The 115343-nt window shown below is 71.4% G+C and carries 102 protein-coding genes and 1 tRNA gene (2 of these 103 cut by a window edge); 72 read left to right on the forward strand and 31 right to left on the reverse strand.

The window, feature by feature from the left end; all coding sequences use genetic code 11:
- The 4 genes from AC0L6F_RS15535 to AC0L6F_RS15550 form a co-directional block, all read right to left on the reverse strand.
- Positions 1-144, reverse strand: the 5' end (the start) of a protein-coding gene (locus AC0L6F_RS15535; protein WP_259613356.1) for a WXG100 family type VII secretion target. Its footprint begins 144 nt before the window's first position; the window shows 144 of its 288 coding nt (coding positions 1-144); the start codon lies at positions 142-144; its stop codon lies off the left edge, out of view.
- Between the two features lie 124 nt (positions 145-268).
- Positions 269-1894 (reverse strand): sensor histidine kinase, encoded by a 1626-nt coding sequence (locus tag AC0L6F_RS15540; RefSeq protein WP_473540018.1) that lies wholly within the window; start codon positions 1892-1894, stop codon positions 269-271.
- A 148-nt stretch (positions 1895-2042) separates the two neighbouring features.
- Entirely contained in the window at positions 2043-2735 is a 693-nt protein-coding gene (locus AC0L6F_RS15545) for a response regulator transcription factor (protein ID WP_259611552.1), read from the reverse strand.
- Between the two features lie 7 nt (positions 2736-2742).
- A complete protein-coding gene (locus tag AC0L6F_RS15550) occupies positions 2743-3462 on the reverse strand; it encodes a helix-turn-helix transcriptional regulator (protein ID WP_473538569.1) in 720 nt (239 codons plus the stop codon).
- A gap of 109 nt (positions 3463-3571) precedes the next feature.
- Between AC0L6F_RS15550 and folE the strand changes: the two genes are divergently transcribed.
- The 5 genes from folE to AC0L6F_RS15575 all read left to right on the forward strand — a co-directional run bounded on the left by folE (position 3572) and on the right by AC0L6F_RS15575 (position 9028).
- Positions 3572-4183, forward strand: coding sequence for a GTP cyclohydrolase I FolE (gene folE, locus AC0L6F_RS15555; RefSeq protein WP_473538570.1), 612 nt, complete (start codon positions 3572-3574; stop codon positions 4181-4183).
- Between the two features lie 47 nt (positions 4184-4230).
- Positions 4231-5454: an NAD(P)/FAD-dependent oxidoreductase gene (locus AC0L6F_RS15560; protein ID WP_473538571.1), complete on the forward strand. Its 1224-nt coding sequence runs from the start codon at positions 4231-4233 to the stop codon at positions 5452-5454.
- A gap of 17 nt (positions 5455-5471) precedes the next feature.
- Positions 5472-6359, forward strand: coding sequence for a dihydropteroate synthase (folP, locus tag AC0L6F_RS15565; protein WP_473540019.1), 888 nt, complete (start codon positions 5472-5474; stop codon positions 6357-6359).
- The gene (locus AC0L6F_RS15570) at positions 6356-7063 is read left to right on the forward strand and encodes a pyrimidine reductase family protein (protein ID WP_473538572.1); all 708 of its coding nucleotides are present in this window, start codon (positions 6356-6358) and stop codon (positions 7061-7063) included. Before folP ends, AC0L6F_RS15570 begins: the two co-directional genes overlap by 4 nt.
- Before the next feature lie 129 nt (positions 7064-7192).
- Positions 7193-9028 (forward strand): bifunctional metallophosphatase/5'-nucleotidase, encoded by a 1836-nt coding sequence (locus AC0L6F_RS15575; protein WP_473538574.1) that lies wholly within the window; start codon positions 7193-7195, stop codon positions 9026-9028.
- 132 nt (positions 9029-9160) lie between these two features.
- On the opposite strand, the gene AC0L6F_RS15580 is transcribed toward AC0L6F_RS15575, so the two are convergent.
- Genes AC0L6F_RS15580 through AC0L6F_RS15590 form a run of 3 tightly spaced genes read right to left on the reverse strand, consistent with a single transcriptional unit; the run spans position 9161 to position 12840 of the window.
- Positions 9161-10801, reverse strand: coding sequence for a DNA repair helicase XPB (locus AC0L6F_RS15580; protein WP_473538575.1), 1641 nt, complete (start codon positions 10799-10801; stop codon positions 9161-9163).
- An 11-nt stretch (positions 10802-10812) separates the two neighbouring features.
- Entirely contained in the window at positions 10813-12573 is a 1761-nt protein-coding gene (locus tag AC0L6F_RS15585) for a helicase-associated domain-containing protein (RefSeq protein ID WP_473538577.1), read from the reverse strand.
- Complete coding sequence (locus AC0L6F_RS15590; RefSeq protein ID WP_473538579.1) at positions 12574-12840, reverse strand: multidrug ABC transporter ATPase; 267 nt, start codon at positions 12838-12840, stop codon at positions 12574-12576. It lies immediately after the preceding gene.
- Positions 12841-12960: 120 nt separating this feature from the next.
- Between AC0L6F_RS15590 and AC0L6F_RS15595 the strand changes: the two genes are divergently transcribed.
- Complete coding sequence (locus AC0L6F_RS15595; protein ID WP_259611558.1) at positions 12961-13341, forward strand: cold-shock protein; 381 nt, start codon at positions 12961-12963, stop codon at positions 13339-13341.
- Positions 13325-14047, forward strand: a complete 723-nt coding sequence (locus AC0L6F_RS15600; RefSeq protein ID WP_473538581.1) for a DUF3027 domain-containing protein — start codon at positions 13325-13327, stop codon at positions 14045-14047. Before AC0L6F_RS15595 ends, AC0L6F_RS15600 begins: the two co-directional genes overlap by 17 nt.
- Before the next feature lie 209 nt (positions 14048-14256).
- Here AC0L6F_RS15600 and serC read toward each other — a convergent pair whose 3' ends face one another.
- Positions 14257-15369, reverse strand: a complete 1113-nt coding sequence (gene serC, locus AC0L6F_RS15605; RefSeq protein ID WP_473538583.1) for a phosphoserine transaminase — start codon at positions 15367-15369, stop codon at positions 14257-14259.
- Between the two features lie 120 nt (positions 15370-15489).
- Here serC and AC0L6F_RS15610 point away from each other — a divergent pair, with 120 nt between their 5' ends.
- The 12 genes from AC0L6F_RS15610 to AC0L6F_RS15665 all read left to right on the forward strand — a co-directional run bounded on the left by AC0L6F_RS15610 (position 15490) and on the right by AC0L6F_RS15665 (position 33747).
- Entirely contained in the window at positions 15490-16188 is a 699-nt protein-coding gene (locus AC0L6F_RS15610; protein WP_259611559.1) for an iron-dependent transcriptional repressor DtxR, read from the forward strand.
- A gap of 454 nt (positions 16189-16642) precedes the next feature.
- Positions 16643-17344, forward strand: coding sequence for a M23 family metallopeptidase (locus AC0L6F_RS15615; protein WP_473538584.1), 702 nt, complete (start codon positions 16643-16645; stop codon positions 17342-17344).
- A gap of 291 nt (positions 17345-17635) precedes the next feature.
- Positions 17636-18133: an HNH endonuclease gene (locus tag AC0L6F_RS15620; protein ID WP_473538585.1), complete on the forward strand. Its 498-nt coding sequence runs from the start codon at positions 17636-17638 to the stop codon at positions 18131-18133.
- Positions 18134-18265: 132 nt separating this feature from the next.
- On the forward strand, positions 18266-21340 hold the full coding sequence (aroA, locus tag AC0L6F_RS15625; protein WP_473538587.1) for a 3-phosphoshikimate 1-carboxyvinyltransferase: 3075 nt from the start codon (positions 18266-18268) through the stop codon (positions 21338-21340).
- The gene (locus tag AC0L6F_RS15630) at positions 21285-22481 is read left to right on the forward strand and encodes an acyl-CoA dehydrogenase family protein (protein WP_274637463.1); all 1197 of its coding nucleotides are present in this window, start codon (positions 21285-21287) and stop codon (positions 22479-22481) included. The genes aroA and AC0L6F_RS15630 overlap by 56 nt, the downstream gene beginning before the upstream one ends.
- Positions 22478-23335, forward strand: a complete 858-nt coding sequence (locus AC0L6F_RS15635; RefSeq protein WP_473538589.1) for an SDR family oxidoreductase — start codon at positions 22478-22480, stop codon at positions 23333-23335. Before AC0L6F_RS15630 ends, AC0L6F_RS15635 begins: the two co-directional genes overlap by 4 nt.
- 57 nt (positions 23336-23392) lie before the next feature.
- Positions 23393-25462: an oxidoreductase gene (locus tag AC0L6F_RS15640; protein ID WP_473538590.1), complete on the forward strand. Its 2070-nt coding sequence runs from the start codon at positions 23393-23395 to the stop codon at positions 25460-25462.
- Positions 25463-25636: 174 nt separating this feature from the next.
- Complete coding sequence (locus AC0L6F_RS15645) at positions 25637-26404, forward strand: SDR family NAD(P)-dependent oxidoreductase (RefSeq protein ID WP_259611564.1); 768 nt, start codon at positions 25637-25639, stop codon at positions 26402-26404.
- A gap of 76 nt (positions 26405-26480) precedes the next feature.
- On the forward strand, positions 26481-27842 hold the full coding sequence (locus AC0L6F_RS15650) for an NAD(P)/FAD-dependent oxidoreductase (RefSeq protein WP_473538591.1): 1362 nt from the start codon (positions 26481-26483) through the stop codon (positions 27840-27842).
- A gap of 159 nt (positions 27843-28001) precedes the next feature.
- Positions 28002-28700: a hypothetical protein gene (locus tag AC0L6F_RS15655; RefSeq protein ID WP_473538592.1), complete on the forward strand. Its 699-nt coding sequence runs from the start codon at positions 28002-28004 to the stop codon at positions 28698-28700.
- A gap of 1 nt (position 28701) precedes the next feature.
- Positions 28702-30243 (forward strand): DNA polymerase Y family protein, encoded by a 1542-nt coding sequence (locus AC0L6F_RS15660; protein WP_473538593.1) that lies wholly within the window; start codon positions 28702-28704, stop codon positions 30241-30243.
- Between the two features lie 12 nt (positions 30244-30255).
- Positions 30256-33747, forward strand: coding sequence for an error-prone DNA polymerase (locus tag AC0L6F_RS15665; protein WP_473538594.1), 3492 nt, complete (start codon positions 30256-30258; stop codon positions 33745-33747).
- A 13-nt stretch (positions 33748-33760) separates the two neighbouring features.
- Here the strand turns inward: AC0L6F_RS15665 and AC0L6F_RS15670 are convergent, their stop codons facing one another.
- Positions 33761-34045: a Fe-S cluster assembly protein HesB gene (locus AC0L6F_RS15670; protein ID WP_274637470.1), complete on the reverse strand. Its 285-nt coding sequence runs from the start codon at positions 34043-34045 to the stop codon at positions 33761-33763.
- 191 nt (positions 34046-34236) lie between these two features.
- Positions 34237-34312: transfer RNA gene (locus tag AC0L6F_RS15675), tRNA-Arg, on the reverse strand.
- 192 nt (positions 34313-34504) lie between these two features.
- On the opposite strand from AC0L6F_RS15675, the gene prmC reads away from it, so the two are divergent.
- The 13 genes from prmC (at position 34505) to AC0L6F_RS15740 (ending at position 45759) form a co-directional block, all read left to right on the forward strand.
- On the forward strand, positions 34505-35386 hold the full coding sequence (gene prmC, locus AC0L6F_RS15680) for a peptide chain release factor N(5)-glutamine methyltransferase (protein ID WP_473538595.1): 882 nt from the start codon (positions 34505-34507) through the stop codon (positions 35384-35386).
- A 72-nt stretch (positions 35387-35458) separates the two neighbouring features.
- Positions 35459-36193: an L-threonylcarbamoyladenylate synthase gene (locus AC0L6F_RS15685; RefSeq protein WP_473538596.1), complete on the forward strand. Its 735-nt coding sequence runs from the start codon at positions 35459-35461 to the stop codon at positions 36191-36193.
- Positions 36190-37413, forward strand: coding sequence for an MraY family glycosyltransferase (locus AC0L6F_RS15690; RefSeq protein WP_473538597.1), 1224 nt, complete (start codon positions 36190-36192; stop codon positions 37411-37413). The genes AC0L6F_RS15685 and AC0L6F_RS15690 overlap by 4 nt, the downstream gene beginning before the upstream one ends.
- Entirely contained in the window at positions 37410-37937 is a 528-nt protein-coding gene (locus tag AC0L6F_RS15695) for a hypothetical protein (RefSeq protein ID WP_274637474.1), read from the forward strand. Before AC0L6F_RS15690 ends, AC0L6F_RS15695 begins: the two co-directional genes overlap by 4 nt.
- A 102-nt stretch (positions 37938-38039) precedes the next feature.
- The gene (atpB, locus tag AC0L6F_RS15700; protein ID WP_473538598.1) at positions 38040-38864 is read left to right on the forward strand and encodes a F0F1 ATP synthase subunit A; all 825 of its coding nucleotides are present in this window, start codon (positions 38040-38042) and stop codon (positions 38862-38864) included.
- Between the two features lie 43 nt (positions 38865-38907).
- Positions 38908-39144: an ATP synthase F0 subunit C gene (atpE, locus tag AC0L6F_RS15705; RefSeq protein ID WP_274637475.1), complete on the forward strand. Its 237-nt coding sequence runs from the start codon at positions 38908-38910 to the stop codon at positions 39142-39144.
- Positions 39145-39170: 26 nt separating this feature from the next.
- Complete coding sequence (locus AC0L6F_RS15710; RefSeq protein WP_259611571.1) at positions 39171-39722, forward strand: F0F1 ATP synthase subunit B; 552 nt, start codon at positions 39171-39173, stop codon at positions 39720-39722.
- Positions 39722-40510, forward strand: a complete 789-nt coding sequence (locus AC0L6F_RS15715) for a F0F1 ATP synthase subunit delta (RefSeq protein ID WP_473538599.1) — start codon at positions 39722-39724, stop codon at positions 40508-40510. The genes AC0L6F_RS15710 and AC0L6F_RS15715 overlap by 1 nt, the downstream gene beginning before the upstream one ends.
- A gap of 64 nt (positions 40511-40574) precedes the next feature.
- Entirely contained in the window at positions 40575-42215 is a 1641-nt protein-coding gene (gene atpA, locus AC0L6F_RS15720; RefSeq protein ID WP_274637477.1) for a F0F1 ATP synthase subunit alpha, read from the forward strand.
- Between the two features lie 19 nt (positions 42216-42234).
- Positions 42235-43143, forward strand: coding sequence for a F0F1 ATP synthase subunit gamma (locus AC0L6F_RS15725; protein ID WP_259611573.1), 909 nt, complete (start codon positions 42235-42237; stop codon positions 43141-43143).
- Between the two features lie 23 nt (positions 43144-43166).
- Entirely contained in the window at positions 43167-44621 is a 1455-nt protein-coding gene (gene atpD, locus AC0L6F_RS15730) for a F0F1 ATP synthase subunit beta (RefSeq protein WP_274637478.1), read from the forward strand.
- Between the two features lie 2 nt (positions 44622-44623).
- Positions 44624-44884, forward strand: a complete 261-nt coding sequence (locus AC0L6F_RS15735; protein WP_259611574.1) for a F0F1 ATP synthase subunit epsilon — start codon at positions 44624-44626, stop codon at positions 44882-44884.
- A gap of 125 nt (positions 44885-45009) precedes the next feature.
- Positions 45010-45759 (forward strand): YaaA family protein, encoded by a 750-nt coding sequence (locus AC0L6F_RS15740; RefSeq protein WP_259611575.1) that lies wholly within the window; start codon positions 45010-45012, stop codon positions 45757-45759.
- 14 nt (positions 45760-45773) lie between these two features.
- Here the strand turns inward: AC0L6F_RS15740 and AC0L6F_RS15745 are convergent, their stop codons facing one another.
- Positions 45774-46166: a DUF4870 domain-containing protein gene (locus AC0L6F_RS15745; RefSeq protein WP_473538600.1), complete on the reverse strand. Its 393-nt coding sequence runs from the start codon at positions 46164-46166 to the stop codon at positions 45774-45776.
- A 141-nt stretch (positions 46167-46307) separates the two neighbouring features.
- On the opposite strand from AC0L6F_RS15745, the gene AC0L6F_RS15750 reads away from it, so the two are divergent.
- The gene (locus tag AC0L6F_RS15750) at positions 46308-47276 is read left to right on the forward strand and encodes an aldo/keto reductase (RefSeq protein WP_274637480.1); all 969 of its coding nucleotides are present in this window, start codon (positions 46308-46310) and stop codon (positions 47274-47276) included.
- Position 47277: 1 nt separating this feature from the next.
- Here the strand turns inward: AC0L6F_RS15750 and AC0L6F_RS15755 are convergent, their stop codons facing one another.
- Positions 47278-47898 carry a TetR/AcrR family transcriptional regulator gene (locus AC0L6F_RS15755; protein ID WP_473538601.1) on the reverse strand — a complete coding sequence of 207 codons (621 nt, stop codon included), beginning with the start codon at positions 47896-47898 and terminating at the stop codon, positions 47278-47280.
- Between the two features lie 28 nt (positions 47899-47926).
- Here AC0L6F_RS15755 and AC0L6F_RS15760 point away from each other — a divergent pair, with 28 nt between their 5' ends.
- The 3 genes from AC0L6F_RS15760 to paaZ are packed head-to-tail and all read left to right on the forward strand — an operon-like array spanning position 47927 to position 51565.
- Positions 47927-48673: an enoyl-CoA hydratase/isomerase family protein gene (locus AC0L6F_RS15760; protein WP_473538602.1), complete on the forward strand. Its 747-nt coding sequence runs from the start codon at positions 47927-47929 to the stop codon at positions 48671-48673.
- A complete protein-coding gene (locus AC0L6F_RS15765) occupies positions 48670-49518 on the forward strand; it encodes a 3-hydroxyacyl-CoA dehydrogenase family protein (RefSeq protein ID WP_473538603.1) in 849 nt (282 codons plus the stop codon). Before AC0L6F_RS15760 ends, AC0L6F_RS15765 begins: the two co-directional genes overlap by 4 nt.
- A 1-nt stretch (position 49519) precedes the next feature.
- Positions 49520-51565 carry a phenylacetic acid degradation bifunctional protein PaaZ gene (paaZ, locus tag AC0L6F_RS15770; RefSeq protein WP_473538604.1) on the forward strand — a complete coding sequence of 682 codons (2046 nt, stop codon included), beginning with the start codon at positions 49520-49522 and terminating at the stop codon, positions 51563-51565.
- Between the two features lie 128 nt (positions 51566-51693).
- Here the strand turns inward: paaZ and AC0L6F_RS15775 are convergent, their stop codons facing one another.
- From AC0L6F_RS15775 to AC0L6F_RS15785, 3 genes are all read right to left on the reverse strand, one after another.
- A complete protein-coding gene (locus AC0L6F_RS15775) occupies positions 51694-53121 on the reverse strand; it encodes a rhamnulokinase (RefSeq protein WP_473538605.1) in 1428 nt (475 codons plus the stop codon).
- Between the two features lie 5 nt (positions 53122-53126).
- Entirely contained in the window at positions 53127-55160 is a 2034-nt protein-coding gene (locus AC0L6F_RS15780; protein ID WP_473538606.1) for a bifunctional aldolase/short-chain dehydrogenase, read from the reverse strand.
- A 104-nt stretch (positions 55161-55264) separates the two neighbouring features.
- Positions 55265-56026, reverse strand: coding sequence for a DeoR/GlpR family DNA-binding transcription regulator (locus AC0L6F_RS15785; RefSeq protein ID WP_473538607.1), 762 nt, complete (start codon positions 56024-56026; stop codon positions 55265-55267).
- 221 nt (positions 56027-56247) lie between these two features.
- Between AC0L6F_RS15785 and AC0L6F_RS15790 the strand changes: the two genes are divergently transcribed.
- The 11 genes from AC0L6F_RS15790 (at position 56248) to rhaI (ending at position 68438) form a co-directional block, all read left to right on the forward strand.
- Complete coding sequence (locus AC0L6F_RS15790; protein ID WP_473538608.1) at positions 56248-57486, forward strand: hypothetical protein; 1239 nt, start codon at positions 56248-56250, stop codon at positions 57484-57486.
- Positions 57479-58477 (forward strand): aldose 1-epimerase family protein, encoded by a 999-nt coding sequence (locus tag AC0L6F_RS15795; protein WP_473538609.1) that lies wholly within the window; start codon positions 57479-57481, stop codon positions 58475-58477. Before AC0L6F_RS15790 ends, AC0L6F_RS15795 begins: the two co-directional genes overlap by 8 nt.
- Entirely contained in the window at positions 58474-59979 is a 1506-nt protein-coding gene (locus AC0L6F_RS15800) for a sugar ABC transporter ATP-binding protein (protein WP_473538610.1), read from the forward strand. The genes AC0L6F_RS15795 and AC0L6F_RS15800 overlap by 4 nt, the downstream gene beginning before the upstream one ends.
- Positions 59976-61004 (forward strand): ABC transporter permease, encoded by a 1029-nt coding sequence (locus AC0L6F_RS15805; RefSeq protein ID WP_473538611.1) that lies wholly within the window; start codon positions 59976-59978, stop codon positions 61002-61004. The genes AC0L6F_RS15800 and AC0L6F_RS15805 overlap by 4 nt, the downstream gene beginning before the upstream one ends.
- On the forward strand, positions 61001-62050 hold the full coding sequence (locus tag AC0L6F_RS15810; RefSeq protein ID WP_473538612.1) for an ABC transporter permease: 1050 nt from the start codon (positions 61001-61003) through the stop codon (positions 62048-62050). The genes AC0L6F_RS15805 and AC0L6F_RS15810 overlap by 4 nt, the downstream gene beginning before the upstream one ends.
- 53 nt (positions 62051-62103) lie before the next feature.
- On the forward strand, positions 62104-63153 hold the full coding sequence (locus AC0L6F_RS15815) for a rhamnose ABC transporter substrate-binding protein (protein ID WP_473538613.1): 1050 nt from the start codon (positions 62104-62106) through the stop codon (positions 63151-63153).
- A gap of 86 nt (positions 63154-63239) precedes the next feature.
- A complete protein-coding gene (locus tag AC0L6F_RS15820; RefSeq protein ID WP_473538614.1) occupies positions 63240-64250 on the forward strand; it encodes a LacI family DNA-binding transcriptional regulator in 1011 nt (336 codons plus the stop codon).
- A 57-nt stretch (positions 64251-64307) separates the two neighbouring features.
- Entirely contained in the window at positions 64308-65081 is a 774-nt protein-coding gene (locus AC0L6F_RS15825) for a class II aldolase/adducin family protein (protein WP_473538615.1), read from the forward strand.
- Positions 65081-65773: an HAD family hydrolase gene (locus AC0L6F_RS15830; RefSeq protein ID WP_473538616.1), complete on the forward strand. Its 693-nt coding sequence runs from the start codon at positions 65081-65083 to the stop codon at positions 65771-65773. The genes AC0L6F_RS15825 and AC0L6F_RS15830 overlap by 1 nt, the downstream gene beginning before the upstream one ends.
- 13 nt (positions 65774-65786) lie before the next feature.
- Positions 65787-67223 carry an FGGY family carbohydrate kinase gene (locus AC0L6F_RS15835; RefSeq protein ID WP_473538617.1) on the forward strand — a complete coding sequence of 479 codons (1437 nt, stop codon included), beginning with the start codon at positions 65787-65789 and terminating at the stop codon, positions 67221-67223.
- A 48-nt stretch (positions 67224-67271) separates the two neighbouring features.
- Positions 67272-68438 carry an L-rhamnose isomerase gene (gene rhaI, locus AC0L6F_RS15840; RefSeq protein WP_473538618.1) on the forward strand — a complete coding sequence of 389 codons (1167 nt, stop codon included), beginning with the start codon at positions 67272-67274 and terminating at the stop codon, positions 68436-68438.
- Positions 68439-68444: 6 nt separating this feature from the next.
- Here rhaI and paaK read toward each other — a convergent pair whose 3' ends face one another.
- Both paaK and paaI read right to left on the reverse strand, forming a co-directional pair.
- Positions 68445-69725: a phenylacetate--CoA ligase PaaK gene (gene paaK / locus AC0L6F_RS15845; protein WP_274637499.1), complete on the reverse strand. Its 1281-nt coding sequence runs from the start codon at positions 69723-69725 to the stop codon at positions 68445-68447.
- Positions 69718-70137: a hydroxyphenylacetyl-CoA thioesterase PaaI gene (gene paaI / locus AC0L6F_RS15850; protein WP_473538619.1), complete on the reverse strand. Its 420-nt coding sequence runs from the start codon at positions 70135-70137 to the stop codon at positions 69718-69720. The genes paaK and paaI overlap by 8 nt, the downstream gene beginning before the upstream one ends.
- Positions 70138-70227: 90 nt before the next feature.
- Between paaI and paaA the strand changes: the two genes are divergently transcribed.
- The 11 genes from paaA to AC0L6F_RS15905 all read left to right on the forward strand — a co-directional run bounded on the left by paaA (position 70228) and on the right by AC0L6F_RS15905 (position 83301).
- Positions 70228-71187, forward strand: coding sequence for a 1,2-phenylacetyl-CoA epoxidase subunit PaaA (gene paaA / locus AC0L6F_RS15855; protein WP_473538620.1), 960 nt, complete (start codon positions 70228-70230; stop codon positions 71185-71187).
- Positions 71187-71492 (forward strand): 1,2-phenylacetyl-CoA epoxidase subunit PaaB, encoded by a 306-nt coding sequence (paaB, locus tag AC0L6F_RS15860; protein WP_274637500.1) that lies wholly within the window; start codon positions 71187-71189, stop codon positions 71490-71492. Before paaA ends, paaB begins: the two co-directional genes overlap by 1 nt.
- Complete coding sequence (gene paaC, locus AC0L6F_RS15865) at positions 71489-72337, forward strand: 1,2-phenylacetyl-CoA epoxidase subunit PaaC (protein WP_473538621.1); 849 nt, start codon at positions 71489-71491, stop codon at positions 72335-72337. Before paaB ends, paaC begins: the two co-directional genes overlap by 4 nt.
- A 74-nt stretch (positions 72338-72411) precedes the next feature.
- Entirely contained in the window at positions 72412-72933 is a 522-nt protein-coding gene (gene paaD, locus AC0L6F_RS15870) for a 1,2-phenylacetyl-CoA epoxidase subunit PaaD (protein WP_473540020.1), read from the forward strand.
- Complete coding sequence (paaE, locus tag AC0L6F_RS15875) at positions 72933-74102, forward strand: 1,2-phenylacetyl-CoA epoxidase subunit PaaE (RefSeq protein WP_473538622.1); 1170 nt, start codon at positions 72933-72935, stop codon at positions 74100-74102. Before paaD ends, paaE begins: the two co-directional genes overlap by 1 nt.
- A gap of 10 nt (positions 74103-74112) precedes the next feature.
- Positions 74113-74883 carry an enoyl-CoA hydratase/isomerase family protein gene (locus tag AC0L6F_RS15880; RefSeq protein ID WP_473538623.1) on the forward strand — a complete coding sequence of 257 codons (771 nt, stop codon included), beginning with the start codon at positions 74113-74115 and terminating at the stop codon, positions 74881-74883.
- A gap of 64 nt (positions 74884-74947) precedes the next feature.
- Entirely contained in the window at positions 74948-75595 is a 648-nt protein-coding gene (locus tag AC0L6F_RS15885) for a TetR/AcrR family transcriptional regulator (RefSeq protein ID WP_473538624.1), read from the forward strand.
- A 2-nt stretch (positions 75596-75597) separates the two neighbouring features.
- On the forward strand, positions 75598-77331 hold the full coding sequence (locus tag AC0L6F_RS15890) for an ABC transporter ATP-binding protein (protein WP_473538625.1): 1734 nt from the start codon (positions 75598-75600) through the stop codon (positions 77329-77331).
- The gene (locus AC0L6F_RS15895; RefSeq protein ID WP_473538626.1) at positions 77328-79376 is read left to right on the forward strand and encodes an ABC transporter ATP-binding protein; all 2049 of its coding nucleotides are present in this window, start codon (positions 77328-77330) and stop codon (positions 79374-79376) included. Before AC0L6F_RS15890 ends, AC0L6F_RS15895 begins: the two co-directional genes overlap by 4 nt.
- A gap of 56 nt (positions 79377-79432) precedes the next feature.
- A complete protein-coding gene (locus AC0L6F_RS15900; RefSeq protein ID WP_473538627.1) occupies positions 79433-80344 on the forward strand; it encodes a PP2C family protein-serine/threonine phosphatase in 912 nt (303 codons plus the stop codon).
- A 230-nt stretch (positions 80345-80574) separates the two neighbouring features.
- Positions 80575-83301, forward strand: a complete 2727-nt coding sequence (locus AC0L6F_RS15905) for an FtsK/SpoIIIE domain-containing protein (protein WP_473538628.1) — start codon at positions 80575-80577, stop codon at positions 83299-83301.
- A gap of 166 nt (positions 83302-83467) precedes the next feature.
- Here AC0L6F_RS15905 and ald read toward each other — a convergent pair whose 3' ends face one another.
- Both ald and AC0L6F_RS15915 read right to left on the reverse strand, forming a co-directional pair.
- The gene (ald, locus tag AC0L6F_RS15910) at positions 83468-84583 is read right to left on the reverse strand and encodes an alanine dehydrogenase (RefSeq protein WP_473538629.1); all 1116 of its coding nucleotides are present in this window, start codon (positions 84581-84583) and stop codon (positions 83468-83470) included.
- Positions 84584-84636: 53 nt separating this feature from the next.
- Positions 84637-85626, reverse strand: coding sequence for an asparaginase (locus AC0L6F_RS15915; protein ID WP_473538630.1), 990 nt, complete (start codon positions 85624-85626; stop codon positions 84637-84639).
- Between the two features lie 73 nt (positions 85627-85699).
- Here AC0L6F_RS15915 and AC0L6F_RS15920 point away from each other — a divergent pair, with 73 nt between their 5' ends.
- Positions 85700-86194: an OsmC family protein gene (locus tag AC0L6F_RS15920; RefSeq protein WP_473538632.1), complete on the forward strand. Its 495-nt coding sequence runs from the start codon at positions 85700-85702 to the stop codon at positions 86192-86194.
- On the opposite strand, the gene AC0L6F_RS15925 is transcribed toward AC0L6F_RS15920, so the two are convergent.
- A complete protein-coding gene (locus AC0L6F_RS15925; protein ID WP_274637511.1) occupies positions 86163-86936 on the reverse strand; it encodes a lysophospholipid acyltransferase family protein in 774 nt (257 codons plus the stop codon). The two genes, AC0L6F_RS15920 and AC0L6F_RS15925, sit on opposite strands and share 32 nt — an antisense overlap.
- Before the next feature lie 133 nt (positions 86937-87069).
- Between AC0L6F_RS15925 and AC0L6F_RS15930 the strand changes: the two genes are divergently transcribed.
- Both AC0L6F_RS15930 and dxr read left to right on the forward strand, forming a co-directional pair.
- Positions 87070-88014 (forward strand): FKBP-type peptidyl-prolyl cis-trans isomerase, encoded by a 945-nt coding sequence (locus AC0L6F_RS15930; protein WP_473538633.1) that lies wholly within the window; start codon positions 87070-87072, stop codon positions 88012-88014.
- Between the two features lie 43 nt (positions 88015-88057).
- Positions 88058-89140 (forward strand): 1-deoxy-D-xylulose-5-phosphate reductoisomerase, encoded by a 1083-nt coding sequence (dxr, locus tag AC0L6F_RS15935; RefSeq protein ID WP_473538634.1) that lies wholly within the window; start codon positions 88058-88060, stop codon positions 89138-89140.
- Between the two features lie 50 nt (positions 89141-89190).
- Here the strand turns inward: dxr and AC0L6F_RS15940 are convergent, their stop codons facing one another.
- From AC0L6F_RS15940 to AC0L6F_RS15950, 3 genes are all read right to left on the reverse strand, one after another.
- Positions 89191-90840 carry a Mur ligase family protein gene (locus AC0L6F_RS15940; RefSeq protein WP_473538636.1) on the reverse strand — a complete coding sequence of 550 codons (1650 nt, stop codon included), beginning with the start codon at positions 90838-90840 and terminating at the stop codon, positions 89191-89193.
- A gap of 171 nt (positions 90841-91011) precedes the next feature.
- Positions 91012-91695 carry a DUF1775 domain-containing protein gene (locus tag AC0L6F_RS15945; protein WP_473538637.1) on the reverse strand — a complete coding sequence of 228 codons (684 nt, stop codon included), beginning with the start codon at positions 91693-91695 and terminating at the stop codon, positions 91012-91014.
- A gap of 250 nt (positions 91696-91945) precedes the next feature.
- Positions 91946-92557, reverse strand: a complete 612-nt coding sequence (locus AC0L6F_RS15950) for a hypothetical protein (RefSeq protein ID WP_473538638.1) — start codon at positions 92555-92557, stop codon at positions 91946-91948.
- Between the two features lie 57 nt (positions 92558-92614).
- Here AC0L6F_RS15950 and AC0L6F_RS15955 point away from each other — a divergent pair, with 57 nt between their 5' ends.
- The gene (locus AC0L6F_RS15955) at positions 92615-93892 is read left to right on the forward strand and encodes a M50 family metallopeptidase (RefSeq protein ID WP_473538640.1); all 1278 of its coding nucleotides are present in this window, start codon (positions 92615-92617) and stop codon (positions 93890-93892) included.
- Positions 93893-93919: 27 nt separating this feature from the next.
- Here AC0L6F_RS15955 and AC0L6F_RS15960 read toward each other — a convergent pair whose 3' ends face one another.
- Positions 93920-95839: an anthranilate synthase family protein gene (locus AC0L6F_RS15960; RefSeq protein WP_473538641.1), complete on the reverse strand. Its 1920-nt coding sequence runs from the start codon at positions 95837-95839 to the stop codon at positions 93920-93922.
- 234 nt (positions 95840-96073) lie between these two features.
- Between AC0L6F_RS15960 and ispG the strand changes: the two genes are divergently transcribed.
- Positions 96074-97204, forward strand: coding sequence for a flavodoxin-dependent (E)-4-hydroxy-3-methylbut-2-enyl-diphosphate synthase (ispG, locus tag AC0L6F_RS15965; RefSeq protein ID WP_473540021.1), 1131 nt, complete (start codon positions 96074-96076; stop codon positions 97202-97204).
- 101 nt (positions 97205-97305) lie between these two features.
- Here the strand turns inward: ispG and AC0L6F_RS15970 are convergent, their stop codons facing one another.
- Positions 97306-97731 (reverse strand): VOC family protein, encoded by a 426-nt coding sequence (locus AC0L6F_RS15970; RefSeq protein ID WP_473538642.1) that lies wholly within the window; start codon positions 97729-97731, stop codon positions 97306-97308.
- A gap of 95 nt (positions 97732-97826) precedes the next feature.
- On the opposite strand from AC0L6F_RS15970, the gene AC0L6F_RS15975 reads away from it, so the two are divergent.
- Positions 97827-98675, forward strand: coding sequence for an alanyl-tRNA editing protein (locus tag AC0L6F_RS15975; protein WP_473538643.1), 849 nt, complete (start codon positions 97827-97829; stop codon positions 98673-98675).
- Between the two features lie 118 nt (positions 98676-98793).
- Here AC0L6F_RS15975 and AC0L6F_RS15980 read toward each other — a convergent pair whose 3' ends face one another.
- From AC0L6F_RS15980 to AC0L6F_RS16000, 5 genes are all read right to left on the reverse strand, one after another.
- A complete protein-coding gene (locus tag AC0L6F_RS15980; RefSeq protein WP_259611610.1) occupies positions 98794-100359 on the reverse strand; it encodes an HNH endonuclease signature motif containing protein in 1566 nt (521 codons plus the stop codon).
- 109 nt (positions 100360-100468) lie between these two features.
- Positions 100469-101056, reverse strand: a complete 588-nt coding sequence (locus AC0L6F_RS15985) for a hypothetical protein (RefSeq protein WP_274637520.1) — start codon at positions 101054-101056, stop codon at positions 100469-100471.
- 12 nt (positions 101057-101068) lie between these two features.
- The gene (locus tag AC0L6F_RS15990) at positions 101069-101956 is read right to left on the reverse strand and encodes an aminoglycoside phosphotransferase family protein (protein ID WP_473538644.1); all 888 of its coding nucleotides are present in this window, start codon (positions 101954-101956) and stop codon (positions 101069-101071) included.
- Between the two features lie 71 nt (positions 101957-102027).
- Complete coding sequence (locus AC0L6F_RS15995; RefSeq protein ID WP_473538645.1) at positions 102028-102660, reverse strand: pyroglutamyl-peptidase I; 633 nt, start codon at positions 102658-102660, stop codon at positions 102028-102030.
- Positions 102660-104144, reverse strand: a complete 1485-nt coding sequence (locus AC0L6F_RS16000; protein ID WP_473538646.1) for an RNB domain-containing ribonuclease — start codon at positions 104142-104144, stop codon at positions 102660-102662. Before AC0L6F_RS16000 ends, AC0L6F_RS15995 begins: the two co-directional genes overlap by 1 nt.
- 75 nt (positions 104145-104219) lie before the next feature.
- Between AC0L6F_RS16000 and AC0L6F_RS16005 the strand changes: the two genes are divergently transcribed.
- The 7 genes from AC0L6F_RS16005 (at position 104220) to rbfA (ending at position 113715) form a co-directional block, all read left to right on the forward strand.
- Entirely contained in the window at positions 104220-105980 is a 1761-nt protein-coding gene (locus AC0L6F_RS16005) for a proline--tRNA ligase (protein WP_473540023.1), read from the forward strand.
- A gap of 88 nt (positions 105981-106068) precedes the next feature.
- Positions 106069-107112, forward strand: a complete 1044-nt coding sequence (locus tag AC0L6F_RS16010) for an LOG family protein (protein ID WP_473538647.1) — start codon at positions 106069-106071, stop codon at positions 107110-107112.
- 49 nt (positions 107113-107161) lie between these two features.
- Positions 107162-108994, forward strand: coding sequence for a lipase family protein (locus tag AC0L6F_RS16015; RefSeq protein ID WP_473538648.1), 1833 nt, complete (start codon positions 107162-107164; stop codon positions 108992-108994).
- Between the two features lie 100 nt (positions 108995-109094).
- Positions 109095-110084: a transcription termination factor NusA gene (gene nusA / locus AC0L6F_RS16020; RefSeq protein ID WP_274637527.1), complete on the forward strand. Its 990-nt coding sequence runs from the start codon at positions 109095-109097 to the stop codon at positions 110082-110084.
- A gap of 32 nt (positions 110085-110116) precedes the next feature.
- A complete protein-coding gene (locus AC0L6F_RS16025) occupies positions 110117-110389 on the forward strand; it encodes a YlxR family protein (protein WP_259611614.1) in 273 nt (90 codons plus the stop codon).
- A 57-nt stretch (positions 110390-110446) separates the two neighbouring features.
- Positions 110447-113239 (forward strand): translation initiation factor IF-2, encoded by a 2793-nt coding sequence (infB, locus tag AC0L6F_RS16030; RefSeq protein ID WP_259611615.1) that lies wholly within the window; start codon positions 110447-110449, stop codon positions 113237-113239.
- Positions 113240-113289: 50 nt separating this feature from the next.
- Positions 113290-113715 carry a 30S ribosome-binding factor RbfA gene (gene rbfA, locus AC0L6F_RS16035; RefSeq protein WP_274637529.1) on the forward strand — a complete coding sequence of 142 codons (426 nt, stop codon included), beginning with the start codon at positions 113290-113292 and terminating at the stop codon, positions 113713-113715.
- Positions 113716-113969: 254 nt separating this feature from the next.
- Here rbfA and AC0L6F_RS16040 read toward each other — a convergent pair whose 3' ends face one another.
- Positions 113970-114854 (reverse strand): HhH-GPD family protein, encoded by an 885-nt coding sequence (locus AC0L6F_RS16040; protein ID WP_473538649.1) that lies wholly within the window; start codon positions 114852-114854, stop codon positions 113970-113972.
- Between the two features lie 181 nt (positions 114855-115035).
- Between AC0L6F_RS16040 and AC0L6F_RS16045 the strand changes: the two genes are divergently transcribed.
- Positions 115036-115343 carry the 5' portion of a nucleoside/nucleotide kinase family protein gene (locus tag AC0L6F_RS16045; protein ID WP_473538650.1) on the forward strand. The gene runs 214 nt beyond the window's last position, so 308 of the gene's 522 nt are visible here — the first part of the coding sequence; its start codon is at positions 115036-115038; its stop codon lies beyond the right edge, outside the window.

Genomic DNA, 115343 nt, shown 5'->3' on the forward strand with positions numbered 1-115343 from the left:
CGAGGCCGTGCCGGTCCAGGTCGACTGCAGCTGCGTCAGCTGGGCGAGCATCGCGTGCGTCTCGCTCTGCAGTCGGTCGATCGTGCCGCGCACCGCAGTGGTGGTGGACAGCACCGCGTCGCTGTCGACGGAATAGATGGCCATGGATGGGCTCCTCTCCTGGGGTGCGTCCACGCTAGGCCGCCGTCGCCGTGCCCGGATGCGGGGGTCCAAGATCCGTGGAGAACCCGCCCGCCGCCCCTGCCTGGGGAGGAAGCGGTGCCGCGCCCTATCGGGACTCGTCGTCCAGCCGCTCCAGCGGCTGCGTCTCGATCCCCAGATGGTCCGCGGCATCCCAGCCGTGCGCGAGCGGGAACGCGACCCGGAACGTCGCGCCGCCGCCGGGGGTGTCGCTGACCGACACCGAGCCGTGCAGCACGTCCACGATCGAGGCGACGATCGACAGGCCGAGGCCCGAGCCGCCGGTCTCGCGCGTGCGCGAGGTGTCGGCGCGCCAGAACCGCTGGAAGATCTGGTCGCGGATCTGCGGGGGGATCCCCTCGCCGTGGTCGGCGATCGCGATCCAGCCGGTGCCGGCCGCGGCATCCACGCCCACGGCGAGATCGATGGGGGAGTCGTCGGCGGTGTAGCGGCGGGCGTTGGCGAGGATGTTGGCCACCACCTGGCGGATGCGGTTCTCCTCGCCCAGCACGATGGGTTCGGCCCGCAACGGCACCGGCCCGGTCGCCGTGCCCACCAGGTCGGTCGGCTCGGGTGTCGCGTCCTCGGCCGCGGGGCGAGGACGGCGGCGCAGCAGGCCGCGAGGCCCGGGGATCCGCGCCGGCGGCCGCCGTCGCGGCCCGGTCGGGACGGGAGCGGTCGGCAGCTGCAGCGCCGGGAGCTCGTCGGCCGCGACCGGTGAGGTGGTGTCGTTGATCGACACCTGACGGCGGGGGGATGCCGCACGCAGGTCGAGTGCGGCGTCCCGGGCGATCGGACGAAGGTCGACCGGGACGATCGGCACCTGTTCGCGCTGCTCGTCCAGCCGGGTCAGGGCGAGGAGGTTCTCCACCAGGGCCCCCATCCGGATGGCTTCCTTCTCGATCCGCTCGAACGCGGTGGCCACGTCCTCGTCGCTGCGGATCGCGCCCATCCGGTACAGCTCCGCGTATCCGCGCACGGTGACCAGCGGGGTGCGCAGCTCATGGCTCGCGTCGCCCACGAACCGGCGCATCTGACGGACGGCCGAATCCCGCTGACCGAGCGCGGCATCCAGGCGTGCCAGCATCGCGTTGATGGCGATCTTCAACCGCCCGACCTCGGTGTGCTCGGGCTCGATCTTGGTCATCCGCTGGCTGAAATCGCCGGCGGCGATCGACATGGCGGTGGTCTCGACCTGGCTCAGGCTCCGGAAGGCGAGGGTGACCACGCCGCGGGTCACCAGCGCGCCGATCAGGATGGTCAGGACGGCCAGGATGCTGTAGATGCCCAGGAACGTGCCGATGATGCGGCTGACGGATGACGTGGGCAGCGCGACCAGCTGCGTGTAGAACTCGGCGCGGGAGTTCACCTGGAAGGGAGTGACGCTCGCGCGGAAGCCCACGCCCGCGGTGCCGGCCACGTCGAACGGCCGCGAGCCGCGGATGGCGGTCTCCTGCGTGGTCATGGACGCGGGGAATTTCGGCGTGTTCTCGGTGTTCGGCCCCGCCGAGGCCAGCATCGTCCCCTCGGCGTCGTAGACCGCGACGAAATAGCCGGATGCGGAGTAGTCCACCGGCGCGGACTTGTTCGGCGTGAACGTGACGTCGTCGCCGGCGACGGTGATGTCGAAGACGCCCTTGGCGATGTCGGTGCCGGCCAGCTGCTGCACCTGGGCGTCGAGGTTGGCATCCAGGGCGTTGCGCAGGAAGATCATCGTCCCCGTCCCGGAGACGAACAGGCCGATGGCCAGCACCGCGACGGTGACGCCGGTGACCTTGGCGCGCAGGCTCAGTCCGCGCCACCATCCGGTGACGGCGTCGGGCTGCGGAGTCGTCAGGGCGCGCTCCCGGGGACGGCCCGCGTCACGCGGGCTTGCCGGCCTTGAGCATGTATCCGAAGCCGCGCTTGGTCTGGATCAGCGACTCGGAGGAGTGCGGGTCGATCTTGCGGCGCAGGTAGGAGATGTAGCTCTCCACGATCCCGGCATCGCCGTTGAAGTCGTACTCCCACACGTGGTCGAGGATCTGCGCCTTGCTCAGCACCCGGTTCGGGTTCAGCATCAGGTAGCGCAGCAGCTTGAACTCGGTCGGGCTCAGCTCGATCTGCGCGTCGCCGACGAACACGTCGTGCGTGTCCTGGTCCATCGTCAGCTCGCCGGCGCGGATCACCGACTCCTCGTCGGTCTGCATCGTGCGGCGCAGGATGGCCTGGATGCGAGCCACGATCTCGTCGAGGCTGAACGGCTTGGTGACGTAGTCGTCGCCGCCCGCGTTGAGCCCTTCGATCTTGTCCTCGGTCTCGTCCTTGGCGGTCAGGAACAGGATCGGCGCGGTGTAGCCGGCGCCGCGGAGGCGCTTGGTGACGCTGAAGCCGTTCATGTCCGGCAGCATCACGTCGAGGACGATGAGGTCGGGTTCTTCCTCGAGCACGGCGGAGATGGTCTGCGCGCCGTTGGTGACGGCGCGCACCTGGAAGCCTGCGAATCTCAGGCTCGTGATCAGCAGATCGCGGATGTTCGGTTCGTCGTCGACGACAAGGATGCGCGGTGCGGTCATGTGCCCATTATGGTGACCCGGGCTCTGATCGTGTGGGAGGTTCGCGCACGGCGCCACCATCCGGTTCGGCCTGCGCGGCGCGGACTTCGACGCAGCAATGCCCGTCGCGGGGGATCAGATGGGGGGTGCGCGGGTCGTCGACGGCGCCCACGATGCCCTGCACGAGGGCCAGATTCGCCCCGCAGATCAGGTCCGTGTGCCGTGCCGCGAGCACGTGGAAGGGGCAGTTGCCGAGCATCAGACCGCCCTGGCCGTCCGGTTCGGGGGCGTAGCCGCAGGAGGTCAGGGCGCCTTCGACGGTGCCGGCGTCGTGGCCGAGCTGCGCGCCCAGCTCGTGCGCCTGCGCGGTGACCGCGTCGCGCATCGGGACGCCCTCCCGGTCGGCCCGCTCTGCGGCCGAGGCCAGCAGATCGCCGGCCACTTCGTAGTGCCGCTCGGGGATCGACCCCACCAGCTCGCCCGCCACCGCGCGATACAGCTTCGCGGGCCGCCCGGCCCCGGGCCCGCTGCGGCCGGACAGGCGACGGTACTCGACCGTGAGCAGACCCGCCTCGACCAGGCGGTCGAGGTGGAAGGCCACGGTGGATCGGGGGATGCCGGCGGCTGCAGCCGCGGCATCCCGCCCCACCGCGTCGTGCGCGCGGGCCACGACGTCGTACACGCGGCGGCGCATCGGATCCCCGAGCGCACCCAGTGCGTCCGCCCGATTCCCGGAGAGAACACTCATGGGCCCCATCGTACTCTAAAAATGTGATTCTTGACAAAAGAATTCGTCGGGGCTAGCGTCGGACTCGGGCACCGACATCCGGCCGGCGCCGGAAGGGGCCGGCAAGGGCATGTCCATCGGAATCCAGACGTCATCCGCAGCCGTGACCCCGCTCGAGGCCGTCGAGGACGACCAACCCCGCGTCGACGTGGTCGCCGCCGAGCGGGCGGTCGCTGCGCTGCTGCGGGCGCTGGGCCGCGATGTCGCCGACCCGCACCTGGCCGAGACCCCGCGCCGGGTGGTCGCCGGACTGCGCGAGCTGATCGAGCCGCGGCCGTTCGCGCTGACGACGTTCCCGAACGAAGACGGGTACGACGAGCTCGTGCTGGTCCGCGACATCCCGTTCACCTCGCTGTGCGAGCATCACCTGCTGCCCTTCCGCGGCGTCGCCCACGTCGGCTATCTGCCCGGCGACCGGATCGTGGGGCTGTCCAAGCTCGCCCGCGTCGTCGAGCTGTTCGCCCGCGACCTGCAGGTGCAGGAGGCGCTGACCGCCCAGATCGCCGAGCATCTCGAGCGGATGCTGGAGCCCCGCGGCGTCGGGGTCGTGCTCGAGGCCGAGCACCTGTGCATGTCGCTGCGCGGCGTGCGCGCCACCGGCGCGACGACGACCACGAGTGCTTTCCGCGGTGCGCTGCGCGACGATGAGGTCCTGCGGGCGCGCTTTGCCCGCGCGCGCTGACACGACAAGAGACATCGGACACGAGACAGGAACGAGAGGGGAACGCCATGACACGCATGGTCATCGTCGGGGGCGGTCTGGCCGCCGGCACGGCGGCGGAGACGCTGCGCACCGAGGGGTACGACGGCGAGATCGTGGTGATCGCCGACGAGCCGCACACGCCGTACCAGCGCCCGCCGCTGTCCAAGGGGTTCCTGAAGGGCGACGAGGGGCGGGATGCCGTCATCCTGCATCCCGACGACTGGTACCGCGAGCAGCGGGTCGACGTGCGCGTCTCCACCGCGGTGACCGCGTTCGATCCCGCAGCGCACGAGGTCACGCTGTCGGACGGCACGACCCTCGGCTACGACAAGCTGCTGCTGGCGACCGGCTCGTTCCCGCGCGCGCTGCCGATCCCCGGCCACGACCTGGACGGGGTGCACATGCTGCGCCGGCTCGACGACTCCGAGGCGCTGAAGGCGCAGCTGTCCGGCGGCGGCAAGCGGCTGGTGCTCATCGGGTCCGGCTGGATCGGGATGGAGGTCGCCGCGACCGCCCGCCAGCTCGGCAATGAGGTCACGATCCTGGAGCGCGATCCCGTTCCGCTGGCCGTCGCCCTGGGCGACCAGATGGGGAACGTGTTCCGCACACTGCACGAGGAGCACGGCGTCGACCTGCGCACCTCCGTGAACGTCGAGCGGATCGAGGGCACCGACCGGGCGACCGGTGTCGTCGTGGACGGCGAGACGGTGCCCGCCGACCTCGTGCTGATCGGCGTCGGGGCCATCCCGAACACGCAGCTGGCCGAGGCCGCGGGCATCGACGTGGACCACGGCATCCTCACCGATGCGTCGCTGCGCACCAGCGCCGCCGACGTGCTCGCCGCCGGCGACGTCGCCAACGCGATGCACCCGCTGCTGAAGCAGCGGCTGCGCAGCGAGCACTGGGCGAACGCGCTGAACGCCGGCCCGGTCGCCGCCAAGGTCATGCTGGGGCAGGATGCCGTGCACGACATGATCCCGTACTTCTACACCGATCAGTACGACCTGGGCATGGAGCTCAGCGGCTACCCGCCGCTGATGAAGGACGCGCAGATGGTGATCCGCGGCGACGTGGACGCACGCGAGTTCATCGCGTTCTGGGCGCAGGGGCGGCGGGTCGTCGGCGGCATGAACGTGAACGTGTGGGACGTGAACGAGACCGTGCAGGAGCTCATCCGCTCCGGTCGGGATGTGGACCTGGACGCCCTGGCCGACGCGCAGGCCCCCCTCGACGGTCTGGTCACCGCGTGAGACCGGACGCCCTCGTGATGCCCCGGCTGGAGCATCCGGTGCGCCGCATCGGCGGACGCGACATCGACTTCTCGCGGCAGACGGCCGTGATGGCGATCGTCAACCGGACGCCGGACTCGTTCTACGACAAGGGTGCCACGTTCGCGCTGGATGCCGCGGTCGCTTCGGGCGCCGCGGCGTTCGCCGCCGGCGCGGCGCTGGTGGACGTGGGTGGAGTGAAATTCGCACCGGGGCCGGCGCTGCCGGTGGAGGACGAGCTGCGGCGGGTCCTCCCGGTCGTGCGCGCGCTGTCGCCGCTGGGGGCGGTGAGCGTGGACACCTTCCAGCCCGCGGTCGCGAAGGCGGCGATCGCCGCCGGAGCCGCCGTGATCAACGACACCACCGGAGTGCATGATCCGGCCATGGCGGATGTCGTGGCCGACTCGGACGCGACCCTCGTGGTGGCGCACAGCCTGGCCGCTCCCCGCACCCAGCTGCCGCTGCCGCACTACCAGGACGTGGTCGCCGAGGTCGGGGAGTTCCTGCGCGCGCGTGTCGACCTCGCCGTGGGCCACGGCGTGCCGCGGGAGCGGATCATCGTCGACCCCGGTCACGACCTGAACAAGAACACCCGGCAGTCGCTCGAACTCACGCGGCGCCTGGGCGAGCTCGCCGACATCGGGCTGCCGATGCTCGTGGCCGCATCGAACAAGGACTTCGTCGGCGAGGCGCTCGGACGCGAGCGACACCAGCGCCTGCCCGGGTCGCTGGCGACCGCGGTCTTCTGCGTCCTGCAGGGTGCACGGATCGTGCGCGCGCACAATGTCGTCGAGACCGTCGACGCGCTGCGCATGGTCGAGGCGATCCTGGGCTGGCGCGAGCCGGTGTACGAACTGCACAACACCAAGCCCGAGGGGAACGCATGACACCCACCCGCGGCGAGCTGTTCGCCGGCTACGCGCTCGATGACCGCGCCACGCCGCGGGTGCGGATGAACTTCGTGTCCAGTGCGGACGGCGCCGTGACGCTGGACGGACGCAGCGGGCCGCTGGGCGGCCAGACCGACCGTGCGCTGATGGAGGTGCTGCGGGCGATGGCCGACGTCGTCCTCGTGGGCGCCGGCACCGTGCGCGTCGAGGGCTACGGCGGGGTGGCCCCGCAGCCGGAGGATGCCGCGTGGCGGCGTGCGCACGGACTGTCGCCGGTGCCCCGCCTGGCGATCGTCAGCGGGCGGCTGGACCTGTCACCGGCCGCCGCCGTGTTCACCGAGGCATCCGCCCGCCCGCTCGTCATCACCCGGGCGGCGTCGCCGACGGCACGGCGCGAAGCGCTCGCCGAGGTCGCCGATGTGATCGTGTGCGGCGACGCGACGGTGGACCTGTCGCTGATGGTCGCGGCGCTGGCCGACCGGGGGATGCCGCAGATCCTCAGCGAGGGCGGGCCGCATCTGTTCGGGTCGCTGCTGGAGGCGGATGTCGTGGACGAGCTGTGTCTGACCCTCGCCCCGCGCGTGGTCGGCGGCAGAGCGGGACGGATCGCGCAGGGCGCCGCGGAAGGCGACCGCGCCCTCGGGCTGCGCAGCATCCTGCGCGACGACGACGGGTTCGTGTTCCTGCGCTACGCCCGCTGACGCTGTTCAGTCCGTTCAGGGCGAATTCATCTGAAAGGTTCAGTTGGAGGTCGTCGTGCGCTAGGTTCTGTCCCATCGCGCGCACGACACACCCCGTCGACGATGCGCCCGCAGGAACGGAGACACCCCGTGATATCTCGCAGGAAGACCGGACGGATCGCAGGAGCGGCCGCGATCGCGATCACCGCGGCGCTGGCCGTGGCGCTGAGCGCACCCGCCCAGGCCGCCCCCAAGGACCCCCACCCGAAGACCCCCAACGGTCCGACGGTCGACGTCCAGCTGCTGTCGTTCAACGACTTCCACGGCAACCTCGAGGCCCCCGCCGGCTCGAGCGGGAGGCTGGTCGTCGACCACGCCGTCAACGCCGCCGGCGCGGTCAGCGACGTGACCGAGAACGTGGGCGGCGTGGAGTATCTGGCCACCCACCTCGCCGACGCCCGGAAGGGGCATCCGTACTCCCTCACGGTGGCCGCCGGCGACCTCATCGGCGCCTCGCCGCTGCTGTCCGGCGCATTCCACGACGAGCCGTCGATCCTCGCCATGAACGCGCTCAAGCTCGACGTGTCGGCCGTGGGCAACCACGAGTTCGACGAGGGATACAAGGAGCTGCAGCGCATGGCCGACGGCGGCTGCATCGATGACGGCGACGGTGCGAACAACCAGAACTCCTGCCCCGACGGCACGTTCCCCGGCGCGCGCTTCGACTACCTCGCGGCGAACGTCGTCAAGGCAGGCACGAACAGGACGATCCTGCCGGCGTATGCGATCAAGAAGATCAAGGGCGTCAAGATCGGCTTCATCGGCATGACGCTGAAGGACACCCCGTCCATCGTCACCGCGGCGGGAGTGGCCGGTCTGCAGTTCAACGATGAAGTGGCCACTGCCAACGCACTCGTGCCCGTGCTGAGGAAGAAGGGCGTCAACGCGATCGTGGTGCTCATCCACCAGGGCGGCGTGCCCGGCCAGCAGACCTGGTACCACGACGGAACGCCGTACACGGTGAACCCGTCCTACGACGCCGCGTGCGCGAACGGTGCCCAGCTGGACCCCACCAGCCCGATCATCCCGATCGCGAAGAAGCTGGATCCGGCCATCGACATGATCGTCTCGGGGCACACCCACCAGCCGTACGTGTGCGACATCAAGGACCCCGCCGGCAACGACCGGATGGTGACATCCGCATCGTCGTTCGGACGCCTGTACACGGACACGACGCTCACCTACGACCGCCGCACCAAGGACATCGTGCGCACATCGGTCGCCAGCGAGAACATGCTCGTGACGAGGGATGTCGCGAAGGACCGCCGCGAGACGGCGATCATCGATCACTACAAGGAGCTCGTGAAGCCCATCGCCAGCAAGGTGATCGGGCAGATCACCGGTGACGTGACCCGCACGCAGGACGCCGCGGGCGAATCGGCGCTGGGCGACCTGATCGCCGACGCGCAGCTGGCCGACCGCAGTGTCGTCGGCTCGTACGGTGCGCCGGTGATCGCGCTGATGAACCCCGGCGGGATCCGCACCGATCTCGTCTACGACGCGTCATCGTGGGGCGAGGCGCCGGGAGACGTCACGTTCGAGGAGGCGTTCACGGTCCAGCCGTTCAACAACTACCTGGTCTCGCTCGACCTGACCGGTGCGCAGCTCAAGCAGCTGCTGAACGAGCAGTGGAGCGGACCGAACGTCGCGAGCCGCAAGATCCTGCAGGTCAGCGACGGCTTCGCGTACTCGTACTCGGGCACCGCGCTCGGTGCGGTGACGCTGAACGGGCAGCCGCTGGATGACACCGCGACGTATCGGGTGGTGACGAACAACTTCCTCGCCGGCGGCGGAGACGGGTTCCCCACGTTCCTCGACGCGCAGAACGTCTACTACGGCGGCCTGGACATCGACGCGTTCGCGGACTACCTGTCCGCGCACAGCCCGTACGCGCCGGTGACGCTCGACCGGATCACGGCGCAGTAGCCGGCGCCGGCTGCCGCGAGAGGGAGATTCGGGCGGGGGAAGGAGCTTTCCCGTCCGGATCTCCTTCTCCCGCCGAGATCTCCTTCTGCCGCCCCGGCGCGCGGTGTCTGGGCGTGCTGCGCCGGGCGCAGCTCAGGCGGCGAGCCGGTCCGCGTCCAGAATCGTGTACGCGTAGCCCTGTTCGGCGAGGAACCGCTGCCGGTTCTGAGCGAAGTCCTGGTCGACGGTGTCGCGGGCGATCAGGGTGTAGAAGCTCGCGGTGTGTCCCGATTCCTTCGGTCGCAGCAGACGGCCCAGCCGCTGGGCCTCCTCCTGCCGCGAGCCGAACGACCCCGACACCTGGATTGCCACGGATGCCTCGGGCAGATCGATCGAGAAGTTCGCGACCTTCGAGACGACCAGCACCTCGATCTCGCCCACTCGGAACGCCTGGTACAGCTCCTCGCGCTCGTCGACCGGGGTCGCCCCGGTGATCTTCGGAGCGTCCAGCGCCTCGGCCAGCACATCGATCTGGTCCAGATACTGGCCGATCACCAGGATCCGCTCGCCCCGGTGCTTGGCCACCAGATCCTTGACCACACCGATCTTGGCCGGCGCCGTGGCCGCGAGCCGGTACCGCTCGTCGTCGGCGGATGCCGCGTACTCGAGCCGGTCGTCGTCGGGCAGGTCGACCCGCACCTCGTAGCAGACGGCCGGCGAGATGAAGCCCTGCGACTCGATCTCCTTCCACGGCGCATCGAAGCGCTTCGGGCCGATCAGGCTGAACACGTCGCCCTCGCGGCCGTCCTCGCGCACCAGGGTGGCGGTCAGGCCCAAGCGTCGCCGTGCCTGCAGGTCGGCGGTGAGCTTGAACACCGGCGCGGGCAGCAGATGCACCTCGTCGTAGATGATCAGACCCCAGTCCAGCGCGTCCAGCAGGGCGAGGTGGGCGTACTGCCCCTTCCGCTTCGCCGTGAGGATCTGGTAGGTCGCGATCGTGACCGGCTTGACCTCTTTGACCTGCCCGGAGTACTCGCCGATCTCGTCCGCGGTCAGGCTCGTGCGGCGCAGCAGCTCGTCGCGCCACTGCCTTGCGCTGACCGTGTTGGTCACCAGGATGAGGGTGGTGGTCTTGGTGGCGGCCATCGCGCCCGCCCCGACGAGGGTCTTGCCTGCGCCGCACGGCAGCACCACGACGCCCGAGCCGCCCTCGGTGAAGATGTCCACCGCGTGCCGCTGGTACGGGCGCAGGCTCCAGTCCTGCTCGGCGAGATCGATCGGATGCGGCGTGCCCGGCGTGTACCCGGCGAGGTCCTCGGCCGGCCAGCCGATCTTCAGCAGCTCCTGCTTGATGTGGCCGCGCGCCCAGGCGTCGACCAGGTACACGTCGGGGGAGGGATGCCCGACCAGCAGGGGCTGGATGCGCTTGTTCTTGGACACCTCGGTCAGGACCGCGGCATCCGTGGACTTCAGGATCAGCTGGCCGTCGGCATCCCGGTCGATGACCAGGCGCCCGTACCGGTTGACGGTCTCGCGGATGTCGATCGACACCGACGGCGGCACCGGGAACTTCGACCACCGCTCGAGGGTGGCCAGCATGTCGTCGGCCTGATGCCCGGCGGCGCGCGCGTTCCACAGCCCGAGCCGGGTGATGCGGTAGGTGTGGATGTGCTCGGGAGCGCGTTCCAGCTCGGCGAAGATCGCCAGCTCGTGGCGGGCGCTCTCGGCGTCCGGGTGCGCCACCTCCAGCAGGACGGTGCGGTCGCTCTGGACGATGAGGGGGCCGTCGGACATAACTGCCCAGTCTACCCGGGCCGCACGCCCACGATGCTCGCCACGGGGAGGGTGCGCTCGATGTCGGCGGCGCGGTCGCGTCCGCGCAGGCGTCCGCCGCCCAGTCCGGTCACGGCCAGGGTGAACTCGCGCTCGCCGCCGTCGGGCATCCGCACCGTGACGGTGATCTCGCTGCGGGTACGCACGGCCTGGTCGAGCTCGCGGCGCAGCCACGCGGCATCCGCATCGGCTGCGCTGTGCGCGAGCAGCGCGTGCGCCAGCGGCAGGAGCGGTGCGGCAGGGTCGGCGGGCGGTGCCGCCGGGACGGGGGCGTGGCGGCGGGCGAGCGGTTCGGGCTGCCCGGCCGCGTCGACCGCGACCACCGGGTAGCGGGCGTCGGCGAGCGTCCAGAACACGGCATCCCGCGACACGCGCGAGGTGAGCGCCGCTCCGTCCGGCATCAGCCCGATCGACCGCAGCGACTGGTCGACCGCGATCGTGCGCAGCACCTGCGGATCGGCGCCGGTGACCCGGGTGCGGCCGGTCGTGGCATCCGTGCCCACACGCACGAGCCCATGCCGGGCGGCCGTCTGCGCGATCAGGTAGTCCAGCGGCTGCGGGATGCCGGTCAGCGAGATGGTGGACAGGAAGTCGCGCAGCGAGGTCGCGTCCTCGCCGCCGGCGACCGCCGCGGCGAGGCTGTCGGCGGTGAAGCGGTAGGTGGATGCCTGGGCCTGCGATTCGCGGACGGCCATCGTGCGCAGCCGCAGATCCACGGCGGAGCGCAGCGGGCCGGGCGCGATCGCCGTCAGATCGGCCTGCAGATAGACGGAGTCGATCTCGGCGGGGAGGAGGGCGGTCAGCGCCGCCGCGTCCGGCTCGGCGCCCCGGCGCAGGCCGCGAGTCCACTCCGGTTCGGCCCCGTCCCGGTCGTACAGGCCCCAGCGCACGGCACGGGCGCGCACCGCCGCCACGGTCGCCGGCCAATCGGGATCGAGGGGAACGGCGCCCTCCCATCGGGCGGGCGGGAGGTACCCGCCGTCGGCGGTGCGCAGCGCCGCGGGGAGCCCGTCGCGCCAGCCGACGGCCACGCGCTGCCAGCGTTGCGTGGTCGAGCCCGGCAGCCAGGCGTCTCCGGCCACCGCGACGCGCCAGGCCCGGTCGACCGGGACGAGAAGGCCCGCGTCGGCCGCCAGGCGCAGGAGGTCGTCGAGCTCGTCGCCGTCCCGGACCACGTGCGTGTCGACGAGTCGCCGCCGATCGACGGCGGTGACCGCACCTCCGCCGGTGACGGCCAGCGGCTGGTCGGCCGACAGCGCCACGATGTCGGTCACGGCCCGGGTCGCGGCGGCGGCGTGTTCGGCCAGCAGCGCCCGTGCGCGGACATCGGGGACAGGCGGGTCGGCCGCCGCCGGCTGCTCCGCGATCGCGTCCGGCCGCTCGGCCAGCAGCGCTTCCAGGCGCTCGGCGACGGCGCGGAACGGGCGCCCGTCCTCCCGCAGCAGGCCCAGCGCGTCCAGCGCGGCGCGCGCCGAGCGGTCGCCCACGTCGGCGGCGGCATCCGTCCCCTGCTCCGTGGCCGCGGCGGCCAGCGCTCGCACGGCGGGCCGCGCCAGCGTCGTCAGCGCGCGGTCGAGGGACGCGGCATCCAGCAGCCCCTCGGCCGCATCGAAGCAGTCGTCCCACGAGGTCGCGGGCGAGACCCCGCGCTCGCGCAGAAGTCGGGCGAGCCGGTGCGGCTCGAGCCCTGCCAGGCGCCGCGCCAGCGCCCGCTCGTCGGAGGTGTCGGCCACTCAGCGCGCCTTGTTGGCCCGCGACCTCCGCACGAAGCTCATGATGACCACGGTCAGGATGAGCAGGAACGCGACGATCGGTGCGATGTACACGATGGCGCCGATCGTCGGCCACAGGCCCTGATCGAAGCTGGCGTGCATGGCCGAGCCGATCATGATCGAGAAGAAGCAGACGACCGACAGGACCAACAACCCCAGGGCTGTGAACGACAGGATGCGGTCGATCCGGCGGACCGGGATCTCCTCGGATGGTGTGGGCGCGCTCATCTCTATCAGCCTACCGCCGCGCGAGCGTGCCGTAGGCTGGATGCGAGGCCTTCGGGTCTCTCGTTCTTCGTCCCCATCCGCGCGCCAGACCGGCGCGCGCCGCGTTTCAGCGAGGTAGTCATGCCCACCGGCAAGGTCAGGTTCTACGACGAGGAGAAGGGCTTCGGCTTCATCTCCTCGGAAGACGGTCAGGACGTGTTCCTGCACGCGTCCGCCCTGCCCGCGGGCGCCGTGGTCAAGGCCGGCTCTCGGGTCGAATTCGGTCTCGCCGACGGGCGCCGCGGTCCCCAGGCGCTGTCGGTCCGGGTGCTGGAGGCGCCGGTAAGCCTGGCCAAGCGCACCCGCAAGCCGGCCGACGACATGGCGGTCATCGTCGAAGATCTGGTCAAGCTTCTCGACGGCATCGGCGGGGACCTGCGCCGCGGGCGCTACCCGGCGGGGGCGCACGCGAAGAAGGTCGCCGCACTCCTGCGCAGGGTCGCTGATGACTTCGACGCCTGACGAGCGGCTGCTGGCAGCCCACGACCTCGCACTGACGGCGCTCGCCGAGATCACCCGCCCCGAGACGGTCGGCCCCGCGGCCGGCTACACCGTCGAGGCGGACGACGTGGTGTCGCTGCGCTTCGAGAATCGGCTGCCGGGGTACCCGGGATGGTTCTGGACGGTGAGCCTGGCTGTGGTCGAGGACGCCGAGCCGACCGTGCTCGAGGTGGAGCTGCTGCCCGGTCAGGGCGCGCTGCTGGCCCCGGAATGGGTGCCGTGGGCGGTCCGCCTCGCCGAATACCAGGCGCAGCAGGCTGCGGCGGCCGCCGCCGGTGACGAGGTCGCGGCCGAAGGCGACGAGCCCGCGGAGGGCGACGACGACCTCGACGAGGACGACGACCTCGATGAGGACCTCGACGACGTCGACGACCTGGATGCCGCGGACTTCGACACGGACGGGTCGCGGATCCTGCACGCGGGCGACGTCGACGGGGTCGACATCGACGAACTGGACGAGTCGTCCGCGGATGAGGACGAGTCTGATGAGGACGAGGACGGGGACGAGTCTGACGAGGACGACTCCGACGACGAGGACGACGCAGACGAGGACGACTCAGGCGAGGGCGACGCGAACGAGGACGACTCAGGCGAGGACGACGCGGACGACGCGGACGAGGACGATGATTCCGACGAGGACGACGCGGACGAGGATCAGCAGGACTGAACCCGAGCGGGACTGAGCCGGACCGGGATGTTCTCCCACACGTGATGAACTTCCCGTTCACACGCCCTCAGGGGCGGGGCGGGCAGCCTGTCGTGCTCAGCTGACGCGGTTGTGCACGAAGTGCGCGATTCGCGTGCATCGGCGACCGATGAAGCCGCCTCGGCGCCCGATGAGTGCCCTCGGCGGCCGGGCGGCCGCATCCATCGGGCTCAGAGGTGCTCGACCGTGTAGTCGATGCAGCGGACGAGCTGGCGCACGTCGTCGGGCTCGATCGCCACGAACGTCGCGATGCGCAGCTGGTTGCGGCCCAGCTTGCGGTACGGCTCGGTGTCGACGATGCCGTTCGACCGCAGCGACGCGGCCACGGCCGCGGCATCCACCGACGCGTCGAAGTCGATCGTGACCACCACGGGGGACCGGTCGGCCGGGTCGGCGGCGAACGGGGTGGCGTACGAGGATGCCTCGGCCCAGCCGTACAGGATGTCCGAGGACTCCTTCGTGCGCGCGCCGGCCCAGGCGAGGCCGCCGTGGCCGTTGATCCAGCGGATCTGCGCGTCCATCAGCAGCAGCGTCGACAGGGCGGGGGTGTTCAGGGTCTGGTTCAGGCGCGACTGCTCGACGGCCGTCTTCAGGTCGAGGAACGCGGGGATGTAGCGGTCGGATGCCGCGATCCGCTCGATCCGCTCGATCGCCGCCGGCGAGACCGCCGCGAACCACAGGCCGCCGTCGGAGGCGAAGTTCTTCTGCGGTGCGAAGTAGTACACGTCGGTCTGCGTCACGTCGACGTCGATGCCGCCGGCCGCACTGGTCGCGTCGATGACGGTCAGCGCGCCGTCGTCGCCGTGCACGCGCTCGATCGGGGCGACCACACCCGTGGAGGTCTCGTTGTGCGGTCCGCCGTACACGTCGACACCGGCGACCGGCTCGAACCGCGCCCGGGTGCCCGGCTCGGCGGTGCGCACATCCGGCGCCTGCAGCCACGGGGCGGCGGCGGCCTTGGCGAACTTGCCGCCGAACTCGCCGAACTGCAGATTCTGCGCGCGGTTCTCGATCAGGCCGAACGCGGCGGCATCCCAGAACGCGGTCGAGCCGCCGTTGGCGAGGATGATCTCGTAGCCCTCCGGCAGGCGGAACAGCTCGGCGAGCCCCGAGCGCACGCTGCCGACCAGGTCCTTCACCGGCGCCTGCCGATGGCTGGTGCCCAGGATCGTCGCTCCCGGGCCGGCCAGCGCCTGGATCTGCTCGGCACGGACCTTCGACGGACCGCAGCCGAATCGACCGTCGACGGGCAGGATCTCGCGGGGCAGCGCAACGTGGGTCATGCCCCCGATTCTAGGCGGGCCGCGTGCCCGGCCCCGAGCGGATGACGCCCGGTTGCGCCGCCGTCGCCCGGTGGTGCGCCGACTAGGCTGGACCGACACGGCTGACGCGGAGAACGAACCATGGTTGACCTGATCGACACCACCGAGATGTACCTGCGGACGATCCTCGAACTCGAGGAGGAGAACATCGTCCCGCTGCGCGCACGCATCTCCGAGCGGCTCGGCCACTCCGGGCCGACGGTGTCGCAGACCGTGGGCCGCATGGAGCGCGACGGGCTGGTCGTGGTCTCGGACGACCGGCGTCTGGAACTGACGGATGCCGGCCGGCACAAGGCCGTCGACGTCATGCGCAAGCACCGCCTCGCCGAGCGTCTGCTCTCGGACGTGATCGGGCTGGACTGGGCCTACGTCCACGAAGAGGCCTGCCGCTGGGAGCACGTGATGAGCGAGCAGGTCGAGCGGCGCCTCGTCGAGCTGCTCGGACACCCCACCGAATCGCCCTACGGCAACCCGATCCCCGGCCTGGACCAGCTGGGCGGCACCGCCTCGATGCAGTTCGAGCAGGGCGTGGTGGGACTCGTGCGCCGATTGGATGCCGCGGGCGGCCCGATCCGCGGGACGGTGCGCCGGCTCGCCGAGCCCGCCCAGGTCGACCCGGAGCTGCTGGAACAGCTGCGCGGCGCCGGCGTCCTTCCCGGTGCGACCGGCGACTACCGCTACAGCGAGGGCTACGTGCTGGTGCAGATGGACGGCAGCGACGAGGGCCTGGAGCTTCCCGTCGAGGTCGCTTCGCACATCTTCCTGGTGGACGAGGGCTGAACTCGCCGCAGCGCGGCCGGCACGGGGGCGTGACATATTCGTTACCTTCGGGTAACCTCGAAAAGTCCATAGGCGAGAAGCCCGCCGACGGATACCGCCAGGATCGCCTCATCGGCTCGTCGTCCTGGCGGGTCATCGCACCGCGTGTCCCGACACCTGTGCCTGCGTAGCATCCGACGAGCCGGTGCCCGATCCCGAACCGGGTGCGGAGGCTGTGGAGGACAGTTTGGCCGAACAGCACGACGCGACCGATACCCGGGCCGCGCCCGTACCCACTCGCCGAGGGCTGCGAGCCGCCGCCACCGGTCCGGTCGCCCAAAGGTCGACGGCACCATCCACCCCGGCACTATCTACCCCGGCACAGTCCAGTCCCGCACCGACCGGCCCCGCATCGGCTCCGCGCACGGCCGCCGCGCGGCGTCGGTCCCCGGCACGCCGCCTCGCCGTCGTCGGCGTGATCGCCGCACTGGTGGGCACCGCCGCCGTCCCGGCCTTCGCCGCGGCGAACTCGACGCCAGAGACGCGGACGATCCAGCAGGTCGCCGCGGACGACGCGCAGTCCGTCGTCGTCGCCTCGGACGAGCAGCCGGCCGACCTCAGCCGCAGCAGCTATTCCGCGACCACCGCCGGCGAGATCTCGAAGAAGAAGGCGCAGGAGGCCGCGGCCGCCCGTGCCCGCCAGGCGGCTGCCGCCGCGGCGGCAGCGGTCAGCTACTCGTCCGTGAAGGTCGATCTGAACATGAAGGGCCCCGGCAGCGGCGCGATCCGCTGGCCGCTGGCCAAGATCAACCACATCGGCGAGGGCTTCGGCGCCCGCGGCGGCGAGCACCAGGGCGTGGACCTGCTCACCAACGGGGGCACCCCGATCTTCGCCGCGACCTCCGGCACCGTGAACGTGTCCAGCGAGGGCTACTACGGCTACGGCGTGGCCGTCACGATCGACACCGTCATCAACGGCACCAAGGTCACCACGCTCTACGGGCACATGCGCTACGGCAGCCGTCAGGTCGTGCACGGCCAGAAGGTGTCGGTCGGTCAGGTCATCGGCCTGGTGGGCAGCACCGGCCGCTCCACCGCGAACCACCTCCACTTCGAGGTCATGCTCAACGGTTCGCACGTGGATCCGCTGGCCTGGCTGCGCGCGAACGCCGGCTGACGGCATCCGTCCGACACGCACCCTCGCGGGGCGCGGTGCCCCGCGTTGGGGCTAATCTGATCCCGGACGCTCAACCGAGCGAAGGGAAGCCGATGGGCAGCACACCACACATCCGCACCATGGATGCGCTCGGCCTGCTCGTCCTTCGGCATCATGAGCACGGATGCCGCACCCTGCGCGCGTCCGTGGCGTCGCCCGCCGGGCGGCGCCTTTTTCATGCCCTGCGCGACGTTGTGCGTCCTCGTGTCGATCGTCCGGGAAGCCGTCTCGGACTGTTCGTGAGGATGGCAGATGCGCACACTGGTGCTGAACGCAGGATATGAACCGCTGGCCGTGGTCTCGTTCCGCCGGGCTCTGGTCCTGGTGATGAACGAGAAGGCGACCATCATCGAGCATGTCGAGGGTGAGCCGGTCCTGGCCGCACGCGGGTCGTACGACAGACCCGCGGTGATCATCCTCGCCCGGTACGTGCACCTGCCGAACACGCGTCGCGTGCCGGTGACCCGCCGTGGGGTGCTGCGACGGGACGGCTTCCGCTGCGCCTACTGCGGCGGCCATGCCGCCACCATCGACCACGTGCAGCCCCGCTCGCGCGGGGGAGCGGACTCATGGGAGAACCTCGTGGCCTGCTGCCAGCGCTGCAACAACACGAAGGGCGACCGCACACCCCAGGAGATGTCCTGGCAGCTGCGGGTGATCCCCCGCCCGCCCCGCGGGGCGCACTGGACCGTGCGCGGCATCGACCGCGCCGATCCGCGCTGGGAGCCGTACCTGGCTCTCGCCGCCTGACCGGATCGGACCCGCACGCGCTGTCGAGGATCTGCACGCGCGGCGTCAGAGGAGTATGTTCACCTCTGGCAGGCCTTCGACACGCATGCTGCATGTGGTGGTCGGGGCCTGCACTCGGGCAAGGAGGTCGACATGCATCTGGCGGTGGCGGGAAGCGCGGAGCGCGTGCACGGAAGCGTGCAGGTGCCGAATTCGAAGTACCACGCGCACCGTGCGCTCATCCTGGCCTCGCTGGCCCCGGGCACGAGTCGCATCACCGGGCTCAGCGACGCCCGGCACGTGCAGTACACGGTCGGCGCGCTGCAGGCCCTCGGCATCGAGGTCGAGATCGACGGCGACACGTTCATCGTGCACGGCGGTCCGTACCGGCCGCGACGCGAACGGATCACCGTGGGCAGCTCGGGCACGACGCTGTACTTCATGGTCGGTCTTGCCGCGCTCGCCGATCGCGACGTCGTGGTGACCGGCCAGAAGTATTTCGAGCGCCGTCCGATCGGGCCCTTGCTGCGCGCGCTGCGCGAGGTGGGGGTGGATGTCTCCTCGCCCACGGACTGCCCGCCCATCCGCGTCGGGCACGGCCGTCCGACCGGGGGCGTCGTGCACATCGCCGGCACCCTCTCGCAGTGGATCTCGGCGCTGCTGCTGATCGCGCCGTTCGCCGCCGCGCACACCACCGTCATCGTGGACGGCCCCTTCAACGAGCGCAGCTACGTCGACCTCACGATCCGGATGATGGCCCAGTTCGGCCTTCAGGTCGCCGTCTCGGCGGATGGTCGCCGCTTCGACATCGCGCCGAACCAGACCCCGCGCCCCGCCGACCTGCAGCTGCCGCCGGACATCGGCTCGGCGGCGTTCGGGCTGGCCGTGGCCGGCATCCGGCCGGCCGACGTGCTGCTGACCGGGCTGCACAGCATCGACCCGGCCGAGGTCGACCACCCGGAGGCCGAATTCCTCGGGATCGCCCGGGACATGGGGCTGCCGATGGTGGTGGATGCCGCGGCCGGCGGGGTCCGGGTGCAGCACGACGGACTGCGGCTGCGCGCGACCGAGGTGGACTGCCGGGCGGTGCCCGACATGCTCCCGGTGCTGTCCGCGATGGCGGCGTTCGCCGACGGCGAGAGCGTGTTCCGCAACGTCGAGCACGTGCGGCTGAAGGAGTCCGACCGGGTCACCTCGATGCTGCAGCTGAACGAGATGGGCGCCGACCTCGACTTCGACGGCACGGACCTGCGGATCCGGGGGGTCGCCGGCCTGCACGGCGCGCACCTCTCCTCGTTCAACGACCACCGGGTGCTGATGTCGCTGGCGGTCGCGGCGGGTGCGGCATCCGGTCGTTCCACCCTCACTTTCCCGCATGCGTACCGGATCTCGTACCCGCAGTTCCTCGACGCGATGGAGGAGCTGCACGTGGACATGCAGGTGGAGCGCGGCCCGGCGAAGCCGACCGCCCGGCGCCTGCCGCGGGAGGGCACGGTGGAGGCGGCCGGCCAGGTCACCGGGGCGGAGTGGATCCGCCGGTGGGCCGCCGAGCGTCCGCACGGGCTGGCGGTGGTGGATGCCGCACCCGACCGCACGACCCGGATGACCTGGGACGAGCTGGACCACGCCGTCGACAAGGCCGCCACGCTGCTGCTGGAGTTCGGGATCGAAGCCGGCGACCGGGTGGCCGTCCAGCTGCCCAACTGCAGCGGGTTCGTGGTGATCGCCGCCGCCGCGGCGCGCATCGGCGCCGTGATCTGCCCGATCATGCCGATCTTCCGCGAGCGCGAGGTGGCCGTGGCGCTGAAGCGGTCGCGGGCGAAGCTCCTGGTCGTCGCCGACAACTTCCGCGGCCGTCAGCACGACCGCGAGATCGCCGAGATCCTGGACGGTCCGGACGCCGCCGAACTGGCTCTGCAGACCGTGCTGGTCATGCACCTGACGCCGGGCGTCGCGCACATCCTGCCCGAGTGCGCCAATCCGGGCGTGGCGTGGCACGCCTGGCACCGCGCATCCGCGTGGGTGCACGTGGATCGCGCGGCGCTGGATGCCCGGACCCCCCGGCCGCAGGATCCCGCGCAGCTGCTGTTCACGTCCGGGACCTCGGGCGAGCCCAAGGGCGTCATCCACCGGCACGAGAGCCTCAGCCGGGCGGCGTGGATGGAGATCGAGCAGCTGCCGCTGAACTCGACCGACACCGTCTACGTGCCCTCGCCGCTCGCGCATCAGACCGGGTTCCTGTACGGGATGTGGCTGTCCTGGGTGCTGGGCGTTCCCGAGATCGTGCAGCGCACCTGGAACGCGACGCGGGCCCTCGAGGTGCTGAACGAGTGGGAGGGCACGTTCGTGCAGGCCGCCACGCCGTTCCTCACCGACCTCGTCCGCGAGGTCGAGGCCGGCGCCGAGGTGCCGCACGCCCTGCGCGTGTTCGTGGCCACCGGCGCCGCCGTGCCCCGCGCACTCGCCGAACGCGCGACGCGCGTGCTGGGCGCGACCGTCTGCGGGGCGTTCGGCACGACCGAGACCGGCCTGGCCGCACTGGCCAGTCCGTCCGACCCGGCCGCGAAGGCGTGGGGGACGGACGGCAAGGCGCTGCACGGGGTGTCGCTGCGGATCGTGGACGACGACGGTCACCCGGTCGCGGCCGGGCAGGAGGGCAACTTCGAGCTGACCGGTCCCACGGTGTTCGACGGCTACCTGGAGCGGCCCGATCTGAGCGCCGAGGCGTTCACCGCGGACGGGTGGTATCGCACCGGCGACCTGGCCACCCTCGACGACGACGGCTATCTGCGCATCACCGGCCGCGTCCGCGACGTCATCAACCGCGGCGGCGAGAAGGTGCCGGTCTCGGAGATCGAGCAGCTGCTGTATCGGCATCCCGCAGTGGAGGATGTCGCGATCGTGGCGATGCCCGACCCGCGCCTGGGCGAGCGGGCCTGCGCATTCGCAGTGCTCGCCCCCGGAGCGGGCCTGACGTTCGCACAGCTGCAGAAGTACCTCGACGACTGCCGCGTCGCCAAGAGCTACTGGCCGGAGCGCCTCGAGATCGTCGACGCGCTGCCGCGCAACACCGTCGGCAAGGTGCAGAAGTTCCTGCTGCGCGAGCAGGCAGCGACACTGAAGCCCCAGCGGCTGGCGGCCGTACCCCACCCCGACAAGGAGGACATCCTCGATGACCAGCAGCCCGATCACGCTCGACGGACGCGGAAGCCGAATAGGACAGCCTGAGTACGACGCGCTCCTCGCGGAGGTGACGCAGTGGGTGCGCGGACCCGGCGAGCGCTGGGCCGAGCGGATCGAGCAGACCGGGACGGTGTCGCCGGAGCTGTTCGCCGAGCTGAAGTCCCGCGGCTACCTGAGCATGGCCGCACCGGTCGAACTGGGCGGCCGCGGCCTCGCGTTCAGCCAGTGGATGGGGCTGATGGAGGTATTCTCCCGTTCGCACGCGTCGATCCGGATGCTGGTGCACGTGCTGAACGGCACGTGGCGGGCGATAAACCCGCATGTCACCGACGAGCAGCGCGAGCGGTTCGTGCGGCCGATGGTCGCCGGCGACACCCTGGTCGCCTTCACGCTCACCGAGCCGGACAACGGCAGTGGTGCGGACCTCACCTGCACCGTGCGCCGCGAGGGCGACGTGTACCTGCTGAACGGGCGCAAGCATCTGATCACGTTCGGCGTCACCTGCGACTACTGGCTGCTGTTCGCGCGGCTGGAGGGCACGGCTGGCAAGGACGGGGTGGTCGCGCTGCTGGTGGACCGGCACGCCCCCGGGGCGGACGTCGAGGACACCTCGCACACGATGGGCGTGCACGGCACGGACCATGCGACGCTCACGTTCGTGGACACCCCGGTGCCGGTGGCGCAGCGGCTGGGCGACGAGGGCGACGGCCTGAAGATCGCGCTGGGCGGGTTCCTCACCCCGAGCCGGATCTCGGTGGCGATGAGCTGCGTCGGGCTGGCGGAACGGGCTCAGGAGCTCGCCGTCGACTACGCGTCCTCGCGGGTCACGTTCGGCAAGCCGATCGCCGCTCGGCAGGCGATCTCGTTCATGATCGCCGAGAACGAGGCCGATATCCAGGCCGCCAAGCAGCTCACGCTGCACGCGGCCCGCGAATGGGAGCGGGATGCGCCGGAGGCGCCAGCGCTGTCGTCGATGGCGAAGATGACCGCGGTGGACATGCTCACGCGGGTCACCGACAAGGCGCTGCAGGTGCACGGCGGGGTCGGCTACTGGAAGACCTCCACGATCGAGCGTGTCTACCGGGACGCCCGCGCACAGCGGTTCGAAGAGGGCACGAACGAGATCCAGAAGACCGTCGTGGCTCGCGACGTGTTCGCCCGGGCAGGGAAGAAGGAGACCGCATGACCACCCCGACCCCTGCCGGGATCCCCGACGACGACCAGGGCGAGTACGCCGAGAAGATCGCGCTGATCACCGGCGCATCCCGCGGCATCGGACGCACGCTGGCCCTGGAGCTGGCGGCCAAGGGCGCCACCGTGGTGGTGAACTACCGCACGAACGCCGACCTGGCCGACGAGGTGGTGGCCGAGGCGCGCCGACGCGGCGGCGACGGCATCGCGGTGCAGGCCGACATGGAGAGCCCGGACGACATCGTCCGGCTGTTCGACGCCGTGGCATCCGAGTACGGGCGTCTCGACTTCTTCGTCAACAACGCCGCGGCGGCGGCCTTCAAGCGGATCGTCGACCTGAAGACGCACCACCTGGACCGCTCGTACGCGATGAACGTGCGTCCGTTCGTGCTCGGCGCGCAGGAGGCGGTCAAGCTCATGGACCGCGGCGGCCGCATCGTCGCCGTCTCCAGCTACGGCAGCGTCCGGGCCTTCGCGACCTATGCGGCCCTGGGATCGTACAAGGCGGCGGTGGAGTCGTTCATCCGGTTCATGGCCGTGGAGTTCGCCGGCTACGGCATCACCGTGAACGGGGTCAACGGCGGACTGATCGAATCGGACTCGCTCGACTACTTCTACTCGATGCCGGGGATGGCCCCGATGCAGAGCGTGATCGACGCGATCCCGCTGGGGCGGCCGGGCACCGTGGCCGACATGGCGGACGCGATCGACTTCCTGCTCTCGGAGCGGGCCGGCTACATCACCGGGCACACGATCGTCGTGGATGGCGGGATGACGGTGGCCGCGCCCCCGTACTGGCACGACACGACCCACCCGCTGGGGCTGCCGCCGCGGCCGACCCGGGAGTAGTCGGTGTCGACGGCACAGCATCCGCCATCGCCAGAACCGACAGCGCGATATCCGACGGTGCAGACGCCGGTGCGACTGGGCACGCTGATGCTGCCGCATCGGGTGGTGATGGGGTCGATGCACCTGAACCGCGAGACCGGGGATCCCGCGGCCCTGGCCGCGTTCTATGCGGAGCGGGCCCGCGGGGGCGCGGCCCTCATCATCACCGGCGGCGCCGCCGTCAGCCGGGTCGGCGCCGGCAGCGCCGGCTACACGCTGATCAACGAGCCCGCGCACGCCGCGCCCTGGCGAGGCGTGGTCGAGGCGGTGCACGCGGCCGGCGGGCGCATCGCACTGCAGCTGTTCCACGCGGGCCGGTATGCGTTCACCTCGGCCTTCGGGCTGACGCCGGTGGCGCCGTCCGCGGTGTTCAGCCGGTTCTCCCAGGCCGAGCCGGTCGCCCTGGACGAGGACGGCATCGCCGCCACCATCGCCGACTTCGCGTCCGCAGCCGCGGTGGCGATCGAGCTCGGGTTCGACGGCGTCGAGGTGATGGCATCCGAGGGGTACCTGCTCAACCAGTTCGCCTCGCCCGTCACGAATCTGCGCGACGACGCCTGGGGTGGGGATGCCGCGCGCCGGCGCGCGTTCCCGCTGGCCGTGACCCGGGCGGTGCGCAATGCGGTCGGCGACGCGCCGGTGATCGTGCGGGTCTCCGGTGCCGACCTGGTCCCCGGCTCGTCGTCGCCGGACCAGGTCGATGCGCTGGCGGCCGCGCTGGTCGGCGCGGGCGCGGACGCCATCGACGTGGGCATCGGCTGGCATGAGGCCCGTGTCCCGACGGTGCAGTCGATGGTCCCGCACGCGGCGTTCGTCGACGTGGCGGCGCGCATCCGGAGCGCGTTGGCGAGCGCCGGGGCGCGCGTGCCGGTGATCGCGTCCAATCGCATCACCTCGCTGGCCCAGGCCGAGCGGGTGCTGGCGGCCGGTGAGGCCGACCTGGTGTCGATGGCGCGGCCGTTCCTGGCCGACCCGCAGATCGTGGCCGCGTCGCTGGCCGGCCGCGTATCCACGGTGAATCCCTGCATCGGCTGCAACGAGGCCTGCATCGACCGGTCGCTCGGGCTGGAGCCGGTCTCGTGCACCGTGAATCCCCGTGCAGGTCGCGAGCTCGAGTTCCCGCTCGTGCCGGTGGTCGGCGGCTCCGGCGCGCGCATCGCGGTCGTCGGCGGCGGCCCGGCCGGGATGGAGGCCGCCCGGGCGGCGGCGTTCGCGGGCGCCCGGGTCACCCTGTTCGAGGCGGCCGAGGCGATCGGCGGGCAGTTCCTGCTGGCCGGCGCCGTCCCCGGCAAGCACGACTTCGCGGCGACCGCCCAGTCCTTCCGACGGGTGCTGGACCGCCTCGGGGTCGAGGTGCGCACCGGCCACGCCGCCACCGCGGACGACCTCGTCGGGTTCGCGCACGTCATCGTCGCCACCGGCGTCGTGCCGCGAAAGGTCGAGGTGCCCGGCAGCGACGGGGCGAACGTGATCGACTACGCCGAGGCGTTCGCACGGGCCCCGCAGCTGGGCGGGCGGGTGGCGGTGATCGGGGCGGGCGGGATCGCCGTGGATCTGGCGCATCTGCTCGTCGAGGGCGAGGGCGAGGGCGAGGGCGTGGGCGTGGGGGAGGAGCCGGATGCCGGCGGTCGGGCCGCGGCGGAGCAGGACCGCTTCCGCATCGAGCACGGGCTGCAGGACGGCACGCTGCCGCCGCCGCGGCGACAGGTGACGATCATGCGCCGGTCCGGTGCGATCGGCGCAGGGATGGGCGTGACCACCCGCTGGGCGGCCGTGCAGGCGATCCGCCGCCGCGGCGTGCGCACGCTCACCGGCGTCTCGTATCGCGGCATCGGACCCGACGGGGTGCGCATCGATGTGGACGGCGCCGAAGAGCTGATTGCGGCCGACGTCGTCGTCGTCGCGGCGGGGCAGACTTCCTGGGCCCCGCTGGCGGAGCGGCTGGCTCTGCGCGGCATCCCGCACACCGTCGTCGGCGGGGCTCGGAACACGGCCGGACTGAACGCGGTGGCGGCGTTCGAAGAGGGACTGCGGGCCGGCGACGCCGTCGCCCGGCAATGTGCGCACGTCACGGTGAAGGACAAGTGACTCTCCGGTCTCGTCGCTGAACGCTCCAGAGGGAACGGGAGGTGCGCCATCGTCTGCCTCGCGTCTGTCGAGTCTCTGCCACGTATACCGCGCTGCTCCCGATACGGCAAGGACTGTGCAGGCGGGACGGCACGCGCTTGGATGGAGGTGAGATACACCGTGAAAGGTGGGGACATGCTGCTCGAGGGAAAATCAGTCGTCGTGACCGGAGGGAACAGCGGGATCGGTGAGGCGATCGCGCTCGCTGCCGCCCGCGAGGGTGCGAAGGTCGTGATCGACTACGTCGCGCATCCCGATGAGACGAAGTCGTTGATCGAGAAGATCGAGTCCTCGGGCGGACAGGCGGTGAGTGTTCGAGCAGACGTGAGCAAGGTCGAGGATCTGAAGAACATGGTGAAGACGGCGGTGGACGCCTTCGGGCGACTGGATGTACTCGTCAACAACGCCGGCATCGAAACCCGCACGTCCGTGCTGGATACCACGGAAGCCGACTACGACAAGGTGCTCGCCATCAACCTGAAGAGCGCGTTCTTCGGCACCCAGCTCGCGGCGAAGCAGTTCATCGAACAGGGCGACGGGGGCACCGTTGTCAACATCTCCTCCGTGCACGAGGACTGGCCGATGCCCGGCAACACCGCCTACTGCGTCTCGAAGGGCGGCGAACGGATGCTCGCGCGAACCGCAGGCGTCGAACTCGGCCCCCACAGCATCCGCGTGGTGAACGTCTGCCCCGGTGCCGTCGACACGCCTATCAACGACGAGACGCTCGAGGATCCCGAGAAGTCGAAGACGCTGAAGAACTCGATCCCGCTGAGGCGTGTCGCGCAGCCTTCACAGATCGCCGAAACGGTCGTCTTCCTGGCTTCGGATCGCGGCAGCTACATCACCGCGACGAGCGTCGTCGTCGACGGCGGCATCATGCAGGGAAGCGTGGGCCTGTGAACGCTCGACGGCCCGAGCGGTTCGCACAAGAGCAGTTCACGCAAGAGCAGTTCGAGTAAGAGAGGATGGGGCGATCGTGACGACGCCGCACGTGCTGATTCTCGGCGGAGGATATGTCGGTCTGTACACCGCATGGGGTCTGGAACCACTCGTTCGACGCGGTGAGCTTCGGATCACCGTCGTCGAACCGAACCCGTACATGACGTACAAGCCGCTGCTGCCAGAGGTGGCGGGCGGTGAGACCGAACCGCGAAACGTCACGGTGCCACTCCGGCGCGCCTTGCGGCGCAGTTCCCCGGTGGCCGGCCGGCTGGAGTCGCTTGACTGCGACAGCCGAACGGCGACACTGCACCGACTCGATGACACCGAGGTCGAGCTGCACTACGACCATGTCGTGCTGGCCCTCGGCGCCGTCACCCGCGTGATTCCCACTCCCGGCCTCGAGGAACAGGGCATCGGCTTCGCCACGCTCGAAGAGGCGCTTCACCTGCGCAATCACGTCTTGGACCGCATCCGCTGGGCGGCGTCAACGAGCGATGCCGAGGCGCGCGAGAAGGCGCTGACGTTCGTTTTCGTCGGCGGGGGCTACACCGGGGTCGAGGCGATCACCGAACTGCAGGATCTCGCGGCTCACACCCTCCCCTGCTATCCAGAACTGTCCGGGTTCTCACCGCGCTGGGTGCTGGTGGAGGCGGCAGACCAGATCGCCGTCGAACTCGGAGAGAAGCTGGGGCGCTGGAGTCAGCAGCATCTGCACGAGCGGGGCATCGAGGTGCTGCTGCGCACCACGATGGTCTCGTGCGAGAACGGCGACGTCGTTCTCGACAATGGCGAGCGGATGCCCGCCGACACGATCGTCTGGACGGCTGGCGTGACCCCCAACCCGGCGCTCGATGGCACAAACCTGCCGCGCGGTCCCAAGGGGCACGTTGTCGCGAACGCGCGGATGCAGGTCGTTCGCGACGACGGGTCCGTCGTTTCCGGCGCATGGGCTGCCGGGGACAACGCTCAGATACCTGATCTGACCTCCCGGAAGCAGCCCGCCTACTACCCGCCGAACGCGCAGAACGCGGTGCGCCAGGCCAAGCTGCTGGCCAAGAACATCGCGGGTGCACTCAGGGGTGCCGAACCGGTCGAATACCGTCATGAGTCGCTGGGCACGCTGGCCAGTTACGGGCCGGGCCAAGGAGCGGCGGTGGTGAAGGGCATCCGTTTGCACGGCCTTCCCGCCTGGGTATTCGACCGCGCGTATCACGGCATGGCCATGCCCACGCTCGCCCGAAAGATCCGCCTCTTTCTCGGCTGGGCGATCAACTCGATCACCCCACGGGACATCACCTCGACATCCGCGATCATCCACCCGCGCCGGCCGTTCCAGGCGGCCGCCGAGATCGCCCGTGCGGCGGCCCGCAAGAAGGAGCAGCAGAAGGCGAAGTAGCCCTTCGGCGGCCGGTCTTCGACCCATCCCCGATTGCCCTTTTCGCGCTATGGGACTGTCGAACATAGCAAGCGAATAGGAAGGGATTCACTGTCGGAAGGCAGGTTTATCGTCGTTCTTGCGATTGACGTACTAGAACATGCGTTCTAGCATGGAGAAGTGAGGACGATCATGTCGGCATCGGCTGCGGCACCAGAGGTCTCGCGTCTGCGCGCTCGGCTCGAGCAGATGCAGGGGCGTCGGCTGGACGCGCCCGTGCTGCCGACGCTGCCGGCCCTCGCCGAGCTGCTGCCCGGGGGCGGGCTGCGCCCCGGCGCTGCCTATGCGGTGGGCCCCTCGGCATCGCTGCTGCTGGCGATGATGGCCCGCCCCTCGCAGGACGGTGCCTGGTGCGGTGCGGTGGGGCTGCCCGAACTGGGCGCCGAGGCCGCCGAGCAGCTGGGGGTCGAGCTGTCCCGGCTGGTGCTGATCCCCGATCCGGGTCCGCGCTGGATCGCGGTGACCGCGACCCTCGCCGACGTGCTGCCGGTGGTGGCGGTGCGCCCGGCGGGGCGGGCCTCGGACGCCGAGATCGCCCGCCTGTCCGCGCGGCTGCGCGAGAAGGGCACGGTCCTGCTCGTGCAGGGGGTGTGGCCGACCGCCGAGGCATCCCTCGACGTCGATGCGCCGGAATGGTCCGGTGTCGGCGACGGGCACGGGTATCTGCGTCGTCGCGCCCTCACCGTGAGCGTGACCAGCCGGCGCTGGGCGGTGCCGCGTCGGGCGCGGATGCTGCTGCCCGACGACACCGGCGCGCTCACGGCGCCGCGCGCCTGGTCCGGTGACGAGCGCCGGGCGCCGATGAGGGCGGTGGGGTGAGATGGACGGCCCGATCCGCAGCCTGGTGCTGTGGTTCCCCGATTGGCCGGTGACCGCGCTGCAGCGCGAGCGGACCGCGGATGCCGCACCCGTCGTGATCGTGCACGCGAACACCGTGGTGGCCTGCTCGGCTGCAGCACGCGCCGAGGGGGTGCGACGGGGGCAGCGCCGTCGCGACGCGCAGGCGCGCTGCCCGCGGGCGCAGATCGTCGCCGCCGATCCGGCACGCGATCAGCGCGCGTTCTCGCCGATCGTGTCCCGCATCGAGCAGCTCGCTCCGGGCGTGCAGATCATCCGGCCGGGACTGTGCGCGCTGCGCGCCCGGGGACCGGCCCGCTACTACGGCGGCGAGAGCGCGGCGGCGTGCGAGATCCTCGACGCGCTCGCCGAAGGGGACGACCTTCCGGGCGTGCGCGCCGGTGTCGCCGACGGCCCGTTCACCGCCGAACAGGCGGCTCGGGCCACCGGTCCCGATGCGCCGGTGCGGGTGGTGCCCACCGACGAGACGGCGGCCTTCCTCGCCCCGCTGCCGGTGACGGTGCTCGCCGACGACGAGCTCGCGCACCTGCTGAGCCGGCTCGGCGTGCACACCCTGGGCGCGTTCGCGCAGCTGGACCCCACCCGCATCCGCGACCGGTTCGGGCCGCGCGGGCAGCGCCTGCACGCTCTGGCCACCGGGGCGGACTCCCGGCCGATCACCGCGCGCACCCCGCCGCCGGAGCTGGATCGCGAGGTCTTGTTCGAACCGCCGCTCGAGCTGGCCGAGCAGGTCGCGTTCGGGATGCGGGTGGCCGCCGACGAGTTCATCTCGGGGCTGGGCGCGCACGATCTGGTGTGCACCGAGCTGCGGGTCCGGCTGGTGGCCGAGCGGGGCGAGTGCAGCGAACGGGTGTGGCTGCACCCCGGATCATTCGATGCGTCCGCGGTCGTCGACCGGGTGCGCTGGCAGCTGGCCGAAGCCGCGCAGAACCGGGTGCTGCGGGGCGGGGTGGCGCAGGTGCGGATCGAACCGGCGGCGGTGGATGCGGCATCCGCTCATCAGCCGGCGATCTTCGGCCCCGGCGCCGAAGAGAAGGTGCATCATGCGCTGTCTCGGGTGCAGGCCATGCTCGGTCACCGCGGCGTGCTCACCCCGGCGATCGGCGGCGGCCGCTGGCTGACCGAGCGGCAGGTGCTCGTGCCCTGGGGCGACCGCGCGATGGTGGGGGCGGAGCGCTCACGGCCCTGGCCGGGGAGCCTGCCCCCGCCGGCGCCGGCGACCGTGTTCCCGCGCCCGCAGACCGTGGACGTGACCGGCGCGGAGGGCGTGTGCGTCGAGGTGGACGAGCGGGGCGCGCTCAGTGCGGCGCCCGCGCAGCTGGTCGAGGCCGGCCGGCGGCGCGCCATCGTGTCCTGGGCGGGTCCGTGGACCGTGGACGAGCGGGGGTGGGATGCCGCCCGTGCCCGCCGTGCGCACCGGTTCCAGGTGGTGGACGCCGAGCAGAACGCCTGGCTGCTGATCTGTCAGGACGGCCGCTGGGCGGCGGAGGCGCGCTATGACTGAGGTCAGGTCCTGATGGGATTCGACAACCCCTCCATCCCGTGGTCCGAGCTCGAACGGGTGCTCAGCGACCGCCGCCGCCCGCGGAACGTGCCCGCCGGCGCCGACGGCGGCGACAGCCCCGCGTGGTCGCACAAGCGCGGTCCGTACGTGCCCGCGCCGATCGAGCGGCCGGCCGACGCGGTGCCGTACGCCGAGCTGCACGCACACAGCTCGTTCTCATTCCTGGACGGGGCATCCTCGCCCGAAGACCTGGTGGAAGAGGCCGAGCGGCTCGGGCTGCACGCCCTGGCGATCACCGACCACGACGGCTTCTACGGCATCGTGCGCTTCGCCGAGGCCGCGCAGGGGCGGCAGGTGAAGACCGTGTACGGCGCCGAGCTGTCGCTCCAGCTGCCCAAGCCCCAGAAGGGCGAAGCCGATCCGGCCGGCTCTCACCTGCTCGTCCTCGCCCGGGGGCAGGAGGGGTACCACCGGCTCGCCGCGGCCATCACGCACGCGCAGCTGCGCGGCGCCGAGAAGGGCCGGCCGCTCTACGACCTGGACGCGCTGGCCGCCCAGGCAGACGGCCACTGGGCCATCCTCACCGGCTGCCGCAAGGGGGCGGTGCGCCGCGCCCTCGCCGACCGCGGGCTGACCGGGGGGACGGATGCCGCGGCCGCCGAGCTCGACCAGCTGGTGGCGCTGTTCGGAGCGGACGCCGTGCACGTCGAGCTCATCGACCACGGCGACCCGCAGGACTCGGCCGTCAACGACGTGCTCGCCGGGCTGGCCGCCGACCGCGGCCTGCCGACCGTGGCGACCAACAACGTGCACTACGCGACGCCCGGGCGGCGGCAGCTGGCGGCGGCGGTGGCCGCGGTGCGGGCGAACCGGAGCCTGGACGAGCTGGACGGCTGGCTGCCGGTGCACGCCGGGGCGCACCTGCGCAGCGGCGCCGAGATGCAGCGGCGCTTCGCCCGCTACCCCGGCGCGGTCGCCCGCACGGTCGCGCTGGCCGACGAGCTGGCCTTTCCGCTGCGCGCGGCCCGACCGGCGCTGCCGAAGCTGCCCGTCCCCGAGGGGCACACGCCGATGTCCTGGCTGCGACAGCTGGTGTGGGATGCGGTGCCGCACCGGTACCCCGACCTGAAGCCGCAGGACCGCGCGCGCATCGGCCACGAGCTGGATGTCATCGAGCAGAAGGACTTCCCCGGCTACTTCCTGATCGTGCACGGCATCGTCCAGGAGGCGCGCCGCCGCGGCATCCTGTGCCAGGGGCGGGGCTCGGCCGCCAACAGCGCCATCTGCTATCTGCTGGACATCACCGCGGTGGACGCCATCGCCTACGGGCTGCCGTTCGAGCGGTTCCTGTCGAGCCTGCGCGAGGAGGAGCCCGACATCGACGTCGACTTCGACTCGGACCGGCGTGAGGAGATCATCCAGTGGGTGTACGCCACCTACGGCCGGGACCGCGCCGCGCAGGTGGCGAACGTCATCCAGTACCGGCCGAAGAACGCCATCCGCGACATGGCCCGGGCGCTCGGCCATTCGCCGGGCCAGCAGGATGCGTTCTCGAAGCAGGTGGAAGGATGGGGCGCCTCCCTGTCCACCGGCGACGGGCACGACATCCCGGATCAGGTGATCGAGTACGCCGAAGAGCTGCTGAAGGCGCCGCGGCACCTGGGCATCCACTCCGGCGGCATGGTCCTGACCGACCGGCCGGTGGGCGAGGTCGTGCCGATCGAGCACGCCCGGATGGAGAACCGCACCGTGATCCAGTGGGACAAGGACGATGCGAGCTGGATGGGCCTGGTCAAGTTCGACCTGCTGGGGCTGGGGATGCTGGCGGCCCTGCAGTACTGCTTCGATCTGATCCGCGGCTCGACGGGGGAGGACTGGGAGCTGGCCACCATCCCGAAGGAGGAGGCGGCGGTCTACGACATGCTGTGCCGGGCCGACTCGATCGGGGTGTTCCAGGTCGAGTCCCGGGCGCAGATGGGTCTGCTGCCGCGACTGCAGCCGCGCCGGTTCTACGACCTGGTGATCGAGATCGCGCTGATCCGGCCGGGCCCCATCCAGGGCGGGGCGGTGCACCCGTATGTGCGTCGCAAGCTGGGGCGGGAGCCGGTCACGTACGCGCATCCGCGGCTCGAGCCGGTGCTGGAGCGGACCCTGGGCATCCCGGTGTTCCAGGAGCAGCTGATGCAGATGGGCATGGCCGTCGGCGGGCTGAACGGGGAGGACGCCGACCTGCTGCGGCGCGCCATGGGCTCCAAGCGCGGGGTGGAGCGGATCGAGTCGCTCAAGCAGAAGCTGTACGACGGGATGGCCGCCAACGGGCTCACCGGCGACGACGCCGACGCCATCTACGAGAAGATCCAGGCGTTCGCGAACTTCGGCTTCGCCGAGTCGCACTCGCTGTCGTTCGCGCTGCTGGTCTACGCCTCGTCGTGGCTGAAGCTGCACTATCCGGCGGCGTTCCTGGCCGGGCTGCTGCGGGCCCAGCCGATGGGGTTCTACTCGCCGGCCACCCTCACCGCCGACGCGCGTCGGCACGGCGTCGAGGTGCTCCGTCCGGACCTGCACCGGTCGGGGGCGGTGCCGGGGATGGAGCACACTCGCCAGAGCCGAGGCGACGCGGAGAGCCGAGGCGACGCGGAGGGTCGCGGCGAGGGGGAGGGCCGCGGCGAGGCGGCAGCCCCGTATGGCGGCCCGGCCGTGACCGGCAGCGACGCGTGCCTGGACCGCCACCAGCCGGCCGTCGGCGACTTCGACCCGGCCGCGCCGGACGTCTCGGCCGCGCACCGGCGGGACGGCGCGTTCGCGGTGCGGCTGGGACTGGCCGCGGTCAAGGGGATCGGGCTCGCGCTGGCCGACCGGATCGTGGCCGAGCGCGAGGCGCATGGCCGATACCGCGACCTGCGCGACCTCGTGCGCCGGGTGGGGGTGACCGCGGCGCAGCTGGAGGCGCTGGCCACCGCCGGGGCGTTCGAGTGCCTCGGGCTGAGCCGGCGCGAGGCGATCTGGCTCGCCGGATCAGCGGCGGCCGACCGACCCGAGTTCCTGCCGGACTCGATGGTGTCGGTGCAGCCGCCGCTGTTCGCCGATCCGAGCAGCTACGAGCGGCTGGCCGCGGACCTGTGGGCGACCGGAATCTCCACCGACGACCACCCGATGACCCACTTCCGCGCCGGGCTCGATGCCCGCGGCGTGCTCACCTCGAACGAGCTGCGCACGAACGAGGTGGGGCGTCGCGTCGAGATCGCGGGACTGGTCACCCACCGACAGCGGCCGGCCACGGCATCCGGGGTCACGTTCCTGAACCTCGAGGACGAGCACGGCATCGTCAACGTGGTCTGCTCGGTGGGGGCGTGGACCCGGCACCGGCGGATCGTGCGGGACGCCCCCGCCCTGATCGTGCGCGGGATCGTGGAGCGATCGGTGGAGGGCGTCACGAACCTGGTCGCGGACGGATTCGAAGACCTGCGGGTCGGCCTCGCGCACCGCTCCCGCGACTTCCGCTGACGCCCGTACGACGTCAGCTCTGCATCGCGAGGCCGAAGCGCACGGCCCCGTCGTCGCCGACCTGGGCGTCGAGCACCTGGTCGTCCAGCGCTACCGTGGCCCCGGCATCCAGGAACACGCGGGCCCCGGCCTCTTCGACCACGGCGTCCTCGGACTCCGGTGCCGGGGCGACGCTGAGCGCGAACCCCTGCGCAGGGTCGTCGGCGGTGTGGATCCGCAGACCGGCGGTGTCGACCTCGGCGTCGTTCGAGACGATCGACTTCACCGCGGTGGCGGCGTTCTCGGTGAGTGTGAGCATGTCCTGTCCTTCCGTGGGGATGCCCGAGGGCTTGGAGTCGGCCACGATTCCGAGAATCCGGGCGAGGCGCAACCCCGTGCCGGCATTCTGAGCGGATTCACATACGGCACAGGCACTCGTGCCCGCGGGAGGTGACCGCGCTGGCCGGAGACGCCGGCATCCTCGACTTCGGCACGGAGCCGCACAGCTGATGGTGCCCCCGAGAGGAATCGAACCTCCGACGCGCGGCTTAGGAGTCCGCCGCTCTATCCACTGAGCTACGAGGGCGCAGCGTCCCAGCCTACTGGCTCGCCCGGCGCCGCCGGTTCCGCGCCGGCTGTCGTTCCCGGCCGCGCCTCTGCGTCGCGCTGCCGTTTTCGGAGTGCGCGGTCGTTTCTTCGGGCAGCGGATGCGGATTTCGACAGCGCGAGCGGATGCCGGGGGCAGCGGTGACGGCCGCGGATAGGCTGGAGGCCGCCCATGGACGCCGCCGACACGACTTCGCCCCGCCTGGCCGCCGCGCTCCGCGACGGCGCGCGGACCCTGGATGCGGCGGGAGTGCCCGATCCGATGGTCGATGTCGAGCTGCTCGCCGGCCACGTCCTGGGGGTCGGCCGCGGCGCCGTGCAGGCCGCCGCGCTGCGCGGCGATCCGCTGCCGGCCGAGGCCGGGGCCGCGCTCGCCGCACTGGTGGCTCGTCGCGCGCGGCGTGAGCCGCTGCAGCATCTGACCGGCACCGCGCCGTTCCGCCACCTCGAGCTGGTCGTCGGGCCGGGGGTGTTCGTCCCCCGCCCCGAGACCGAGGTGGTCGCGCAGCTGGCGATCGACGCTCTCGCCGCCGTCCCCGTGCCGCGACCGCGCGCGGTCGATCTGGGCACCGGCAGCGGTGCGATCGCCCTGGCGATGGCCACCGAGGTGCCGAACGCCGAGGTGTGGGCGGTCGAGCGGTCACCCGAGGCGTACGCGTGGACGCAGCGCAACGCCGCCCGGTACGGCGGCGCGAACGCCCATCTGGTCCTGGGCGACCTGGCCGATGCGCTGCCCGAGCTGGATGGAACCGTCGACGTCGTGGCATCCAATCCGCCGTACGTCCCGGATGACGCGATCCCGCGCGACCCGGAGGTGCGCCTGTTCGATCCGCCGCAGGCGCTGTACGGGGGAGCGGACGGGCTGGACGTGGTGCGCGTCCTCAGCCGGGTCGGCCTGCGCCTGGCCCGCCCCGGAGGGGTGATCGTGATCGAACACGGCGAGTGGCAGGGGGCGCCCATCCGGGACGTGCTCACCGGCGACGGGTGGCGGGCGGCGGCCACGCATCCCGATCTGACCCTGCGCGACCGGGCGACCACCGCGATCCGCCCCTGACCGGCGCATCCGCCCCGGTCCGCCCCTGACCGGCGTCATCCCCCAGCCGCGCGTCGCTACACTGGACGGGTCATGAGCCCCCTGTACGACTGCGACGATCCGGCGCAGCTGCTCACCGGCATGCGTCAGGCACGCCAGGCGATCGGCCGCGGAGAGCTGATCGTCATGCCCACCGACACCGTCTACGGCGTCGCCGCCGACGCGTTCTCACCGGATGCCGTGACCCGCCTGCTGGCGGCCAAGGGACGCGGACGCCAGTCGCCGCCGCCGGTGCTGGTGGCCGGCCGGCCGATGATGCAGGCCCTGGTCTCGGAGATCCCCGAGCCGGTCGACCGGCTCATCGAGGCGTTCTGGCCCGGGGGACTGACCATCGTGCTGCCCGCCCAGCCCTCGCTGTCCTGGGACCTCGGCGACACGCACGGCACGGTCGCGGTGCGGATGCCCGCCCAGCCCCTGGCCATCGAGCTGCTGGAAGAGACGGGCCCGCTGGCCGTGTCCAGCGCGAACCTCACCGGCCGCCCGGCCGCGATCGCCGCCGTCGATGCCGAGGCGATGCTCGGCGACAGCGTGGCCGTCTACCTCGACGCCGGACTCAGCGAGACCGGGGTGTCGTCCACGATCGTCGACGCGACCAGCCTGGTCGGCGGCGCCGATCCCATCGTGCGCGTGCTGCGGGTCGGCGCCATAAGCCGCGAACGGCTGCGCGACGTGCTGGGCGAGCTGCTCGAACCCGATCCCGAGGGCGAGACCCCGCCCGTGCGCTCCGAGGCGTCCGGGACGGATGCCGCAGCCGGTGGCGACGGGTGAAGCAGTACATCTTCACCATCCTGTTCACCGCCACCCTGACGCTGATCTTCTCGTGGGCGGTGTGGCGGATCGGCCTCCGATACAAGCTCTACCCGGCCATCCGCGCCCGGGACGTGCACCAGACCCCCACCCCGCGGCTCGGCGGCATCGCGATGTTCCTCGGGGCGGTGGCCGCGTTCGCCGTCTCGGCGTTCACCCCCTACTTCCAGATCTTCTGGTCGAACCCGCGACAGGTGTGGGCGATCCTGGCCGCCATGGCCCTGACCGTGCTGGTCGGGGTCGCCGACGACCTGTGGGACCTGGACTGGATGATCAAGCTGGCCGCCCAGTTCTTCGCCGCCGGGATCATCGCGTGGTTCGGACAGCTGCAGATCTACTCGCTGCCGATCGGCGGGATGACGGTGCCCTCGGCGACGGTGAGCTTCACGCTCACGGTGTTCGCGATCGTGATCGTGATGAACGCGGTCAACTTCATCGACGGTCTGGACGGACTGGTGGCCGGCGTCTGCCTGATCGCCAACGCCATCTTCTTCGTCTACTCCTACTTCATCGTGCGCGACTCGGGCGCCTCGAGCTACTTCAACCTCGCCTCGTTCATCGCGGCGATGCTGGTCGGCATGTGCCTGGGCTTCCTGCCGATGAACTGGCATCCCGCGAAGCTGTTCATGGGTGATTCCGGGGCCCTCGTGCTCGGGCTGCTGATGGCCACCGGCGCGATCGCGATCACCGGTCAGTTCGACCCGGCGACCCTCGACCCGGACGAGTTCGGGCGTTCGCAGCTGCTGGGCGCGTTCATCCCCATCCTGCTGCCGGTCGCGGTGGTGATCCTGCCGCTGCTGGACTTCGGATCGGCCGTGATCCGGCGGATGCGCGCGGGCAAGTCGCCGTTCTCCCCGGACCGCAAGCACCTGCATCACCGGATGCTGGACATGGGCCATTCCAGTCAGACCGCCGTGCTGATCTTCTACGCGTGGACGGCGATCTTCGGGCTGTCGATGCTGCTCATGTACATCGGCGTCAGCCACGGGTGGCCCGGGCAGTACTGGGGCGGCGTCGCGTTCGGCGTCCTCGGCGCGGCCGCCTGCCTGGTCGTGACGTTCATCCCGAACCACCGCCGGCGCACCTCCCCGACATCCCTCGACTCTCCGCCGCCTCCGGCATCCCCCGATCCGACTGCGCCGACCCGAGCGCACACCCCCGTCCCCCAGGAGCATCGATGACCAACCCCGCACCGGGAGCCTCCGGCAGCCCGGTCACCAGCACCCCCGTCCTGCGCGCCGTCCTGATCTGGTCGGCCGTGGTCACGGCCGTCCTCGCGGTGATCGGCGCCGTGATCGGCTTCATCGTGGCCGGCGCGCCCGGGCTGTTCAGCGCGCTGGCCGGCATCATCCTGGCCGCCCTGTTCCTGGGGATCACCGGCGCCAGCATCCTCATCGCGAACCGCTGGTTCGGCGACCCGCTCTACACGCCGATCTTCTTCGGCATCGTGCTGGGCGGATGGCTGCTGAAGTTCGTGGTGTTCATCGTCGCCCTGATCGTGCTGCGCGGTCAGCCGTGGATCGCGCCCACCGTCTTCTTCGTCGCGATCGTGGCGGGCGTGGTCGCGTCCCTGGTGATCGACGTCGTCGTCCTCACCCGGATGCGGATCCCCGCCGTGTCGGTGGACCTGCCGACCGAGGTGCCGGACGACCCGGAACCGCGCGCGGAATCCGATGAACGGGACGTTCCCCCCTCGGGTGTTTGATAGGGTGGACGAGTACCCGCCCGCTCGCGTCTGACGTCAGAGCTGAACTGCGGGTGCGCCTCATCGACCATCGTCGCAACGGTTCCGACCGATGCCCCGAAGTTGGAGCCAGCGCTGTTTACTCAAGCTGCGACCCTGATTGCGAAAGCCGCGGATTCTGACGGCGGATTCCATCCGCCGTCGATCACCGAGTTCTTCCCGCCGGTCGTGCTTTTCGAGGGCACGCCGTTCGCGCTGTCGCGCATCAACCTCATCCAGATCCTCGCGACGCTCGCGATCATCGTCATCTTCGTCCTCGGCACGCGGCGCATGAAGCTCGTCCCGGGCCGCTTCCAGAGCGTGGTCGAGTTCGGGCTGGACTTCGTCCGCAACGGCATCGCGCACGACCTCCTCGGCCGCAAAGACGGCAACCGCTTCCTGCCGATCCTGACCACCATCTTCTTCATGGTGCTGTTCATGAACCTGACCGGCATCATCCCGTTCCTGAACATCGCCGGCACCAGCATCATCGCCGTGCCGCTGCTGCTGGCCCTCATCTCGTACGCGACGTTCATCTACGCCGGCGTGAAGAAGAGCCCCAAGGGGTTCGTGCGCAACTCGCTGTTCCCCTCCGGCATCCCGATCTTCCTGCAGTGGTTCGTGGCGATCCTCGAGTTCCTCTCGACGTTCATCATCCGCCCGGTCACCCTCACCCTGCGTCTGCTGATGAACATGATCGTCGGCCACCTGATGCTGGTGCTGTTCTTCTCGGCGACGTGGTTCTTCTTCTTCACCGCCGGCAGCTGGTGGAGCCTGCTGGGCGCCGGCACGCTCGCCTTCGGCTTCGCCTTCACCCTGTTCGAGATCCTGGTGGCCGTCCTCCAGGCGTACATCTTCGCAATCCTCACCGCGGTCTACATTCAGCTCGCGATCGCGGACGAGCACTGAGCGGGCCGGCACACGCCGTCCCTCCCAACGAAAGGAAAAACCCGTGGAAGCTACTACGGTTCTGGCCGCAATGAGCGGTTCGATCGCGACCGTCGGATACGGTCTGGCAGCGATCGGCCCGGCCATCGGCATCGGTCTGGTCGTCGGCAAGACGATCGAGGGCGTCGCCCGTCAGCCCGAGCTGGCCGGCCGTCTGCAGGTCCTCATGTGGATCGGCATCGCGTTCACCGAGGCGCTCGCGTTCATCGGTATCGCCACCGGCTTCATCTTCGGCTTCTAAGCCCCCTCTTCACGTAAGGAGACAGGATGCTTCCGGCTCTTGTCACTATGGCCGCGGAAGAGGAAGCCCCGAACCCGCTGCTGCCCGAGGTCTACGACCTCGTCTGGGGTGCGGTGTGCTTCGTCGCAATCCTCCTCGTGTTCTGGAAGTTCGTGCTGCCGCGCATGCAGGACATGCTCGACCAGCGCGCCGCCGCGATCGAAGGCAACATCGAGAAGGCCGACGAGGCCCAGCGCCAGGCCGAGGCCGCGCTGGAGCAGTACACGGCCCAGCTCGCCGAGGCGCGCAAGGAGGCCGGCGAGATCCGGGAATCCGCGCGCGAGGACGCCAAGAAGATCGTCGCCGAGGCGAAGGATGCCGCCACCACCGAGGCGGGCCGCGTGACCGCGGCCGCGCACGCGCAGATCGAGGCCGAGCGGCAGTCCGCTCTGGTGTCGCTGCGGGGTGAGGTCGGTTCGCTCGCGCTCGACCTGGCCGGCGGCGTGATCGGGGAGACCCTCTCCGACGACGCCAAGGCGCAGGCGGTTGTGGATCGCTTCCTGGCCGACCTCGAGGCATCCGGAACGGCAGCTCGATAATGGGCAGCGCGACCACTCAGGCCCTTGCGGCATCGAACGCGGCGCTGGACGCCGTGTCCGGTGTCGACCTCGGTGTCGCCGGCGAGCTGTTCGCCGCGGGACGCGCCCTGGCCGACACGCCGCAGCTGAGCGGTGCGCTGGCCGATCGGGCCGCGAGCGACGACTCCCGCGCCCACCTCGTCGACACCGTCTTCGCCTCGCTGGGCGAGACGACGCGATCGCTGCTGCAGACGGTGGCCCGTCAGCGCTGGTCGTCCCCGGACGACCTCGTGGACGCCGTCGAAGAGCTCGGCATCCGCGTGGCCGCGGCGGTCGACGCCGGAGCAGACGTCGAGGGCGAGCTCTTCGACTTCGCCCGGGTGGTCGCCCGGACCCCGCAGCTCGAGCTCGCCCTGGGCAGCCGGCTGGGGGACGCCGCCGAGAAGGGGCGCCTGGTCGAGGCGCTGCTGAACGGGCGGGCCAGCACCGCGACGATCCTGATCGCGTCGTCCGTCATCCAGCGGCCGCGGGACCGACGGGTGCGCGAACTGCTCGCACGTGCAGAGCAGATCGTCGCCGGCGCACGCGGACGCACCGTGGCCACCGTGACCAGCGCGGTCGCGTTGAATCAGGCCCAGACCGAGCGGATCGCGGCCATGCTCAAGACGCGGTACGACACCGAGATCGCGGTGAACACCGTCGTCGACCCCACGCTGGTCGGAGGTCTGCGGGTGCAGATCGCCGACGACGTGATCGACGCCAGCGTCTCGTCCCGACTGGCCGACCTGCGGCAACGGCTCGCAGGCTGACACAGACTTCCCGTCCCCAGGACGGCGACTTCGGGGCCGAGGCCCCTCGAACAAAAGGAAGACAATGGCAGAACTCTCCATCAGCCCCGACGTCATCCGTGACGCGCTGAAGGACTTCGTGGCCGCCTACGAGCCCACCGGCGCCGCGGCGACCGAGGTCGGCACGGTCGTGGACGCGGCAGACGGCATCGCCCATGTCGAGGGCCTGCCCGGCGTCATGGCCAACGAGCTGGTCACGTTCGCGGACGGCACCCAGGGCCTGGCCCTGAACCTCGACGAGAGCAAGATCGGCGTGGTCGTGCTCGGCGACTTCTCCGGCGTCGAGGCCGGACAGCAGGTCACCCGCACCGGCGAGGTGCTGTCGGTGCCCGTCGGCGACGGCTACCTCGGCCGCGTCGTGGACCCGCTGGGCAACCCGATCGACGGGCTCGGCACGGTCGCCACCGACGGCCGCCGCGCGCTCGAGCTGCAGGCACCCGGTGTGATGCAGCGCAAGAGCGTGCACGAGCCGCTGCAGACCGGCATCAAGGCCATCGACGCGATGATCCCGGTGGGTCGCGGACAGCGCCAGCTGATCATCGGCGACCGTCAGACCGGCAAGACGGCGATCGCGATCGACACGATCATCAACCAGAAGTCGAACTGGGAGTCCGGCGACGAGGACAAGCAGGTCCGCTGCATCTACGTCGCCATCGGCCAGAAGGGCTCGACCATCGCCTCGGTGAAGGGCGCGCTGGAAGAGGCCGGCGCGATGGACTACACCACCATCGTCGCGGCCCCGGCATCCGACCCCGCCGGCTTCAAGTACCTCGCCCCCTACACCGGCTCGGCCATCGGCCAGCACTGGATGTACCAGGGCAAGCACGTGCTGATCGTCTTCGACGACCTGTCCAAGCAGGCCGAGGCCTACCGTGCCGTGTCGCTGCTGCTGCGTCGTCCGCCGGGGCGCGAGGCGTACCCCGGCGACGTCTTCTACCTGCACTCCCGCCTGCTCGAGCGCTGCGCGAAGCTCAGCGACGACCTGGGTGCCGGGTCGATGACCGGTCTGCCGATCATCGAGACGAAGGCCAACGACGTGTCGGCGTACATCCCGACCAACGTGATCTCGATCACGGACGGGCAGATCTTCCTGCAGTCCGACCTCTTCAACGCGAACCAGCGTCCCGCCGTGGACGTGGGCATCTCGGTGTCCCGCGTCGGCGGCGACGCCCAGGTCAAGTCGATCAAGAAGGTCTCCGGCACGCTCAAGCTCGAGCTGGCGCAGTACCGCTCGCTGGAGGCGTTCGCGATGTTCGCGAGCGACCTGGATGCGGCATCCCGCCGCCAGCTGGCCCGCGGTGCGCGACTGACCGAGCTGCTCAAGCAGCCGCAGTACTCGCCGTACCCGGTGGAGGAGCAGGTCGTCTCGATCTGGGCCGGCACCAACGGCAAGCTCGACACGATCGAGGTCGAGGACGTGCTGCGCTTCGAGCGCGAGCTGCTGGACTACATCCGGCGCAACACCACCATCCTCGACCGGCTGCGCGAGACCAACGTGCTGGATGACGACACGGTCGCCGAGCTGACGAAGGTCACCGACGCGTTCATCCCCGAGTTCCAGGGCGGCGACGGCACGGCCATCGACGCCCCGGGATCCGAGGAGCACGACGCGGCGGATGCCGGCGACGTCAACCAGGAGAAGATCGTCAAGGGCCGTCGGGGCTAGGCCCCGGGAGACGTAAGACATGGGCGCACAACTCCGGGTCTACAAGCAGAAGATCGCTTCTGCTTCGACGACCAAGAAGATCACGAAGGCGATGGAGCTCATCGCGGCTTCGCGCATCCAGAAGGCGATGGCGCGCGTACGCGCGGCATCCCCCTTCGCGCAGGCCGTGACCCGAGCCGTGTCCGCCGTCGCGACGCACTCGAACGTCGACCACCCGCTCACCCGCGAGCCCGAGCAGATCCGCCGTTCCGCGGTCGTCATCTTCACCGCCGACCGCGGGCTGGCCGGCGCCTTCAACTCGCAGATCCTGCGCGAGGGGATGGAGCTGGCCCAGCTGCTGCGGGACGAGGGCCGCGAGCCGGTGTACTACCTGATCGGCCGCAAGGCGGTGGGCTACTTCCAGTTCCGCCGGATGAGCGCCGACGCCGAGTGGGTGGGCGACACCGACACGCCGCGGTTCACCTGGGCCGAGGACATCTCCGCCACGCTGCTGGACGCCTTCGAGCGGGGCGGCGAGGACGGCGGCGTCGACGAGATCCACCTCGTGTACAACCGGTTCGTCAGCATGATGACCCAGAGCCCCGAGACGGTGCGACTGCTGCCGCTCGAGGTGGTCGAGGCATCCGCCGACGAGGACGAAGGCGCCAAGGCGCCGGTGTACCCGCTGTACGAGTTCGAGCCGGATGCCGAGACAGTGCTGGACGCGCTCCTGCCGGTCTACATCCAGAGCCGCGTCTTCAACGCCCTTCTGCAGTCGTCCGCGGCCAAGCACGCCGCGACGCAGAAGGCGATGAAGTCGGCCAGCGACAACGCCGACAAGCTCATCACCGATTACACCCGCCTGCGCAACAACGCGCGCCAGGCCGAGATCACGCAGCAGATCGCCGAGATCGTCGGCGGTGCCGACGCCCTGGCGAGCGGCAAGTAGAACCCACCGAAAGAGAAGAAGCCATGAGCCTCACCGCACAGGAGACTGAGACCGCGACGCTTGCCGTCGGCCGTGTCGCGCGCGTCACCGGCCCGGTGGTCGACATCGAGTTCCCGCACGATTCGATCCCGGACATCTACAACGCGCTGAAGACCACGATCACGATCGGCTCCGAGTCGACCGAGATCACCCTCGAGGTCGCCCAGCACCTGGGCGACGACCTGGTCCGCGCCATCTCGCTCAAGCCCACGGACGGAATGGTCCGCGGACAGGAGGTGCGCAACACCGGCGGGCCGATCACGGTCCCGGTCGGCGACGTCACCAAGGGCCGCGTGTTCAACGTGACCGGCGACATCCTCAACGCCGAGCCGGGCGAGACCATCGAGGTCACCGAGCGCTGGGGCATCCACCGCCAGGCGCCGAACTTCGACCAGCTCGAGTCGAAGACCACGATGTTCGAGACCGGCATCAAGGTCATCGACCTGCTCACCCCGTACGTGCAGGGCGGCAAGATCGGCCTGTTCGGCGGCGCGGGCGTGGGCAAGACCGTCCTCATCCAGGAGATGATCCAGCGCGTGGCGCAGGACCACGGCGGTGTGTCGGTGTTCGCCGGTGTCGGCGAGCGCACCCGTGAGGGCAACGACCTGATCGCCGAGATGGAAGAGGCGGGGGTCTTCGACAAGACCGCCCTGGTGTTCGGCCAGATGGACGAGCCGCCGGGGACGCGCCTGCGGGTGGCCCTGTCCGCGCTGACGATGGCGGAGTACTTCCGCGACGTGCAGAAGCAGGACGTGCTGCTGTTCATCGACAACATCTTCCGGTTCACCCAGGCCGGGTCCGAGGTGTCCACGCTGCTGGGCCGCATGCCCTCCGCGGTGGGCTACCAGCCGAACCTCGCCGACGAGATGGGGGTGCTGCAGGAGCGCATCACCTCGACCCGCGGCCACTCGATCACCTCGCTGCAGGCGATCTACGTGCCCGCCGACGACTACACCGACCCGGCTCCGGCCACGACGTTCGCCCACCTGGACGCCACCACCGAGCTGTCGCGTGAGATCGCCTCGAAGGGTCTGTACCCTGCGGTCGACCCGCTCACCTCGACCAGCCGGATCCTGGACCCGCGCTACATCGGCGAGGACCACTACCGGGTGGCGACCGCCGTGAAGCAGATACTGCAGAAGAACAAGGAGCTGCAGGAGATCATCGCGATCCTGGGTGTCGACGAGCTGTCCGAAGAGGACAAGATCGTCGTCTCGCGGGCCCGCCGCATCCAGCAGTTCCTGTCGCAGAACACGTACATGGCCAAGAAGTTCACCGGCGTCGAGGGCTCGACGGTCCCGATCAAGGAGACCATCGAGTCGTTCGACGCGATCGTCAAGGGCGAGTACGACCACGTCGCCGAGCAGGCGTTCTTCAACGTCGGCGGCATCGCCGATGTCGAGGCCAAGTGGGCGCAGATCCAGAAGGAGAACGGCTGATCATGCCGCTGCAGGTCACTCTCGTCTCCGCCGAGGCCGAGGTCTGGTCGGGCGAGGCGTCGCTGGTGATCGCCAAGACCGTCGAAGGCGAGATCGGCTTCATGACCGGTCACGAGCCGGTGCTGGCGATCCTCGCCGAGGGGCGTGTGCGCATCACCGGCACCGACGGGGTCAAGGTCGAGGCGGACGCGAAGGACGGGTTCGTCTCGGTCGAGAACGACCGGGTGACGATCGTGGCGGGTTCTGCCGCCCTCGTGCCCTGACCCCTTTCTCGGCGAAATCGTACGATGTGGCCGAGAGCACATCAAACCCGGCCAGGTTTGATGTGCTCTCGGCGTTTTGATGTGCAGTCGCGGCTGGTCGTGGCGGCCAGGACAGGAGCGAGCGGATGCTGGTGCTGTTGCCGCCCTCGGAGACCAAGCGCACCGGGGGTCGCTCCCGCCCGCTGAACCTGGACACCCTGGCCTTCCCGCAGCTGAAGCCCGAGCGCGAGGCGGTCGCCGCGGCCCTCGTGGCGCTCTCGGCCGACGCGGAGGCGGCCGCCCGGGTGCTGAAGCTCTCGGACCGGCAGCGCGGTGAGCTCGCCCACAACACAGCGCTGCGCACCGGGCCCACCCTGCCCGCGGTCGACCGGTACACCGGCGTGCTGTTCGACGCGCTGAGGGCGTCGACGATGGATGCCGCGGCCCGGCGCTGGCTGGCCGGGCACGTGCTGATCCACTCGGCCCCGTTCGGTCCGGTGGGCGCGCTGGACGCGATCCCGGCCTACCGGCTCGCCGCCGGCACGGCGCTGCCCGGTCTGCCGCCACTGCGGCGGCACTGGGCCGAGCCGGTCGCGACCGCGCTGGCGGCGGCATCCGCGTCGTTCGTCCTGGATCTGCGCTCCGAGGCCTACGTCGCCCTCGGGCCGGTGCCGTCGACGGTCGCCTCGACGTACCTGCGCGTGGTCACCGACGGACCGGACGGGGCCGCGCGCGCCCTGAACCACTTCAACAAGCACGCCAAGGGCGCCCTGGTGCGGCGCCTGGCCACCGAGCGTCCGCGGATCCAGTCGCTGGGCGCGCTGCGCCGCTGGGCGGATGCCGCGGGCCTCACGCTGCGCGACGGGATGCCGGGCGAACTCGACCTGGTCGTCTGAGCGCCGCGCGACCGCTACTTGATGAAGCGGAAGTTGACCGGGTAGCGGTAGCCGCCGCCGGCGCTCACCTTCAGACCGCCCATGATCGACCAGATCACGTTCACGATCCACAGCGCCAGCGCCACCAGGCTCAGCAGCAGCGCGATCAGCCAGCCGATGAACGGGATGGCGTCGAGCACGCCGCCGACGATCCAGAGGATCACCCAGCCGATCGTGGCGGTGATCTGCCAGTTGAGGGCCTCCTTGCCCTCGACGTCGGTACGCGGCCCGCGGTCCTTCAGGATCAGCCAGATCAGCAGCGATGGCAGGAAGCCGACGATGCCGCCGATGTGCGCCCACATCGCGGCCTGCTGGTCCGCCTCGGGCGAGAGCGGGCCCGCGGGGACGGGCGTGCTCGCGTCACTCATCTCTTCTCCCCTTCCTGGGTGGTCCCGCGACGCCCCGAGAGCGCACGGAACTGCACGTACAGCCCCTCAACATAGCGTGAGCGCCGGGGCAGCGGAAGCACGACGGGACGCAGAGGCCGTAACGTGGACGGGGTGACGGACATGCAGCAGCGCCGGGTCGGCGCCTCGGGACTCCTGGTCAGCGCGGTCGGACTCGGATGCAACAACTTCGGCCGCGCCGGGACGCGCACCGAAGGTCTGGAGGGCACGACGGCGGTGATCGACGCCGCGCTGGAGGCCGGGGTCACGTTCCTGGACACCGCCGACATCTACGGACGGGAGCCCGGCCTGAGCGAGACGCTCATGGGCGAGGCGCTGCGCGGACGCCGGGACGAGGTCGTGCTGGCCACGAAGTTCGGCCACTCCCGCGCGACGGCCGGGATCGTCGCCGGGGCCAAGGGCTCGCGCAGCTATGTGCGGCGGGCGGTGGAGGCATCCCTGCGCCGGCTGCAGACGGACTGGATCGACCTCTACCAGCTGCACACACCCGACAACGAGACGCCGATGGAAGAGACCCTCGACGCCCTGTCCGATCTGGTGCGCGAGGGCAAGGTCCGCTACATCGGGCACTCGAACTTCTCCGGCTGGCAGATCGCCGAGGGCCATTTCGTCGCGCGCGAGCAGCGCGCGGTGCCGTACATCTCGTCGCAGAACGAGTACAGCCTGCTGAACCGGCACGCCGAGCGGAACGTGCTCCGCGCCGTCGAGCGGTACGGGCTCGGGTTCTTCCCCTACTTCCCGCTGCAGAACGGCCTGCTCACCGGCAAGTTCACCCGCGAGGGCGGACCCGCCGACAGCCGGATCATGCGGCAGCGGCGCCATGTCTGGGCGGATGCCCCGTGGGACGCGCTGGAGTCGTATCAGGCCTTCTGCGACCAGCGGGGGATCACCATGCTGCAGGCGACGTACGGCTGGCTGCTGGCGCGCCCGTCGCTGTCCAGCGTGATCGCCGGCGCGACGACCCCGGAGCAGGTGCGCGCCAATGCCGCCGCGCCCGCCGCGTGGACACCGGATGACGAGGACCTGGCCGCGATCGACGCGCTGTTCCCGCCGCCGGCGGCGGCGGACTGACTCACCGCGTCCGCAGGCCGTCCAGGGCGACCGCCAGCACGTCCCGGGCCAGCTGATCGGCCGACTCGCCGCCGCCGGGCCGGTACCACTCCACCAGCGAGTTGACCATGCCGAACACGAGCCGGGTGGCCACGGACGCGTCGACGTCTGCGCGCACCGAACCCTCGTCCTGGGCGGCGCGCACGAGCGCGGTCACCCGCTGATCGAACGCCCGCCGACGCCCGAGCGCGGCCCGCTCGACGTCGCTGTTGCCGCGCACGCGCAGCAGCAGGGTGACCGCCGGCAGCTGCGCGACCAGCACCTGCACCGCTCCGCGCAGCACGGCGCCCAGTCGCTCGGTGGCCGTCCCGCTGGTGGCCTCGGGGGTCGCCAGCACGGCTTCCAGCCCGCCGAGCGCCTGCTCGAGGGCGAGCGAGAGCAGCTCCTCCTTGGAATCGAAGTGGTGGTACATCGCGGCCTTGCTCACGCCCAGCCGCTCGGCCAGCTGCGCGACGCTGGTCGCGTCGTAGCCCTGCTCGATGAACGCGGCCACGGCGACGGCCAGGATCTGGTCGCGGTCGTACCCGGGTCGTCCGCGTCGGGCCGGTTCGCTCACCGCCCCAGTCTGGCACGGCTGGTCCATTTCCTGAACGATCGGTAAGGTATTCGGTGTGGACGAAGACGACACCCCGCTGCGGATCGAGCGGCGCGCCGACCGGGTGGTCGCGACGCTGCACCGCCCGCGGGTGCGCAACGCCATCGACCAGGATCTCGTCGACCGGCTGCACGCGCTGTGCGGCGAACTGGAGGCGTCCCCGCGCATCCTGATCATCACCGGCGCCGGCGGCGTGTTCGCCTCCGGCGCCGACATCGCCCAGCTGCGCGACCGGCGCGCGGCCGATGCGCGCGCGGGCATCAACACCGCCGTGTTCACCCGCATCCGCGCCCTGCCGATGCCGGTGATCGCGGCCGTCGACGGCTACGCCCTGGGCGGGGGAGCCGAGCTGGCCTACGCCGCCGACCTGCGCCTGGGCACGCCGACGACGAAGATCGGCAACCCCGAGACCGGGCTGGGCATCATCGCCGGCGCCGGAGCCACCTGGCGGCTGCCCGAGCTGGTGGGCGAGGCGCGGGCCGCCGAGCTGCTGTTCACCGGGCGCATCCTGGGCGCCGACGAGGCCCTGGCATGGGGGCTGCTGACGGCCGTGCATCCCGCCGACGAACTCATCCCGGCCGCGCATGCCCTGGCCGATCGGATCGTCGCCAACGACCCGCTCGCGGTGCGGCACACCAAGACCGCGCTGCGTGCCCCCGCCGACGCGCACCCGGCGATCGAGCTCGCGCTGCAGGCCGAGCTGTTCGAGAGCCCGGAGAAGCGACGCCGGATGACGGCGTTCCTGGATCGGCGGGCGCGATGATCGCCGCGAGGGTGGGCGTGATCGGCGGCGGCCGGATGGGTGCGGGGATCGCGCACGCGTTCCTGTGCGCGGGCGCCGAGGTCGTCGTGCTCGAGCGGGACGAGCCGACGGCGGATGCCGCAGCCGCCCGGATCCGGGAGCTGATCGCCGGCTCCTCCCGGCGCGGCGTGCTCGACCGGCCGATCGCAGAGGTCGAGGCATCCCTCGGCTGCGGCGTCGACGCGGCCGCACTGGCCGGCTGCGCGCTCGTGGTCGAGGCGGTGCCGGAGGACCGCCCGCTCAAGAACGCCGCATTCGCTCGGGCCGAGGCGGTGATCGACGCGGACGCGGTGCTGGCCTCGAACACCTCGTCGATCTCGATCGACGCGCTGGCGGCCGGGGTGGCCCGGCCCGAGCGCTTCGTCGGCATGCACTTCTTCAACCCGGTGCCGTCGTCGCGGCTGGTCGAGGTCGTCACCGGCGCGGCCACCGCCCCGGCCGTCCTCGAGCGCGTGCGGGACTGGGTCGGGCAGATCGGCAAGACCGCGGTCGTGGTGCGGGACGCGCCGGGCTTCGCCTCCAGCCGGCTGGGCGTGGCGCTCGGACTGGAGGCCATCCGGATGGTCGAAGAGGGCGTGGCCGAACCCGCCGACATCGATGCGGCCATGGAGCTCGGCTACCGGCATCCGACCGGCCCGCTGCGCACCACCGACATCGTCGGACTGGACGTGCGGCTGGGCATCGCCGAAGAGCTGCACGCGCAGCTGGGGGAGCGGTTCGCTCCGCCCGAGCTGCTGCGGCGGATGGTCGCCGAGGGGCGTCTGGGCCGCAAGTCGGGCCGTGGATTCTACGAATGGAGCGACTGAGATGACCGAGATCCTGCCCAGCCACCTGCAGGGCGACTGGTGGACGCCCGGCGACGGCACCGACGCGGTGCTCGTGCGCGACGCGTCCACCGGCGCCGAGATCTGCCGGGTCAGCGCGCGCGGCGCCGACCTGGCCGGCGCGCTCGCGTACGCGCGGCAGAGCGGGCGGGACAGCCTGGGCGCGCTGACCTTCCACCAGCGCGCGCTGCTGCTCAAGCAGTTCGCCACCGTGCTGAACGAGCGCAAGGCCGAGCTGTACGAGCTGTCCGCCCGCGCCGGGTGCACGGCGCGGGATGCGATGGTCGACGTCGACGGCGGCATCGGGGTGCTGTTCACCTACGCGTCCAAGGGACGCCGCGAGCTGCCCAACGCCCAGGTGTACCTGGACGGCCCGGCCGAGACGCTCGCCAAGGACGGCTCGTTCCTGGGGCGGCACGTCTACACCCGGCTGCCGGGCGCGGTGGTGCAGATCAACGCCTTCAACTTCCCGATGTGGGGGCCGCTGGAGAAGCTCGCCCCCGCGTTCCTGGCCGGCATGCCCACGATCATCAAGCCCGCCACCCCGACCGCGTACATCACCGAGGCATGGGTGCGGATGCTGCTGGATTCGGGTCTCGTGCCCGCCGGCGCGCTGCAGCTGGTCTGCGGTGCGCTGCCGGGCCTGTTCGACCTGCTGACGCTCGGCGACGCCGTCGCGTTCACCGGCTCGGCGTCGACGGCGGCCGGCCTGCGTGCGCAGACCCCCGACGGCGTGCGGTTCACCAGCGAGACCGACTCGATCAACGCATCGGTGCTGGGGCCGGATGCGACCCCGGGCACTGCCGTGTTCGATGCGTTCGTGCGGCAGCTGATGGTGGAGCTGACCGCCAAGACGGGGCAGAAGTGCACCGCGATCCGGCGCGCGATCGTCCCCGTCGGGCTGCGGGATGCGGTCGTGGACGCGCTGCGGACGAAGCTGGCGAAGGTCGTGATCGGCGACCCGCGCGCGGAGGGCGTGACCATGGGCCCGCTGGTGTCGGTCGCGCAGGCTCACCAGTTGATCCGCCGGGTGGATCAACTGGTGAGTGCCGGCGGAGAGATGCTCATCGGGTCGCGGTCGGCGCCCGAGGTCGTCCGCGGCGACGGCACGGTGGGCGCGGCGCCGGACGGCGCGTTCGTCGAGCCGATCCTGATCGGGTTCGGGCCGGACGCGCCGGATGTCGCGCACGAGGTCGAGGCGTTCGGACCGGTCTCGTCCCTGATCGGCTATGAGACGGTGGCGCAGGCGATCGAACTCGCCAACCGCGGCGGCGGATCGCTGGTGACCAGTGTGGCCACCGACGAGCCGGCGGTCGCGACCGCGCTGATGACCGGCATCGGCGCACACAACGGACGGGTGCTGTTCCTGGACTCGATCGATGCCCGCACCTCGACCGGGCACGGGTCGCCCGTGCCGCACCTCGTGCACGGCGGCCCGGGCCGCGCCGGCGGCGGGGAGGAGCTGGGCGGCATCCGCGCGGTGCTGCACTTCATGCAGCGCACCGCCGTGCAGGGCTCGCCGCAGATGCTGACCGCGCTGACCGGGGTGTGGCATCCCGGTGCGGACGTGCGCGCGGACGACGAGCATCCGTTCCGCAAGCCGCTGGCCCGGCTGCGGGTCGGCGACCAGCTCGCCTCGGCCTCGCGCGAGGTGACGCTGGAGGACATCGAGACGTTCGCACACTTCACCGGCGACACGTTCTACGCCCACATGGACGAAGAGGCGGCCGCCGCGAACCCGTTCTTCCCCGGCCGGGTGGCGCACGGGTACCTGCTCGTCTCGTTCGCGGCCGGACTGTTCGTCGACCCCGCGCCGGGGCCGGTGCTGGCCAACTACGGTCTGGAGGACCTGCGCTTCGTCACCCCGGTCTCACCGGGTGACAGCATCCGGGTCGTGCTCACGGCGAAGCAGCTCACGCCGCGCGAGACGGACGACTACGGCGAGGTGCGCTGGGACGCGGTCATCCGCAACCAGAACGACGACCTCGTCGCGTCCTACGACGTGCTCACGCTGGTGGCGAAGGAATAGCGGGCTCGCCCGGGCCGCTCGCCGAAACCGGGGATGCTCGGCCGGACCGAGGAGTTCGGCCTGGGTCTCGCGGAGAATGCCCGGGCTCGCGCTGTCAGAGCCGCGGCCGTCCACACGGAGCCGATCGGTCAGTGCGTGCGCGGCTCGAAGCGTCGGGTGGGCGCGCTCGCGGCGACGATCGCGCGCAGGGAGTCCAGACTGCCGGACAGCAGCCCGGTCGCCCGCGCCTGCACCAGCACGTTGCCCATCGCGGTGGCCTCCACCGGCCCCGCGATCACCGGCAGGCCGAGCCGGTCGGCGGCGAGCTGGCACAGCAGCGCGTTCTGCGATCCGCCGCCGGCGATGTGGACCACCCGCACCTCCTTGCCGGACAGCGCGGCGGCCGCGTGCACCGCGGCGGCGAACGCGTCCGCGAGGGACTCGTTGATCGCACGCACGAACTGCGCCGGCGTCTGCGGCACGGGCTGACCGGCCTCCGCACAGCACTGTGCGATCCGCGCCGGCATGTCGCCGGGGGCCAGCAGCCGGGGGTCGTTCGCATCGAAGTGCGCGCCGCCGGGCAGCGCCGCCGCTTCTGCCAGCAGCGCCGTCAGGTCGATCTGCCGGCCGGCATGCTCCCAGGTGCGGATGCTCTCGGACTGCAGCCACAGCCCCATGATGTTCTTCAGATAGCGGGTGCGCCCGTCCACGCCGCCCTCGTTCGTGAAGTTCTCCCGCCGCCCGGCGTCGGTCAGCACGGGATGCTCGGTCTCGACCCCGACCAGCGCCCAGGTGCCGCAGGAGACATAGGCGAAGTCGTCCCCGACGGCCGGGAGGCCGACGACGGCCGATGCGGTATCGTGCGAGCCGACGGTGTGCACCGGGATCTGCGCACCGATCTCTTCGGCCAGGCCCGGCAGCAGCGCGCCGACCGGCGTGCCGGCCTCGACGAGCTCGGGGAAGAGGTCGCGGGGAAGCGACAGGCGCTCCAGCAGGTCGGTCGCCCACTCGCGCGTGCGCACGTCGAGCAGGCCGGTGGTCGATGCGTTCGTGCGCTCGGCGACGAGCCGCCCGGTCAGCCAGTAGGTGATCAGGTCGGGGATCAGCAGGGCGCGGTCTCCGGCGGCCAGGCGTCCGGCGAGCCGGTCATCGGCGAGCTGGTAGAGCGAGTTGATCGGGATCACCTGCAGCCCGCTGACCGCGTACAGCGCCTCGGGGGAGATCAGCTCGTGGGTCGCGCGCATGCCGCGTGCGGTGCGCTCGTCGCGGTAGTGGTACGGGTTGCCCAGGAGCGCCCCGTCGCGCAGGAGCCCGTAGTCGACGCCCCACGAGTCCACGGCGATGCTGTGCAGCTCGCCCTCCTGCCGCAGCGCGGCGCGCAGGCCGATCCGGATCGACCGGTACTGCTCCAGCAGGTTCCAGTGCAGCGCCTCGGTCGTGCCCTCCCAGTGGCGCACCGGATTGTTCTCGAAGCGCTGCACGATCTGCAGGCGCACCGCTGCGTCGGCGACCCGGCCGACCACGACACGTCCGCTCGTGGCCCCGAGGTCGATCGCGGCGACCGATCCGCTGCGCATGGCCGCTACCGGAGGAACGCGGCGGCGACGCCGGAGTCGACGGGGATGTGCACGCCGGTGGTGCGGCTGAGCTCGGGGCCGGTCAGCACGAAGACGGCATCGGCGACGCTCTCGGGCACGACCTCGCGCTTGAGCAGGGTGCGGTCGGCGTAGAACTGGCCGAGGTCCTCCTCCTTCACCCCGTAGGTCTTGGCGCGGTCGGCGCCCCAGCCCGAGGAGAAGATGCCCGAGCCGCGTACGACGCCGTCGGGATTTATGCCGTTGACCTTGATGCCGAACTCGCCGAGCTCGGCGGCCAGCAGGCGCACCTGATGCGCCTGGTCGGCCTTGGCGGCCGAATACGCGATGTTCTTCGGACCGGCGAAGACCGAGTTCTTCGATGAGATGTAGACGATGTCGCCGCCCAGTCCCTGTGCGATGAGCACCTTGGCCGCGGCCTGCGACACCAGGAACGAGCCCTTCGACATCACATCGTGGAGCAGATCCCAGTCCGCCTCGGTGGTGTCGATCAGCGAGGCGGCGATGGACAGGCCGGCGTTGTTCACGACGAGGTCGACGCCGCCGAAGGCGAGCACGGCCGCGTCCACCGCGGCCTGGACGGCTGCGGCATCCGCCACGTTCACGGCCACGCCGACGGCCACGTCCGGGCCGCCGATCTCGGCGGCCGCGGCCTCGGCCTTGCCCGGATCGAGGTCGGCGATCACCACGCAGGCGCCTTCGGCGGCGAGCCTGGTGGCGATGGCCTTGCCGATCCCGGATGCGGCGCCGGTGACCAGCGCGATGCGCCCCTGGTGCGATTTGGGCGCCGGTCTGCGCTGCAGCTTGGCCTCTTCGAGCGCCCAGTACTCGATGCGGAACTTCTCGGCATCCGAGATGGGGGTGTAGCGGGACACCGCCTCGGCGCCGTGCATCACGTTGATCGCGTTGCGATAGAACTCGCCGGCGACGCGGGCGGTCTGCTTGTCAGCGCCGTAGCTGAACATGCCCACGCCCGGGACGAGGACGATGAGCGGGTCTGCGCCGCGGATGGCCGGGCTGTCGGCGGTCGCGTGCGCGTCGTAGTACGCCCGGTAGTCGGCGCGGTACGCCTCGTGGCGCTCGGTGAGGCGTGCGATCGACTCCTCGACCGACGCATCGGCGGGCAGGTCGAGCACCATCGGCTTGATCTTCGTGCGCAGGAAGTGATCCGGGCAGCTGGTGCCGAGGTCGGCCAGCGGCAGCAGCTTCTCGCGGGAGAGGAAGTCGAGCACCGGCGCGGAGTCGTCGAAGTGGCCGACCATCACGCTGTCCTGCGACGCGATCCGGCGGATGACGGGGGCCAGCGCCGCCGCCTTGGCGCGGCGCTCGGCGTCCGGCAGCGGTTCCCATCCCGCCACGACCGCGCCGAACGACTCGGCGACGCCGTGCGCGGCGATGTAGGCCGCAGCGGTGTCGATGATCCACAGCGAATTGCGTTCGCACTCCTGGCTGGTCTGCCCCCACGCGGTGATGCCGTGACCGCCCAGGATGCACCCGACGGCGTCGGGGTGCGCGCGCCGGATGGCCGCGATGTCCAGGCCGAGCTGGAATCCGGGGCGGCGCCACGGGACCCACACCACCTTGTCGCCGAAGATCGCGGCCGTCAGCTGTTCGCCGTCGGCGGCGGTGGCGATCGCGATGCCCGAGTCCGGATGCAGATGGTCGACGTGGGGGGCGTCGACCAGGCCGTGCATCGGGGTGTCGATCGAGGGGGCCACCGTGCCCTTGCCGTGCACGCAGTAGTCGAACGCGGCGACCATCTCGTCCTCGCGCTCCACGCCCGGGTACACGGCCTGGAGCGCGCGGAACCGGTCCAGGCGCAGCACGGCGAGCCCGCTCTCCTTCAGCGTGCCCAGGTCGCCACCGGATCCCTTCACCCAGAGCAGCTCGACCGGCTCGCCGGTGACCGGATCGATCTCGGTGCCCTTGGCCGAGGTGTTGCCGCCGGCGTAGTTGGTGTTCTTCGGATCGCTGCCCAGACGGTGGGATCGCCCGATGAGTTCTGCTGACGTGGTGCGCATGGCTTCAATCTGATGGAGGGCCGGCTCCGCTGCCGACATTGTTAGGAAACGTTCGTTCTGGTGTGCAATGTAACAAGAAATGACGTCGTCGACAAGCGTGACGATCAGCGCACCTCGACCTGATCCCGGAACTCGTCCAGGCGCGGGTCGCCGGGGGCGAGTTCGGTGATCAGCACCGAGACCCGGCTGAGCTCGAGCCCGGATGCCGTCGCGGACTGCATCAGCTTGGACGAGTCCAGGCAGAGCACGACATCCTTCGAGACCCGGGCGAACGCGCGCTTCATCTGCGCTTCGGCGAGCGAGACCTCGGTGGTCCCGAAGCCGGCATCGACCGCGCTGGCCGAGGAGAAGAACCGGATGTAGCGCAGCGACTCCGCGGCCTGCACCGCCAGCGGTCCGACGAAGGTGTCGGTCGATTCCTCGGTCTCGCCCCCGATCAGGATGGGCGTGACGCCGGGAGTGCCCTTCAATGCGGCGTAGGTGGGATAGCAGTTCGTGCTCGCGACCAGGCCGGAGCGCGGGCCGATCCGCGCGGCCAGGGTGCCCACCGTCGTCGATGCGTCGAAGGCGACCGAGCCGAACCGCGGCACGAGGGCGAGAGCCTTCTCGGCGATGACATCCTTCGCGCGGGAGTTCACCGACTGCCGCTCGCGATACGGGCGGGGCCCGATCACCGAGATCGCACCGCCTCGCACTCGGCGCAGCAGACCCTCGGACTCGAGATCGGCCAGATCGCGCCGGATGGTCATCGCCGAGACCCCCAGCGAGGTGGCGGCCTCGGCCAGCCGGATGATGTTGTCGCGCTCGAGCATCGCGAGAAGCTGGGCGCGCCGTTCCTCGGACTCCGTGCTGCTGGTGATCGCCATCGATGTCCCTTCCGCTGTGACATTTATGTTATCTCCAAGCCACACCGCACATCAATCCTTGAGAAGGCTCGAAAAAACAGGGATCGAACGTGTGTCTTGCCAAATCATTGACACACGGTCGGGTGGGTGTTAGATTCCCGTCGTGGTTCATTGAACCACTCCTGAACAGCAGCGTCGCCGCGGGGCTCGTCGACGCACCGACCGCAGAAGGGCGTCACACGATGGCCGAGGCATACGACAACGTCCGCTCCACCGCGAGCGGCTTCGACCGTGCTCTGGACGCCGGCGACGGCATCGTCCGGCTGGCGCCGGCCTGGGTGCCGCGGGCGTTCTGCACCCCCGGCCGTCGCATCCGCCTGCACCCGGACGACTACTTCCCGTTCGCGCAGACCCGCGGCGGCATCGACGAGCGCTGGCTGGCGTCGACGGTGCGTGCCGACAACGGCCCGCTCACCGGACCGTGGGAGGGGCTGAGCCTGGTCGTCGACCCGGACGGCGGCCTGCTGCCGTTCGACGAGTTCGTCGCGCACCACCGGGCCGAGCTGATCGGTTCGCGGCTGCAGGACCGCTTCGGCGGGTGGACCATGTACTCGAAGTTCTACGACAATCTGCAGCCGCTGCCGTTCCACGTGCACCACAGCGACGAGAAGGCCGCGCTGGTGGACAAGGTCGGCAAGCCCGAGGCGTACTACTACTCGCCCCACATGAACAACTACACCGGCGACCAGGCGATCTCGTTCCTCGGCCTGCAGCCCGGGACCACCCGCGACCAGCTGAAGGAGCGTCTGGCCCGGTTCGCCTCCGGCGGCGACAACCGCATCACCGACTACGCGCTCGGCTACCGCACCCAGCTCGGCACGGGGTGGGACATCCCCTCCGGCGTGCTGCACGCCCCCGCCAGCATCTGCACCTACGAGCCGCAGTCCGCCAGCGACGTGTTCTGCATGTGCGAGTCGTGGAGCAACAATCGCGAGGTGCCGGAGGAGCTGCTCTGGAAGGACGTCCCGCACGAGCACCACGGCGACTACGACTTCATCCTCGATCTGCTGGACTGGGAGCGCAACGTCGATCCCGCATTCGTGGAGAACCGCTTCATGCGCCCTCGCCCGACCGCCGCCTCCGCCGCCGACGGCGGCGCGGCCTATGCGGAGAACTGGATCGTCTACCGCTCGTCCGCCTTCAGCGCCACCGAGCTGACGGTGCGTCCCGGTCAGACCGTCACGATCGCCGATCAGGACGCCTACGGCGCCATCGTCGTGCAGGGCGCCGGCGCGTTCGGCGCGCATGACGCCCAGGCCGCCACGCTGATCCGCTTCGGGCAGCTCAGCCAGGACGAGTTCTTCGTCTCGGAGCGCGCCGCCCGAGCCGGGGTCACGATCACGAACCGCAGCAGCACGGACGACCTGGTCATGCTCAAGCACTTCGGGCCGGACAACCAGGAGCTCGGTCCCGTTGGCTGATATCTTCGCAACGCCGGCCGCCGAGGCGCTGCCCCGCATCGGCTCTCTGGACCAGGTCGCCCGGGTCGACCGCTTCGTCGAAGACGACGGGCCGGCCCGTGGAGCGCGGCGGCTGCGCGTGGTCAACGGCGGCGGCCTCGAGTTCGACGTCCACCCGGATCGCGGTCTGGACATCGGCGCGGCGACGTTCCGCGGGATGCCGCTGGCCTGGCTCTCCTCGACCGGGATCACCCGGCCCGACGCCTACGAGCCGGAGGGCCGCGGCTGGCTGCGCACGTTCGGCGGCGGTCTGGTCACCACCTGCGGACTCGACAGCTTCGGCCCGCCGGCCGACGACGAGGCCGGTGTGGTGGGGATGCACGGCCGTATCGGCAGCATCCCCGCGCGGATCGGCGAGATCTCGGCCACACCCGAGCTGGTGACGGTCGCCGGTCAGGTGCGGCAGACGGCTGTGTTCCAGGAGAACCTGCTGCTGGAGCGCCGGATCACCTCGGTGGTCGGCTCCTCCTCGCTGCGCATCGACGACACCGTGACCAACGACGGCGAGGACCCCAGCCCGCACATGATCCTCTACCACGTGAACCTCGGCTGGCCGCTGATCGACGCCGGCACCACGGTCGAGATCCCCGCACGATCGGTGCACGCGCGGGATGCGGATGCCGAAGCCGGCTTCGACGAGCGCACCTGCATCGGTGCGCCCACCGCCGGCTTCCGCGAGCAGCTGTACATCCACGAGACGGGCGACGGGCCGCACCTCGCCCGCGTGGTCAATCCGGCCCGCGGGCTCACGCTCTCGCTGCGCAGCTCGGCCACGCTTCCGGCCGTCTTCCAGTGGAAGCTCACCGCCACCAAGCACTTCGTGCTCGGGCTGGAGCCGGCCAACACGGCAGAGATCCAGGGGCGGGCCGCCGCCCGCGCCCACGGCCGCCTGCCCGAGCTGCAGCCGGGCGAGAGCCGCTCCTATTCCATCGAGATCGAGGTGACCGCATGACCGAGACGCCTTTGATGCAGCTCACCGGGGTGCGCAAGTCGTTCGGCGCCGTCCGGGCCCTGATCAGCGCCGACCTGACGCTGGCACCGGGCTCCATCCACGCCCTCGTCGGCGAGAACGGGGCCGGCAAATCGACCCTGGTCAAGATCATCGGCGGCCTGTACCGGCGGGACGACGGGGAGTTCCTGCTCGAGGGGGAGAGCGTGGACTTCCGCAGCACGAGGGAGGCGAAGGAGGCGGGCATCGCGGTGATCTACCAGGAGCCCACGCTGTTCCCCGACCTCAGCGTCGCCGAGAACATCTTCGTCGGCCGTCAGCCCTACACCCGGTTCGGCGGCATCGACCGCGCGAAGATGCGCCGTGAGACCTCCGAGCTCACCCGTCGACTCGGCGTGCCGATCGATCCCGATCGCGAGGCGCGCGGACTGTCGATCGCCGACCAGCAGGTCGTCGAGATCGCCAAGTCCATCTCGATCGGCGCGAAGGTCATCATCATGGACGAACCCACCGCGGCCCTGTCCGGCATCGAGGTCGACCGGCTGATGGGCATCGCCCGCCAGCTGCGCGACGAGGGCCGCGGCCTCATCTTCATCTCGCACCGCTTCGACGAGGTGTTCGCGCTGTGCGACACCATCACCGTGATGCGTGACGGCAGCTACATCGCCACGAACCCGGTCCAGGACGTCACCGAGGACGCGATCATCCGGCAGATGGTCGGCCGCAGCGTGGAGAACCTGTTCCCGAAGGAGGAGACCACCGTCGGCGCCGCCGTGCTCCAGGTGGAGAACCTCTCCAGCCCCGGCATCTTCGAGGACGTCAGCTTCACCGTCCACTCCGGCGAGATCGTCTGCTTCGCCGGCCTGGTCGGCGCCGGCCGCAGCGAGATCGCCCGTGCCGTCTTCGGCGTCGATCGCTACGAGTCCGGAACCGTCACGATCGACGGGCGCACCGTTCCGGCGAAGAACCCGATGGCCGCGATGCGACTGGGCATGGGCTTCGTGCCGGAGGACCGCCGCAAGCAGGGTCTGGCGATGTCGGCCGGGGTGCAGTCCAACATCACGCTGGCCATCCGGGAGAGCCTGGCCAAGCTGGGCTTCATCACGTCTTCGCTGGAAGAGCCCAGCGCCCGCATGTGGGCGTCGCGGCTGCAGGTGAAGACGCACGCGCTGGACACCGAGGCATCCATGCTCTCCGGCGGCAACCAGCAGAAGGTGGTGCTCGGCAAGTGGCTGGCCACGCAGCCGAAGATCCTCATCGTGGACGAGCCGACCCGCGGGATCGACGTGGGCACGAAGGCCGAGGTGCATCGACTGCTCTCCGAACTCGCCGGCACCGGCGTGGCCGTCCTGATGATCTCGTCCGAGCTGCCCGAGGTGCTGGGAATGGCCGACCGCGTGCTCGTCGTGCGCGAGGGCCGGATCACCGCCGAGCTGCCGCGTGAGAAGGCCACGCCCGAGAACGTCATGTACGCCGCCACTCACGCGACGGAGGAAGCCGCATGAGCGTCACCCACACCGTTCCGCCGTTCGAGGCGCGACGGTCCTGGTTCCCGAAGGTGCTGCGGGCGCGTGAAGCAGGACTTGTCGTCCTCATCCTCGTCCTGATCGCCGTGACCGTCAGCATCCAGCCCAGCTTCGTCTTCTCCGCCGGCGGCTGGCGAGAGCTGCTGCGTCAGCCCACCATCCTGATCCTGGTCGCCATCGGCCAGGGGATCGTGATCATCACGCGGAACATCGACCTGTCGGTCGGGTCGGTGCTGTGCCTTTCCACCTACCTGTCCGGCTGGCTGTTCGCGAATGTGCCCGGCATCCCCATCGCGCTCGTGGTGCTGATCGGCGTGGCGCTGGGCGCCTTCCTCGGTCTGATCAACGGCGTGCTGGTGGCATTCCTGAAGGTGCCGGCGCTGGTGATCACGCTGGGCACGCTGTACGCCTACCGCGGCATCGCGATCCTGTGGATCGGACCGCACTTCATCCGCTCCAGCTGGCTGCCGCCGGAGTTCCGTCGACTGGGAACCATGTCGCTCTTCTCGATCCCGGTGCTGCTGCTGGTCGTGCTGGTCGTGGTGCTGGTGGTCGGCTGGTTCATGACCAGTCGCCGCTCCGGCCGCGATCTGTACGCGCTGGGATCCAACCCCGAGGCGGCGACCCTGTTCGGGCTCAGCGAGCGGCGCCTCACCCTGGGTGCGTTCATGGCCAGCGGTGCGCTGGCGGGCCTGGCCGGTCTGGTCTACCTCGCGATCTTCGCGACCGGCGACGCGCAGGTCGGAACCGGGTACGAGCTGCAGGCGGTCGCGGCGGCCGTGGTCGGCGGGGTGGCCATCGTCGGCGGCTCCGGCACCATCTGGGGAGTCGCCCTGGGAGCGTTCTTCCTGGCCACGATCTCCAACGCGCTGCCCGTGCTCGGAGTCCCGAGCCTGTGGCAGCAGGCGCTGGTCGGTCTGTTCATCGTCGGCGCGATCATGCTCGATCGCATTCTGTTCATCAACCGCATGAGGCGGGCTCGAAGAGGCGGGAGCCAGAAATGACCGCAGCGACGCTGACAGCCGTCCCCGACGGCTCCCGCTACGTCCGCCATGGCCGGCCGCTCTGGCGCCGCGCCCTGCTGCGGCCGGAATCGGTGATCGTGCTGGCGATCGTGCTCGTGCTGCTGATCGGCACGCTCACCGTCCCCTTCTTCGCGCAGCCGTACACGTACCAGACGATGATCCTGAACACCGCGCCGATCCTGCTGATGCTGCTGCCGTCGACGCTGGTCATCGTCACCGGCGACATCGACCTCTCGGTGGGCTCGGTGCTGGGATTCTCCAGCGCGCTGTTCGGGCTCACCTTCGCGGCGGGGGTCCCGCTCGCCCTGGCCGCCGTGATCGGCGTGGTCGCCGGCGCCGTCGTCGGGGCGGTCAACGGCCTGCTGGTCACCGTCGTCGGCCTGCCCAGCCTCGCGGTGACCATCGGCACGCTGGCCCTGTTCCGGGGCTTGGCCGTCGGGCTGCTGGGCACCACGTCGATCACCGCCTTCCCCGCCGAGGTCCCGCGCTTCCTCACCGCGCCGCTGTTCGGCCTGCCGTTCCCGGCGGTCACGATCGCGATCATCGTGCTCGCCATCGTGTTCGGGGCGCTGCTGCACTTCACCCCGTTCGGCCGCGGCGTCTTCGCGATCGGCCAGAGCCCCGAGAACGCGGCGTTCTCGGGCGTTCCGGTCAACCGCACGCGCTTCATCCTGTTCGTGCTCAGCGGCACCGTCGCCGGCGCGACCGGCGTCTACTTCACGCTGCAGTACAGCAACGCGATCGGCACGAACGGCCTCGGCTTCGAACTGCAGGTGGTCACCGCCATCGTGCTCGGCGGCGTCTCGATCTGGGGCGGCAAGGGCACCCTGTTCGGCGCCCTCGCCGGCGGCGTCCTCATCGCGGCGCTGAACAAGACCCTGCAGCTGGCCGGAATCGGCTCCGACACCATCAGCATCGTCACCGGTGTCGCCCTCATCTTCTCCGTCGTCGTGGCGAGCATCGCGGGCTTCATCTCGCGCCGTCGACGGTCGAAGGCCTCCGTGGACCCTGCGGCAGGCGCATGACCCATCCATCACGAGTACACCCTGAATCACGTTCCGCAAGGGAAGGAAAAACAATGAGGTTCACATCCCGCGGGTTCTCCCGCAAGATCGCCTTCGCGGTCGCCGCGGTCGCAGCATCCGGCATGCTGCTGGCCGGCTGCGCCGCCGGCTCCGGCGGGGGCACCGGCTCCGACGACGGCTCGAAGGGCGGTGACGCCAGCGTCACCTTCATCCCGAAGAGCCTGGGCAACAAGTACTTCGAGGCCTCCGACAAGGGGGCGGCCGCCGGCGCCAAGGAGCTCGGCCTCGGCTTCAAGGAGGAGGGCCCGACGGCGACCGGTTCGGCCGACCAGGTGCCGTTCATCCAGACCGCCATCCAGACCGGGCAGAAGGCCATCGCCATCGCGGCGAACGACCCGGCCGCCGTCTGCAACGACCTGTCCCAGGCGCAGAGCCAGGGCGTGAAGATCGTCGCGTACGACACCGACACCGACTGCCGCGACGTGTTCGTCAACCAGGCGACCGTCGACGGCATCGCCGAGGGCCTGGTCAAGCTGACCGCCGATCACCTCGGTGAGGCGGGCGGCACCATCGCCATCCTCTCCGGCGGGGCCAACGCCGCCAACCTGAACGCGTGGGTCGATGCGATCAAGGCGCTGCTGAAGAAGGACCACCCGAACATCACCGTCGCCAAGGTGGCGTACGGCGATGACCAGGACCAGAAGTCCTACCAGGAGGCCCAGGGCCTGATGCAGTCGATCCCCGACCTGAAGGCGATCATCGCGCCGGACACGGTCGCGGTGAAGGAGGCCGCGCACTACCTCGCCGACACCAAGGAGTTCCAGGGCAAGGTGTGGGTGACCGGCCTGGGTCTGCCCAGCGAGATGGCGGAGTACGTCACCAGCGGCATCGTCGAGCAGTTCGGACTGTGGAACCCCGAGGATCTCGGCTACCTCGCCGCCTATGCCGCCGACGCGCTCGTGAAGGGCGAAATCACCGGCGCCGAAGGCGACAAGTTCAAGGCCGGCAAGCTCGGTGAGTACACGGTCGGCAAGGACGGCGAGATCGTCCTCGGCCCGATGTTCGTGTTCAACAAGGACAACGTCGGAGACTTCTCCTTCTGATCCGCAGACAGCCGGGGCCCGCGACGCGCTGCGTGGCGGGCCCCGGCCGTCTCGGTGCTTCACTTGTCCCGAGGAGGGTGCAGGCCATGGTGACCATCCGCGACGTCGCAGCACGCGCCGGAGTCTCTGCGGGGACCGTGAGCAACGTGCTGAACCGGCCCGGCTACGTCGCGGCCGAGACGCGCGAACGCGTCCTCCAGGTCATCGCGGATGTCGGATTCACGCCCACTCCGCGGGCGCGCCGGTTCCGCACCGGCCGTCAGCGCACCCTCGGGCTCGCGCTGGCCGACCTCGCCAACCCGTTCTTCGTCGACATCGCCCTGGGCGCCGAGTCCGAGGCGAAGGCGCTCGGGGTGGGCGTGGTGATCATCCACAACGGCGAGGACGCCGCGCGCGAGCAGCACAATCTCGATCTTCTCGTGCAGCAGCGGGTGCACGGCATCATGATCACCCCCGTGCACGAGGAGGACGAGAAGCTCGGGCGGCTCGACGGGCGCGGCATCCCGCTGGTGTATGTCGACCGGGTCTCGCCGTCCTCCACCCGCTGCTGGGTGAAGACCGACGACGTCGCCGGCGGCCGCGTGGCCGGAGAGCATCTCGTCTCGCTCGGCCATCGCACCCTCGCCTTCGCCGGCAGCTTCGATGCCACGAGGCAGACCGATCTGCGCTTCCAGGGGTTCGCGGCCGCCGTCGGGGTCGCCGGCGCGATCCCGGAACGGCTGGCGACCGATGCCTGGGCGATCGAGGACGGACGCCGGGTGGGCGCCGTGCTCGCCGCCCGCCCGCGCAGCGCGCTGCCCACCGCCGTCATGTGCGCCAACGACCTGATCGCGGTGGGCATCCTGCTCGAGTTCGCCCGCCACGACATCCGCGTCCCCGACGACGTCTCGGTCGTCGGGTTCGACGACCTCGCCTGGGCGGCGGCCGTCTCGGTGCCGCTGACCACGGTGCGCCAGCCGCGCGCCGACCTCGGCAAGCACGCCGTGCGCATGCTGCTGGACGAGATCGACCGGTCCGACGCACACGCGCACCGGAACCTCCTGCTGGCCCCCGAGCTCGTCGTGCGCGCATCCACGGCACCACCGACCCGGCGCTGAGCGCCCCGCGGACGCCGCACGCCGACGCGGACCCCGACCCACCGAAGGAACGAACAGATGGCCACCACCTGGCAGCCCGCACTCGTCAGCGACGAACTCGTCACCCTCACGACGCGGCTGGGCGACCCGGCGAAGGATCTCGTGATCCTCGCCGAGGGCAACACCTCCCAGCGGCTGGCCGACGGCCGGATCGTCGTGAAGACGTCCGGGTCGTATATGGCCGAAGCGACGGCCGACGACTTCGTGGTCACCGAGGTCGAGCCGCTGGTCGCGATGATGGAGGACCGCTCCCGCACCCAGGAGGACCTCACGGCGCTTCTGGACGCCGGCGAGCACGACGGCGTGCGCCGGCGCGGATCCATCGAGACGCTCGTGCACGCGGCGGTGCAGTCGGTCGCGCCGACCGCCTTCGTCGCGCACACGCATCCCACCCACGTGGTCGGGCTGCTCGCCAGCGTGCACGCCGCCGGCGCGTTCGACGAATGGGTCTACTCGGACGAGGCGGTGGTGATCGGCGTGCCGCTGTTCGTCCCCTATGCGGCGCCCGGCATAGACCTCGGCCGGCTCTTCCTCCAGCGGCTGCGTGCGTACGCCGACGCGCACGGCGAGCTGCCGTCGGCGATCCTGCTCGGCAACCACGGGATGGTCGCCGTTGCCGGCACCGCGGCGGCGGCGGAGGCCATCACGCTGATGACGGTGAAGGGCGCGCGGGTGCGACTGGATGCGCTCTCGATCGGGGGCGTGCAGGGGCTGGGCGAAGACACCGTCGCCCACTACTTCGAGCGCACCGACATGGTCGAGCGCCGCAGGAACCTGGCGGGGATGGGCTGATGGCACGGCTGAAGGCGGTCTTCTGCGACGTGGGCGGGCCGATCTACGACGACGAGAACTTCGTCGCCGCAGTGCTGGTCGCCCTCGACGAGCTGCGCGCCGCCGACGGGATGCCGCCGACGGACCGCACCGCGTTCCGCATGCTCTACGATCGCAGCCGGGCCGCGCAGGGGATGTCGCTGCGGGCCGCGCTCGCCGAGCGGTTCCTCGGCTCGACCGCGCGCCGCGACGAGCTGCACGCCCGCACCCGGGAGCACTGGGTGCATCCGGAGGGGACGCTGTACCCCGACGTGATCCCGTTCCTGCAGACGCTGCGCGGACGCGTGACGGTGGGCGTCCTCGCGAACCAGGAGGAGGGCGTGGTCCGGGCGCTGGAGCGGGACGGCGTCGCGCCGTTCGTGGATGTCTGGGCGGTCTCGGCGATCGTCGGCCACGAGAAGCCGTCGCCCGAGCTGTTCCGCTGGGCGCTCGCACAGGCCGGCGCCGACCCCGGCGAGGCGGTGCACATCGGCAACCGGCTGGACACAGATGTGCGACCGGCCCAGGCGCTGGGCCTGGCCACCGTGTGGGTGCTGCGCGGCGAGGCGCCCGACGATCCCACCCCGCAGCAGCTCGCCGAGCCCGACCTGGCCGTGCGCGGCCTGGACGGCCTCGCGCCCCGGCTGTTCGAGCTGATGGCGGCGCGCGGATGACGCGGGGGATCAGATGAGCATCGTGCTCGGCATCGACCTGGCCACCGCCGAGGTCCGGGTGCAGGCCGTCGACGTGGAGTCGGGCCAGGCCGTCGCCGAACGTCGCGCCGCCCTGCCGGTGCGCGAGGTCGGTCCGGGCGGCGAGCGCGTGCAGCCCGCGGAGCATGCGACGCTGGCCCGGGCGCTGATCACCGCGGTCGCCGCCGACCTGGGCGCGCGGGCCTCCCAGGTGCGCGCGCTCTCGATCACCGGCACCTCGGGCACCGTCGTGCCCGCGGACGTCGCCGGCCGCCCGGTCGGCGATGCCGTGCTCTACGACGACCCGCGCGGCGCGGACGGGCTGCGGCGGCTCGCCGCGGCGGGATGGACCCGACGGCCGATGGGGGCGCTCGCCCGTGCGGCCTGGATGCACGCCGTCGCCCCGGCCGAGCGGTACCTGTTCACCCCCGACATCGTCGCCGCCGCCCTGGCCGGGCGGCTGCTGCCCTCGGACACGTCGCACGCGCTCAAGAGCGGCGTCGACCCGGTCACGGCGCGCTGGGACGAGGCCGCCCTCGAGCTGCTCGGCCTGCCGCGCGAGCGGATGCCCGAGCTGGTCCGGCCCGGCACGGTGATCGGCGAGGTCGCCGCCCCCGACCGCCTGGGGCTGCCGGGCGGGGTCGCCATCGTCGCCGGGATGACCGACGGGTCCACCGGCCAGATCGCCACCGGCGCGGTCGCGGTGGGCGACACGGTCGGCGTGCTGGGCACCACCCTGGTGCTCAAGGCGGTCTCACCGCACGACGTGGTCGAGTCGGCATCCGGCGTGTACTCGCACGGTGCGCCGGACGGCACGTTCTGGCCCGGGGGAGCATCCAACACGGGCGCCGGCGTGCTCCGCCACGGGCTCACCGCCGGGCTCGACCCCGCCGACGCCGCGGCCGCGATCGAGGCGCACGGTGTGTCCGGCATCATCGCCTACCCGCTGGCCCGGCCGGGGGAGCGGTTCCCGGTCGCCGACCCGGCGTTCCCTGGGTTCTGCGTCGATCGTGCCGGGCGTGCCCGCGACGCCGCGACCGCGGTCGAGCGCTTCCGCGCGGTGTACGAGGGCGTCGCCCTCGTCGAGCGGCTCGGACTGGACCGGCTGGGTGGGCTCGGCGTGCGGCTGCGGCGTCATCACGTCGCCGGCGGCGCATCAGCGAGCGCGGTGTGGAACCGGATCCGCGCCTCGGCACTGGGCCGCGAGGTGGTCGCGGTGTCGGGCGCCGGCAGCGCGCGCGGTGCGGCCGCCATCGCCGCGGCCGCCCTGGAAGCCTCCCGGCCGGGGGCCGAGGGGCTGGATGCCGTGGCGAGGCGATTCTCCGGAGTGCGCACGGTCGTCGAGCCCGACCCCGCACTTGCCGCCCGGCTGGACGAGCACTACCGGATCCTGTGCGCGCACATCCCGTCGGCATCCCGCCCCCACACCTGATTCGAATCAATCGGTCGAGACCATCGATCACCACGCAGGAGGAATCCCATGGTCCAGTTCAGCGACATCGCATCCGAGCTCGAGCGGCAGGCCATCGAGCTGCCCAGCTGGGCGTTCGGCAACTCGGGCACGCGATTCCGCGTGTTCGGCACCCCCGGCACGCCCCGCACGCCGCAGGAGAAGATCGCCGACGCCGCGCAGGTGCACGCCCACACCGCGCTGGCCCCGACGGTGGCCATCCACATCCCGTGGGACAAGGTCGACGACTACGCCGCCCTGCGCGCGTACGCGAACGACCTCGGCGTCGAGCTGGGCACGGTGAACTCCAACACGTTCCAGGACGAGGCGTACAAGTTCGGGTCGCTGGCCTCCGTCGACCCCGCCGTGCGCCGCAAGGCCATCGACCATCACCTCGAGTGCATCGACATCATGCATCAGACCGGATCGCGCGACCTGAAGATCTGGCTCGCCGACGGCACCAATTACCCCGGCCAGGGCGACATCCGCGCGCGGCAGGACTGGCTGGCCGACTCGCTGCGCGAGATCTACGACGCGCTCGGCGAACAGCAGCGGCTCGTGCTCGAGTACAAGTTCTTCGAGCCGGCGTTCTACCACACGGATGTCCCGGACTGGGGCACCTCGTACGCCCACGTCAGCGCCCTCGGCCCGAAGGCGTTCACCTGCCTGGACACCGGGCACCACGCGCCCGGGACGAACATCGAGTTCATCGTGGCGCAGCTGCTGCGACTGGGCAAGCTCGGGTCGTTCGACTTCAACTCCCGCTTCTACGCCGACGACGATCTGATCGTGGGGGCGGCCGACCCGTTCCAGCTGTTCCGCATCCTGTTCGAGGTCGTGCGCGGCGGCGGCTACGACGTCGACTCGCCGGTGGCCTTCATGCTCGACCAGTGCCACAACATCGAGGAGAAGATCGTCGGCCAGCTGCGATCCGTGCTCAACGTGCAGGAGATGACGGCCCGCGCGCTGCTGGTGGACCGGGAGGCCCTCTCGGCCGCACAGCGCGAGAACGACGTCCTGGCCGCCAACGCGATCCTGATGGACGCGTTCTACACCGACGTGCGCGCCGACCTCGCGGCGTGGCGCGAATCGCGCGGCCTGCCCGCCGATCCGATCGCCGCGTTCCAGGCGTCGGGGTATCAGGAGAAGATCGTCGCCGAACGCGTCGGCGGGGTGCAGGCCGGCTGGGGCGCCTGAGCGGCGTCAGCGCAGGTCGTACACCCGCTTGTACTTGCCCTCGCTGCGCGGCAGCGTGCCCGGCTCTTCCAGCCGCACCTCCACGGTGGTGCCGATCAGCGCCTTGACCCGCTGCCGGAGCACGTCGCCGGCGGCCAGGCAGGTCTCCCGCGTCAGGGCCGGGTCGCGCTCGACCCGCACGGTCATCGCGTCCAGCTGCCCGTTCTTGGCCAGTTCGAGCACGAAGTGCGGGGTGAGCGCCTCGATCCCCAGCACCAGCTCCTCGATCTGGGTGGGGAACAGGTTCACGCCGCGCAGGATGATGAGGTCGTCGTCGCGTCCGGTGATCTTCTGGATGCGCCGCATGCCGGGCCGCGCCGTGCCCGGCAGCAGCCGGGTGAGGTCCTTGGTGCGATACCGGATGACGGGGAAGGCCTCCTTGGTCAGCGAGGTGAACACCAGTTCGCCCAGGGCGCCGTCGGCGACCGGCTGCATCGTCTCGGGGTCGATCGTCTCGGGCAGGAAGTGGTCCTCCCACACGTGCGGGCCGTCCTTGGTCTGCACGCACTCGTTCGCCACGCCCGGGCCCATCACCTCGCTCAGACCGTAGATGTCCACCGCATCCAGGTCGAGGCGGCGCTCGATCTCGGCGCGCAGCTCGTCGGTCCACGGCTCGGCGCCCAGCACCGCGATCTTCAGCGAGCTGGTCCGCGGGTCGATCCCCGCCTCCTGCATCGCATCCGCGATGGTCAGCAGATAGCTCGGGGTGCAGGTGATCACCTCGGGCTCGAAGTCGCGGATCAGCTGCACCTGGCGCGCCGTCTGCCCGCCCGAGACCGGGATCACCGTCGCCCCCAGCATCGCCGCGCCGTCGTGCAGCCCGAGGCCGCCGGTGAAAAGGCCGTAGCCGTACGCGTTGTGGACCTTCATGCCCGGCCGCACCCCGGCCGCCCGCAGCGAGCGGGCCACCAGCTGTGCCCAGCGCTGCAGGTCGCCCTCGGTGTAGCCGACGACGGTGGGCCGGCCGGTGGTGCCGGACGAGGCGTGGATGCGGCGGACCTGGCTCATCGGGACGGCGAACATGCCGAACGGATAGGTGCGGCGCAGGTCGTCCTTCGTGGTGAACGGAAGGCGGCGGACGTCGCCGAGTTCCCGGATGTCGTCGGGGCGGATGCCGGCGGCGTCGAACTTCTCCCGGTACAGCGGCACGTTCTCGTACGCGTGGCGCGCCGTCCACTGCAGCCGCCGCAGCTGGAGGTCCTCGAGCTCGTCCCGGCTCATCCGCTCCTCGACGTCCAGGTCATCCATGCGCGTCCTCCTGGATCGTCCGGTTCGTGGTCAGCGACCGCCCGCGGAACTCGGCCACGACGTCCCCGGTATCGTCCCGGACGGTCACGTCGTACAGTCCGTTGCGGCCGCTGACGACCCGGCGCACGGCGGTCGCGGTCAGCGTCTGCCCGGCGCGGGTGGACTTGAGGAACGTGATGTCGGCGCCCGCGGCCACGGTCACCCGCTCATCCTCGTTGCAGGCGATCGCGAACGCCGTGTCGGCGAGCGCGAACACCAGCCCGCCGTGGGTGATCTCGAACCCGTTGGTCATGTCCTCGCGCACGGGCATCGACACCACCGCGTGCCCGGGCTCGTCGTGCTCCACCCGCAGTCCCAGGGCGGCGGCGGCCCGATCTCGCTGCATCATCGGCCGGACCGCGGCATCCGTCATCATGGCTCCTTCGCCGGGCGCCGTCGCACCCGCCGTCGAGTATGTCATAATTACTGAACGAGCGGTAGGTAATTACCGGAGGTGTCGACGATGACCATGGCCGTTTCCCCCGATGTCGATGAGCAGCAGGCGTTCGACGAGCTCATCGCGCAGGATGCGCGGATCGAGCCGCGGGACTGGATGCCGGAGGCGTACCGGAAGACGCTGATCCGCCAGATCTCCCAGCATGCGCACTCCGAGATCATCGGCATGCAGCCCGAGGGCAACTGGATCACGCGCGCACCCAGCCTGAAGCGCAAGGCCATCCTGATGGCGAAGGTGCAGGACGAGGCCGGCCACGGGCTGTATCTGTACTCCGCCGCGCAGACCCTGGGCATCACCCGCGAGGAGATGACCGAGCAGCTCATCGACGGCAAGGCGAAGTATTCGTCGATCTTCAACTACCCGACGCCGACGTGGGCCGACATGGGCGCGATCGGCTGGCTCGTGGACGGTGCCGCGATCGTCAATCAGGTGCCGCTGTGCCGCTGCTCGTACGGTCCGTACGGGCGGGCGATGGTCCGCGTCTGCAAGGAGGAGTCGTTCCACCAGCGGCAGGGCTTCGAGATCCTGCTCGCCCTCATGCAGGGCACCGCCGCGCAGCGGGCGATGGCACAGGATGCCGTGGACCGCTGGTACTGGCCGAGCCTGATGATGTTCGGCCCGCCGGACGAGGAATCGCCGAACTCGGCGCGATCGATGGCCTGGAAGATCAAGCGGTTCGGCAACGACGAGCTGCGGCAGCGGTTCGTCGGGATGCTGGTGCCGCAGGCCGAGGTGCTCGGCGTGACCCTTCCCGACCCCGAGCTGCGGTGGAACGAACAGGCCGGGCAGTACGACATGAGCCCCATCGACTGGGACGAGTTCACCGAAGTGCTGTCCGGCCGCGGGCCGATGAACGCCGTGCGCATCCAGAACCGCCGCACCGCGCACGAGGACGGCGCCTGGGTGCGCGAGGCGGCCGCCGAGTACGCCCGCAAGCAGGCGCTGCGCGAACGCGAGGTGGCGTGATGGCCACCGCGGGCTCGGCCGGCACCGAGATCTGGCCGCTGTGGGAGGTGTTCGTGCGCGCCGGGCGCGGCCTGAGCCACGTGCACGTCGGGTCGCTGCACGCATCCGATGCCGAACTGGCCGTGCGCAACGCGCGCGACCTGTACACCCGGCGCAGCGAAGGCGTGTCGATCTGGGTGGTGCCGTCCGACGCGATCACCACCAGCGACCCCGATTCGAAGGGCGCGTTCTTCGAGAGCCCCGCCGGCAAGAACTTTCGGCACGCGACGTACTACACCGCGTCGGAGGGGGTGCCGCACCTATGACCGGCTCGTCGCAGACCTCGCACTCCGGCGCGACCCGCGCCGTGCACATCTCGGTCGACGAGCTCGAGCTGTCGGCCGAGCTGGCCGGCGAGACCGGGCGAGTGGCAACCGCGGATGTCGCGGAGTACGCGCTGTGGCTGGGCGACGACGCGCTGATCCTGGCGCAGCGGCTGGGCGCGTGGATCGCGCACGCGCCCGAGCTCGAAGAAGACGTCGCCCTCGCGAACATCGGGCTCGACCTGCTCGGGCACGCGCGCGGCCTGCTGCGCTACGCGGGCACGGCCGACGGGCGCAGCGAAGACGACCTGGCGTACCTGCGCGACGAGGGCGAGTTTCGCAGCGCGTGGCTGTTCGAGCAGCCCAACGGCGACTTCGCGCACACGATCGCACGTCAGCTGGCGGCATCCGCGTACCAGTTCGAGCTGTACACGCGCCTCGTCGACTCGGCCGACCCGGTGCTGGCCGCCGTCGCAGGCAAGGCCGTGAAGGAGGTCGACTACCATCGCGACCACGCCATCAAGTGGACGCTGCGGCTGGCCGGCGGCACCGACGAGTCACGGCGGCGGATGCTGGTGGCAGTGGCCGATGTCTGGCCGTACGTCGACGAGCTGTTCCGCGACGAGCCGCTGATCGACCGGCTGGACGGCGTCGCGGTGCGGCCCTCGACCCTGCGCGAGCCGTTCGACGCCGTGATCGGCGCGGTGTTCGCCGAGGCCGAGCTCACCGTGCCGACCCGGTTCGACTCATCGGCCGGCGGCCGGCACGGCGCGCACTTCGAGGCGATGGGGCACCTGCTCGCCGAGATGCAGGTGCTGGCCCGCCGGCATCCGGGGGCGACATGGTGACCGCACTCGTTCAGGAGCGGCCGCTGCAGCCGACCCGGCAAGAGGCGCTCGAGGCCGTGCTCGGCCCCTGGGCCCTGTCGGCCCGCGGCGCAGGGGCGGGCGCGACGCCCGCGTCCGGCACCGACGCAGAACACGCGTGGGCCGCCGCGGCCACGGTGTGCGACCCCGAACTGCTGGTGCTCAGCATCGCCGACCTCGGTGTGCTGCGCGCCGTGCGCGTCGACGATGGCGCCGTGACCGTCGACATCACTCCGACGTACTCCGGCTGCCCGATGATGGACGTCATGGCGCGCGACGTGGCTGCCGCCGTGCGCGCGGCCGGGTTCGCCGATGTGGCGGTGCACACCGTGCTGCACCCGGCGTGGACGACCGAGTGGCTCAGCGCCGACGGCAGGCGCAAGCTCGAGGATTTCGGCATCGCGCCGCCCACCGGCATCCGTCCCACCGAGCCCGTGCTCGGCGGCCTGCACGTGCGGTGCCCGCACTGCCGGTCGCTGAACACCCGTGAGACGTCGCGGTTCAGCTCCACGTCGTGCAAGGCGCTGTACGAGTGCCGGGCCTGCGGCGAGCCGTTCGACTACTTCAAGGCGCACTGATGGCGGCCACCGAATCGGCCGATGCGCACAAGGTCGCGAGATCGTTCCTGGCCAGCGCCGTGGGCGGCCCGAAGCCGCGGCACCGCGGACGCTTTCACACCCTGAAAGTCGCCGAGGTGCGGCCGCTGACCGATGACGCCGTCGAGGTGACGTTCGCCGTGCCCGACGAGCTGCACGACGACTACGGCTACCTCGCCGGCCAGCATGTCGCGCTGCGGCTGCACCTGGACGGGCAGGAGCTGCGCCGGTCGTACTCGCTGTGCCGGCCGCCCGAGGCAGGCGCCCTCAGCGTCGCGATCAAGCGCGACCTGGGCGGCAGGTTCTCGACGTGGGCGCAGACCGAGCTGCACCCCGGCGACGAGCTCGATGTGATGAGCCCGCAGGGCACGTTCATCACCCGCCTCGAAGACCTCGACGGCCGGCACCTGGTCGGCATCGCGGCGGGCAGCGGCATCACGCCGCTGATGGCGCTGGCCACCGCGGTGCTCGAGCGCTCGGCGACATCGCGGTTCACGCTGGTGTACACGAACCGGTCGCGCTCCGACGTGATGTTCCTCGACGACCTCGCCGACCTGAAAGACCGCTACCCGTCCCGGCTGGCGCTGCACCACGTGCTCTCCCGCGAGCAGCGCACCGCGCCGCTGCTGAGCGGTCGCATCGACGAGGCGAAGCTGCGCACCATGCTCGACGTGCTGATCCGGCCGGCCACCGTGGACGAATGGTTCCTGTGCGGGCCGTTCGACCTGGTGCAGCTGTGCCGCGACACGCTCATCGGTGTGGGCGTGGACCGCACGCACATCCGCCACGAGCTGTTCACCACCGGCGAGCCCGGCCAGGCACCCGTCGGCAGCGTCGGGCGCCGAGTGACCGTGGTGCCCGACGAGCCGGTGTGCCACATCCGATTCACCCTCGACGGACAGTCCGCGGATGTCGACAGCCCGGCAAGCGCGCACGAAACGGTTCTTAACGCGGCGCTGCGGGTGCGTGCAGACGTGCCGTACGCGTGCGCGGGCGGCGTGTGCGGCACCTGCCGCGCGCGGCTGCTCGAGGGCGACGTGCGGATGACGGAGAACTACGCGCTCGAGCCGGACGAGCTCGAGCGCGGGTACATCCTGACCTGCCAGTCCCATCCCACCACCGAGTCCGTCGTCGTCGACTACGACGTGTGAGGAGCAGCCGATGATCGATCTGACCGTGGACGGCGACATCGCCGAGATCGTGCTGAACGCCCCGGACCGGCTCAATGCCCTGGACGAGGACGCGCTGCGCGAGCTCGACGCCGCCTACGCCGATGCCGAGCAGGCGGGGGTGCGCGCGCTGTTCCTGCGCGGCGAGGGACGCGCCTTCTGCGCCGGGCGGGACATCGCCGGCGTCGATCCGGCCACCGACGACGTGCCCGGGTACCTCGACACCCTGCTGACCCCGCTGCTGCGGCGGATGGCATCCTTCCCCGCGCCCACATTCGCCGCCGCGCAGGGCGCCTGCCTGGGGGTCGGGCTCGGGCTGCTGATCGCCACCGACGTCGTCTACGTCGCCGACACCGCCAAGATCGGCTCGCCGTTCGCGGCGCTCGGCGCCCTGCTCGACTCGGGCGGGCACGCCCTGTTCGCCGACCGGCTCGGCCCGCACAAGACGCTCGACCTGATCTACACCGGCCGGCTGATGACCGGGGAGGAGGCGGTGGCATCCGGGCTGTTCTCGCAGGTGTTCCCCGCCGATCGGGTGCAGGAGGCGGCATCCGCCGCCGCCCGCGCGACCGCCGCGGGCGCCACCGCGGCGTTCCTGGCGAGCAAGACCATCGTCGGGCGCCTGCGCGATGAGCGCATGCTGCTGTGGGAGACCATGACACGGGAAGCCCACGCGCAGGCCCAGCTGGCCCAGACGGCCGACTATCGCGAGGGGTTCGCCGCGTTCCAGCAGAAGCGGCCGCCGGTCTTCCGCGGGCACTGACCGTTCGCCCAGAGCGCACGCGCGCGCATTGCGGAGTGAGTCCTCACTCATTAGTGTCATCTGCGTGCCATCCACCGCCGTGTCCGATGCCGAGCGCTCCGACGCCGAGCCGGCCGAGAGCATCCCGACCGAGACGCGCACGCGCGCCGAGCCGATGGCACCGGACCGCCGTCGCGCGATGATCGCCGAGCAGGCCGTGCCGCTGTTCCTCGAGCACGGGGCCGCGCTGACCACGCGTCAGCTGGCCGAGCAGCTCGGCATCGCCGAGGGCACGATCTTCCGGGCGTTCGGCGACAAGGAGTCCCTCGTGCGCGCGGCGGTCGAGGCGTTCTTCGAGCAGGGGCGGGCGCGGATGCTGGAAGGGCTGGTCGATCCGGCATTGCCGATCGAAGAGAAGGTGGCGGCCCTCGTGAGCGGCACCCGCACCTGGACGAGCCGGATGATGCGGATGCTGTCGCTGATCAACCGGGACGAGATCGGGCAGTTCCTGTCCCGACCGGGCGACGACGCCTACCGCACGGCGATCGCCGCGGTGTTCGCGCCCGAGGCCGACGAGCTGACCATCAGTCCCGATCGGCTGGGTGGCATCGTCCGCCTCGCCGGAATGGCGGCCAACGCCGCGCGCTTCGACGACGACGGCGGACTCACCGACGACGAGCTCGTCCGCTTCATCCTCTACGGCATCGCGGGCCGTCCCCGCGGAAGGGAATGATCGTGCTGGGCAGACTCCTCGTGCGCTATCTGCGGCCGGCGTGGCCGCTGATCATCGGCGTCCTCGTGTTCCAGATCGCGCAGTCGCTCGCGTCGCTGTGGCTGCCCACGCTGCAGGCCGACATCATCGACGACGGCGTGCTCACCGGCGACATCGGCTTCATCTGGCGCACCGGCGGCGTCATGCTCGCCATCAGCTTCGTGCAGATCCTGTGCGCGATCGCCGCCGTCTACTTCGGCTCGCGACTGGCGATGGGGATGGGGCGCGACCTGCGCGACGACCAGTTCCACCGCGTGGTCGCCTTCTCGCAGCGCGAGGTCGGCCAGTACGGCGCGCCCTCGCTGATCACGCGGAACACGAACGACGTGCAGCAGGTGCAGATGCTGGTGCAGATGTCGGCGACCCTGATGGTCTCGGCGCCGATCCTGGCGATCGGGGGCGTCATCTTCGCGATCCGCCAGGATGTCGGACTGTCCTGGCTGATGGCGGTCTCGGTCCCGGTGCTGCTGGTGATCGTCTCGCTGATCGTCGTGCGCATGGTTCCCGCGTTCCGGGCCATGCAGCGCCGCATCGACCGGATCAACCAGGTGCTGCGCGAGCAGCTGACCGGCATCCGGGTGGTCCGGGCCTTCGTGCGCGAGCGCGAGGAGCGCGCCCGGTTCGAGAAGGGCAGCGCCGACGTGATGGAGTCGGCCGTGCGCGCCGGCAACCTGATGGCCATCATGTTCCCGGCCGTCACCATCGTGCTGAACGTCTCCAGCGCCGCCGTGATCTGGTTCGGCGCCTCCCAGGTGCAGGACGGGAACGCCCAGATCGGCACGCTGTTCGCGTTCCTGACCTACATGATGCAGATCCTCATGGGCGTGATGATGGCGACGTTCATGTTCGTGATGATCCCGCGCGCCGCGGTGTGCGCGAACCGGATCGGCGAGGTGCTGGACACGGTGCCGTCCGTCATGGCGCCGCACCGGCCCGCGGCCCTGCCCGCCCCGGTCGGCCGCGTCGTCTTCGACCGCGTCGACTTCGCCTACCCGGGCGCGCAGGAGGCCGTCCTCCACGACATCTCGTTCACGGTCGAGCCGGGCACCACCACGGCGATCATCGGGTCCACCGGATCGGGCAAGACCACGCTGGCCGGTCTCGTGCCCCGTCTGTTCGACGTCACCGCCGGGGCGGTGACCGTGGACGGCGTGGACGTGCGCGACTACGACCCGGACGAGCTGTGGAAGCGCATCGGGCTCGTCCAGCAGCGCGCCTTCCTGTTCTCCGGGACGATCGCCTCCAACCTCCGCTACGGCGATGCCGCCGCCACCGACGACGAGCTGTGGGAGGCGCTGGAGATCGCGCAGGCGAAGGCGTTCGTCAGCGGCATGCCCGAGCGGCTCGCGGCCCCGATCGCGCAGGGCGGCACGAACGTGTCCGGCGGCCAGCGTCAGCGGCTCTCGATCGCGCGCGCCCTCGTGCACCGCCCCGAGATCTACATCTTCGACGACTCGTTCTCGGCGCTCGATCTGAGCACCGATGCCGCACTGCGGCATGCCCTGGACGAACGGCTGCCCGATGCCACCCGCATCGTGGTCGCACAGCGCGTGTCCACGATCCAGCACGCCGACCAGATCGTCGTGCTCGAGCACGGACGTGTGGTCGGCCTGGGCACGCACGACGAACTCGCCGAATCCAACGACACCTACCGCGAGATCGTGGAGTCCCAGCTCTCGGCACAGGAGGCAGCATGAGCGGCACCCAGCAGCAGCGCCGGCCGATGGGCGGCCCGGGGCGCCCCGGGATGGGCGCCCCGGTGCAGAAGCCGCAGAACTTCGGCCGGAGCGCGAAGCGGCTGCTCGGGATGCTGCGCCCGGACGCGCTGTGGATCGCGCTGGTCGTCCTGTTCGGCGTGGTCAGCGTCGCCCTCAGCGTCGTGGGTCCGAAGCTGCTCGGCCAGGCCACCAACGTCGTGGTCGCGGGCTTCGTCTCGATGCAGTTCAAGGACCTGCCGGCCGGCGTGACCAAGGCGCAGATCATCCAGCAGATGGACGCGTCCGGGCAGGGGCAGCTGGCCGACATGCTGCGCGGGATGGAGTTCACCCCGGGCGCCGGCATCGACTTCGCCCGGCTGGGATCCCTGATCATGACGGTGCTGGCCATCTACATCATCTCGGCCGTGTTCATGTGGCTGCAGGGCCGCATCCTGAACATCGTCGTCCAGCGCGCGATGCACCGCATCCGCATGCTCGTCGAGGACAAGATCCACCGGCTGCCGCTGTCGTACTACGACCGGATGCAGCGCGGTGAGCTGCTCAGCCGCGTCACCAACGACGTCGACAACATCGGGCAGACGCTGCAGCAGTCGATGTCTCAGGTCGTCATCTCGCTGCTGACCGTGGTCGGCGTGCTGATCATGATGTTCCTGATCTCGCCCCTGCTGGCCGTGATCGCCCTGGTGACCATCCCGCTGACGATCATCATCACGGTCCTGGTCGCCCGCCGCTCGCAGAAGCTGTTCATCGCGCAGTGGGCGGCCACCGGCGTGCTCAACGCCCGGGTCGAGGAGACCTTCTCCGGACACGCGATCGTGAAGGTCTTCGGGCACCAGAAGGATGTCGAGGCCGATTTTCGTCGCGAGAACGACGCCGTGTTCCGCGCGAGCTTCGGCGCCCAGTTCGTGTCCGGCATCATCATGCCCGCGATGATGTTCATCGGGAACCTGGTGTACGTGGCGATCGCCGTCGTCGGCGGGCTGCAGATCGCCAGCGGACTCATCTCGATCGGCGACGTGCAGGCGTTCATCCAGTACTCCCGGCAGTTCACCCAGCCGCTGAGCCAGCTGGGCTCGATGGCCAACCTGCTGCAGTCGGGCGTGGCCAGCGCGGAGCGCGTGTTCGAGCTGATCGACGAGTCCGAGCAGACGCCGGACGCCGATCCGGCCGACACGGCGCCGGACGACGCCAGCCACCTCGCGTTCGACGACGTCGCGTTCCGCTACCTGCCGGACACGCCGCTGATCGACGGGCTGAGCCTGTCGGCCGAACCCGGCAGCACCGTCGCGATCGTGGGTCCGACCGGCGCGGGCAAGACCACGCTGGTGAACCTCATCATGCGGTTCTACGACGTCGACTCCGGGCGCATCCTCCTGGACGGCGTGGACACGCGCGGCATGACCCGTGCCGATCTGCGCGCTCGCACCGGCATGGTGCTGCAGGACACCTGGCTGTTCGCCGGGACGATCCGCGAGAACATCGCGTACGGCCGGCCCGAGGCATCCGAGCAGGAGATCGTGGATGCTGCGACCGCCGCCTACGTGGATCGCTTCGTGCACGCCCTGCCCGACGGCTACGACACGGTGCTGGACGACGAGGCCACCAACCTGTCGGCGGGGGAGCGGCAGCTGATCACCATCGCCCGGGCGTTCCTGGCCGACCCGCGGATCCTCATCCTGGACGAGGCGACGAGTTCGGTCGACACCCGCACGGAGCTGCTGATCCAGCGGGCCATGTCGCGGCTGCGCGTGGACCGGACCTCGTTCGTGATCGCGCACCGGCTGTCCACCATCCGCGATGCCGACCTGATCCTCGTGATGGAGCAGGGCAGCATCGTCGAGCAGGGCACGCACGACGAGCTGCTGGCCGCGAAGGGCGCGTACTGGCGGCTGTACAACGCGCAGTTCGAGGCCCCGGTCGTCGACACCGGCGCCCCGCCGGTCCCGGCGACCGTCGGCGGGCCGCCGTCCGGCGCGATGACGGCGCTCGCGGAGGAGCCGGAGGGTGCGGAGGGTGTCAACTAGTATGTGAACGTCGCCGACGCCCTCGGCGGTCCACCCCCACCCCTGGAGGACACGGCGTGCCCGACGTGCGCACACGAACGCGAACGGTTCCACTGTCCGGTGGATCCGTCGTCCTGGCCTGGGCGGCGGTGACCGATGTCGGTCGGCGACGCGAGGCGAATCAGGACGCCCTCCTGGCCGAATACCCGCTGTTCGTCGTGGCCGACGGCATGGGCGGGCACATCGGGGGTGAGATCGCCAGCACCAGCACGATCGACCGGCTGCGCCCGGTCGCCGAGTCCGGTGCCGTCTCGCCCAAGGCGATCGAGAAGGCGCTGAGCCGGGCGGTCAAGGACATCGCCGGCCACCCCGGCTCGACCGACGACGGCACCGGCACCACCGTGACCGGCGTCTACCTCGAGGTGTCCGGCGACGACCCGCACTGGGTCACGCTGAACATCGGCGACTCGCGGGTCTACCTGCAGCGCGACGGCCAGGTGATCCAGATCACCACCGACCACTCCGTCGTGCAGGAGCTGATCGCGGCCGGTCGGCTGAGCCCGGAAGAGGCCGAGAACCACCCGTACGGCAACGTCATCACCCGAGCCGTCGGCCCGAGCGATTCGGTGAAGCCCGACTACGTGCGCCTGGACCTGGTCGACGGCGACCGCTTCGTCATCTGCTCGGACGGGCTCACCAAGGAGCTGACCGACTACGGCATCCAGCACTTCCTCGGCGAGCACGCCGATGCCGGCGAGGCCGTCTCGGCGATGCTCGAGGCCGCGCTGGAGAACGGCGGACGCGACAACATCTCGATCATCGTGCTCGACGTCGCCGTGCACCGCGCGGGCGACCAGCCCGATGCGGACACGGATGTCGACGAGGACACCGAGACCGGGGCCCGCGTGGACGACGAGGACACCGTGGCCGAGCCGGACGATGAGGACACCGGGGCCGAGGACGTCGATTCCTCCCCAGACAACCGCTGAGCACGATCCGTCCACAGATCGCGCCTGCGCCGGCTTCCGGGCGTGCCCGCCGCGCTTGACTGGGCGGCATGCGCCGTTGCCGAGCACACCCCGCGGTCCCTCCCGGACATCCTGAACCGCCGCCCGTCGGGGCGGACCCGCTCGGCGGCGACGCCGTCGCCCTCCGACTGCCGTCCCCGACGCCGCCCGCGCGCCGAAGCAGCATCCCGCTGGTCGCCTCGGCCGTCCCCGTGCTCGGCGCGCTCATGCTGTGGGCGGTCACCGGAACCACGACCATGCTCTGGTTCGCCGCGCTCGGCCCGCTGATCGCGGTGGGATCGCTCGCCGACGCCGCCCGCGGGGCGAGGCGGGATCGGCGACGTGCGCACAGGGATGCCGCCGCCGCCCGCGCGCGGGTGGCCACGGCGGTGACGGCCCGCCATGACGCGGAGCGCATCGCGCTGTGGACCCGGCATCCGGACGTGCGGCGGCTGCTCGGCGACGGGGACGACCGGGACATCTGGCGCCCGGCCTCCGGGCGTGGGGAGGTGCTCGTCGTCGGCCGCGGACCGGCCCCCAGCGCCGTCCGGGTGGAGGGCGGCGACGACGACCCCGACGGCGTGGCCCTGCGCCGGAACGCGGGGCGGCTGGACGACGCCCCGGTGACCGTGCCTACGTCCCGGGGTGTCGCGGTGGCCGGCCCCGACCCCCTCGCACGCGCGGTCCAGCGCGCCCTCGTCCTGCAGCTGTGCCTGGCGCTGCCGCCGGACCGGCTGCGGATCACGGATCTGCTCGACGACGCCGATCCCGAGGTGGCCTGGGTGCGGCGACTCCCGCACCATGCCCCACCGCAGGGCTCCGGCGCACAGCCGGCGTCCGACGGCCGACGGCCTCACGCGGTGGTGGTGTGCGGCGCGACCGCGCCCGCCGGGGCGGCCTCGGTCGCCCGCACGGGGCTCGAGGCCGCCGCGCCGCCGGCCTGCGGGGCGGTGCTCACCCTCACCGGCATCGATCGCGGGCGGGTGGTGCAGGACGGCGACGCGACCGACGTGCAGGTCGAGGGGCTCGGCCTCGAACAGGCCGTGCTGCTGGCGGGCGGACTGGCCGAGCGGGCCGAGGAGATGTACGGGCGGTCCGGGCCGGACGCCCCGGTGCAGCTGGCCGAGCTGCTCACCCGCGCGGACCGTGCGGAGGAGGGCGGGCTGTCGGCCGTGCTCGGCACGGCGCAGGGCGCCCGGTTCGCCGTCGACCTGGTGGCCGACGGGCCGCACGCAGTGGTGGCCGGGGTGACCGGCTCGGGCAAGAGCGAGCTGCTGACGACCTGGGTGACGGCGCTGTGCGCCTCGTACCGCACCGACGAGGTCGCGTTCCTGCTCGCCGACTTCAAGGGCGGGACGGCGTTCGACGCGCTGGCCGGGCTGCCGCATGTCACCGGCGTCATCACCGATCTGGATGCCGGCGGCGCCCGCCGCGCCCTGCAGAGCCTGCGCGCCGAGCTGCGCCGGCGCGAGGCTGAGATCGTGCGGGTCGGCGGCCGCGAGGTCGGCGACACCGATCTGCCCCGACTGGTGATCGTGGTCGACGAGTTCGCGGCGCTGTCGGCCAGTCATCCCGAGCTGCAGGAGCTGTTCGTCGACATCGCCGCCCGCGGGCGCGCGTTGGGAATGCATCTGGTGCTGGGCACGCAGCGTGCGGCGGGCACGTTCCGCGAGGCGCTGCTGGCGAACTGCCCGCTGCGGATCAGCCTGCGCGTCACCGACGCGGCCGACAGCCGGCTGCTGCTGGGCACAGACGATGCCGCGACGCTGTCCGGCGCACCGGCGCACCGGGGCATCGCGCTGATCCGTCGTGCCGCCGATGCCGCACCATGCGCGGTGCGGGTCGCGCGCACGTCCCCGCGGCTCATCGCCGCGACCGCGGCGTCCGGCCGCGGCGACCGCCCGCGACCGCCGTGGCTGCCGCCGCTGCCGTCGCGGCTGTCGCTGGCCGAGGCATCCGCCGCCGTGGTCGAGGGCATCGTGCTCGGGATCGCGGACGAACCGGACCGGCAGCGGCAGGTGCCGGTGGTGCTGGCCGAGACCGAGCGCGGCCTGTGCGCGATCGGCACGGCCGGATCGGGGCGGACGACTCTGCTGGCCACCATCGCCGGGCAGGCCGCCGCGGCGATCTGGATCCCCGCGCAGCCCGAGGCCGCGTGGGACGCGGTCGCCGAGCTCGCCGACCGACCGCCCGGCCCCGGCACCGTCGTCATGGTGGACGACGTCGACGCGCTGCTCGCACAGTATCCGCTGGACTACGCGCAGGCGCTCGGCGAGCGGCTGGAGCGGATCACGCACGCGTGCGGGGCGACCGGGGCCCGGATCGTGCTGTCCGCGCAGCGACTGAGCGGGATGACGGCCCGGCTGGCGGATCTGATCCCGCGACGCGTGCTGCTGGCCGCCGGCGGTCGCGCCGATTTCGTCGCCGCCGGGGGCGCCCCGGGCGACTACGAGGACCGGATGCCGTCGGGTCGGGCCGTCGTCGACGGGCGGCGGATGCAGATCGCGCTGCCGGCGACCGCGGTGCCGCGCGGGCAGGCCGAGACCCCGCTGTGGACGCCGTGCGCCGGGCTCACCGGCATCGTGGCCCGCTCCGGTCCCGGCCGGCGGCTGCTGGCGTCGGTCGCCGACGCCGCGGGGGCCGCGGTGCTCGAGGTGGACGACCTCTCGTCGCTGCCGGCCGCGCCCCGGGCGCACACCATCGTCATCGGCGACGCCGAGCAGTGGCAGCGGGGCTGGCGGGTGCTGCATGCGATCCGCGGCGAGCACGATCTGCTGATCGACGCGTCGTGCGGCCCGGACTATCGGCTGCTCACCGGAGACCGCACGCTGCCGCCGTACTGCGTGCCGGGGCGGGGCCGGGCATGGCTCCTGCGCGCCGGCGCCGCTCCCGTCCGGGTCCGGATCGAGGCGCCTCATCCCGACGCGCCCCGCCCCTGACCGCCCCTCCCCGCCCGGCTCGGCGCGGCCGGACCGGCGGGGTCGAGCCGGCGCGGCCGGACCGCCGGGGTCGAGCCGGCGCGGCCGGACCGCCGGGGCCGAGCCGGGGCAGCGGTCAGGCGAGGGCAGCGGTCAGGCGAGGGCAGCGGTCAGGCGAGGGCAGCGGTCAGGCGAGGGCGTCTGCGGTGGGGACCGCGGCGAGATCGTGCGCGGCCGCGACCCCGGCGTTGGCCACCCGGCCGTGCACGGTGTTCAGACCGGCGGCCAGGGCGGCGTCCGCGCGCATCGCGTCCCGCCAGCCGTGGCGCGCGATCTGGCGGATGTAGGGCAGAGTGGCGTTCGTCAGCGCCGACGTGGAGGTGTTGGGGACTGCCCCGGGCATGTTGGCGACGCAGTAGAACACGGTCTCGTGCACGCCGAACGTGGGGTCGTCGTGCGTGGTGGGATGCGTGTCGGCGAAGCATCCACCCTGGTCCACGGCGATGTCCACCAGCACCGACCCCGACCGCATCCGCGCGACCATCTCGTTCGTGACCAGCTTGGGCGCCTTCGAACCGGGGATCAGCACCGAGCCGATCACGAGGTCCGAGTCCACGACCGCATGGTCCAGGTCCAGCGGGTTGGATGCGGCGGTCTTCACCCGACCCTGGAAATGGTCGTCGAGCTGGCGCAGGCGCTGCACGTTCGTGTCGAACACCGTGACGTCGGCGCCGAGCCCGGCCGCGATCACCGCCGAGTTCGCGCCGGCCACGCCGCCGCCGATGATGGTGACCCGGCTCGGCCGGGTGCCGGGCACACCCGACATGAGCAGTCCGCGTCCCCCGGACGAGCGCATCAGCGTGTGTGCGCCCACCATCGGCGCCAGCCGGCCGGCGACCTCGCTCATCGGGGCCAGCAGGGGCAGCCCGCCGCCGGGCAGCTGCACCGTCTCGTAGGCGATCGCGGTGACGCCGTCGGCGAGCAGCCGGTCGGTCAGCGGGCGGTCGGCGGCCAGGTGCAGGTAGGTGAACAGCACGAGGTCGTCGCGGAAGCGGCCGTACTCGTCGGCGATCGGCTCCTTGACCTTCAGCAGCAGCTCGGCGCGAGCCCAGACCTCGTCCGGGTCGTCGAGCAGAGTCGCTCCGGCATCCGCATATTCCGCATCCGGCATGGACGACCCTTCGCCCGCGCCGCGCTGCACGAACACCTCGTGGCCGGCCGCGGCCAGGTCGTGCACGCCGGCCGGGGTCAGGGCGACCCGGTACTCGTTGTTCTTCACCTCGGTCGGGACGCTGATCCTCATCGGGGTTCCTCTCCACTCCACGGGGGAGCCGGTCGCACTCTTGTGGAGCTCGGCTAGAACGCGGGGCGGATGGCCCCGACGTCCCGACCGCCGCCGGTGACGGCCAGCGGAAGCTGTGACATGACGGCGGCAACCGCCGCCGAATCCAGGGCGCCCTCGAGCTCGAGCAGGCGCAGGGCGACGGCGGTGCCGGCGCGGCTCGAACCGTCGAGCATCTTGAGCGCCACGGTGGTCCCGTCCTGTGCGACCATCACCTGGACCCCCTCGGCGCCGCCCTTGGAGAACACGCCGAGGCGCTCGGTGACGATGGTGTCCGGCTGACCCGGTCCGGCGATGGTCCAGGGGTTCTCGCGCACGGCCTGCACCAGGGCGCCGGCGTTGCGGTGCAGCGCGAACGGCGAGCTCGCCGACGACGTCCCGACGCGATGGATGGCCTTGGCAAGGCCATCCAGTGTGACGGCGAACACCGGCGCACTGCAGCCGTCGATCGCGGTCGCGGCCACGCGCATGCCGGTCAGCCGTTCGACGAGCTCGCGGATCTGCAGCTGCAGCGGATGCTGCGGGTCGAGGTATCCCTCGGTCTCCCAGCCGGCGGTGCGGCAGGCCAGCAGCATGGCCGCGTGCTTCCCGGAGCAGTTCATCCGGATGCGGGACGGCGCGGCGCCGTCGCGCAGCAGTTCGTCCCGGGTGGCACGGTCGCCGGGCCAGGCGGGCGGGCATCCGAGGTCGTCCTCGCGCAGCTCGGCGGCGGCGAGGATGTCGCGCACGACCGCCACGTGGCGGTCGGTGCCGGTGTGGCTGGCCGTGGCCAGCGCCAGGCGCTCGCCGTCCAGCGGGGCGCCGACGCCGAGGCAGGCCAGTGCCTGGATCGGCTTGAGCGTGGAGCGCGGCAGGATCAGCGCGGACGGGTCGCCGTGCTCGCGGATCGGCTCTCCGTCCGGCCCCAGCACGATCGCGCTTCCGCTGTGCCGGGACTCGACGAAGCCGCTGCGTTCGATGACGGCGAGTTCGACGGCGGCGGTGACGGCGAAGGTGTCGGACACGTCCTCAGCCTACCGCCGCCGCCCGCCCCGCCTCAGCGGAGCCGGGTTCGCCTGCACGTGTCAGACTGGCCTCATGCTGGGAGAGCACCGCTACGCGCTGCGCGCCGTCTGGACCGGGAACCGGGGCGCCGGCACCACCGGCTATCGCGACTACGACCGGCTGGTCACCGTGTCCTCGACCGGCAAGCCCGACATCCTCGCCTCGGCGGACAAGCCGTTCCGGGGCGATCCGGCCCGCTGGAACCCGGAGGACATGCTGCTGGCCGCCCTGTCGGAGTGCCACCTGCTGTCGTACCTGCACGCCTGCGTGCAGGCCGGCGTCGTCGTGGTCCGGTACGAGGACGATGCCACCGGCACGATGCAGGAGGACGGCCGGGGCGGTGGCGCGTTCACCGAGGTGGTGCTGCGCCCCCAGGTGACGGTGGCCGAGGCATCCATGCTCGAGGCCGCGACCGCGGCGCACCACCAGGCGCACGAGTGGTGCTTCATCGCGAATTCGGTGAACTTCCCGGTGCGGGTCGAGCCCGAGATGCGGGTCAGCGGCGCTCGTGCGGAAGAGCCTGCCTGATCCGCTCGATCGGGGTGGCGGCCGGCACCTCGTTGTAGGCGTTGGCCAGCTCCTGCCCGGACAGCGCGTGGATGGCGGCCATGATCTCGTCCGTGGCCTGGCGTCGCGCCCGGCCGGACGAGGCCGGCCCGTGCGCGGACACGTCGATCGGCGTGCCGAACTTCACCGTGACCCGGGGGCGCAGCCGAGGAAATCTCGCCCCCACCGGCATCGCCTCGTTCGTGCCGATCAGTCCGACCGGCACGACCGGCGCCCCGGTCTCCAGCGCGAGGAACGCGACACCCGTGCGCCCCTTGTACAGCCGCCCGTCCAGCGACCGGGTGCCCTCCGGGTAGAGTGCGACCGCCTCACCGGTCTCGAGCAGCTGCTTCTGCTGCTCCAGTGCCTCCAGCGCGGCCTGCCCGGCGCCGCGACGCACGGGGGTGGCGCCCAGCGACGTGAAGAACGTCTTCGCGAACCAGCCCGAGACGCCCTTGCCGCCGAAGTAGCTCGCCTTCGCGAGGAACCGGACATTGCGCGGGGAGGCGACGGGAATCGCGACCGAGTCGATGAACGACAGGTGGTTGCTGGCGAAGATCACCGGTCCGGTCCGGGGCACGTTCTCGCGACCAGAGATCCGCGGGCGGTACACGGTGCGTGCCAGCGGCGTCAGCAGGAAGCGGCCGAGGGCGTAGGCGAATCCGACGGTGGAGGATGACGGAGCCGTCGTCTCCTCGGATGCGGGCGTCTCCGGTTCTGTCACTCATCGAGGGTACTGCCGTTTTCATTCCGTGCCGGGCATGGTCCGGTCAGGTCCTGCACCGGCCGTTCACAGCCACGTCTTGAGAAAGTGCGCGAAGATGGGTGCTTCGCCCCCGAAACCCCTGAGGAATTCTGTGCGCACCCGCCCCATCATCGCTCTGTCCGCCGTCGCCCTCGCCGCGCTCGCTCTCGTCGGCTGCTCCTCGCAGCCCGAGCCGAAGGCCAGCTCGACTGCGACGGCCGCCGCGGATCTGTGTACCGCGAAGGTCGCGCCCGGCGACAGCTCCGACGCCGTCAAGGTCACCGGCGACGTCGGCAAAGAGGCCAAGGCCAGCTTCACGAAGCCGCTGAAGATCTCCACCCTGCAGAGCAGCGTGGTCGCCGAGGGCTCCGGTGACAAGGTGAAGTCCGGCGAGCTGGTCAAGTTCGCCCTCACCGAGTTCAACGCCGAGACCGGCGCCAAGAACGGCTCGATCGGCCAGGCGGAGGATTCCCTGCTGCCGCAGCAGATCACCGGCGACAGCATCCTCGGCCAGGTGCTGGGCTGCGCCACGATCGGCACGCGGGTGGTGGCCACGATCCCCGGCGACGAGTCCACCGCGGCCAGCGTCGACGTCGTCGACGTGCTCGACGTCGTGCCGAACGCCGCCTGGGGCAGCGACGTGGCACCGAAGGACGGATTCCCGACGGTGAAGCTCGCCGCCGACGGCACGCCCTCGGTGACCCTCCCCAAGACCGACGCGCCGACGAAGTTCGCCACCGAGACGCTGAAGAAGGGCGACGGCACGAAGGTCGTCAAGGGCGACGCCGTGCTCGTGCAGTACTACGGGGTCTCGTGGAACACCGGCAAGGTCTTCGACAAGAGCTGGGGAGCCCAGCCTTTCCAGTTCCAGGTCGGCCAGGGCGTCGTCCAGGGGTTCAGCGACGCGGTCACCGGTGCCACGGTCGGCTCGCAGGTGCTCGCCGAGCTGCCGCCGTCGGTCGCGTACGGCGAGGGCAAGGTCAACGACAAGGATCTCAAGGGCCAGACCCTCGTGTTCGTGATCGACATCCTCGGCGTGCAGCACGCCGCGCAGTAGCACTGCGCCGACGGCCCACTCCCGGCCGGAATAGGCTGACGGGATGCGTCGCGTCCTCATCCTCGGGTCCACCGGTTCGATCGGCACGCAGGCGCTGGACGTGATCCGCTCCCAGCCCCGGCGCTTCGAAGTGGTGGGGCTGGCGGCCGGGTCGCAGCGTGCCGTCCTGGCCGCGCAGGCCGCCGAGTTCGGCGTCGAGCACACCGCGCTCGGCGCCGTCGAGGCGGAGCAGCTGGTGCGGGATGTGGAGGCCGATGTCGTCCTGAACGGCATCACCGGCTCGGTCGGGCTCGGGCCCACCCTGGCGGCGCTGCAGGCGGGCCGGACGCTGGCGCTGGCGAACAAGGAGTCCCTCATCGTCGGCGGCGCGCTGGTGGCAGCGCTGGCCGAGCCCGGGCAGATCGTGCCGGTCGACTCCGAGCACTCCGCGATCGCCCAGGCCCTGCGCGCCGGTTCCCGCGACGAGGTGCGCCGGCTGGTGCTGACCGCGTCCGGCGGGCCGTTCCGCGGACGATCCCGGGCCTGGATGCACGACGTCACCCCGGCTCAGGCGCTCGCCCACCCCACCTGGGACATGGGCCGGGTGGTCACCACCAACTCGGCGACCCTGGTCAACAAGGGGCTGGAGGTCATCGAGGCGCACCTGCTGTTCGACGTGCCGTACGACCGGATCGAGGTCACCGTGCATCCGCAGTCCATCGTGCACTCGATGGTCGAGTTCGTCGACGGCTCGACCATCGCCCAGGCCTCGCCGCCGGACATGCGACTGCCGATCTCGCTCGGCCTGGACTGGCCGCACCGGGTGGCCGGCGTCGGTCGCCCGCTGGACTGGACGACCGCGTCGTCCTGGACCTTCGAGCCGCTGGATGACGAGGCGTTCCCGGCGGTCGCGCTCGCCAAGCGCGCAGGCATGGCCGGCGGCACCTACCCGGCCGTGTTCAACGCCGCCAACGAGCAGGCGGTGGGCGCCTTCCACGAGCGGCGCCTTCCGTTCCTGGGCATCGTGGACACCGTGCGCCGCGTGGTCGAGGCGCACGACGCGCCGGCCGAGCTGAGCCGCGAATCGCTCGACGAGGCCCAGCGGTGGGCACGGGAGAAGGCCGATCGGCTGATCGCGGCCGCCTGAGCCGCACCGATCCCGCCCTGCCGCTCAGACAAGGGGCGCGGCGGCCGGGGTCAGGCCGGGCGCTCGGGATCGGACGGCGGGGTGGAATCGGCCGGGTACGGCACCGGCCACGCCGGATCGGGCACCGGCCAGCCGGCATCCCGCAGTGCCCGCCGGGCGAGCTCCCGAGCGGAGTAGGGGGCGCGGCGGCCGCGGATGTCGCGGTAGTCCTGGTGTCCGGGCCCCGCCCAGAGGATCGCGTCGCCGTCGCCCACGAGCGCCACAGCCGCGCGGATCGCACGCTCCGGCGGCGAGAACTCGTGGATCTCGGCATCCGGGCGTGCACGCCGTGCGCCTTCGATCAGGGTGGCGCGGATGCTGTCCGGCTCCTCGAACCGGGGGTGGTGATCGGTGATCACCAGGATGTCGCTGCCCTCCACCGCGGTGCGGCCCATTTCGTGGCGCTTGGTCGCATCCCGGTCGCCGTCGGCGCCGAACAGCATCAGCACCCGGCCCGGTGTGACCCGGCGCACCGCGGCCAGCGTCTTCTCGAACGCATCCGGCGAATGCCCGAAGTCGACGTAGACGGCAGGGCCGTCGGGGCCGGAGACCAGCTGGGTGCGGCCCGGCAGGTACGCCGCGATGCGCCCGCCGTCCAGGGCTGCGACCAGCTCGTCCCAGGCGTAGCCGGCCTCGAGGATCATCACGATCGCCAGGCCCGCGTTGGCGGCCATGTGCCGGCCGATCGTGGGCACCACGGTGGTCAGCGACCGTCCGTCTGCACCGCGCAGCGTGAAGACCGTGCCGTCCTGCCGCTCTTCGACGATCTCGACCGTCCAGTCGGCGGATGCCGTGGGATCGGCCGCGATCGCCGGGGTGATGATCGTGCTGGCCGGCACCTCGCAGCGGGCGAGGACGTCGGCCCCGGCCGGGGAGTCCAGGCAGATCACCGCGTGCCGTGCGCGCGCGGCGGTGAACAGCGGGACCTTCGCCTCGAAGTACTCCTGCATGTCGGCGTAGTCATCGAGGTGGTCGTGCGAGAGGTTGGTGAACCCGGCCACGTCGAACACCAGCCCGTCCACCCGGTGGCGGCTCAGCGCCTGGGCGCTGACCTCGACCGCCACCGCCTGCACGCCGCGCTCGCGCATCAGGGCCAGCAGCGCGTGGAACTCGGATGCCTCGGGGGTGGTCAGCCGCGAGACGACGACCTGGCCGGCGATGTGGCGCTCGGCGGTCGACGACAGGCCGGTCACGACGCCCAGCTGTCCGAGGATCCCCTCCAGCAGGTGCGAGACGCTGGTCTTCCCGTTCGTGCCGGTGGTGCCCAGCAGCAGGGGAAGGTCGTCGTCCGCGCCGGTGCCGTACACCCACGCCGACAGCTCGCCGAGCAGCGCCCGCGGGTCGTCCACCACGATCACCGGCAGTCCCGCGTCGGCAGCGAGCTCGGCGCCGACGGCGTCCGTGATCACGGCCACCGCGCCCTTCTCTGCGGCGGTGGCGGCGTATTCCGCCCCGTGCCGGTTGGCGCCCTGGATCGCGACGAACGCCTCACCGGCGCGCAGATCGGCGGTGGCGAGCGTGATGCCGGTCAATGCGGCGTCGTCGATCCGGCCGTGCACGGCGACGCCGAAGCGATCGGCGAGCTCGGCCAGCGCACGCACGGGCGGGTGCTCGGGGCGGAGGACGGGCGGGAGGCTGGCGGGGGCTGAAGCGCTGGACATGGCTGGTCCATCATCTCATCCGGCCGCGGCCGGTTCGGTCGCGGCGCGAGCGCCTGGAGAGGCCCCGTCGGGCGTGCAGTGAGCGGGTCGAGACCGCGATCGCGCGTGGTCCCGACCCGCTGCGCTGCGCTCAGCTGAATGCGCTCAGCTGTATGCGCTCGGGCGCCCGGATCAGCCGTCCGAGCGGCCGCGGCGCCGGGTGGCGGCGACGATCGCCACGACGAGCGCGATGACGCCGGCAGCGAGTCCGCCGGCGCCCAGCCAGCGGGCGACCGGGTCGGCCTCCGGCGCGGCGTCGGCCGCGGCATCCGTCGTCGACGAGCCGTGGCCGTCCGAAGCCTGGGCGGCCTTCGGGCCGACGGTGACCGCCGGCGCCGGGTGATCCAGATCCTCGGCGGTCTGGCCCTTCTCCGGCACCTCGCTCCACGAGGTGGAGCCGGTCACGCACTTCTGCACGACCGGGAACCGGATCGTCTCGCCCTGCGCGGACGAATCGAACAGCACCTCCATCGACACCGAGGCGGCCAGCCCGGTCTCGATCGGGGTGTCGGCCGTGTATGTGACCGTGGTGGGCACGCCGTTGTCACCGAGGGTGCGCTGGATGCTCCAGCCGCCCTCGACGACCGGGGTGACGTTGCCCACGCCATCGGGGACGGTGACCACCAGGGCGGTCGTGGGGGAGTCGTCGCAGCCGTGGTGGAACGAGAACGTCAGCGGCGTGGTGCCGCCGGCCGGGGCGGCGTCCGGGCCGACTTCGACGTGTGCGGATGCGGCCATCGGGACGGCGAGTGCCAGCAGGGCGCCGGCGGTCAGGCCGATCGCCAGGCGGGCGGGGTGGGAGGTGAAACGGGTCATCGAGATCTCTTTCGTCGGTCGCGGATGCGACACGGATGGGATGCGCGCGGCCGCGGGACTCCGCGCGGACGGCGTGCGCAGGAGATGCATGCGCCGCGAACGATGTGCCGACGGTATGGCGGCTGCCGTGCGGAGGCATTGCGGACGCACGATCGCGCCGCGCCGACGGCGTGTGCACGCCGGAGCGTGTCCGCACGCCTCCGCGGCGGTGCCGCGCAGAGATGGCGGCCGCGCAGATATGGGTGTCAGCTCACGCGGCCAGCGGCGGTCCGCGCCCGGCCACCACCGGCGCGCGGCGCGAGCGCAGCACGGGGAGGTCGGGAAGCACGTCGCCGATGCGCCGGCGCACCTCGGGACGCCAGGGGGCGATCACCAGCAGAGGGACCAGCCGCCGGATGCCGCGGCCGAGGGCGCGCAGCATCCGCTCGCCGCGCCACAGCAGCGCGAAGGTGACCAGCGCGGCGGCGAGGTGCGCGAGGATCATCGGCGATCCCGGCGACATGTCGTGCGATCCCGCGCCGTGCAGGGTGGTCATCGTCATGGTCGTGTGCGCGGCGGCGTGGCCGACCATGCCGGGTGCCGCCGTGTACGTCACGGCGCCGGGGTCGGCGAACAGCGCGAACGCGAGATGGAAGACGCCCTGGGCGGCGGCGACCGCCGCGGCCGTGCGCACCGCCGAGCCGCGGCGGCCGACCAGGGCCACCGCGAGCGGAGCCGCCAGGATTACCGCGATCCCCACCAGCAGCGGCGACGGGGCTCCGCCGCCGGCGAACGTGTGCGCGGTGGCCGCGACCAGGGCGGTCACCAGCGCCGCCGTCACGCCGCGCACGGCGCGTGCGCTGCGAGAGGGGGCGGCATCCACACCCCCAGCGTAGGGCGTGTACGGCTGGTTCAAAGCCGATCCGGGTACCGTATCGGGGTGACCGTCCTCGCCTTCGTCATCGGCATCATCCTCATGATCGTGGGGCTGGCCGTCTCGATCGCCCTGCACGAGATGGGCCATCTGCTGCCCGCGAAGAAGTTCGGCGTGCGCGTCGGCCAGTACATGATCGGGTTCGGCCCGACTCTCTGGTCGCGACGCAAGGGCGAGACCGAGTACGGCGTGAAGGCCATTCCGCTGGGCGGCTACATCTCGATGGCGGGCATGTATCCGCCCTCCCCGAAGGATGCCGCGCGTGACGGCCGCGCCGGCGGCGGGTTCTTCGCGACGATGGTGCAGGACGCGCGGGCCGCCAACGACGAGACGCTCGACGGCGACGACGACACGCGCACCTTCTACCGGCTGCCGATGTACAAGCGCGTGATCATCATGCTCGGCGGACCCATCATGAACCTGCTGCTGGCGATCGTGCTGTTCACCATCGCGTTCAGCGGCATCGGGGTGCAGACGGCCACCACCACGGTCGCGCAGGTGAGCTCGTGTCTGCCGGCATCGACCACGGCGACCTCGTGCGCGTCCTCCGATCCGGCCTCGCCGGCCAGCGAGGCCGGCATCCAGCCCGGCGACGTGCTCGTATCGGTGGACGGCACCCCGGTGTCCACGTTCGCCGAGGCATCCGCCATCATCCAGAAGTCGGCCGGCGAGACGATCCCGGTAGTGGTGGAGCGCGACGGCGCACAGCAGTCGCTGATGCTCACCCCGGCATCCCGCGACGTGAACGGCACCCGGATCGGCTTCGTGGGCATCACGGCCCAGGTCGAGTACGTGCGCCAGCCGATCTGGGAGGGGCCGTCGGCGGCATTCCAGAACGTCGGCGCGGTCGCCGGGATCATCGTCCAGTTGCCGCAGAAGCTGTACGGCGTGGTGCATTCGATGGTCACCGGGGGCGAGCGCGACCCGAACAGTCCGCTGTCGCCGGTGGGAGTCGGGGTGCTCGCCGGCGAGGCCGCCTCGTCCAGTGCGCCGATCCTGGACCGGGTCGCCTACTTCCTCGTGCTGCTGGGGTCGCTGAACGTCTCGCTGTTCGTGTTCAACCTGGTGCCGCTGCTGCCGCTGGACGGCGGTCACGTCGTGGTGGCGCTGTGGGACGGGATCAAGCGGACGTGGGCGAAGCTGTTCCGGCGCCCCCCGCCCAAGCCGGTGGACGCCACCCGCCTGGTCCCCGTGACGTTCGTCGTCGTCGTGCTGCTGATCGCGATGGGCGCGATCCTCATCCTCGCCGACGTCATCAACCCGATCTCGCTGTTCGGACAGTGAGATCGGGCGCCGGCCGGGCGGTCCGGCTCAGCGCAGCGCGTGCCCGATGAGCCGGCGCAGCGTCTGCACGCCGTCGCGCGACAGGATCGACTCCAGGTGGCCCTGCACCGACGCGAACCGGTCGCCGCGCAGCGCATACACGTCGCCGGTGCGCGCATCGGCCGCGACCTCGACCGACCCGATGCGCCCGGCCCCCGGCGCGACCCGTGCGGTGAAGGTGTTGTAGAAGCCGATCGAGGCGGCCTCGCCGAACACGTCGACGGTCTTCTGCAGACCCTGATGGGGCCGATCCAGCGGCACGAGGGCGATCCCCAGTGCATCCGCCAGGATCTGGTGGCTCAGGCACACCGCCAGCAGGGGCCGTCCGCCCGTCCGGCGTCGCGCCACCACCTCATGCATGCGGCGGATGCGCGCGCTGGTCGCATCGCGGGGATCGCCCGGCCCCGGACCGGCGACGACCAGGTCCGCAGCATCCAGCTCGGCATCGGTCACCGCGCTCCACGGTACGATCCGCACGTCCAATCCCAGGTGGCGCAGCTGGTGGGCGAGCATCGTCGTGAATCGGTCCTCGGCATCCACCACCAGCGTCGACCGGTGGCCGAACGGCGCGTGGTCGTCGGTGCCCTGCGGATTGAGCCAGAACGGGGCCAGCCGCGCGTTGCGTGAGGCCAGGAGCGCCGCGATCCCGGGGTCGTCGGCCAGCAGCCGCGGCTGCGCGGCCGGCTCGTCGGTGTCGGAGGCTCCGACGGCGGCCGCGGCAGCCGCCTCGTCGCGGGGCACGGCGCCGATCGCGCCCAGCACGCCGGCGGCCTTCCCGTGCGTCTCGCTCACCTCTCCGTACGGATCCGAATGACGCACCAGGGTGGCCCCGACCGGCACCCGCAGCCGCCCGTCCACGAGGTAGGCGGTGCGGATCAGGATCGGCGCGTCCAGGTCGTGCGTGGGCTCGTCGGCAGTCAGCGTCTCGCGCGGGGTGAACAGGGCCAGCACCCCGGAGTAGTAGCCGCGCGGTGTCTGCTCGTGCCGGCTGATCACCGTGCACGCGTTCTGCATGGGCGAGCCGGTGACGGTCGGGGCGAACATCGTCTCGCGGAGGATGTCGCGCGGATCGAGCCGGCTGCGGCCGCGCAGCATGTACTCGGTGTGCGTGAGCCGCGACATCTCCTTGAGCAGGGGACCGGTGATGCGTCCGCCGTCCGAGCAGACGGCGCTCATCATCTTGAGCTCCTCGTCCACGACCATGAACAGCTCCTCGGTCTCCTTCGTGGAGGACAGGAACGTGCTCAGGGTCTCGACGGTGGCGCCGCCGGCCGGGTGGCGGAACGTGCCCGAGATCGGGTTCATCGTGACCACGCCGTCCCGCGCCACCACATGGGCTTCGGGGCTGGCGCCGACGGCGATGTGGTCGGGGGTGGAGATGAGGAACGTCCAGTACGCGCCGCGCTCGTGCTCGAGCAGCGCGCGGAACCAGGTGAGCGCGGCCGGCAGCGGGTCCGCGTCCACGGCGGCGGTGAAGTCGCGGCGGATGACGAAGTTCGCGCCCTCGCCGCGGCCGATCTCGTCGGCGATGACGGTGCGCACGATCTGCGCGTACGCGTCGTCCGGGATGTCGAAGCCGGCGTCGCGCAGCGGCACCTCGGCCGTCGGCAGGGCGGCGACGACCTCGTGGCGGGCCAGGGTCTCGTGCGCGTCGACGACGAGGCAGCGCAGCGGCGCCCGATCGTCGTGGCACGCGAATCCGCGCTCGCGCACCTGGCGGAACGGCACCAGCGCGAGCACCTCGCGGGCGGTGCCCGCGGCATCCGTCAGCGGGATGTCGGCCAGCAGATCGACATCCACCACGGGGCCGGTGAGCACTTCGACGGTGTCGGGGTCACGGGCCAGAAGCGCGAACGGCCGTCCGCTCGTGCGCAGGGTCTCGAGGGTGGAGGCAGCGGTCGGTCTCATCGCCGGCCTTTCGGGTCGTCGGGCGGCCTCGACAGGAAAGACCGCCACGTGGGCGGTCTGTCGGTGGGAACGCGAAGACACCGCCTCAGCGGGCGGGCCACCAGATGCGGTTCGCGAACATGCGCTGAAACTACCACATGGCGGCGACCGGGCGCGGCGACGGGATGCGGCGCTCGGCGAGTGCCCGGGATGCCGCGGCGTAGGCTGGTCGCCGTGCCAGCAGTGAATCTCGGGATGCCCCATGTGCCGGATGTGCTCGCCCCGCGTCGGCGGAGCCGCCAGATCCGGGTGGGGAAGGTCCTGGTCGGCGGGGATGCCCCGGTCAGCGTGCAGTCCATGACGACCACGCCCACCACCGACATCAACGCGACGCTGCAGCAGATCGCCGAGCTGACCGCGTCCGGCTGCGAGGTCGTGCGGATCGCCGTGCCCAGCCAGGACGACGCCGACGCGCTGCCGATCATTGCGCGCAAGAGCCAGATCCCGGTGATCGCCGACATCCACTTCCAGCCCAAGTACGTGTTCGCCGCGATCGACGCCGGGTGCGGGGCGGTGCGGGTCAACCCCGGCAACATCCGCCAGTTCGACGACAAGGTGGGCGAGATCGCGAAGGCGGCCAAGGATGCCGGAGTGTCGCTGCGGATCGGGGTCAACGCCGGGTCGCTGGACAAGCGGCTGCTGGAGAAATACGGCAGCGCGACGCCCGAGGCGCTCGTGGAGAGCGCGGTGTGGGAGGCGTCGCTGTTCGAGGAGCATGATTTCCACGACTTCAAGATCTCGGTCAAGCACCACAATCCGGTGGTGATGGTCAAGGCCTACCGGCAGCTGGCCGAGCGCGGCGACTGGCCGCTGCACCTGGGCGTGACCGAGGCGGGCCCTGCGTTCCAGGGCACGATCAAGTCGGCGACGGCGTTCGGCATCCTGCTGGGCGAGGGCATCGGCGACACCATCCGGGTCTCGCTGTCGGCGCCGCCGGTCGAAGAGGTCAAGGTCGGTCTGCAGATCCTGCAGTCGCTCGGGCTGCGCGAGCGGACGCTGGAGATCGTGTCGTGTCCCTCGTGCGGGCGGGCGCAGGTCGATGTCTACACGCTGGCCGACTCGGTGACCGAGGGGCTGAAGGATGTGACGGTGCCGCTGCGGGTGGCGGTGATGGGTTGCGTGGTGAACGGTCCCGGCGAGGCGCGCGAGGCGGATCTGGGTGTTGCCAGCGGCAACGGCAAGGGTCAGATCTTCGTGAAGGGCGAGGTGGTCAAGACCGTGCCCGAGTCCGAGATCGTGGCGACGCTGATCGCCGAGGCGAACCGGATCGCCGCCGAGATGGGCCCGGATGCGGCGCTGGGCACCGCGCAGGTCGTCACGGCCTGATCACCCGGTCTGGTTACCGCCTGATCACCCGGCTTGATCCCCGGGCCTGATCGCGCCCGTCTGGTCCTCGGCCCTGATGACCGGCCCCGTGCGGGGTATCGTCATTCCAGGCAGAACTCGTTCCCTTCCGGATCCTGCATCTGGTAATACCGCTCGGGCCACGGCCCCCACTGCTGATCGACCAGGCGCACCACGGTCGCGCCCAGTGCGACGAGGCGATCTTTCTCCGCCTCCATGCGCTCCTGGTGCGTGCCCTCGCCCTCCGGCGGCAGCAGATCCAGGTGGATCCGGTTGCGCTGCCGCTTCTGCCCGTCGGCGTGGTGGAAGAACAGCCGTGGACCCTTGCCGTCCGGGTCCTCGGCCAGGCCGCGTGTGCCCAGGTCGGCCTCCGTGAGGCCCGAGGCGAGCAGCTGCTCTCTCAGCGGCCCCTCGAACTCGCTGTGCGGGTAGCCGAGCACGTCGGCCCAGAAGTGGGAGAGCCGTCGCGGGTCGTCCGCGTAGATCGTGATGTTGCCGAGGGTCGCCATCGTGCCTCCCGTGGTCCTGTAGGTCGGTCTGGTCACGGTAGCGCGCAGCTCCGACATCGACCGGATTGATAGTCTGCGGTGCGCGAAGGAGGCCTATGTCAGCGACAGTCGTGACGTTCCCCGAGGGTGCCGTGACGGGCGAGGGAACGGTGCAGTACGTCGTCGGCGACGTCGTGGTGCTCGATGCCACGCCGTTCCATCCGGTCGACCACACCTGGCCGGACCAGCCCGGTGATGCCGGATATCTGCGTTCGGACGACGGCGCCGTGCCGGTGGAGGAGGCCGTGATGGCGGCCGTCGACGCCGGGGGAGCGGTGTTCGTCGGAACAGACATCCCGGTCAAGCGCGGCGCGGAGGGATGGACGTGGCTGGTCGGACATCGCCTCGACGGTGCGCGGCCGGCGTGGGTGGCGCCCGGCGTGCGCGTGAGCGCGGAGGTGGATGCTGCGCGGCGCGCGGCACTGAGCCGCGGGCACACGGCGTGCCACCTGTCGTCGCTGGCGCTGGATCATGCGCTCGCCGATCTGTGGCGGAAGGACCCGGGCGTGGATCCGCTGGGCAGTCCGGACTTCGAGGCGCGCGCGAACCAGACCAGCAGCATCCGTCCGGACGGCAGCGTGGACGAGTATCGGCTCGGCAAGAGCCTGCGCAAGGCGGGGTTCGACTCGGAGGGGTTCGCTGCGACGCTCGGCGAGCGTCAAGACCGGATCAACGCGCGGCTGGCGGAGTGGGTGGCCGCCGGTGGCGAGAGCCGGATCGTCGTGGAGGGTCCGACGATCACCGATCGGCGCACCTGGCAGTGCACACTGCCCGAGGGTGAGGTCGGGTTCGCGTGCGGTGGCACGCACGTCACGTCGCTGTCGGAATTCGCCTCGATCACGGTGGAGCTGGACCTGTCCGATCCGCAGCTGCTGGTGATGACGACGTCGGCCGTGCCGCGCTGACGGACACCCGGCGACCGTGCCGCACTGACCGACCACCCGGCGACCGTGCCGCACTGACCGACCACCCGGCGTCCGTGCCGCGCTGACGGACACCCACGGCAGCCTCAGATCGGCAGCCTCAGGCCACGGCGGTGGGGAGGAATCTGGGTGGTGGTGGCGAGGATCTCCATTGGTAGCGTCGTGCGAGGCGGGTGGTGAGCAGGATCGGGGCCGCGCGGCCGGGTGGGTGGAGGACGAAGTCGTCCTTTCGGTGTCGGGTGATGGTCCAGCCGCCGTGGTGGAGTTGCATGTGGTGGAACCGGCAGAGGAGGATGCCGCGGTCCACGTCGGTGCGGCCTCCGGCGGCCCAGGCGTCGATGTGGTGGGATTCGCAGTAGTGGGCGGGGCGGTCACAGCCCGGCCACCGGCATCCTCCGTCCCGGATCGCCAGGGTCAGTTTCTGTTTCGCGGTGAAGAGCCGGGCCTCCCGGCCCAGGTCCAGCGGGTTGCCGGCGGCGTCGATCAGACACTCGCTGATACCGGTGTCGCAGGCGTGCTGGAGGGCGAGGGTGGCCGGGACCGGGGCGCAGTCGTCCTGTGCGGACCCGGTGGCGGGTTCTCCGCGTTCGGCGGCGTGGACGGCGTCCTGGGTGATGAGCAGCCGGATGCCCGCCTGTCGGGTGCCGAAGACGGCTTCCGGTTCGGCCAGCGCCCCGGCGCGCAGCACATCGATCATCAGGTCGTACGCGAGCTGGTCGGTGGTGCGGGGGTCGTCGGCGAGCTGCTCGGCGCGGGTGGTGTCGTCGACGAACCGGACTCCTCTGCGTGGTGCGAGCGCGTGGTCGTGGATCGTCTGCACCCACAGGGCTCCTTCGTCGTCGAAGATGAACGAGCCGTGCAGGACGCCGTCGGCGTCGCGCCAGGTGCGGAACGAGCGCCGCGCGTACCTGTGCTCGAAGCGTCGTTGGGCGCCTTCGGGGTCCAGGATGTCGCGGATCGCGCGGGCCTGGGCGGCCAGATCCTCCACGGTGCGGCATCCTGCCTCGTCGATCAGCTGGCATGCCGCGGTCTCCCACGCCGCTCGCGCCTCTTCGCGTGCCGCGTCCACCAGCCGGCGACGCTCGGCGCCGGCGGCGTCGGCCGCGTCGTCGGCGTCGGTCCCGTCATCCGCTCCGGCGGCGGCCGCTGCCGTGTCGTCCGCGTCGATCGTCGGGGGTTCGCCGAGGTTGCGGAGGATCGCGTCGTGCTGGGCGGCAGTGATCCGGTCGCCCAGCAGCGCCTGGCTCAACGGGGCGTGCCAGGGCCGTGCGACAGGGGCCGTGTCGGCCTGGTCGGGCGCGTCCGCATCGTCCGCGGTCGGGACCGCCGCCCACATGGCCTCCCCGAGCCGCACCTGCTTGACGGCGTCGGTCCGGCTCGCCCCGGTGATCTCCTGCACCAGCGACACCGGAGACCGATGCCCGCGCACCTGCGAGAGCCCGGAATGCCCTGCCGCACGCGACGATCGGGCCGCGACGACGCCGGTCGCGGCGATCCGCAGCGACTCGGCGGCACGCACGACCGCGGACGCTTCGGCGATGGTGGCGACGATAGCGTCGTCATCGAGTGCCGCGACCCGTGCGGGAAGGTCCACCGCCCGCGGGTCGTCTCCGATCAGCGCGCGCAGCGTCGCCGCGTGCGCTTCGAGATCGGAGAAGAATGCCATAACACCATCATCCCCAGGACCACCGACATTCGAGCGGGTCTTCGACCCCCTCGACGCCCCTCCTCGATAACGGTGCGGTAACGATGACGTCGCCTCTGCGCCAGCAGAGTCATCCCGCCGACTCGACCCATGAGATCACCTGGGCATGATCCAGTGTCACCGGACCGGCGGTGAGCACATGAGGCAGCCGATTGAACCATGCACCACGCCGCCCCGACCCCGCAAGCTCCCTCAGCCACTGCCGGTTTCTGTCCGGCACGCCCATCGATGTGAGGAACGAGGCGCGGTTGAGTGGGACGACCTCGGTCGGGTCGATCGCCTCGCCGACGACGCTCGTCGTCCGATCGAAGATGACGGCGTCATCGGGCAGATCATCTATCGGGATGGCCCAGAACTCAACGCGCGGCAGCGCCTCGCCCGTGATCTCCTGCCAGGCCTGCCAGGACGCGTGCGGATGGATCGGGCTCAGGAAGACGACCTCGGTCCAGCCCAGGTGCAGGAGAGGTATGACCGTGTCTCGAAGCCTCCGGCGCTCAGGCGACCCCTCGTACTTGGCGATCGCGGCTTCGTATGCCGCGGTGTCGATGGTGGCCAAATCGCTCAGTGGGACGAGGGCCGTGGTATCGGCAGCGAGATCAACACGGGTGTGGAAGACGTGGCGCATGCCGCGATGATATTTCGGAACTGCGACGCCCACCGACGGGCCAGGTCACTCCGGGGGCTCGCCGAGCACCTGCTCCACCGTGTGCCGCCCGATCGCCGCGAGTGCGGCGTGGTCGTCGCTGGCGGCCAGCATCGCCGAGGCCATGCCGGCTGCCCACGCGCGGGCGCGGCGCCACATCGCGGCATCCGCACCCGTGAGCGCCGTGTAGCGCTCGATGAACAGGGCACGGCCGCGTGGCGTGAACGTCATCCACGCCGTCGCCAGATCCGTGGCCGGGTCGCCCGCGGTGACGTCGCCGAAGTCGATGAGGGCGGTCAGCGCGCCGCCGCGGCACAGCACGTTCAGCGGATGCGGATCGCCGTGGATCCACAGGGGAGGCCCGGCGTACGGCGGAGCCGCGGCATCCCGTTCGAACCTCGCCCGCAGCTCGCCGGCGCGCGCGAAGGCTGACATCCGGTCAGAGATCGCGTCCATCCGCAGCGCGAGCGGCACACCGCGCACGGGATTGGGCGGCGCATCGGCATCCGCCGGCCGGTGCAGCGCCGCGAGTGTCTCGGCCCACAGCTCGGCCCACCCGTCGCGCTCCGATGCGGGCAGGGAGGCGGCGACCTCCCCTTCGAACCACGGCACGACCGACCACGACCACGGGTAGAAACGCGTCGGCCGCCCGACGCGCACCGGAACCGGCACCGCCACGGGAAGCCGCCCCGCGAGTCGCGGGAGCACCAGCTGCTCGTGCTCGACCAGCCGCGCCGCGGCCTCGCGCCGCGGGACGCGCACCGTCAGCTCCTCGCCGAGCCGGACCATCACGTTGTCCCAGCCGTTCTCGGCGATCCGCGCCGGCAGACCGGCGAGATCGGGATGCTGCGCCCGCAGCAGCCGCCTCACCAGAGCGACGTCGACCTCCACCTCGGCCTCGGGCATGCGCGCCATCGGGCCAGCGTAGCGGCGGCGACGCCGGGGCGTTCGGAGTGCGGCCCGCCGCACCCGCCGTCCCCGAACCGTCAGTGCAGTGCGCCGCCGGGCTCTGCCGCATCGACCCGCACGTCCAGCGCCGTGCGCGCGGCGGTCACGAGCGCCCGGGCGATGTCGTCCAGCGGCAGCTCCGGTTCGCCGCCGGGTGCCTGGCCGGTCGCCCACGGCACGTGCACGAACCCGGCGCGGGCACCGGAGCCGACGGCATCCATCGCCTGCGCGAACACGTGATTGCACACGAAGCTGCCCGCCGACAGCGACAGCCGGCACGGGATGCCGCGACCCGCCACCGCGACCGTCATCGCCTTGACCGGCACGGTCGCGAACCAGGCCGCCGGTCCACCCGGCACGCAGGGCAGGTCCACCGGCTGTGCGCCGGCGTTGTCGGGGATGCGGGCGTCGATCAGATTCACGGCCACCCGCTCGATGCTGACGGCATCCCGCCCGCCGGCCAGCCCGGTCGCGATGACGACGTCCGGCTCGTGCGCGGCGATCAGCTCGCGCAGCCGCTGCGCGGCGCCGGCGAACGTCACCGGGAGCACTGCCGTGGCCAGCGGCTCCGGGCCGTCCCAGAGGGACGGGGCGAGTCGCACCGCGTCTCCCGACGGGTTGGCGGCGTCGCCGGCGAACGGCTCGAAGCCGGTGAGCAGGACGCCCGGCATCAGCCTCGGTCCCCGCCCGCGCCGGCGCCGTCCGCGTCGGCCGGCCCGTCCACCGCGACCAGCACGATCTCGCCGGTCGCGATGTCGGCGCTGGTCAGCCGCAGCCGCACGGTCGTGCCGCCCGCGGCATCCAGCCCCTCCACCTTCACCGACACCAGCGGCCCGGTCAGCTGCACCCGTGCGCCGTCGCCGCGGTGCCCGAGCACGGTGCCGTCGAACGTCTGGCCTTCGCGCCCGTGCAGCAGCGCGGCCTCGACCCGATCGAGGGTGGCGTTCTCCAGGCGTGCGGCCAGCTGCGTGCTGCGTCCCATCGCCTTCGGCAGCTCGGGCAGGCTCTCGCGCGCCCAATCCGGAACCGCGCGTCCGTTCGCCAGCGCCTCGCACACCACGAGCGACCACCGGTCGACCAGGCGCCGCAGCGGCGCGGTGGCGTGCGCGTACGGCGCGGCGATGGCGGCCTGGATCGTCTCGGCCGGCACCTCTCCGGCGAACGCGGTGTATCCCGCCCCGCGGAACAGCGAGGTGGCGGCGTCGCGCACCGCGAGGGTGACCGGGTCGACGCCGTCCAGGCCGCGCAGGTATTCGCCGTAGGGGACGCCGGACTCCCACGGCAGCCCGAGCGCGACGGTCTGCGCGCGGAACGCCGCGACGTCCTCGTCGTCGGCCGCAGGCATCGTGCGGAGGATTCCCACTCGTCCGGCCAGCATGATCTGCGCGGCGGCCATCCCGGTCAGCAGCGACACCTGGGCGTTCCAGTCCTCGATCTCGCGCGTCGCCCGCCGCTCCAGCAGATACTGGCCGTCCCGCAGCTCGACCTCGATCTCCGGGGAGTTCAGGCTGGCCCCGCCGCGCTCCTGCTCGCGCAGCGCGCGCTGGGTGCCGAACCACTTCAGTGCGGTCAGCGACTCCGGCCCCGACCCGTCGTCGACGGCGCGCTGCGCGTCGGCGTAGGTCCACTGCGCCCGCGAGCGCACCACGGCCCGCTGCAGCGTGGTGGCCACCGGCTCGGCACGCTCGTCCAGCTCGAACCGCCAGACGAACGCGAGCCGGTCCTGGTCGGGCAGCAGCGAGACGGCGCCCTCGCTGAGCACCGTCGGGTGCAGCGGGATCCGCCCGTCCACCGCGTAGAGGGTCTGGCCGCGCTGGCGGGCCGCGGCATCCACCGCGCCACCGGGGCGCACGAACGCCGGCACGTCGGCGATGGCGTAGTGCAGGATGCCGCCGCCCGGCGTGCGCTGCAGGTGCAGGGCCTGATCCAGGTCGCGGGAGCCCTCCGGGTCGATCGTGAGGAACTCGATCTCGCGCAGGTCGGCGATGTCGGCGGACGGCTGGGCGACCACCTCGCGCGCGGCCGACTCGGCCTCGGCGACCACCTCCGGCGGGAAGTCCCCGGGCAGCTCCAGCTCGGCGTGCAGGGCGGTCAGCGATGCGGACAGGGCGTTCCCGGCCGCGGCGGATACGAGGCGGGGACGGCGACGGGTCACGTCGTCAGTGTACGGCGGGACCCGCGCCGGGGCGCGGCATCCCGCGCCTCTAGACTGGGCGACGTGGTCACTCGTATGTCGAAGCTCTTCGTCCGCACGCTCCGTGAAGACCCCGCCGAGGCGGAGGTGGTCAGCCACAAGCTGCTCGTGCGCGCCGGCTACATCCGCCGCCAGGCGGCCGGCATCTTCGCGTGGCTGCCGCTGGGCCTGCGGGTCAAGGCCCGGATCGAGCGGATCATCCGCGAGGAGATGGATGCCGCGGGCGCCCAGGAGGTCCACTTCCCGGCGCTGATGCCGCGCGACCCGTACGAGGTGACCGGTCGGTGGGAGGAGTACGGCGACCTGCTCTTCCGGCTGCAGGACCGCAAGGGCAGCGACTATCTGCTCGCCCCCACGCACGAAGAGGCCTTCACGCTGCTGGTGAAGGACCTGTACTCGTCGTACAAGGACCTGCCGCTGTCGATCTACCAGATCCAGGACAAGTACCGCGACGAGGCGCGCCCCCGCGCGGGCCTGCTGCGCGGGCGCGAGTTCACCATGAAGGACGCCTACTCGTTCGACTGCACCGACGCCGGCCTGGACGCCTCCTACATGGCCCAGCGCGACGCGTACGAGCGGATCTTCCGGCGACTGGGTCTGGAGTACGTCATCGTGCAGGCGGATGCCGGGGCCATGGGCGGCTCGCGCAGCGAGGAGTTCCTGCACCCGACCGCGGTCGGCGAGGACACCTTCGTGCGCTCCGCAGGCGGCTACGCTGCCAACGTCGAGGCGTTCACGACGCTGGCGCCGCCGACGCGCAGCTACGAGAAGTTGACGCCCGCAGAGGTGCTCGACACCCCGGGCAGCCCGACGATCGCGACTCTCGTCGAGGCGGCGAACCGGCGGCATCCGCGGCCCGACGGCAGGTCGTGGACCGCCGCCGACACACTGAAGAACGTGGTGCTGGCGCTGGTGGGCCTCGATGGGTCGCGCGAGATCGTCGTGGTGGGCCTGCCCGGCGACCGTGAGGTGGACATGAAGCGGGCCGAGGTCGCGTTCGCGCCGGCCGAGGTCGAGGCTGCGACCGACGCGGACTTCGCGAAACACCCGGGATTGGTGAAGGGCTACATCGGCCCGTGGTCTGCCGACGGCGCCGTGCTGGGGGAGAACGGTTCGACCGGTATCCGCTACCTGCTCGACCCGCGGGTCTCAGACGGCTCGGGCTGGATCACCGGGGCGAACGTCGATGCGCAGCACGTGTTCGGTCTGGTCGCGGGGCGCGATTTCCAGGCGGACGGCAGCGTCGAGGTCGCCGAGGTGCTGGACGGCGATCCTGCGCCGGACGGCTCCGGACCCGTGCACCTGGCCCGGGGCATGGAGATCGGGCATGTCTTCCAGCTCGGCCGCAAGTACGCCGAGGCGCTGGGACTGAAGGTGCTCGACGAGAACGGCAAGCTCGTCACCGTCACGATGGGCTCGTACGGCATCGGGGTGACCCGCATCCTGGCGATCATCGCCGAGCTGAACAACGACGAGAAGGGGCTGATCTGGCCCGAGTCGGTGGCCCCGTTCGACGTGCACGTGGTGGCGGCCGGCAAGGATGCGGTGGCCGCCGAGCTCGCCGAGCAGGTCTCCGCGCAGCTCGAGGCGGCGGGACTGGACGTGCTCTACGACGATCGGCCGAAGGTCTCGCCGGGGGTCAAGTTCGGCGACGCCGAGCTGATCGGCGTCCCGCACGTGCTGGTGGCCGGCCGCGGTGCGGCCGACGGCCAGGTGGAGCTGTGGGACCGCCGTGCGGGGGAGCGCGACACGCTGCCCGCGGCCGAAGCGGTCGCCCGGCTCATCGCACAGCGCTGACCGCGGCGGCACGTCGGACCGCGGCATCCGCGCCCGTGTCGCGCCCGGCCGCAGCCGCGTCGGCCCGCGACCGTGGCAGGGTGGAGGCATGGCTGGATCCTCCTCGAACACCATCCCGCGCGAGGTCACCGAGTCGCTGCGGCAGGCGATGGATGCCGCGGGCATCACCGAGCAGACGGACCTGGTGGCCCGAATCCTGGCGACCGGGGTCGGCCTCGGCATGGACGACACCGATCGTCTCGATCTGAAGATCACCTCGGCCGCCCTCACCGAGATGCGCGCGGCGTTCGGCCTGTTCGCGCCCTACCACGACGTGCCCAAGGTGACGATCTTCGGGTCGGCGCGCACGAAGGCGAACGATCCGCTGTACCGGCAGGCGAAGGATGCCGCGCACGCGCTGTCCGACCACGGCTGGTTCGTGGTCACCGGCGCCGGCCCCGGGATCATGCAGGCGGCGGCGGACGGCGCCGGGCCCGATCGGTCGATCGGCGTCTCGATCCGGCTGCCGTTCGAGGAGAAGCCGAACGCGCTGCTGGCCGACTCCGAGAATCTCGTGTCGATGAAGTACTTCTTCACCCGCAAGCTGATGCTGATGAAGGAATCGCACGGCTTCATCTGCGTGCCCGGCGGCTTCGGCACGATGGACGAGATGTTCGAGCTGCTCACCCTGCAGCAGACCGGCAAGGCCGAGCCGATGCCGATCGTGCTGCTGGACGAGCCCGGCGGCACGTTCTGGGCCGGCCTGCGCCGCTTCATCGACCAGCACCTGGTCCCGGCGGGCGTGATCGATCCGGACGACTTCGATCGCGTGCTGGTGACCGACTCCGTGCCGGCCGCGGTGGAGGAGATCACCGGATTCTGGCGCAACTACGACTCCCTGCGGTGGGTGCGCAGCCGCCTCGTGCTGCGGATGCGCATCGCCCCCGACGAGGCCCAGCTGGCCGAGCTCAACGAGCGCTTCGCGCACCTGCTCACCGAGGGTGCGATCGCGCTCACCGATCCGCTGCGCGACGAGCGGGAGGACGGCGACCGGCTCGAGCTGCCCCGCCTGGTGATGACGTTGAACCCGTTCAAGGTGGGCGAGCTGCACCGCGTGATCCGGGCGATCAACGAGTGGGTTCGCCCGTCCTGACGCCCGGGCGTCGGCGATGCGACCGGCTCAGCGACCTATCATGGCTCCGGTGACGGGGGAGCAGGGCGGCAGGCGGTGGAGCGTCCTCCCGCGCCTGCTCGCACAGGCCCCGCCGCGGGGCCTGGTCGTGGTGGGGGCGGTGGTCGCGGTCCTGGGCGTGCTCATCGTCGCACGGCCGCTGACCTCCCTGGTGCTGCTGGGGATGTACGTCGGGCTGAGTGCGATCATCTCGGGGATCATCGAGTTCGTATCCGCGCATCGGTCGCCGCGATGGTGGTCGCGCGCGTTCGCGTTGGTGTGGATCCTCCTCGGCGCGCTCATCCTGATCTGGATCGGTCGCAGCCTGAACCTGCTGCCGGCCGCCCTGGCCGTCCTCCTGCTGCTGGGCGGGGCCACCTCGCTGGCCGACGCCGTGGCGCACCACCGCGCCGGCGAGCGCGTGCGGGTCAGCGAGCGGGTGCTGGCGGCCAGCTGGGGGGCCGCCCAACTCGCGTTCGGCGTGCTGTCGCTGACCTGGCCGGATGTCACGGTCCTGGTGGTCGCGGTGGTCTTCGGCGTGCGCACCACGGTGTTCGGCGCGATGCTGCTCATTCGCGGGGTCGGAGCCCTCGCGCAGCGGCCCGACCGAGGCGCGCGACCCCGGCGCACCCGCACCGGGCACCCGCGGTGGGCGGACGGTGGACGGTACGCGCTGGCCGGGCTGCTGGTGGTCGTCACGGTCACCGGGGGGTTCCTGAACGACTGGCTGCAGCACGGCGCCCCCGTGGTGGACGCGTTCTACGACCCGCCGCAGCAGGTCCCCTCCGGTCACGGCGAGCTCATCCGCTCCGACGAATACGGCGGGAAGATCCCGGCGGGTGCGGACGTGAAGCGCATCCTCTACACGAGCACCGACGCGCACGGTGAGCCGGTGCCGGCCAGCGCTCTGGTCATCATCCCCGATGTGACGCCCGCCGCACCGATGCCGATCGTGCTCTGGAACCACGGGACGACCGGCGTGGCGCGCGGCTGTGCGCCGAGCCTGCGCGACGACGCCGCCACCCGGTGGGCGATTCCGGCCCTGGACCGGGCGCTCGCGTACGGCTGGATAGTGGTCGCCCCGGACTACGCCGGCCAGGGGGCGCCCGGCGTCTTCCCCTACCTCATCGGCGAGGGCGAGGCGCGGTCCGCGCTGGACGCGGTGCTGGCCGCGCAGCGGCTCCCGCACGTGTGGGCATCGGATGACGTGGTGGTCTGGGGGCACTCCCAGGGCGGGCACGCCGCGCTCTGGGCCAGCCAGATCGCGCGGCGGTACACGCCCGACCTGCGAGTGCTCGGCACGGCGGCGCTCGCGCCGGCGGCCGAGCCGCTGGCCCTCGCCCGAGACCTCACGGCCGGCTACGCGAGCGTCCAGCTGACGGTGCTGACGGCGTGGGTGCTCATCCCGTACTCGCAGACCTACCCCGACGTGCGGGTGGAGAACTACGTCGCACCGGGCGCCCGGTCGATCGTCCGCGAGATGGCGCAGCGATGTCCGACCGAGCCGGGGGTGATCGTCTCGGTGGTCGCCGCGCTCGGCGTCTCGGAGGACCGCCCGCTGTACATCGGCGACCTGACCACCGGCGCCCTGGGGCACCGGTTGGGGCAAAACAACGTGAACGGCGCCTGGAACACGCCGCTGCTGGTCGTGTGGGGCGAACGGGACGAGGTCATCCCGCGCAGCCAGCAGGTGTCGTTCGTGAAGCGGCTGTGCGCGGCCGGGAACAGCGTCGAGTGGAGCGAGTATCCGGCGGTCACCCACCAGTCCGTGCTGCAGCCGTCCTCACCGCTGCTGCCCAAGCTGATCGACTGGACGGCGGGCCTGTTTGCCGGCCGTACTCCGCCGCCGTCGGAATGCGCGTGAGTGCGGGCATCCTCACAGACTCTCGAGAGACGGCATCCGGTAACGTTGTAGGGATGTCGGCGCGCACGCGCGCCCGCGAGAGCTGAATAGGGAGGGCGCGATGGATATCGACCTGGGACTGCTGCGAACCGTCGAGCGCGAGAAGGAGATCCCCTTCGACGAGCTGGTGCGGATCATCGAGCAGGCGATTCTGACCGCCTACGCCCGGCACACGTCGTCGACAGGCACGCTCCCGGACGGCGCCCGCTCCGAGCTCGATCGCAAGACCGGCCACGTCGCCGTGTTCGTGCCGCTCCTGGATGAGGACGGCGTGGTCATCGGCGAAGAGGAGAGCACGCCCGAGGACTTCGGCCGGATCGCCGCATTCGCCGCCAAGCAGGTCATCAGCCAGCGGCTGCGCGACATCGCCGACGACGCCGTGCTCGGCGAGTTCCGCGGCAAGGAGGGCGACATCGTCGCCGGTGTCGTCCAGCAGGGCCCGAACCCCCGGATGGTGCACGTCGACCTCGGCACCGTCGAGGCGATCCTCCCGCCCGAGGAGCAGGTCCCGGGCGAGGACTACGCGCACGGCTCGCGGCTGCGGGTCTATGTGACCAGCGTCGCCAAGGGCGCCAAGGGGCCGGCCATCACCGTCTCGCGCACCCACCCGAGCCTGGTGCGCAAGCTGTTCGCGCTCGAGGTGCCCGAGATCGCGTCGGGGCTGGTCGAGATCGTCTCGCTCGCGCGCGAGGCCGGTCACCGCACCAAGATCGCGGTCCGCGCCACCGATCCGACGATCAACGCGAAGGGCGCCTGCATCGGCGAGATGGGGCGCCGCGTGCGCGCCGTGACCGAGGAGCTCAGCGGCGAGAAGATCGACATCGTCGACTACGACGAGGAGCTGGCGAAGTTCGTGGCCAACGCGCTGTCGCCGGCCAAGGTGACCTCGAGCTTCATCCTCGATCCCGCGACCAAGGCGGTCCGGGCGCTGGTGCCCGACTACCAGCTCTCGCTCGCGATCGGCAAGGAGGGCCAGAACGCGCGTCTGGCCGCCAAGCTCACCGGGGCCAAGATCGACATCCAGCCCGACAGCATCCTGGAAGAGGGCTGACCCGCACGGCTCGCCCAGGCTCGGAGTGTAAGATGGAGGCTGTACGAACGTGCGTCGGCTGTCGCCGGCGCTCCCCGCGGTCCACGCTCCTGCGAGTCGTGGCGGTCGACTCCCACCTCGTCCCCGATGAGCGTGCGGTGATGCCCGGACGGGGAGCGTGGGTGCACGACACGTACGCGTGCCTGGATGCCGCACTGCGGCGACGCGCCTTCGTACGAGCCCTGCGTGTGTCAAGCCCGCTTGACATGCAGACCATCGAGAAACGGCTGAACGGCTATGGAAACAAAGTGAACGGCTCGAAATGAGACCCGTCCGCGACTAACGGTCTGCCCTGTCCGGGGGAGACCTCAGACAGGAGAATTGTGGCAAAACCACGCGTGCACGAGATCGCCTCGGAGCTCGGCGTCGACAGCAAGGTCGCGCTCGCGAAGCTGAAGGAGCTCGGCGAGTTCGTCAAGAGCCCGTCGTCGACGATCGAACCTCCGGTGGCCCGGAAGCTCCGTGCTGCCCTCGAGGCCGACGGTGCGGCCACGTCGACCGCCGGAAACGGCGGCGGTGCCGGCACCGCGGCGGCGGCACCCCCGACCGGCCGTCCCGGCCCGGTGCGACCGGCCAAGCCCGCCGCCAAGGCGGCCAAGCCCGCCGCGCCCGCGCCCGCCGAGGCGCCCGCGCCGGCTGAGGCATCCGCGCCGGCTGAGGCATCCGCCCCTGCGGCCCCCGAGGCCACGGTCGAGGCGACCGAGGCTCCCGCCGCCGAGCCCGCGCAGACCTCGTCTGCCCCGTCGCCGGGCGGATCCGCTCCGCGTCCGGGCGGCGCCCGTCCGGGCAACAACCCGTTCTCCTCGGCGCAGGGAATGGGCCAGCGTCCGACCGGTCCGCGTCCGGGCAACAACCCGTTCGCGCCCGCCCAGGGGATGGGCCAGCGTCCCAACCCCGGCAACATCCCGCGCCCGCAGGCGCCCCGGCCGCAGCCGCCGCGTCCCGGTTCGCCGCGCCCCGGCGCGGCCCGTCCGGGTGCTCGTCCCGGTGCCCCGGGTCGTCCGGGCGGTCGTCCGGGCGGCGGCGCGCCGTTCCAGCAGCGTCCGGGTCGTCCCGGTGCCGGTGCGGGAGCAGGCGCCGGTGCTCCGGGCGGGTTCGCCGGTCGCCCCGGCGGCGGCTTCCCCGGTCGTCCCGGCGGCGGAGGCCGCGGTCGCGGCCCCGGCGGCGGCACCGCGGGTGCCTTCGGCAAGGGCGGCGGCAAGTCGAAGCAGCGCAAGTCGAGGCGTGCGAAGCGGCAGGAATTCGAGATGCGGTCGGCGCCGATCGTCGGCGGCGTCAACGTCCAGAAGGGCAACGGCGAGATCATCCGGATGCGCCGCGGCGCGTCGATCTCGGACTTCGCCGACAAGATCGAGACGCTGACCGGCTACACCGTGCAGCCGGGCACCCTGGTGACGATCCTGTTCAACCTCGGTGAGATGGCCACGGCGACCGAGTCGCTGGATGAGGCCACGTTCGAGGTGCTGGGCGCCGAGCTGGGTTACAAGATCCAGATGGTCTCGCCCGAGGACGAGGACAAGGAGCTCCTGGAGGGCTTCGGTCTGGACCTCGAGGCGGAGCTGGCCGAGGAGGACGATGAGGATCTCGAGATCCGTCCGCCGGTGGTCACGGTCATGGGCCACGTCGACCACGGAAAGACCCGCCTGCTGGACGCGATCCGGCAGACGAACGTGGTCGCGGGCGAGGCCGGCGGCATCACGCAGCACATCGGCGCGTACCAGATCTGGACCGAGCACGACGGCAATGAGCGTGCCATCACCTTCATCGACACCCCGGGCCACGAGGCGTTCACCGCCATGCGCGCCCGTGGTGCGCAGGTCACCGACATCGCGATCCTGGTGGTCGCCGCCGACGACGGCATCATGCCCCAGACGGTGGAGGCCCTGAACCACGCCCAGGCGGCGGGGGTGCCGGTCGTGGTCGCGGTCAACAAGATCGACAAGCCCGACGCCAACCCGGCCAAGGTGCGCCAGCAGCTGACCGAGTACGGTCTGGTGGCCGAGGAGTACGGCGGGGACGTCATGTTCGTCGACGTCTCGGCGCGGGAGAGCGTGGGCATCCAGGAGCTCCTGGATGCGGTGCTGCTGACCGCCGACGCCGGCCTGGACCTGCGGGCGAACCCGAACAAGGCCGCGCGCGGTGTGGCGATCGAAGCCAAGCTCGACAAGGGTCGCGGCTCGGTGGCCACGGTCCTGATCCAGTCCGGCACGCTGCGCGTCGGCGACGCGATCGTCGCCGGCACGGCGTACGGACGCGTCCGGGCCATGGTCGACGAGAACGGGGATGCCGTCGACGAGGCGGCTCCGGCCCGTCCGGTGCAGGTGCAGGGTCTGAACTCCGTGCCCCGCGCCGGCGACACCTTCATCGTCACCGACGAGGACCGGATGGCCCGTCAGATCGCCGAGAAGCGCGAGGCAGCCGAGCGCAACGCGCAGCTGGCCAAGGCCCGCAAGCGCATCTCGCTGGAGGACTTCACCAAGGCGCTGCAGGAGGGCAAGGTCGAGTCGCTCAACCTCATCATCAAGGGTGACGTCTCCGGTGCCGTCGAGGCGTTGGAGGAGTCGCTGATGAAGATCGAGGTGGACGACTCGGTGCAGCTGCGCATCCTGCACCGCGGTGTGGGTGCCGTCACCGAGTCCGACGTGGACCTGGCGACGATCGACAACGCGATCATCGTCGGATTCAACGTCCGCCCCGACCAGAAGGCGCGTGCGCGCGCCCAGCGCGAGGGCGTGGACATCCGCTTCTACTCGGTCATCTACGCAGCGCTCGAGGACATCGAGAACTCGCTGAAGGGGATGCTCAAGCCGGAGTACGAAGAGGTCCAGTCGGGTGTGGCCGAGATCCGCGAGGTGTTCCGCTCCTCGAAGTTCGGCAACATCGCCGGTGTCATCGTGCGCAACGGCACGATCACCCGCAACGCGAAGGCCCGCGTCATCCGCGACGGCGTGGTCGTCGCGGACGGGCTGGCGATCGAGTCGCTGCGCCGGTTCAAGGACGACGTCACCGAGGTGCGCACGGACTTCGAGGCCGGTATCGGCCTGGGCAGGTTCAACGACATCCAGGTCGGCGACGAGATCGAGACCACCGAGATGGTGGAGAAGCCGCGCGGCTGACAGCCGCATCGTGGGGACGCCTTCGGGCGTCCCCACGCTCAGGAGGAATCATGTCTGCAGAGCGACAGGCCCGCATGGCCGACCGCATCCGCGTGCTCATCGCGCAGCGCCTTGAGAAGGGGCTGCGCGACCCGCGGCTCGGGTTCGTCACGATCACCGATGTGCGGGTGACCGGCGACCTGCAGCACGCGTCGGTGTTCTACACCGTGCTCGGTGACGAGAAGGAGCGCCAGGACACCGCCGATGCGCTGCGCGCCGCGACCGGGATGCTGCGCAGCGAGGTGGGCCGCCAGCTCAGCGTGCGCCTCACCCCGACGCTGGAGTTCATCCACGACGCGATCCCCGAGAACGCCGGTCACATCGAGGATCTGCTGCGCGAGGCGCGCGAGCGCGACGAGCGCGTGGCCGGCCTGGCGTCCGGCGCCACGCACGCCGGCGAGGCCGACCCGTACCTCAAGCCCCGCGACGCCGACTGACCCCTTCTCCTCGGGATCGTACGATCTGGCCGAGTGCACATGAAACTTGGCCGGGTTTGATGTGCAGTCGCGGGTTTGATGTGGTTTCGCGCGGGTCGGGCGGCGCGAAGTGCGCGGGCGCGCAGTGCGCCGGCGGGGTGAGGCGTGTGCCGGCAAGGGGGAGGCGTGCGCCGGCAGGGTGAGGCGTGCGCCGGCAGGGTGAGGCGTGCGCTGGCAGGGCGCAGTCTTCGCGACACCGGGCGCGGAGGCGACGTTCAGCGGGGAAGGTGCAGCATCCCGTCGGATGCCTCGGCCAGCCCATCGGCGATGAGCGAGTCGATCGCCCGGTCGCGCTGGTGCGCATCCGGCCAGTCCGCGATGACCGCATCGATCGGCACGGCGTGGGCGGCGGCATCCCGCAGCACCGCCAGCACGGCGCCGCGCGCCTGCCGGTCGCTGCCCTCGTAGCGCGCCTGCCTGCGCCGCCGATCACCGGTGTCGGGATAGCCGGCCGCCCGCCACGCGCACACGTGCGCGATCGGGCACATCCCGCAGCGCGGGGCACGCGCCGTGCACACCACGGCGCCCAGCTCCATCGTCGCCGCGTTCATGACCGCGGCATCCGCGTCGTCCGCCGGCAGGATGTCGGCCATCCGCTCGAGGTCGCGACGTGAGGCGGCGCCGGGCTGCGACCGCCCGTCGAGAGCCCGCGCGAGCACGCGCCTCGTGTTGGTGTCCACGACCGGATGCCGCTGCCCATACGCGAACACCGCGACCGCCCGCGCGGTGTAGTCGCCGATGCCGGCCAGGGCCAGCAGCGCGTCCACGTCGGCGGGAACGGCACCCCCGTGCTGATCGCGCAGCTGCACCGCCGCGCGGTGCAGCCACAGCGCCCGCCGCGGGTAGCCCAGGTTCGCCCACTGGCGCACGGCCTCGGCCGGCCGTTCGTCGGCCAGCGCGGTCGGGGTCGGCCAGCGCGTCAGCCAGGCATCCAGATGCGGGATGACGCGGGTCGCCGGCGTCTGCTGCAGCATGAATTCGCTGACCAGCACTCCCCAGCCCCCGTACTGGGCGTGGAACGCCGTGCGGCGCCACGGCAGATCGCGCGCGGTGCGCCGGTACCAGGCGACCAGCGGGGTGGCGAGATCGGGACCGGGCACGGCGTCCACTCTATGCAGTCGGCCGCTGCTCCACCGCCGCCGCCTCCACCGGGGCAGCCTCCGCCGCCGCCGCCGCCTCCGCCGCCTCCACCGGCGCCGCCTCCACCGGCTCCGCCGCACCCGCCGCCGCCGCCGGCCGATCTCGGCCGGGCGCTCCGCCCCGTCGCAATAGGCTGGGGGCATGCGCCTGCCGATCACGCCCGCCAACACCCTGTGGCGTGCGCTGCGCGACGAGATCCGCGCGTCGCGGCCGCACGGACGGGTGATCGTCGGCGTCGACGGGGCCGACGCCGCGCTGATCGCCGACGGGCTCGCCGCGGTCTTCGAAGAGCGGGATGTCTCCACCTTCCGCGCGTCGACGTCTGATTTCCTTCTTCCCCGCGCGCAGCGGAAGCCGCATGACGACTACGACTGGTCGGCGTTCCGGCGGGTGCTCGTCGACCCGTTCCGCGAGGGCTGGCAGACCTCGGCGACCACGGGCTTCCAGCT

The organism is Microbacterium sp. G2-16M (assembly GCF_055809115.1).

Bases quoted from the DNA above. Each gene is read 5' to 3' on its own strand.
- AC0L6F_RS15895 (WP_473538626.1), top strand. From the start codon at position 77,328: ATGAGCGGCACCCAGCAGCAGCGCCGGCCGATGGGCGGCCCGGGGCGC.
- paaE (WP_473538622.1), top strand. From the start codon at position 72,933: ATGGCGGCCACCGAATCGGCCGATGCGCACAAGGTCGCGAGATCGTTC.
- AC0L6F_RS15620 (WP_473538585.1), top strand. From the start codon at position 17,636: ATGCGCACACTGGTGCTGAACGCAGGATATGAACCGCTGGCCGTGGTC.
- paaI (WP_473538619.1), bottom strand. From the start codon at position 70,137: ATGACGGATGCCGCGGTCCGGCCGATGATGCAGCGAGATCGGGCCGCC.
- AC0L6F_RS15570 (WP_473538572.1), top strand. From the start codon at position 6,356: ATGACACCCACCCGCGGCGAGCTGTTCGCCGGCTACGCGCTCGATGAC.
- AC0L6F_RS15980 (WP_259611610.1), bottom strand. From the start codon at position 100,359: ATGGCATTCTTCTCCGATCTCGAAGCGCACGCGGCGACGCTGCGCGCG.
- AC0L6F_RS15665 (WP_473538594.1), top strand. From the start codon at position 30,256: ATGGGATTCGACAACCCCTCCATCCCGTGGTCCGAGCTCGAACGGGTG.
- ispG (WP_473540021.1), top strand. From the start codon at position 96,074: ATGCCCCATGTGCCGGATGTGCTCGCCCCGCGTCGGCGGAGCCGCCAG.
- atpA (WP_274637477.1), top strand. From the start codon at position 40,575: ATGGCAGAACTCTCCATCAGCCCCGACGTCATCCGTGACGCGCTGAAG.
- AC0L6F_RS15600 (WP_473538581.1), top strand. From the start codon at position 13,325: ATGACTTCGACGCCTGACGAGCGGCTGCTGGCAGCCCACGACCTCGCA.
- AC0L6F_RS15550 (WP_473538569.1), bottom strand. From the start codon at position 3,462: ATGAGTGTTCTCTCCGGGAATCGGGCGGACGCACTGGGTGCGCTCGGG.
- AC0L6F_RS15685 (WP_473538596.1), top strand. From the start codon at position 35,459: ATGAGCCCCCTGTACGACTGCGACGATCCGGCGCAGCTGCTCACCGGC.
- AC0L6F_RS15775 (WP_473538605.1), bottom strand. From the start codon at position 53,121: ATGCGCAGCGGATCGGTCGCCGCGATCGACCTCGGGGCCACGAGCGGA.
- AC0L6F_RS15595 (WP_259611558.1), top strand. From the start codon at position 12,961: ATGCCCACCGGCAAGGTCAGGTTCTACGACGAGGAGAAGGGCTTCGGC.
- AC0L6F_RS15580 (WP_473538575.1), bottom strand. From the start codon at position 10,801: ATGTCCGACGGCCCCCTCATCGTCCAGAGCGACCGCACCGTCCTGCTG.
- AC0L6F_RS15800 (WP_473538610.1), top strand. From the start codon at position 58,474: ATGACCGAGACGCCTTTGATGCAGCTCACCGGGGTGCGCAAGTCGTTC.
- AC0L6F_RS15545 (WP_259611552.1), bottom strand. From the start codon at position 2,735: ATGACCGCACCGCGCATCCTTGTCGTCGACGACGAACCGAACATCCGC.
- AC0L6F_RS15815 (WP_473538613.1), top strand. From the start codon at position 62,104: ATGAGGTTCACATCCCGCGGGTTCTCCCGCAAGATCGCCTTCGCGGTC.
- AC0L6F_RS15810 (WP_473538612.1), top strand. From the start codon at position 61,001: ATGACCGCAGCGACGCTGACAGCCGTCCCCGACGGCTCCCGCTACGTC.
- AC0L6F_RS15790 (WP_473538608.1), top strand. From the start codon at position 56,248: ATGGCCGAGGCATACGACAACGTCCGCTCCACCGCGAGCGGCTTCGAC.
- folE (WP_473538570.1), top strand. From the start codon at position 3,572: ATGTCCATCGGAATCCAGACGTCATCCGCAGCCGTGACCCCGCTCGAG.
- ald (WP_473538629.1), bottom strand. From the start codon at position 84,583: ATGAGGATCAGCGTCCCGACCGAGGTGAAGAACAACGAGTACCGGGTC.
- aroA (WP_473538587.1), top strand. From the start codon at position 18,266: ATGCATCTGGCGGTGGCGGGAAGCGCGGAGCGCGTGCACGGAAGCGTG.
- AC0L6F_RS15825 (WP_473538615.1), top strand. From the start codon at position 64,308: ATGGCCACCACCTGGCAGCCCGCACTCGTCAGCGACGAACTCGTCACC.
- AC0L6F_RS15805 (WP_473538611.1), top strand. From the start codon at position 59,976: ATGAGCGTCACCCACACCGTTCCGCCGTTCGAGGCGCGACGGTCCTGG.
- atpD (WP_274637478.1), top strand. From the start codon at position 43,167: ATGAGCCTCACCGCACAGGAGACTGAGACCGCGACGCTTGCCGTCGGC.
- nusA (WP_274637527.1), top strand. From the start codon at position 109,095: ATGGATATCGACCTGGGACTGCTGCGAACCGTCGAGCGCGAGAAGGAG.
- AC0L6F_RS15785 (WP_473538607.1), bottom strand. From the start codon at position 56,026: ATGGCGATCACCAGCAGCACGGAGTCCGAGGAACGGCGCGCCCAGCTT.
- AC0L6F_RS15880 (WP_473538623.1), top strand. From the start codon at position 74,113: ATGATCGATCTGACCGTGGACGGCGACATCGCCGAGATCGTGCTGAAC.
- AC0L6F_RS16005 (WP_473540023.1), top strand. From the start codon at position 104,220: ATGTCGAAGCTCTTCGTCCGCACGCTCCGTGAAGACCCCGCCGAGGCG.
- AC0L6F_RS15725 (WP_259611573.1), top strand. From the start codon at position 42,235: ATGGGCGCACAACTCCGGGTCTACAAGCAGAAGATCGCTTCTGCTTCG.
- paaC (WP_473538621.1), top strand. From the start codon at position 71,489: ATGACCGGCTCGTCGCAGACCTCGCACTCCGGCGCGACCCGCGCCGTG.
- rbfA (WP_274637529.1), top strand. From the start codon at position 113,290: ATGTCTGCAGAGCGACAGGCCCGCATGGCCGACCGCATCCGCGTGCTC.
- paaB (WP_274637500.1), top strand. From the start codon at position 71,187: ATGGCCACCGCGGGCTCGGCCGGCACCGAGATCTGGCCGCTGTGGGAG.
- AC0L6F_RS16025 (WP_259611614.1), top strand. From the start codon at position 110,117: ATGGAGGCTGTACGAACGTGCGTCGGCTGTCGCCGGCGCTCCCCGCGG.
- AC0L6F_RS15610 (WP_259611559.1), top strand. From the start codon at position 15,490: ATGGTTGACCTGATCGACACCACCGAGATGTACCTGCGGACGATCCTC.
- AC0L6F_RS15750 (WP_274637480.1), top strand. From the start codon at position 46,308: ATGCAGCAGCGCCGGGTCGGCGCCTCGGGACTCCTGGTCAGCGCGGTC.
- AC0L6F_RS15635 (WP_473538589.1), top strand. From the start codon at position 22,478: ATGACCACCCCGACCCCTGCCGGGATCCCCGACGACGACCAGGGCGAG.
- rhaI (WP_473538618.1), top strand. From the start codon at position 67,272: ATGGTCCAGTTCAGCGACATCGCATCCGAGCTCGAGCGGCAGGCCATC.
- AC0L6F_RS15830 (WP_473538616.1), top strand. From the start codon at position 65,081: ATGGCACGGCTGAAGGCGGTCTTCTGCGACGTGGGCGGGCCGATCTAC.
- AC0L6F_RS15960 (WP_473538641.1), bottom strand. From the start codon at position 95,839: ATGAGACCGACCGCTGCCTCCACCCTCGAGACCCTGCGCACGAGCGGA.
- AC0L6F_RS15755 (WP_473538601.1), bottom strand. From the start codon at position 47,898: ATGGACCAGCCGTGCCAGACTGGGGCGGTGAGCGAACCGGCCCGACGC.
- AC0L6F_RS15820 (WP_473538614.1), top strand. From the start codon at position 63,240: ATGGTGACCATCCGCGACGTCGCAGCACGCGCCGGAGTCTCTGCGGGG.
- AC0L6F_RS15735 (WP_259611574.1), top strand. From the start codon at position 44,624: ATGCCGCTGCAGGTCACTCTCGTCTCCGCCGAGGCCGAGGTCTGGTCG.
- AC0L6F_RS15765 (WP_473538603.1), top strand. From the start codon at position 48,670: ATGATCGCCGCGAGGGTGGGCGTGATCGGCGGCGGCCGGATGGGTGCG.
- AC0L6F_RS15740 (WP_259611575.1), top strand. From the start codon at position 45,010: ATGCTGGTGCTGTTGCCGCCCTCGGAGACCAAGCGCACCGGGGGTCGC.
- AC0L6F_RS15945 (WP_473538637.1), bottom strand. From the start codon at position 91,695: ATGACCCGTTTCACCTCCCACCCCGCCCGCCTGGCGATCGGCCTGACC.
- AC0L6F_RS15670 (WP_274637470.1), bottom strand. From the start codon at position 34,045: ATGCTCACACTCACCGAGAACGCCGCCACCGCGGTGAAGTCGATCGTC.
- AC0L6F_RS15920 (WP_473538632.1), top strand. From the start codon at position 85,700: ATGCTGGGAGAGCACCGCTACGCGCTGCGCGCCGTCTGGACCGGGAAC.
- AC0L6F_RS15695 (WP_274637474.1), top strand. From the start codon at position 37,410: ATGACCAACCCCGCACCGGGAGCCTCCGGCAGCCCGGTCACCAGCACC.
- AC0L6F_RS15745 (WP_473538600.1), bottom strand. From the start codon at position 46,166: ATGAGTGACGCGAGCACGCCCGTCCCCGCGGGCCCGCTCTCGCCCGAG.
- paaZ (WP_473538604.1), top strand. From the start codon at position 49,520: ATGACCGAGATCCTGCCCAGCCACCTGCAGGGCGACTGGTGGACGCCC.
- AC0L6F_RS15710 (WP_259611571.1), top strand. From the start codon at position 39,171: ATGCTTCCGGCTCTTGTCACTATGGCCGCGGAAGAGGAAGCCCCGAAC.
- folP (WP_473540019.1), top strand. From the start codon at position 5,472: ATGCCCCGGCTGGAGCATCCGGTGCGCCGCATCGGCGGACGCGACATC.
- paaA (WP_473538620.1), top strand. From the start codon at position 70,228: ATGACCATGGCCGTTTCCCCCGATGTCGATGAGCAGCAGGCGTTCGAC.
- AC0L6F_RS15835 (WP_473538617.1), top strand. From the start codon at position 65,787: ATGAGCATCGTGCTCGGCATCGACCTGGCCACCGCCGAGGTCCGGGTG.
- AC0L6F_RS15995 (WP_473538645.1), bottom strand. From the start codon at position 102,660: ATGCCGGGCGTCCTGCTCACCGGCTTCGAGCCGTTCGCCGGCGACGCC.
- AC0L6F_RS16010 (WP_473538647.1), top strand. From the start codon at position 106,069: ATGGCTGGATCCTCCTCGAACACCATCCCGCGCGAGGTCACCGAGTCG.
- AC0L6F_RS15540 (WP_473540018.1), bottom strand. From the start codon at position 1,894: ATGATCTTCCTGCGCAACGCCCTGGATGCCAACCTCGACGCCCAGGTG.
- AC0L6F_RS15780 (WP_473538606.1), bottom strand. From the start codon at position 55,160: ATGCGCACCACGTCAGCAGAACTCATCGGGCGATCCCACCGTCTGGGC.
- prmC (WP_473538595.1), top strand. From the start codon at position 34,505: ATGGACGCCGCCGACACGACTTCGCCCCGCCTGGCCGCCGCGCTCCGC.
- dxr (WP_473538634.1), top strand. From the start codon at position 88,058: ATGCGTCGCGTCCTCATCCTCGGGTCCACCGGTTCGATCGGCACGCAG.
- AC0L6F_RS15645 (WP_259611564.1), top strand. From the start codon at position 25,637: ATGCTGCTCGAGGGAAAATCAGTCGTCGTGACCGGAGGGAACAGCGGG.
- AC0L6F_RS15660 (WP_473538593.1), top strand. From the start codon at position 28,702: ATGGACGGCCCGATCCGCAGCCTGGTGCTGTGGTTCCCCGATTGGCCG.
- AC0L6F_RS15590 (WP_473538579.1), bottom strand. From the start codon at position 12,840: ATGAGCGCGCCCACACCATCCGAGGAGATCCCGGTCCGCCGGATCGAC.
- AC0L6F_RS15990 (WP_473538644.1), bottom strand. From the start codon at position 101,956: ATGGCGCGCATGCCCGAGGCCGAGGTGGAGGTCGACGTCGCTCTGGTG.
- paaK (WP_274637499.1), bottom strand. From the start codon at position 69,725: ATGGATGACCTGGACGTCGAGGAGCGGATGAGCCGGGACGAGCTCGAG.
- serC (WP_473538583.1), bottom strand. From the start codon at position 15,369: ATGACCCACGTTGCGCTGCCCCGCGAGATCCTGCCCGTCGACGGTCGA.
- AC0L6F_RS15975 (WP_473538643.1), top strand. From the start codon at position 97,827: ATGTCAGCGACAGTCGTGACGTTCCCCGAGGGTGCCGTGACGGGCGAG.
- AC0L6F_RS15715 (WP_473538599.1), top strand. From the start codon at position 39,722: ATGGGCAGCGCGACCACTCAGGCCCTTGCGGCATCGAACGCGGCGCTG.
- AC0L6F_RS15630 (WP_274637463.1), top strand. From the start codon at position 21,285: ATGACCAGCAGCCCGATCACGCTCGACGGACGCGGAAGCCGAATAGGA.
- AC0L6F_RS15560 (WP_473538571.1), top strand. From the start codon at position 4,231: ATGACACGCATGGTCATCGTCGGGGGCGGTCTGGCCGCCGGCACGGCG.
- AC0L6F_RS15970 (WP_473538642.1), bottom strand. From the start codon at position 97,731: ATGGCGACCCTCGGCAACATCACGATCTACGCGGACGACCCGCGACGG.
- AC0L6F_RS15940 (WP_473538636.1), bottom strand. From the start codon at position 90,840: ATGTCCAGCGCTTCAGCCCCCGCCAGCCTCCCGCCCGTCCTCCGCCCC.